Origin of the sequence: Streptomyces sp. NPDC006174 (assembly GCF_040614075.1) — a bacterium.
GTDB lineage: Bacteria > Actinomycetota > Actinomycetes > Streptomycetales > Streptomycetaceae > Streptomyces.
Window position 1 is genome coordinate 55057 of sequence record NZ_JBEXTJ010000009.1, and the last position, 109200, is coordinate 164256.

General features: G+C 71.4%; 112 protein-coding genes and 7 pseudogenes (1 of these 119 only partly in view). 70 read left to right on the forward strand and 49 right to left on the reverse strand.

The window, feature by feature from the left end; genetic code table 11:
• Nucleotides 1-114: 114 nt before the first annotated feature.
• Nucleotides 115-885, forward strand: a complete 771-nt coding sequence (locus ABZ267_RS21160; RefSeq protein WP_356747357.1) for a calcium-binding protein — start codon at nt 115-117, stop codon at nt 883-885.
• A gap of 54 nt (nt 886-939) precedes the next feature.
• Here ABZ267_RS21160 and ABZ267_RS21165 read toward each other — a convergent pair whose 3' ends face one another.
• From ABZ267_RS21165 to ABZ267_RS21180, 4 genes are all read right to left on the reverse strand, one after another.
• On the reverse strand, nt 940-1203 hold the full coding sequence (locus ABZ267_RS21165; protein ID WP_356747359.1) for a hypothetical protein: 264 nt from the start codon (nt 1201-1203) through the stop codon (nt 940-942).
• 62 nt (nt 1204-1265) lie between these two features.
• Complete coding sequence (locus ABZ267_RS21170) at nt 1266-1472, reverse strand: hypothetical protein (protein WP_356747361.1); 207 nt, start codon at nt 1470-1472, stop codon at nt 1266-1268.
• A 60-nt stretch (nt 1473-1532) separates the two neighbouring features.
• Nucleotides 1533-2150 carry a DUF1707 domain-containing protein gene (locus ABZ267_RS21175; RefSeq protein WP_356747363.1) on the reverse strand — a complete coding sequence of 206 codons (618 nt, stop codon included), beginning with the start codon at nt 2148-2150 and terminating at the stop codon, nt 1533-1535.
• Between the two features lie 310 nt (nt 2151-2460).
• Nucleotides 2461-3963 carry a SulP family inorganic anion transporter gene (locus tag ABZ267_RS21180; RefSeq protein ID WP_356747365.1) on the reverse strand — a complete coding sequence of 501 codons (1503 nt, stop codon included), beginning with the start codon at nt 3961-3963 and terminating at the stop codon, nt 2461-2463.
• A gap of 395 nt (nt 3964-4358) precedes the next feature.
• On the opposite strand from ABZ267_RS21180, the gene ABZ267_RS21185 reads away from it, so the two are divergent.
• The 4 genes from ABZ267_RS21185 (at nt 4359) to ABZ267_RS21200 (ending at nt 7372) form a co-directional block, all read left to right on the forward strand.
• A complete protein-coding gene (locus ABZ267_RS21185) occupies nt 4359-4796 on the forward strand; it encodes a MerR family transcriptional regulator (protein ID WP_356747367.1) in 438 nt (145 codons plus the stop codon).
• Nucleotides 4797-4929: 133 nt separating this feature from the next.
• Entirely contained in the window at nt 4930-5574 is a 645-nt protein-coding gene (locus ABZ267_RS21190; protein ID WP_356747369.1) for a dihydrofolate reductase family protein, read from the forward strand.
• Between the two features lie 298 nt (nt 5575-5872).
• Nucleotides 5873-6715: a CPBP family intramembrane glutamic endopeptidase gene (locus ABZ267_RS21195; RefSeq protein ID WP_356747846.1), complete on the forward strand. Its 843-nt coding sequence runs from the start codon at nt 5873-5875 to the stop codon at nt 6713-6715.
• Between the two features lie 93 nt (nt 6716-6808).
• Nucleotides 6809-7372, forward strand: coding sequence for a hypothetical protein (locus ABZ267_RS21200; RefSeq protein ID WP_356363301.1), 564 nt, complete (start codon nt 6809-6811; stop codon nt 7370-7372).
• Between the two features lie 89 nt (nt 7373-7461).
• Here ABZ267_RS21200 and ABZ267_RS21205 read toward each other — a convergent pair whose 3' ends face one another.
• A complete protein-coding gene (locus ABZ267_RS21205) occupies nt 7462-8061 on the reverse strand; it encodes a helix-turn-helix domain-containing protein (RefSeq protein WP_356747371.1) in 600 nt (199 codons plus the stop codon).
• 200 nt (nt 8062-8261) lie between these two features.
• Here ABZ267_RS21205 and ABZ267_RS21210 point away from each other — a divergent pair, with 200 nt between their 5' ends.
• Nucleotides 8262-10544, forward strand: a complete 2283-nt coding sequence (locus tag ABZ267_RS21210; RefSeq protein WP_356747848.1) for a glycoside hydrolase family 3 N-terminal domain-containing protein — start codon at nt 8262-8264, stop codon at nt 10542-10544.
• Between the two features lie 89 nt (nt 10545-10633).
• On the opposite strand, the gene ABZ267_RS21215 is transcribed toward ABZ267_RS21210, so the two are convergent.
• On the reverse strand, nt 10634-11500 hold the full coding sequence (locus ABZ267_RS21215) for an EamA family transporter (RefSeq protein WP_356747373.1): 867 nt from the start codon (nt 11498-11500) through the stop codon (nt 10634-10636).
• 109 nt (nt 11501-11609) lie between these two features.
• Between ABZ267_RS21215 and ABZ267_RS21220 the strand changes: the two genes are divergently transcribed.
• From ABZ267_RS21220 to ABZ267_RS21230, 3 genes are all read left to right on the forward strand, one after another.
• Nucleotides 11610-12101, forward strand: coding sequence for a MarR family transcriptional regulator (locus tag ABZ267_RS21220; protein WP_356747850.1), 492 nt, complete (start codon nt 11610-11612; stop codon nt 12099-12101).
• Nucleotides 12102-12509: 408 nt separating this feature from the next.
• Nucleotides 12510-13289, forward strand: a complete 780-nt coding sequence (locus ABZ267_RS21225; RefSeq protein ID WP_356747375.1) for a hypothetical protein — start codon at nt 12510-12512, stop codon at nt 13287-13289.
• A 201-nt stretch (nt 13290-13490) separates the two neighbouring features.
• Nucleotides 13491-14132: a TetR/AcrR family transcriptional regulator gene (locus tag ABZ267_RS21230; RefSeq protein ID WP_356747377.1), complete on the forward strand. Its 642-nt coding sequence runs from the start codon at nt 13491-13493 to the stop codon at nt 14130-14132.
• A 21-nt stretch (nt 14133-14153) separates the two neighbouring features.
• Here ABZ267_RS21230 and ABZ267_RS21235 read toward each other — a convergent pair.
• A pseudogene (locus tag ABZ267_RS21235) lies at nt 14154-14519 on the reverse strand (HAD-IA family hydrolase); the annotation flags it as partial.
• Between the two features lie 284 nt (nt 14520-14803).
• On the reverse strand, nt 14804-15568 hold the full coding sequence (locus ABZ267_RS21240) for a GDSL-type esterase/lipase family protein (protein ID WP_356747378.1): 765 nt from the start codon (nt 15566-15568) through the stop codon (nt 14804-14806).
• Nucleotides 15569-15680: 112 nt separating this feature from the next.
• Here ABZ267_RS21240 and ABZ267_RS21245 point away from each other — a divergent pair, with 112 nt between their 5' ends.
• A complete protein-coding gene (locus ABZ267_RS21245; protein WP_356747852.1) occupies nt 15681-16703 on the forward strand; it encodes a WD40 repeat domain-containing protein in 1023 nt (340 codons plus the stop codon).
• A gap of 37 nt (nt 16704-16740) precedes the next feature.
• Here ABZ267_RS21245 and ABZ267_RS21250 read toward each other — a convergent pair whose 3' ends face one another.
• Entirely contained in the window at nt 16741-17142 is a 402-nt protein-coding gene (locus tag ABZ267_RS21250; protein ID WP_356363468.1) for a PPOX class F420-dependent oxidoreductase, read from the reverse strand.
• A gap of 101 nt (nt 17143-17243) precedes the next feature.
• Nucleotides 17244-18119, reverse strand: a complete 876-nt coding sequence (locus tag ABZ267_RS21255; RefSeq protein ID WP_356363471.1) for a TetR/AcrR family transcriptional regulator — start codon at nt 18117-18119, stop codon at nt 17244-17246.
• A 222-nt stretch (nt 18120-18341) separates the two neighbouring features.
• On the opposite strand from ABZ267_RS21255, the gene ABZ267_RS21260 reads away from it, so the two are divergent.
• Both ABZ267_RS21260 and ABZ267_RS21265 read left to right on the forward strand, forming a co-directional pair.
• Nucleotides 18342-19334 (forward strand): ATP-binding cassette domain-containing protein, encoded by a 993-nt coding sequence (locus ABZ267_RS21260; RefSeq protein WP_356747381.1) that lies wholly within the window; start codon nt 18342-18344, stop codon nt 19332-19334.
• Nucleotides 19331-20158, forward strand: coding sequence for an ABC transporter permease (locus ABZ267_RS21265; protein WP_356747383.1), 828 nt, complete (start codon nt 19331-19333; stop codon nt 20156-20158). The genes ABZ267_RS21260 and ABZ267_RS21265 overlap by 4 nt, the downstream gene beginning before the upstream one ends.
• A gap of 15 nt (nt 20159-20173) precedes the next feature.
• Here ABZ267_RS21265 and ABZ267_RS21270 read toward each other — a convergent pair whose 3' ends face one another.
• Entirely contained in the window at nt 20174-20638 is a 465-nt protein-coding gene (locus tag ABZ267_RS21270; protein ID WP_356747385.1) for a MarR family transcriptional regulator, read from the reverse strand.
• 145 nt (nt 20639-20783) lie between these two features.
• Here ABZ267_RS21270 and ABZ267_RS21275 point away from each other — a divergent pair, with 145 nt between their 5' ends.
• The 16 genes from ABZ267_RS21275 (at nt 20784) to ABZ267_RS21350 (ending at nt 30040) form a co-directional block, all read left to right on the forward strand.
• Nucleotides 20784-21434 carry a hydrolase gene (locus ABZ267_RS21275; RefSeq protein ID WP_356747854.1) on the forward strand — a complete coding sequence of 217 codons (651 nt, stop codon included), beginning with the start codon at nt 20784-20786 and terminating at the stop codon, nt 21432-21434.
• A gap of 84 nt (nt 21435-21518) precedes the next feature.
• Nucleotides 21519-21827 (forward strand): GNAT family N-acetyltransferase, encoded by a 309-nt coding sequence (locus ABZ267_RS21280; RefSeq protein ID WP_356747387.1) that lies wholly within the window; start codon nt 21519-21521, stop codon nt 21825-21827.
• A 32-nt stretch (nt 21828-21859) separates the two neighbouring features.
• Complete coding sequence (locus ABZ267_RS21285) at nt 21860-22123, forward strand: (4Fe-4S)-binding protein (protein ID WP_356747389.1); 264 nt, start codon at nt 21860-21862, stop codon at nt 22121-22123.
• Between the two features lie 92 nt (nt 22124-22215).
• Nucleotides 22216-22902: a class I SAM-dependent methyltransferase gene (locus tag ABZ267_RS21290; protein WP_356747391.1), complete on the forward strand. Its 687-nt coding sequence runs from the start codon at nt 22216-22218 to the stop codon at nt 22900-22902.
• 89 nt (nt 22903-22991) lie between these two features.
• The gene (locus ABZ267_RS21295) at nt 22992-23315 is read left to right on the forward strand and encodes a gas vesicle protein (protein ID WP_356747393.1); all 324 of its coding nucleotides are present in this window, start codon (nt 22992-22994) and stop codon (nt 23313-23315) included.
• A gap of 36 nt (nt 23316-23351) precedes the next feature.
• Complete coding sequence (gene gvpJ, locus ABZ267_RS21300) at nt 23352-23849, forward strand: gas vesicle protein GvpJ (protein WP_356747395.1); 498 nt, start codon at nt 23352-23354, stop codon at nt 23847-23849.
• 1 nt (nt 23850) lies between these two features.
• Nucleotides 23851-24666: a GvpL/GvpF family gas vesicle protein gene (locus ABZ267_RS21305; protein ID WP_356747397.1), complete on the forward strand. Its 816-nt coding sequence runs from the start codon at nt 23851-23853 to the stop codon at nt 24664-24666.
• 4 nt (nt 24667-24670) lie between these two features.
• On the forward strand, nt 24671-24937 hold the full coding sequence (locus ABZ267_RS21310; protein WP_356747398.1) for a gas vesicle protein GvpG: 267 nt from the start codon (nt 24671-24673) through the stop codon (nt 24935-24937).
• Nucleotides 24930-25967, forward strand: coding sequence for a histone protein (locus ABZ267_RS21315; RefSeq protein WP_356747400.1), 1038 nt, complete (start codon nt 24930-24932; stop codon nt 25965-25967). Before ABZ267_RS21310 ends, ABZ267_RS21315 begins: the two co-directional genes overlap by 8 nt.
• A 6-nt stretch (nt 25968-25973) precedes the next feature.
• Nucleotides 25974-27161 carry an SRPBCC family protein gene (locus ABZ267_RS21320; protein WP_356747402.1) on the forward strand — a complete coding sequence of 396 codons (1188 nt, stop codon included), beginning with the start codon at nt 25974-25976 and terminating at the stop codon, nt 27159-27161.
• Nucleotides 27158-27535: a gas vesicle protein gene (locus ABZ267_RS21325; RefSeq protein WP_356747404.1), complete on the forward strand. Its 378-nt coding sequence runs from the start codon at nt 27158-27160 to the stop codon at nt 27533-27535. Before ABZ267_RS21320 ends, ABZ267_RS21325 begins: the two co-directional genes overlap by 4 nt.
• Nucleotides 27532-28347: a GvpL/GvpF family gas vesicle protein gene (locus tag ABZ267_RS21330; protein WP_356747406.1), complete on the forward strand. Its 816-nt coding sequence runs from the start codon at nt 27532-27534 to the stop codon at nt 28345-28347. Before ABZ267_RS21325 ends, ABZ267_RS21330 begins: the two co-directional genes overlap by 4 nt.
• A 6-nt stretch (nt 28348-28353) precedes the next feature.
• Nucleotides 28354-28584, forward strand: a complete 231-nt coding sequence (locus ABZ267_RS21335; protein ID WP_356747856.1) for a gas vesicle protein — start codon at nt 28354-28356, stop codon at nt 28582-28584.
• Between the two features lie 32 nt (nt 28585-28616).
• Nucleotides 28617-28934 (forward strand): gas vesicle protein K, encoded by a 318-nt coding sequence (locus ABZ267_RS21340; RefSeq protein WP_356747408.1) that lies wholly within the window; start codon nt 28617-28619, stop codon nt 28932-28934.
• A 108-nt stretch (nt 28935-29042) separates the two neighbouring features.
• On the forward strand, nt 29043-29519 hold the full coding sequence (locus ABZ267_RS21345; protein WP_356747857.1) for an Asp23/Gls24 family envelope stress response protein: 477 nt from the start codon (nt 29043-29045) through the stop codon (nt 29517-29519).
• 107 nt (nt 29520-29626) lie between these two features.
• Nucleotides 29627-30040, forward strand: coding sequence for a DUF4259 domain-containing protein (locus ABZ267_RS21350; protein ID WP_356747410.1), 414 nt, complete (start codon nt 29627-29629; stop codon nt 30038-30040).
• A gap of 13 nt (nt 30041-30053) precedes the next feature.
• Here the strand turns inward: ABZ267_RS21350 and ABZ267_RS21355 are convergent, their stop codons facing one another.
• The 9 genes and pseudogenes from ABZ267_RS21355 to ABZ267_RS21395 form a co-directional block, all read right to left on the reverse strand.
• On the reverse strand, nt 30054-30560 hold the full coding sequence (locus tag ABZ267_RS21355; RefSeq protein ID WP_356747412.1) for a DinB family protein: 507 nt from the start codon (nt 30558-30560) through the stop codon (nt 30054-30056).
• A 35-nt stretch (nt 30561-30595) separates the two neighbouring features.
• Nucleotides 30596-30682 (reverse strand): annotated as a pseudogene (locus tag ABZ267_RS21360) (Uma2 family endonuclease); the annotation flags it as partial.
• Between the two features lie 161 nt (nt 30683-30843).
• The gene (serC, locus tag ABZ267_RS21365) at nt 30844-31962 is read right to left on the reverse strand and encodes a phosphoserine transaminase (protein ID WP_356747414.1); all 1119 of its coding nucleotides are present in this window, start codon (nt 31960-31962) and stop codon (nt 30844-30846) included.
• A 97-nt stretch (nt 31963-32059) separates the two neighbouring features.
• On the reverse strand, nt 32060-33289 hold the full coding sequence (locus ABZ267_RS21370; RefSeq protein WP_356747417.1) for a cytochrome P450: 1230 nt from the start codon (nt 33287-33289) through the stop codon (nt 32060-32062).
• A complete protein-coding gene (locus ABZ267_RS21375) occupies nt 33286-34548 on the reverse strand; it encodes a cytochrome P450 (protein WP_356747419.1) in 1263 nt (420 codons plus the stop codon). Before ABZ267_RS21375 ends, ABZ267_RS21370 begins: the two co-directional genes overlap by 4 nt.
• Nucleotides 34545-35204 carry an ATP/GTP-binding protein gene (locus ABZ267_RS21380; RefSeq protein ID WP_356747421.1) on the reverse strand — a complete coding sequence of 220 codons (660 nt, stop codon included), beginning with the start codon at nt 35202-35204 and terminating at the stop codon, nt 34545-34547. Before ABZ267_RS21380 ends, ABZ267_RS21375 begins: the two co-directional genes overlap by 4 nt.
• Nucleotides 35185-35556 carry a DUF742 domain-containing protein gene (locus ABZ267_RS21385; protein WP_356747423.1) on the reverse strand — a complete coding sequence of 124 codons (372 nt, stop codon included), beginning with the start codon at nt 35554-35556 and terminating at the stop codon, nt 35185-35187. Before ABZ267_RS21385 ends, ABZ267_RS21380 begins: the two co-directional genes overlap by 20 nt.
• Entirely contained in the window at nt 35553-35975 is a 423-nt protein-coding gene (locus ABZ267_RS21390; RefSeq protein ID WP_053559945.1) for a roadblock/LC7 domain-containing protein, read from the reverse strand. The genes ABZ267_RS21385 and ABZ267_RS21390 overlap by 4 nt, the downstream gene beginning before the upstream one ends.
• Complete coding sequence (locus ABZ267_RS21395; protein ID WP_356747425.1) at nt 35972-37501, reverse strand: ATP-binding protein; 1530 nt, start codon at nt 37499-37501, stop codon at nt 35972-35974. Before ABZ267_RS21395 ends, ABZ267_RS21390 begins: the two co-directional genes overlap by 4 nt.
• A gap of 242 nt (nt 37502-37743) precedes the next feature.
• Between ABZ267_RS21395 and ABZ267_RS21400 the strand changes: the two genes are divergently transcribed.
• The 4 genes from ABZ267_RS21400 to ABZ267_RS21415 all read left to right on the forward strand — a co-directional run bounded on the left by ABZ267_RS21400 (nt 37744) and on the right by ABZ267_RS21415 (nt 42161).
• Nucleotides 37744-40578: an FAD-binding and (Fe-S)-binding domain-containing protein gene (locus tag ABZ267_RS21400; RefSeq protein WP_356747427.1), complete on the forward strand. Its 2835-nt coding sequence runs from the start codon at nt 37744-37746 to the stop codon at nt 40576-40578.
• Between the two features lie 75 nt (nt 40579-40653).
• On the forward strand, nt 40654-41175 hold the full coding sequence (gene cpt / locus ABZ267_RS21405) for a chloramphenicol phosphotransferase CPT (RefSeq protein ID WP_356747859.1): 522 nt from the start codon (nt 40654-40656) through the stop codon (nt 41173-41175).
• Between the two features lie 206 nt (nt 41176-41381).
• Nucleotides 41382-41843, forward strand: a complete 462-nt coding sequence (locus ABZ267_RS21410; protein WP_356747429.1) for a hypothetical protein — start codon at nt 41382-41384, stop codon at nt 41841-41843.
• 120 nt (nt 41844-41963) lie between these two features.
• Nucleotides 41964-42161, forward strand: coding sequence for a hypothetical protein (locus ABZ267_RS21415; protein ID WP_356747431.1), 198 nt, complete (start codon nt 41964-41966; stop codon nt 42159-42161).
• Nucleotides 42162-42221: 60 nt separating this feature from the next.
• Here ABZ267_RS21415 and ABZ267_RS21420 read toward each other — a convergent pair whose 3' ends face one another.
• Entirely contained in the window at nt 42222-43139 is a 918-nt protein-coding gene (locus tag ABZ267_RS21420; RefSeq protein ID WP_356747433.1) for a LysR family transcriptional regulator, read from the reverse strand.
• A 140-nt stretch (nt 43140-43279) separates the two neighbouring features.
• Between ABZ267_RS21420 and ABZ267_RS21425 the strand changes: the two genes are divergently transcribed.
• The gene (locus ABZ267_RS21425; RefSeq protein WP_356747435.1) at nt 43280-44239 is read left to right on the forward strand and encodes an EamA family transporter; all 960 of its coding nucleotides are present in this window, start codon (nt 43280-43282) and stop codon (nt 44237-44239) included.
• Nucleotides 44240-44245: 6 nt separating this feature from the next.
• On the opposite strand, the pseudogene ABZ267_RS21430 reads toward ABZ267_RS21425, so the two are convergent.
• Both ABZ267_RS21430 and ABZ267_RS21435 read right to left on the reverse strand, forming a co-directional pair.
• Nucleotides 44246-44593 (reverse strand): annotated as a pseudogene (locus ABZ267_RS21430) (VapC toxin family PIN domain ribonuclease); the annotation flags it as partial.
• A gap of 110 nt (nt 44594-44703) precedes the next feature.
• On the reverse strand, nt 44704-45417 hold the full coding sequence (locus tag ABZ267_RS21435; protein ID WP_356747437.1) for an NUDIX domain-containing protein: 714 nt from the start codon (nt 45415-45417) through the stop codon (nt 44704-44706).
• Nucleotides 45418-45558: 141 nt separating this feature from the next.
• Between ABZ267_RS21435 and ABZ267_RS21440 the strand changes: the two genes are divergently transcribed.
• From ABZ267_RS21440 to ABZ267_RS21480, 9 genes are all read left to right on the forward strand, one after another.
• Nucleotides 45559-46389 carry a TIGR03084 family metal-binding protein gene (locus tag ABZ267_RS21440; RefSeq protein WP_356747438.1) on the forward strand — a complete coding sequence of 277 codons (831 nt, stop codon included), beginning with the start codon at nt 45559-45561 and terminating at the stop codon, nt 46387-46389.
• The gene (locus tag ABZ267_RS21445; protein ID WP_356747440.1) at nt 46386-48146 is read left to right on the forward strand and encodes an acyclic terpene utilization AtuA family protein; all 1761 of its coding nucleotides are present in this window, start codon (nt 46386-46388) and stop codon (nt 48144-48146) included. The genes ABZ267_RS21440 and ABZ267_RS21445 overlap by 4 nt, the downstream gene beginning before the upstream one ends.
• Complete coding sequence (locus tag ABZ267_RS21450; RefSeq protein WP_356747442.1) at nt 48143-49741, forward strand: carboxyl transferase domain-containing protein; 1599 nt, start codon at nt 48143-48145, stop codon at nt 49739-49741. Before ABZ267_RS21445 ends, ABZ267_RS21450 begins: the two co-directional genes overlap by 4 nt.
• A gap of 36 nt (nt 49742-49777) precedes the next feature.
• Complete coding sequence (locus ABZ267_RS21455) at nt 49778-51763, forward strand: biotin carboxylase N-terminal domain-containing protein (RefSeq protein ID WP_356747444.1); 1986 nt, start codon at nt 49778-49780, stop codon at nt 51761-51763.
• Entirely contained in the window at nt 51760-52920 is a 1161-nt protein-coding gene (locus tag ABZ267_RS21460; RefSeq protein WP_356747446.1) for an acyl-CoA dehydrogenase family protein, read from the forward strand. Before ABZ267_RS21455 ends, ABZ267_RS21460 begins: the two co-directional genes overlap by 4 nt.
• Nucleotides 52921-53175: 255 nt before the next feature.
• A complete protein-coding gene (locus ABZ267_RS21465; RefSeq protein ID WP_356747448.1) occupies nt 53176-54759 on the forward strand; it encodes a 4-coumarate--CoA ligase family protein in 1584 nt (527 codons plus the stop codon).
• The gene (locus ABZ267_RS21470) at nt 54756-55490 is read left to right on the forward strand and encodes an enoyl-CoA hydratase family protein (RefSeq protein ID WP_356747450.1); all 735 of its coding nucleotides are present in this window, start codon (nt 54756-54758) and stop codon (nt 55488-55490) included. Before ABZ267_RS21465 ends, ABZ267_RS21470 begins: the two co-directional genes overlap by 4 nt.
• Nucleotides 55478-56083 carry a TetR/AcrR family transcriptional regulator gene (locus ABZ267_RS21475; RefSeq protein WP_356747452.1) on the forward strand — a complete coding sequence of 202 codons (606 nt, stop codon included), beginning with the start codon at nt 55478-55480 and terminating at the stop codon, nt 56081-56083. The genes ABZ267_RS21470 and ABZ267_RS21475 overlap by 13 nt, the downstream gene beginning before the upstream one ends.
• Nucleotides 56080-56229 carry a hypothetical protein gene (locus ABZ267_RS21480; protein WP_356747454.1) on the forward strand — a complete coding sequence of 50 codons (150 nt, stop codon included), beginning with the start codon at nt 56080-56082 and terminating at the stop codon, nt 56227-56229. The genes ABZ267_RS21475 and ABZ267_RS21480 overlap by 4 nt, the downstream gene beginning before the upstream one ends.
• On the opposite strand, the gene ABZ267_RS21485 is transcribed toward ABZ267_RS21480, so the two are convergent.
• The 3 genes from ABZ267_RS21485 to ABZ267_RS21495 form a co-directional block, all read right to left on the reverse strand.
• The gene (locus ABZ267_RS21485; protein ID WP_356747456.1) at nt 56190-57425 is read right to left on the reverse strand and encodes a serine hydrolase domain-containing protein; all 1236 of its coding nucleotides are present in this window, start codon (nt 57423-57425) and stop codon (nt 56190-56192) included. The two genes, ABZ267_RS21480 and ABZ267_RS21485, sit on opposite strands and share 40 nt — an antisense overlap.
• A gap of 130 nt (nt 57426-57555) precedes the next feature.
• Nucleotides 57556-57888 (reverse strand): DUF4440 domain-containing protein, encoded by a 333-nt coding sequence (locus ABZ267_RS21490; protein WP_356747861.1) that lies wholly within the window; start codon nt 57886-57888, stop codon nt 57556-57558.
• A 653-nt stretch (nt 57889-58541) separates the two neighbouring features.
• Nucleotides 58542-58772 carry a hypothetical protein gene (locus ABZ267_RS21495; protein WP_356899719.1) on the reverse strand — a complete coding sequence of 77 codons (231 nt, stop codon included), beginning with the start codon at nt 58770-58772 and terminating at the stop codon, nt 58542-58544.
• A gap of 889 nt (nt 58773-59661) precedes the next feature.
• Between ABZ267_RS21495 and ABZ267_RS21500 the strand changes: the two genes are divergently transcribed.
• The 3 genes from ABZ267_RS21500 (at nt 59662) to ABZ267_RS21510 (ending at nt 62661) form a co-directional block, all read left to right on the forward strand.
• Nucleotides 59662-61482, forward strand: coding sequence for a hypothetical protein (locus ABZ267_RS21500; RefSeq protein WP_356899720.1), 1821 nt, complete (start codon nt 59662-59664; stop codon nt 61480-61482).
• Between the two features lie 505 nt (nt 61483-61987).
• Nucleotides 61988-62242 (forward strand): type II toxin-antitoxin system VapB family antitoxin, encoded by a 255-nt coding sequence (locus tag ABZ267_RS21505; protein WP_356747462.1) that lies wholly within the window; start codon nt 61988-61990, stop codon nt 62240-62242.
• Nucleotides 62242-62661, forward strand: a complete 420-nt coding sequence (locus ABZ267_RS21510) for a PIN domain nuclease (protein ID WP_356747464.1) — start codon at nt 62242-62244, stop codon at nt 62659-62661. Before ABZ267_RS21505 ends, ABZ267_RS21510 begins: the two co-directional genes overlap by 1 nt.
• 5 nt (nt 62662-62666) lie before the next feature.
• Here the strand turns inward: ABZ267_RS21510 and ABZ267_RS21515 are convergent.
• The 5 genes and pseudogenes from ABZ267_RS21515 to ABZ267_RS21535 form a co-directional block, all read right to left on the reverse strand.
• Nucleotides 62667-62918, reverse strand: a pseudogene (locus tag ABZ267_RS21515) (VOC family protein); the annotation flags it as partial.
• 255 nt (nt 62919-63173) lie between these two features.
• Entirely contained in the window at nt 63174-63755 is a 582-nt protein-coding gene (locus ABZ267_RS21520) for an HD domain-containing protein (RefSeq protein ID WP_356747466.1), read from the reverse strand.
• Between the two features lie 19 nt (nt 63756-63774).
• A pseudogene (locus ABZ267_RS21525) lies at nt 63775-64085 on the reverse strand (4a-hydroxytetrahydrobiopterin dehydratase).
• Between the two features lie 386 nt (nt 64086-64471).
• Nucleotides 64472-65803, reverse strand: coding sequence for a hypothetical protein (locus tag ABZ267_RS21530; protein ID WP_356747467.1), 1332 nt, complete (start codon nt 65801-65803; stop codon nt 64472-64474).
• A 35-nt stretch (nt 65804-65838) separates the two neighbouring features.
• Nucleotides 65839-66288: a hypothetical protein gene (locus tag ABZ267_RS21535; protein WP_356747863.1), complete on the reverse strand. Its 450-nt coding sequence runs from the start codon at nt 66286-66288 to the stop codon at nt 65839-65841.
• Nucleotides 66289-66351: 63 nt separating this feature from the next.
• On the opposite strand from ABZ267_RS21535, the gene ABZ267_RS21540 reads away from it, so the two are divergent.
• From ABZ267_RS21540 to ABZ267_RS21550, 3 genes are all read left to right on the forward strand, one after another.
• Nucleotides 66352-66612, forward strand: coding sequence for a hypothetical protein (locus ABZ267_RS21540; RefSeq protein ID WP_356747468.1), 261 nt, complete (start codon nt 66352-66354; stop codon nt 66610-66612).
• 668 nt (nt 66613-67280) lie between these two features.
• Nucleotides 67281-67409: a hypothetical protein gene (locus ABZ267_RS21545; protein WP_356747469.1), complete on the forward strand. Its 129-nt coding sequence runs from the start codon at nt 67281-67283 to the stop codon at nt 67407-67409.
• Nucleotides 67406-68509 (forward strand): methyltransferase domain-containing protein, encoded by a 1104-nt coding sequence (locus tag ABZ267_RS21550; protein WP_356747471.1) that lies wholly within the window; start codon nt 67406-67408, stop codon nt 68507-68509. The genes ABZ267_RS21545 and ABZ267_RS21550 overlap by 4 nt, the downstream gene beginning before the upstream one ends.
• 57 nt (nt 68510-68566) lie before the next feature.
• On the opposite strand, the gene ABZ267_RS21555 is transcribed toward ABZ267_RS21550, so the two are convergent.
• The 4 genes from ABZ267_RS21555 to ABZ267_RS21570 all read right to left on the reverse strand — a co-directional run bounded on the left by ABZ267_RS21555 (nt 68567) and on the right by ABZ267_RS21570 (nt 71602).
• Nucleotides 68567-69241, reverse strand: a complete 675-nt coding sequence (locus tag ABZ267_RS21555) for an AIM24 family protein (protein WP_356747473.1) — start codon at nt 69239-69241, stop codon at nt 68567-68569.
• Nucleotides 69242-69370: 129 nt separating this feature from the next.
• Entirely contained in the window at nt 69371-69655 is a 285-nt protein-coding gene (locus ABZ267_RS21560; RefSeq protein WP_356747475.1) for a hypothetical protein, read from the reverse strand.
• Between the two features lie 125 nt (nt 69656-69780).
• On the reverse strand, nt 69781-70320 hold the full coding sequence (locus ABZ267_RS21565; protein ID WP_356747477.1) for a VOC family protein: 540 nt from the start codon (nt 70318-70320) through the stop codon (nt 69781-69783).
• Nucleotides 70321-70501: 181 nt separating this feature from the next.
• Complete coding sequence (locus ABZ267_RS21570) at nt 70502-71602, reverse strand: citrate synthase 2 (protein ID WP_356747479.1); 1101 nt, start codon at nt 71600-71602, stop codon at nt 70502-70504.
• A gap of 311 nt (nt 71603-71913) precedes the next feature.
• Here ABZ267_RS21570 and pdxH point away from each other — a divergent pair, with 311 nt between their 5' ends.
• Nucleotides 71914-72540, forward strand: coding sequence for a pyridoxamine 5'-phosphate oxidase (gene pdxH, locus ABZ267_RS21575; RefSeq protein WP_356747865.1), 627 nt, complete (start codon nt 71914-71916; stop codon nt 72538-72540).
• Nucleotides 72541-72939: 399 nt separating this feature from the next.
• Nucleotides 72940-74388, forward strand: coding sequence for a PAS domain-containing protein (locus tag ABZ267_RS21580; protein ID WP_356747481.1), 1449 nt, complete (start codon nt 72940-72942; stop codon nt 74386-74388).
• Between the two features lie 47 nt (nt 74389-74435).
• Here ABZ267_RS21580 and ABZ267_RS21585 read toward each other — a convergent pair whose 3' ends face one another.
• Both ABZ267_RS21585 and ABZ267_RS21590 read right to left on the reverse strand, forming a co-directional pair.
• The gene (locus ABZ267_RS21585; protein WP_356747483.1) at nt 74436-75644 is read right to left on the reverse strand and encodes an ABC transporter permease; all 1209 of its coding nucleotides are present in this window, start codon (nt 75642-75644) and stop codon (nt 74436-74438) included.
• Nucleotides 75641-75931: pseudogene (locus tag ABZ267_RS21590) on the reverse strand (ATP-binding cassette domain-containing protein); the annotation flags it as partial. The gene ABZ267_RS21585 and the pseudogene ABZ267_RS21590, both read right to left, overlap by 4 nt.
• Before the next feature lie 4 nt (nt 75932-75935).
• Here ABZ267_RS21590 and ABZ267_RS21595 point away from each other — a divergent pair.
• A pseudogene (locus ABZ267_RS21595) lies at nt 75936-76193 on the forward strand (sensor histidine kinase); the annotation flags it as partial.
• A gap of 18 nt (nt 76194-76211) precedes the next feature.
• Here ABZ267_RS21595 and ABZ267_RS21600 read toward each other — a convergent pair.
• The gene (locus ABZ267_RS21600; protein WP_356747485.1) at nt 76212-76967 is read right to left on the reverse strand and encodes an SIS domain-containing protein; all 756 of its coding nucleotides are present in this window, start codon (nt 76965-76967) and stop codon (nt 76212-76214) included.
• A gap of 230 nt (nt 76968-77197) precedes the next feature.
• On the opposite strand from ABZ267_RS21600, the gene ABZ267_RS21605 reads away from it, so the two are divergent.
• Entirely contained in the window at nt 77198-77890 is a 693-nt protein-coding gene (locus ABZ267_RS21605; protein WP_356747487.1) for a metal-dependent transcriptional regulator, read from the forward strand.
• A gap of 674 nt (nt 77891-78564) precedes the next feature.
• Nucleotides 78565-79473, forward strand: coding sequence for an alpha/beta hydrolase (locus tag ABZ267_RS21610; RefSeq protein ID WP_356747489.1), 909 nt, complete (start codon nt 78565-78567; stop codon nt 79471-79473).
• Between the two features lie 12 nt (nt 79474-79485).
• Here ABZ267_RS21610 and ABZ267_RS21615 read toward each other — a convergent pair whose 3' ends face one another.
• From ABZ267_RS21615 to ABZ267_RS21625, 3 genes are read right to left on the reverse strand one after another with little or no spacing between them, the layout of a single operon-like run.
• Nucleotides 79486-81123: a transporter gene (locus ABZ267_RS21615; protein ID WP_356747491.1), complete on the reverse strand. Its 1638-nt coding sequence runs from the start codon at nt 81121-81123 to the stop codon at nt 79486-79488.
• Nucleotides 81120-81956 carry an ABC transporter ATP-binding protein gene (locus tag ABZ267_RS21620; protein ID WP_356747493.1) on the reverse strand — a complete coding sequence of 279 codons (837 nt, stop codon included), beginning with the start codon at nt 81954-81956 and terminating at the stop codon, nt 81120-81122. Before ABZ267_RS21620 ends, ABZ267_RS21615 begins: the two co-directional genes overlap by 4 nt.
• Before the next feature lie 60 nt (nt 81957-82016).
• The gene (locus tag ABZ267_RS21625) at nt 82017-82703 is read right to left on the reverse strand and encodes a bifunctional DNA primase/polymerase (RefSeq protein ID WP_356747867.1); all 687 of its coding nucleotides are present in this window, start codon (nt 82701-82703) and stop codon (nt 82017-82019) included.
• Nucleotides 82704-82982: 279 nt separating this feature from the next.
• Between ABZ267_RS21625 and ABZ267_RS21630 the strand changes: the two genes are divergently transcribed.
• Complete coding sequence (locus ABZ267_RS21630; protein WP_356747495.1) at nt 82983-84365, forward strand: transcriptional regulator; 1383 nt, start codon at nt 82983-82985, stop codon at nt 84363-84365.
• Nucleotides 84366-84537: 172 nt separating this feature from the next.
• A complete protein-coding gene (locus tag ABZ267_RS21635) occupies nt 84538-86115 on the forward strand; it encodes a hypothetical protein (protein WP_356747497.1) in 1578 nt (525 codons plus the stop codon).
• 36 nt (nt 86116-86151) lie between these two features.
• Here ABZ267_RS21635 and ABZ267_RS21640 read toward each other — a convergent pair whose 3' ends face one another.
• Nucleotides 86152-87432: an ABC transporter substrate-binding protein gene (locus ABZ267_RS21640; protein ID WP_356747499.1), complete on the reverse strand. Its 1281-nt coding sequence runs from the start codon at nt 87430-87432 to the stop codon at nt 86152-86154.
• Nucleotides 87433-87606: 174 nt separating this feature from the next.
• Between ABZ267_RS21640 and ABZ267_RS21645 the strand changes: the two genes are divergently transcribed.
• A complete protein-coding gene (locus tag ABZ267_RS21645; RefSeq protein WP_356747869.1) occupies nt 87607-88053 on the forward strand; it encodes a hypothetical protein in 447 nt (148 codons plus the stop codon).
• Between the two features lie 86 nt (nt 88054-88139).
• Nucleotides 88140-89039 (forward strand): formyltetrahydrofolate deformylase, encoded by a 900-nt coding sequence (gene purU, locus ABZ267_RS21650; protein ID WP_356747501.1) that lies wholly within the window; start codon nt 88140-88142, stop codon nt 89037-89039.
• A 15-nt stretch (nt 89040-89054) separates the two neighbouring features.
• Here purU and ABZ267_RS21655 read toward each other — a convergent pair whose 3' ends face one another.
• Both ABZ267_RS21655 and ABZ267_RS21660 read right to left on the reverse strand, forming a co-directional pair.
• Nucleotides 89055-90557: a zf-HC2 domain-containing protein gene (locus ABZ267_RS21655; protein ID WP_356747503.1), complete on the reverse strand. Its 1503-nt coding sequence runs from the start codon at nt 90555-90557 to the stop codon at nt 89055-89057.
• Complete coding sequence (locus ABZ267_RS21660; protein ID WP_356747505.1) at nt 90554-91147, reverse strand: sigma-70 family RNA polymerase sigma factor; 594 nt, start codon at nt 91145-91147, stop codon at nt 90554-90556. Before ABZ267_RS21660 ends, ABZ267_RS21655 begins: the two co-directional genes overlap by 4 nt.
• Before the next feature lie 393 nt (nt 91148-91540).
• Between ABZ267_RS21660 and ABZ267_RS21665 the strand changes: the two genes are divergently transcribed.
• Together ABZ267_RS21665 and ABZ267_RS21670 are read left to right on the forward strand one after the other, a co-directional pair.
• Nucleotides 91541-91915 carry an STAS domain-containing protein gene (locus ABZ267_RS21665; RefSeq protein WP_356363894.1) on the forward strand — a complete coding sequence of 125 codons (375 nt, stop codon included), beginning with the start codon at nt 91541-91543 and terminating at the stop codon, nt 91913-91915.
• A gap of 126 nt (nt 91916-92041) precedes the next feature.
• Nucleotides 92042-92569: an EF-hand domain-containing protein gene (locus tag ABZ267_RS21670; RefSeq protein ID WP_030573598.1), complete on the forward strand. Its 528-nt coding sequence runs from the start codon at nt 92042-92044 to the stop codon at nt 92567-92569.
• A gap of 41 nt (nt 92570-92610) precedes the next feature.
• Here the strand turns inward: ABZ267_RS21670 and ABZ267_RS21675 are convergent, their stop codons facing one another.
• Nucleotides 92611-94188: an AMP-binding protein gene (locus ABZ267_RS21675; protein ID WP_356747507.1), complete on the reverse strand. Its 1578-nt coding sequence runs from the start codon at nt 94186-94188 to the stop codon at nt 92611-92613.
• Nucleotides 94189-94356: 168 nt separating this feature from the next.
• On the opposite strand from ABZ267_RS21675, the gene ABZ267_RS21680 reads away from it, so the two are divergent.
• The 4 genes from ABZ267_RS21680 (at nt 94357) to ABZ267_RS21695 (ending at nt 98698) form a co-directional block, all read left to right on the forward strand.
• A complete protein-coding gene (locus ABZ267_RS21680) occupies nt 94357-95562 on the forward strand; it encodes an amidohydrolase family protein (RefSeq protein ID WP_356747509.1) in 1206 nt (401 codons plus the stop codon).
• An 11-nt stretch (nt 95563-95573) separates the two neighbouring features.
• Complete coding sequence (locus ABZ267_RS21685) at nt 95574-96731, forward strand: acyl-CoA dehydrogenase (protein WP_356747511.1); 1158 nt, start codon at nt 95574-95576, stop codon at nt 96729-96731.
• Between the two features lie 6 nt (nt 96732-96737).
• Nucleotides 96738-97784: an acyl-CoA dehydrogenase family protein gene (locus tag ABZ267_RS21690; RefSeq protein ID WP_356747513.1), complete on the forward strand. Its 1047-nt coding sequence runs from the start codon at nt 96738-96740 to the stop codon at nt 97782-97784.
• Nucleotides 97785-98191: 407 nt separating this feature from the next.
• Nucleotides 98192-98698, forward strand: a complete 507-nt coding sequence (locus ABZ267_RS21695; RefSeq protein ID WP_356747515.1) for an ATP-binding protein — start codon at nt 98192-98194, stop codon at nt 98696-98698.
• 19 nt (nt 98699-98717) lie between these two features.
• Here ABZ267_RS21695 and ABZ267_RS21700 read toward each other — a convergent pair whose 3' ends face one another.
• Nucleotides 98718-99644: a cyclase family protein gene (locus ABZ267_RS21700; protein WP_356747516.1), complete on the reverse strand. Its 927-nt coding sequence runs from the start codon at nt 99642-99644 to the stop codon at nt 98718-98720.
• 84 nt (nt 99645-99728) lie between these two features.
• Here ABZ267_RS21700 and ABZ267_RS21705 point away from each other — a divergent pair, with 84 nt between their 5' ends.
• From ABZ267_RS21705 to ABZ267_RS21715, 3 genes are all read left to right on the forward strand, one after another.
• Nucleotides 99729-100646 carry an SDR family oxidoreductase gene (locus ABZ267_RS21705; protein ID WP_356747518.1) on the forward strand — a complete coding sequence of 306 codons (918 nt, stop codon included), beginning with the start codon at nt 99729-99731 and terminating at the stop codon, nt 100644-100646.
• A gap of 207 nt (nt 100647-100853) precedes the next feature.
• Nucleotides 100854-101978 carry an acyl-CoA dehydrogenase family protein gene (locus ABZ267_RS21710; protein ID WP_356747520.1) on the forward strand — a complete coding sequence of 375 codons (1125 nt, stop codon included), beginning with the start codon at nt 100854-100856 and terminating at the stop codon, nt 101976-101978.
• The gene (locus ABZ267_RS21715; protein ID WP_356747522.1) at nt 101975-103024 is read left to right on the forward strand and encodes a Zn-dependent alcohol dehydrogenase; all 1050 of its coding nucleotides are present in this window, start codon (nt 101975-101977) and stop codon (nt 103022-103024) included. Before ABZ267_RS21710 ends, ABZ267_RS21715 begins: the two co-directional genes overlap by 4 nt.
• A gap of 1 nt (nt 103025) precedes the next feature.
• Here the strand turns inward: ABZ267_RS21715 and ABZ267_RS21720 are convergent, their stop codons facing one another.
• The gene (locus ABZ267_RS21720) at nt 103026-103649 is read right to left on the reverse strand and encodes an SRPBCC family protein (protein WP_356747524.1); all 624 of its coding nucleotides are present in this window, start codon (nt 103647-103649) and stop codon (nt 103026-103028) included.
• A 143-nt stretch (nt 103650-103792) separates the two neighbouring features.
• Between ABZ267_RS21720 and ABZ267_RS21725 the strand changes: the two genes are divergently transcribed.
• Nucleotides 103793-104473: a TetR/AcrR family transcriptional regulator gene (locus ABZ267_RS21725; RefSeq protein WP_356747526.1), complete on the forward strand. Its 681-nt coding sequence runs from the start codon at nt 103793-103795 to the stop codon at nt 104471-104473.
• A 6-nt stretch (nt 104474-104479) separates the two neighbouring features.
• Here ABZ267_RS21725 and ABZ267_RS21730 read toward each other — a convergent pair whose 3' ends face one another.
• Nucleotides 104480-105472, reverse strand: coding sequence for a helix-turn-helix domain-containing protein (locus ABZ267_RS21730; protein WP_356747528.1), 993 nt, complete (start codon nt 105470-105472; stop codon nt 104480-104482).
• Nucleotides 105473-105571: 99 nt separating this feature from the next.
• Between ABZ267_RS21730 and ABZ267_RS21735 the strand changes: the two genes are divergently transcribed.
• Both ABZ267_RS21735 and ABZ267_RS21740 read left to right on the forward strand, forming a co-directional pair.
• Nucleotides 105572-106873 carry an MFS transporter gene (locus ABZ267_RS21735; RefSeq protein WP_356747530.1) on the forward strand — a complete coding sequence of 434 codons (1302 nt, stop codon included), beginning with the start codon at nt 105572-105574 and terminating at the stop codon, nt 106871-106873.
• 194 nt (nt 106874-107067) lie between these two features.
• Nucleotides 107068-107520: a DUF2809 domain-containing protein gene (locus tag ABZ267_RS21740; protein WP_356747532.1), complete on the forward strand. Its 453-nt coding sequence runs from the start codon at nt 107068-107070 to the stop codon at nt 107518-107520.
• On the opposite strand, the gene ABZ267_RS21745 is transcribed toward ABZ267_RS21740, so the two are convergent.
• Entirely contained in the window at nt 107465-107761 is a 297-nt protein-coding gene (locus ABZ267_RS21745; RefSeq protein ID WP_356747534.1) for a hypothetical protein, read from the reverse strand. The two genes, ABZ267_RS21740 and ABZ267_RS21745, sit on opposite strands and share 56 nt — an antisense overlap.
• A gap of 226 nt (nt 107762-107987) precedes the next feature.
• On the opposite strand from ABZ267_RS21745, the gene ABZ267_RS21750 reads away from it, so the two are divergent.
• Nucleotides 107988-109200 carry the 5' portion of an MFS transporter gene (locus tag ABZ267_RS21750; RefSeq protein WP_356747536.1) on the forward strand. 110 nt of this gene lie beyond the right edge of the window, so the window shows 1213 of its 1323 coding nt (coding positions 1-1213); its start codon is at nt 107988-107990; its stop codon lies off the right edge, out of view.

Consider the following 109200-nt stretch of genomic DNA (forward strand, 5'->3'; position numbering starts at 1 on the left):
GGCTCTGCGTCGGCACCTCGCCTGCACCCAGGTGACCACGGAGGACTCACGCTCGTACGCAGGCCAGCACGATGTCAGCCGAATCCACCGGCCGCTCCATCGAGATGAGGTCCCATGCACCACCGAGTCACCGCCCGTGCAGCCGTCATGGCTCTGCTCGCCACCGGCCTTGCCGCATCCCCGGCCGTCGCGGCTCCTGCCGCCGATGGAGCCAAGGCCCGCGTCGGCGCCGACTGGGTGAAACAGTCCATCACCTTCACCGCCGCCCCGGGGCAGGCCAACGACCTCCATGTGGTCCCGATGGACCGGGGCGACGGAGTGCGGCGCATCGGCTTCCGCGACGCCGTCCCGCTCCAGCCGGGCGACCACTGCACGTACCTGGAACCGGGGGCCGAGACGTACGTCGTCTGCGAACTGCCCACCGACAGCGCCCTGCCGGACCGGATCGACGTCCTTCTCGGCGACGGCGACGACGAGATCGCCACCAGCGACCTGGCCGTGGCCACCGTCAGCGGTGGCCCCGGCGATGACACCCTGCACGCTCACACCGCCCACACGGTCCGGGGCGACGAGGGCGACGACATGGTCATGGGGCGCGTCGTCCTGGACGGCGGCGACGGCATGGACCACCTGATGGGCGACGACGGCGACCAGCGGATGTACGGCGGCCGGGGCGCGGACATGATCGAGGGCTACGGCGGCCGGGACCTCGTGTACGCGGGCCCGGGCGACGACCACGTCATGGGTGGCGACGGCAACGACGTCCTCCTCGGCGGCTCGGGCAACGACATGCTGCACGGCGAGGGCGGCAACGACCTGCTCGTCGGCGGCCCCGGAAAGGACCAGGCCGAAGGTGGCTCCGGCCGGAACATCGTTCTTCCGTAGGCCTACCGGTCGCCCGGTCCGCACCTCGGGACCGTACAGCGTGGCGTCCAGGAATCAGGCCGCTCGCGATTCGTCGGCGGGCACCCACACTCCATGTCGACAGGGCTTGAAGTCCACGACGACCGCCGGGTGCCCGTCGATACTCGCGTCTTCGACGCGTGACACGACGCTTTCCGGCGGCTCGTCGCAGACCGGACACGACACGAGCGCCGGATAGTCGGGTTGCTGAAGAACTCCCAGGAGCACCTCCTCTTCCCTGCCCAGCAAAGCCGCTGTGAGATCGGCCAGCCACGCACCTGTCATACGAACGCGGTCCATGACGTCCTCCTCCGAGGGCTGCCGTTCTCCATCGCTCCCCTTCTGTGGTCAGCGGAATCCGGTCACGGGGCATCAGCCGGCTGGTCGTCCTGCCAGACCCAGCGGCCGTTGGGGTCGGGAGCGTAGAGGCTGCTGCCGCCCGGGAAAGTGCAACCGTCGTTGGGAAGCGCGACCCAAGGATCCTCATCCGTGAGGGTCACGGTCGTGGCTTGCCCATCCAGTGGTCCGCCGTGCAGTTCGACGGTGATGGAGATGGAATCATCGCTCATGTCGTTCTCTTGCCCCGACAGGTACAGACCAATTCTGCCGACTGCCGGCTGGCCCTGGGCCTACGTCGGGTTGCTGCGGAGCTTGCGTCGTTCTCGGGAGTTGGGGTGGCGGATGACTACGCCTCCAGCGCCGCCGGAACCGGTGAGCCGGATCAGCGGAGTTCCCGGGAGCCGGTCGGGTGTGGTCCTGTCCGTGAGGCCGCCGAAGCCGGGGTCCATGGCGCTGGTGTCCGCGGCCCAGGTGTCGGGAATGACGATCGTGACGCCGGAGATCTCTCCGTACGCCTCCACCGTGACCTCCGTGAGGCGGCACTCGGCCCGGGAGAAGTCGAGTGTCACGCCTCCCACGCCTCCGCGAGCGGTCACGTGTCCGGGGACCTCCCAGCGCTCGGGGCCCCGCGAGGCGCCGAAGGTGCCGCCCGTGACCACCGGCGGTGGCTGGTTCGTCGGGGCGGGCGGGCCCGGCAGGTCGGCGGTCAGGACGGCCAGCTCGGCGTAGGTCTTGGACGTCAGCGCCTGCTCCAGCCGCGCGTCCAGCTCATCGAGATCGATGCGCCCCTCGGCTGCCGCGTCACGCAGCTGCTCCACCACCGCCTCCCGGTCGTCGTGGGAGGCCCGGAGGTCTCCTGAGGTGACGGCGGGGCGCGGAGAGGGCTCCGGGGGCTGATGGGCTGTCATGCCCACCAGGATAGGCAGGCAGGAGGACCGGCGGACCGGGGCTGCACGCGTTGACTGTCTGCGTACAGTGGCGGTTCGCAGAAGTCGGCGGAGTTGGTCGAGCGGGTGCGGGCTTCGGCTGATCATGGCCGTACGACCCGTGCTCCTGGAGCTTCCGGGCGACGTCGTGGGACCGGTGAGGTGCTGCGGCACGTCGTCGCCCGGCTGGCCGCTTCGTCGGCTCGCTCGGCCCGGCGATGTGAACCACCGGCGCGATCACCACGCGGCCCGGGAGCGGCGCAGCGCCTCGGCCGTGCGGCCGCAGTCGGAGTCAGTGGCTGGTGAGTTCACCGGTGAGCTTGCCGTGGAGGTCGGCACTCGGGTCGTTCAGGCCGATGATCTCCACCGTCTTGCCGCGCTGCTTGTACTTGGTCTCGACGGCGTCGAGGGCTGCGACCGATGAGGCGTCCCAGATGTGGGCGGCGGACAGGTCGACGACGATCCGGTCGGGGCCGTCGTTGTAGTCGAACTGTCCGACGAGATCGTTGGAGGAGGCGAAGAACAGCTCGCCGGTCACGGAGTACACCACGGTGGTGCCCTCGGGATCGGTGACGCTGGTGACGCGGGCGAGGTGGGCGACGCGCTTGGCGAAGATGATCATGGCGGTGACGGAACCGACGACGACGCCGATGGCGAGGTTGCCGGTGGCGACCACCACGATCACCGTGATGACCATGACGGCGATCTCCCCGGCGGGCAGGCGCTTCAGTGTCTTCGGGGCGATGGAGTGCCAGTCGAAGGTCGCGAACGACACCATGACCATGACGGCCACCAGTGCGGCCATGGGGATGTCGGAGACGACCGGTCCGAACACGATGCAGAGCACCATGAGGAACACGCCCGCCAGGAACGTGGAGAGGCGGGTGCGGGCGCCGGAGACCTTCACGTTGATCATGGTCTGGCCGATCATGGCGCAGCCGCCCATACCGCCGAAGAAGCCGGTGACGATGTTGGCGATGCCCTGCCCGATGGACTCGCGGGTCTTGGAGGAGTGGGTGTCGGTGATGTCGTCGACCAGCTTGGCGGTCATCAGCGATTCCATGAGCCCGACCAGGGCCATCGCGAACGCGTAGGGGGCGATCGTGTTCAGGGTGTCCATGGTGAAGGGCACGTCCGGCAGCCCCGGCGCGGGCAGCGACGAGGGGAGCTCGCCCTTGTCGCCGACGGTCGGCACGGCGATCCCGGCTGCGATCGTGATGGCGGTGAGGATGACGATGGACACCAGGGGGGCCGGGATGGCCTTGGTGATCCTCGGGAAGAACACCATGAGCGCCAGGCCGCCGGCGAGCAGCGGGTACACCGCCCAGGAGACGTCGAGCATCTCGGGGACCTGGGCCATGAAGATCAGGATGGCGAGGGCGTTGACGAAGCCGACCATCACCGAGCGCGGGACGAAGCGCATCAGCTTCGCCACGCCGAGGGCGCCGAGGGCGATCTGGATGATTCCGGCGAGGATGACGGCGGCGATGAGGTAGCCCAGGCCGTGTTCGCGGTTCAAGGGGGCGATGACGAGGGCGACGGCACCGGTGGCGGCGGAGATCATCGCGCGGCGGCCGCCGACGACCGAGATGACCACGGCCATGGTGAACGAGGCGAACAGCCCGACCGCCGGGTCGACACCGGCGATGATCGAGAACGAGATCGCCTCGGGGATCAGGGCCAGCGCGACGACCAGGCCGGCCAGGATCTCGGTACGCCAGACCTTCGGGTTGTTCAGCCAGTCCGGGCGCAGGCCGCGCAGTCGTCCGGCGGGAGTCGGTACGGAAGTGGACAAGGAAGCAGGCACCTGTCGTGCTCGAGCACAGTCCCCCGGCAGGCCGGGCGTGCGGGGAAGGACGCGCAGGGGCCGGGTCGGCAACCTGCGGACGGCCCGCGGGGCGGGTCGGAAGTCGAATGAGGATGGGAGCCTGGCGCGGGTGCGCGGCCGGCAGCTCACATCGGTGTGCGAAGGGCTACGGCGGGCAGGCGCCGGCGATCGGCGTCATGGGCTCGCGCACGCTCTCTCCTGCAAGAATCGGGATCTCGGCCGGGGGCGCCTTCGGCCCCGGAAACGGCGGCGACGGAGCGGGCCGACCGCTCCGGCGTCAGCAACTCTACCCTAACGTTAGAGTAGGGATTGGCGAGTCGTGCGTGCTGGCCGCCGCGACGAGAAGGGCGAGGGTCACAGGCGTGGACGATGACCACATGCAGATCGGCGAAGTCGCCGCACGGACCGAACTGTCCCTGCGCACCATCCGCCACTATGAGGAGGTCGGGCTCGTCATCCCCTCCGCCCGCTCCCAAGGCGGCTTCCGTCTCTACACCGCGACCGACGTGCAGCGGCTCATGGTCATCCGCCGGATGAAGCCCCTCGGTTTCACCCTGGACGAGATGCGCGATCTGCTCGACGTCACCGACCGTCTCGACGCCTCCCGATCAGCCGACAGGGCCGAACGCGCAGAGCTTCTGGAGCGCATGGAGGTCTACGAGCAGACCGCCGCCCGGAAGATCGAGGAGTTGCGCACCCAGCTGAGCCGTGCGGAAGACTTCGCCGCCACCCTGCGCGCCCGGCTCCAGAACGTTGCCGGCACCGACAGCGCTCCGCGTACTGCCGCGGTTCAGGGCTGACCTGAAGCCTGTTCCTCGCCGCGGAGCCGCGCGGTGACGGGCCCGTTGTCAGTGGCGGCTGGCAGCATCGGTGCCATGGCTTCCCGAGTCCGCCGGCACTGCGGGCCCGTCGTCGGCAACGCAGGAGGAACGCATGGCTCAGCTGCTGAGAGTCCAGAACTTCACCGTCTCCAGTGACGGGATCGCGGCCGGTGAGGACCAGACCCTGGAGAGGCCCTTCGGGCATGTCGACCCCGGGCGGCTGTTCTCCTGGGCCGGGGCCACGGCGAGCTGGCCGATGCGTACGGACCCCGGAGGCAGTCGCGGGCTCGACGACTACTTCACGCGGGACTTCGACCGCGACATCGGCGCCGAGATCATGGGCCGGAACAAGTTCGGTCCTCAGCGCGGGCCGTGGCCGGATGACGCCTGGCGCGGCTGGTGGGGTGATGAACCTCCGTTCCGTACGCCGGTGTTCGTCATGACCCACCACGAGCGGCCCTCGTTCACGCTCTCCGACACCACGTTCCACTTCGTCGGAGGCGAACCGGCCGACGTCCTCGCGCAGGCACGGGAGGCGGCGCAGGGCAAGGACGTGCGGCTCGGTGGCGGGGTCACCACGATCCGGGAGTTCCTCGACGCCGACCTCGTCGACACTCTGCACGTGGTGGTCTCGCCGGTGAAGCTCGGGTCCGGGCTGCGGCTGTGGGACTCACCCGACGAGCTGCTCGACCGGTACCACCTGGAGGCCGTGCCGAGCCCGAGCGGGGTGACGCACCACCTGTTCTGGCGGAAGTGAGGGGCAGCGACCTGATATTGCGCCGCATTGACCTCGGGTGCCGGGCGCCAGCAAGATCTCTGGCGTGAAACCTGACATACCGCCTTCGCCCTGGGACCCGCCCTCGTCCTCCTCCGAAGGGTCCGCCTGGCCGCAGGGCCCCGGATCCGCCTGGCAGCAGCCGACCGCCGCCGCCTGGCAGCAGCCCGCCGGGCCTGGCTGGCAGCAGGGCTGGCACGGGCCGCCGCCGCACGGTCCGGTACGGGCCGAGGCCGGGTCGCGCTACGACCAGCAAGGGCGTAACGGGCAAGGCGGCAGGCTGGGGTGGCTCGGGGAGTTGTCGCTCGTCGTGCTGCTGATCGTGGTCGGCATCCTGGTCGTCTCGACGATCGGGGCCGTCCTCGCGGCGGTGCTGGACGCGGGGCCCACGTCGGCGGAGAGCGAGGTGTTCTTCGAGGATCCCGTCGCCGACATGGCTCTCCAGCTCGTCGGCATCGCCATCGGCATACCGATCGTCCTGTGGGGCGCCCGCTACCTGGGCAGGCGGCCGGCCGGGACCGTCTCCTCGGTCCTCGGGAGACTGCGGTGGAGGTGGCTCGGGCTCTGCGCCGCCGTGGCCGTTCCGCTGATCATCGTCCAGTTCGGCGTGATGTTCGCGTGGACCTGGGGGGAGGAATCGGCCGAGCCGTCCGGCGACGGCTTTCCCGGCTGGACCGCCTTTCTGGTGAGCCTGGCCGTGCTGGCGGCACTGGTGCCGTTCCAGGCGGCGGCCGAGGAGTACGTCTTCCGGGGCTGGCTCGTCCAGGTGATCGGGCGGGCCGTGCGGTCGCCGTGGCCCGCCCTCGTCCTCGCCTCGCTCCTCTTCGCCCTGGCCCACGGGTTCGGCGAACTCACCGGGTTCATCCTGCTGTTCTACTCGGCGCTGTGGTGGGGCTGGCTGGTGATCCGGACCGGCGGCCTGGAGGCGGTCATCACTCTGCACATCGCCAACAACCTCCTCGCCTTCGGCCTCGCGGCCGGCTTCGGCGAACTCTCCTCCACCGAGACGGCCGCCGACGCGCCGTGGCAGGCGATGGTCGTCGAGTTCGTCTTCGCGCCGCTGTACTGCCTGGGCATGGCGTGGCTCGCGGACCGGCGAGGCGTTGCGCGGGTGAGTGCCTGAACGACCGCCGGAGTGCGGCGCCGGGACCGGCGGAGATCCTGGTTCGATGAGGGCGGGACCACGGGCAGGGGGCTTGTGGGCGGAGGGGGATCCATGGCGGACGAGGAGCGGTTCCGGGCGAGCGGGTGGCGCGGGCGGGAGGTCGGGATACCGGGTTCCGTCCGGGCCGCGGGGCCGGTCGTGCTGGAGCTCAAAGGCGGCCTGACCACGAGGTTCAGGCTGCAGGCGATGCGGAGATCGGACACGTACAAGTCGTACGGCGAGGAGATCACGGCCACGTACGGGCCCAGGGCCCGCAGAGCGATGCTGCCCGACGGCTACCACCGCGTGGAAGTCAACCGGGTCAGCCCGGGCAAGAACACCGGTTCGGGATTTGCCCGCTGGAAGCTGCGTACCCTCGATGTGACCGAGCTCTCCGTACTGGCGGACACCCTGTCCGGCCGGGCCGACGACGTGGTGTTCTTCGACGGCCACGCGCGCTGCTCGTTCGTGGGGAAGGGCCGCTTCGAGAGCGGTCGGCTGCGATTCACCCCGGCGAGCGGCGGGACGGCCCGGGACATCAGTGCGCAGGGCGCGATCCGACCTGCGGTCGTCGTGCCGGGCAAGGGCTTCCTCTCCGTCTCCACCTGGGGGCCGTGGAAGCTGAAGACGCTGTAGCGGACGAGCCTCCCGCGCGTGGGCCCCGGGTCGTGGAAGCGGAAGCAGTCTGTCGAGGCGTTGGCCGAGCCTCCCGCGCGGGCCCGGCCTCAGAACCGTACGGTCAACTGCGCCTGCACATGCGCCCGCAGGACGCCCGCCATGTCCGTCGCGCAGTCGCTGATCAGCCACTGGATCTGGAGGCCGTCCATCAGAGCGATCAACTGCTGCGCGGCGGCGGCCGGTTCGACGTCGTCGCGTAGTTCGCTCGCCTCGCGGGCCTGGCGGTAGGCCAGTTCGGTGTTGGCGACCGACGTGCGGTAGCGGGCCTCGAAGTACGCGTGTGCCGGATGGTCCGGAGAGGTGGCCTCCGCCGCGACCACCGAGAACAGCTCGACGATCCCGCGCCGCTTGGCGTTCAGCTCCGCGAGGTCCACCAGCCGGCGCAGATGGTCCACGCCTCGGGTGACGCCGAGCGCCAGCCACTCGTCGTCCACGTCGTCGCGGCGCTGGAGCACCGCGAGGAGCAGGGCCTCCTTCGTCGGGAAGTGGTGCAGCAGGCCCGGGTGGGAGATGCCGCAGCGGGTGGCGATGACGCGGAGCGAGGCGCCCCGGTAGCCGGCCTCGCCGAACAGGGTCATCGCCTGGTCGAGGATCTCGATCCGCTTGGCCCGGCCCTTGGCGTAGCCGCGCCGCGTTCCCGGGGTCACGCGTATTCACCCGCTGTCATCGCAACGCCTCTCTCGTTCCCGCCGTTCGCGCCCCCGTGCCGCCGCTGAGCCCGCTCCTCGTGGGTCCGGTGCTCCGGCTGAAGATTCTCACAGGGGTGAAGACGTATCTTTCCAATACTTACCAAGCGGTCGGTATTGAGCGTACGGTACTGCGGAGTGCCGTCGTGAAAGGAACTCCTGTGGGCCTCCTGCCGCCGTACCTCGACCCCGCGCTCCCCGTCGCGGACCGGGTCACCGATCTCCTGGGCCGCATGACGCTGCCCGAGAAGGTCGGCCAGATGCTCCAGCTCAACGCCAAGGAGGGCGTGCGGCACCTCGTGGAGGACCTGCACGCGGGATCGATCCTGCACGCCTCGCCCGAGCGCGTACTGGAGGCCGCCGCCCTCACCGAGAAGACCCGGCTGCGCATCCCGCTGCTCGTGGCGGAGGACTGCATCCACGGCCACTCCTTCTGGGAGGGCGCGACGATCTATCCGACGCAGCTCGGCATGGCGGCCACCTGGGACACGGAGCTGGTGGAGCGGATCGCGCGGGCCACGGCGGTGGAGGTCGCGGCGACCGGCGTGCACTGGACGTTCTCGCCGGTCCTCTGCATCACGCGGGACCTGCGGTGGGGCCGGGTGAGCGAGACTTTCGGCGAAGATCCGTACCTGATCGGTGAGTTGGCCTCGGCGATGGTGCGCGGCTACCAAGGCGAAGGGCTCAGCGACCCGACCGCGATCCTGGCCTGCGCCAAGCACTTCGCCGGTTACTCCGAGACCCAGGGCGGGCGCGACGCCAGCGAGGCGGACATCTCCCGGCGCAAGCTGCGCTCGTGGTTCCTGCCGCCGTTCGAGCGGGTCGCCAAGGAGGGCTGCCGGACGTTCATGCTCGGCTACCAGTCCATGGACGGCGTGCCGATCACCGTCAACGACTGGCTGCTCGGCGAGGTGCTGCGCGGCGAGTGGGGCTACACCGGCACGCTGGTCACCGACTGGGACAACGTGGGCCGCATGGTGTGGGAGCAGAAGATCTACGCCGACTACGCGCAGGCGTCGGCGGCGGCGGTCCGCGCGGGCAACGACATGGTGATGACGACGTCGAAGTTCTTCGAAGGCGCTCAGGAGGCGGTGGCGGAGGGCGCGCTCAAGGAGGCGGAGATCGACGCCGCCGTACGCCGCATCCTGACGCTCAAGTTCGAGCTCGGCCTCTTCGAGAACCCGCGCCATCCCGACCCCGACCGCCAGGCCGAGTTCATCGGCGGCGCCGACCACGCGGTCCTCAACCTGGAGGCGGCCCGCCGCTCGCTGGTGCTCCTGGCCAACGACGGCACGCTGCCGCTGGCGGGCGGACTGGCGGCGGGTGGAGAGGGCCTGGCCACGGGCTCCGGGCCCCGTACGGTCGCCGTCGTCGGCCCCAACGCCGATGACGCGCAGACCCAGTTGGGCGACTGGGCGGGCTCCTCGGGCCAGGCGGACTGGCTGCCGGACGGGCAGCCGCGCGCCATGATCCGTACCGTCCTCGACGGCTTCCGCGACAAGGTGCCGGCCGACTGGACCGTGGCGTACGCGCCCGGCGCGCGCATCCTGGACGTCGGGCCGGACCCGGAGGGCGAGTTCTTCCCGGACGGGCAGCCGCGCCCCGAGGTCGTCGTCCCGGCCGTGCCCGATCCGGCGCTGATCGGTGAGGCGGTGGCCGCCGCCGAGGCCGCCGACCACGTGGTCGCCGTCGTCGGCGACCGGATCGAGCTGATCGGCGAAGGCAAGTCGACGGCGACGCTCGAACTCGTCGGCGACCAGGTGGCGTTGCTGGACGCGCTGGCGGCGACGGGCAAGCCGCTGGTCGTCGTGGTCATCAGCTCCAAGCCGCTGGTGCTGCCGCCGTCCGCGCTCGGTGCGGCGGCGATCGTATACGCGGCCAACCCGGGGATGCTCGGCGGTACGGCGGTGGCGGAGCTGCTCCTCGGCCTGATCGAGCCGACCGGCCGCCTCCCGCTCTCCTTCGCCCGGCACGCGGGACAGCAGCCGACGTACTACAACCAGGTGCGCGGCCAGCACGGCACGCGGTACGCGGACCTCACGCAGAGCCCGGCGTTCGCGTTCGGCGAGGGCCTGAGCTACACGACGGTCACGTACACCGACCTGGAGCTGCTGACGGCGGTCGTCGAGCCGACGGAGGCCGTACGAGCGCGCGTGACGCTCACCAACTCCGGTGCCCGGCCTGCCTTGGAGACCCTCCAGGTGTACGTGAGCGACACGGTGACGTCGGTGACCTGGGCGGAGAAGGAGCTGAAGGCGTACGAGCAGGTGGCGCTGGCTCCGGGGGAGTCGCGGCAGGTGTCGGTCGAACTTCCCGTCTCCGTCTGCACGTTGGTGGACGCGCAAGGGCGGCGCGTGGTGGAACCGGGACGCTTCGAGCTGCTGGTGGGGCCGTCGTCACGGGACGAGGCGCTGTTGCGGGCGGAGTTCACGGTGAAGGGGTGAGGTGGGCTCTGCCGCACGCGAGTTCACGGTGAGCGGTGGATACGGGAGCTGCGCTCGGCGCGAGTCGGAGGCTCGGAGGGTTCCGGGGCCTAGGGTGGTGGTGCGGGCGTCCGGGCGGCGCGCTGGCCGAGCACGACTCCGCACAGTGTGAGTGCGAGGCCGAGGACTTGCCGGCCCGAGAGGCTCTCGCCGGCGAGCAGGAGACCCAGCAGCACGCCCGTCACCGGGTTGAGCAGCCCCAGCAGCCCGACCGTCCCCGCCGGCAGGTGCTTCAGCCCGAGGAACCAGGCGGCGAAGGCGATGGCGGTCGCCACCACGGCGAGGTAGGCGAACCCGAGGAGCGCGGGCCCGTCGAGCACCGGCGGCGCGCCCTCCACGAGGGCCGCGCACGGCAGGAGCAGCAGCCCGCCGCCGAGCAACTGCCAACTGGTGGCGGCGAGTACGTCCACCTCGCCGCTCCACCGCTTGGCCAGGACGTACCCGTACGAGGACATCGCCATGGCCCCGACCGAGGCGAGCACACCGATCGCGTCCACCGATCCGGCGGCGGTGAACACCATCAGGCAGACGCCGCCGACGCCGGTCAGGGCGCCGGCGAGGTGCTTCCAGCCGGGCCGCTCGCCGACCAGCGGCCAGGCGAGCATCATCATGAAGAGCGGCGCGAGGGCCATGATGATCGACGCCAGGCTGGTCGGGAGGCGCTGCGCGGCCACGTAGACGAGGGCGAAGAAGCCGCTCATGTTCAGCGCGCCGAGCACCAGGGACTTCCACCACCAGTCGCCGTGCGGCAGCTTCCGGCAGACGGCCAGGAGCAGCAGCCCGGCGGGGACCGCGCGGAAGGCGGCGCCGTACAGCGGGTGGCTCTCGGGCAGGTACTCGCGCGTGACGAAGTAGGTCGTGCCCCAGGCCACGGGTGCCACGGCCGTGACCAGCGACCATTTCAGGTTACCTTCCATGGAAGCTATTATGCCTTCCATGGAAGGTAATTTTGGGGACGAGGCTCCGGAGAACCTGGACGAGGCGCCGGAGCGCGGCGGGGCCGCGGCGCGCGCGGGTCTCGACCATGTGGCCCGTATCCAGGCCGAGTGGGCGCGGGAGCGTCCGGACGTGGATGTGTCTCCGCAGGCGGTCATCGGCCGCCTGCACCGCCTGGGCCGTCTCCTGACGGCGCGCCTCGACGTGGTCTACGCGGCCCATGGGCTGTCCGAGGGCGAGTTCGACGTGCTGGCCGCGCTGCGCCGGGCCGGCGAGCCTTTCGAGCGCGCGCCGGGCGCGTTGGCCGCGCACACGATGGTCACCACGGGCGCGATGACCAAGCGGATCGACCGCCTCCAGCGCGCCGGCCTGGTGGACCGGCGCCGCTCGACGGCGGACGGCCGGGGCCGGGTGGTCGCACTGACACCGGCGGGCCGGTCGCTGATCGACCGGGCGTTCACCGAGCACATGCGCAACGAGCGGAACCTGCTGGACGCGCTGGACCCGCAGGAGGCGGCGGAGCTGGAGCGGCTGCTGACGGCGTGGCTGGCGCGGGTGGAGCCGGTGGGTGAGGAGGGCTGAGGGGCCGGGTCAGGCGTCACCGGTGCCGCACCGGTGCGCCGGGGCGCCGACCGGCGTGCAGTGGACGGCGTCCACCACGGCGTGATCGGATCGCGCCACCCGTGGAGGTGGGCGACGGTGTCGCCGGGCCGCAACGGACTGCCGTCGCCGGCTGCGACGACCTCGGGGAGCGGAGACCGGACGGACTTCGCGGGCGGTACGGGGGAGGGACGGGGTGATGGAGCGGGCACACTCCTGGGCTCGGGCCTGTCGGCTCTCCGGCTCACCGGGTCTCGCGCGGCGGGTGCGGGGAGGCCAACCCCTGACCCGTACGTCAAGGTCAGGCCCGGCCCGTGTGAACAGGCGTTATGCGGGCAACGGCGGAAAGGGAGGCGGACCCGCCGCCGCGACCGACGTGGGAGAACCGCCGTGACGTACACCGATGCCGAAGACTGCTCGCCTCAGCTGCGGGGCGCGCTCGAATCGGTGATAGGCGGTTACATGGCGTCGGTGGCGGAGGTGCTGCTGACCGAGGAGGTTCCGGTGGCCTCCGTCTCGGCGTACGGCGATGTGCACGACCCGAGCCAGGACGACTTCGCGGGGGACGTGGAAGGAAGCGTGGAGTTCACGCCCGCGTTCAGCCGGACGCTCCTCGGCGACGGCGGCGAGACGGGGCTGCTCTGGTGCGGCGTCTCCGGATGGTGCTTCTTCCACATCCCCGAAGGTTCCGGCCGCTCGCTCCTGGACTCGGCCCGCTGGATGGGCAGCGGGCTGACGCCGGAGCCGGTACGGGTCGCCGCGTTCCTCTCCGAGGTACGGCTGGACCCGCGTGAGGCGGGCAGCGGTGAGCGGCCGTTCTACCGGGCGCCGCACAGCGATCCGGACGTACTGCTCCGGCGCCTCGAAGCCTTCGACACGGAGCTGGGGGCTGACGACGTCGTGACCCACCTGCGGAATGCGGCCTGTCGGCGGCGCGCCGTGGAGGCGCTCACGGCGGAGGACCAGGAGATCGTCGACGTAGCACTCCACACCGGCGAACTGGAGGCGTTGGCAGGCCTGCTGGAGTACGTCGAGGGAGCCACGCCGGACGATGTGCTGCGCGAGCTGGCCCGCCGCCTCGCCCATGACCTGGCCCTGCGGGCGCGCGACGGCGTCGAGAGCGTGGACGAGCACCGTGAGGCCTACTCGTACGCGGAGGAGCAGCGCTGAGGACCCGGCGCGCTCCTACTTCCTGACGCACCGACCGACGCGCCGAACCGACGCGCCGAGAAGAAGCGTTTCCGCGTGCGGGCATTCGCCCGTACGGGTGTGGCGTGGCGCTCCGGCGGCCCTCCGGACGCGCACAATGGGGCGGCGGTTCGTGCAGAGGTGCCGAGGCCCTCTCCCGCACCTTGCGCTGAAGGAGGACCGGTGGCTGATGGCTGGGCGGTTCAGCGGACGGGGCCCGGTGACCAGGCCCGTACCCAGGCGAGGGAACAACTGCTGGACGCGGCAAGGGAGCTGTACGGGGTCGTCGGCTACCGGGAGACCTCCGAGGCGGACCTGTGCGAGGCGGCCGGGGTCACGCCCGAGGTGCTCCGGCAGGAGTACGGGACACGGGAGGGCCTGCTCATCGCCCTGCACAACCGGGTCACCACCATCGGCCTGCGGGCCGCCGAGGCCGCTCTGCTCTCCGAGGGGATCGACGAGTGCGCGATCGCGGAGCGGGTCCGGCGCCTCTTCGACGCGTACGTGGAGTCCGTCACCCGGGACCCGCGCGAGGCCCGGGTCACCTTCGTCGAGGTGCTGGGCGTCAGCGCGGTGGTGGACGAGCACTGCAAGCTCTGGCGCGCGCTGTGGACGGAGTTCCTCACCGGTGAGGCCGAGCGGGCCGTGGAACGGGGCGAGGCGGAGGACCGGGACCACCGGGTCGACGTCATGGTCATGGTCGGCACGGTCCACGAACTGATGGCCCACCACACCCGCCGCTGCCGCCGGGCCCGTCCGGAGGAGGTCTCCGGAGAGCTGACCCAACTGGCGCTGACGATGCTGGGATCGCAGCCGGTGGGGTGAGGGGGCGGAGGTGCGAGGCGGTCACCGGCCGGTGAGGAGGCCGGGCAGGGTGCGCATGTCGTCGAAGACGACGGTGCCAGGGCCTTCGAGATGGTGCGGGGGAGTCATTCCCCCGGCGTAGGCGAAGGCGCGCATCCCGGCGGCCCGGGCGGCCTGAAGACCGTACTGGCTGTCCTCGACCACGGCGCACGCCTCGGGCTCGACGCCCATCCGCTGCGCCGCGTCGAGGGACAGATCGGGCGCCGGCTTACCGTGCTCCACTTCGGTGGCGCTGAAGATGCGGCCCTCGAAGCGTTGGTGGAGGCCGGTGATCCCCAAGGTGAAACGCATCTTCTCGTGGCTCCCGCTGGAGGCCACGCACATGGGGAGGTGGGCGAGCGCGTCGAGGGGGCACCGCGGTCCGCGACCGGGGCACGGGGACCGTGGCCGACGGCAACCTCGGCTGAGCCCGACGGCAACCTCGACTGAGCCTGCGGGCCCTGGATCGGACCCGCCGCTCCGCGTGAGGGCCGGTCCGGGGCCCGCTCGCGGGCGCCGGGGCGTGCTTGCGGGAGCGCGCCGGGTCCTGTCCTCGGCGTCCGGGTCCTGTCCTCGGCGTCCGAGGCCTGCCTCCTCGGCGTCCGCGCCTGCCCTCGCCGTCCGGAGGCCGCTGTGTACCTGCCGGTCGCCGCTCAAGCCGGTTGCGGAAGCGAGGACTTCGGCAGTGCCGACTGCGGAGGTTCCGGCTGCGGAACCGCCGACCGCCGTGGCGTCCGCTGCCGCGCGTACGGCCCGCCCAGCCCCCACGCCTGGTGCATCGCGTCCGCGAAGGCCGCGGCCAGGAGGTGTTCGCCGGTCGGGCCCGGGTGCGTGCCGTCGTACGTGTCCGTGTGGATGTCGTAGCCCGGCGGGCGTGAGGCCAGGAGGAGCGGCGAGGACGGGGTGGCCAGGTCGGCCACGGCCTTGGCGAGGAGTTCGTTGAAGCGGGCGCAGGAGGCGGCGAACGGGGCGTCCGACTCGGCCCGGACGTTCGGTATCACCGGGAGCAGCACCATGCGGATGTGCGGGTCGGCCGTGCGGGCCGCCGCGATGAACGCGCGCGCGTTGGCCGCCGTCTGCTCGGCGTCCGTGTAGAACCCGAGGTCTATCAGGCCCAGCGAGACCAGCAGCACCTCCGCCTCCGCCTCGCGCACCGCGTCCGCGATCACCGGCGCCATGTGCAGCCACCCCTCGCCCCAGCCCGCCAGGTGCCTGCGCGCGGCGGGCGGGAAGGACGGGTCGGCGTAGGCGTCGGAGAGTGCGGCGTTCGTTCCGGGGTCGTAGAGCGTCGTCCGCGGGCCGACGATCTCGTAAGAGTCCGGGCAGACCGTCTCGAAGTGCTGCCACAGCCGGTAGCGCCAGGTGAAGTCGCCGGTGGCGCCGATGGTCATGGAGTCGCCGACCGGGAGAAAACGCATGGCGTCATCATGGCCGATCACGGCTGTGGCCTGCGACGTGACGATGGACACGGTGGTGGCGGCAGGGACCGGACCGGCGGTGGACGGGGCCGGGACCGTGGACACTTGGGCCATGCGTTCGTATCCGAGCCGCCGCCGGGCTGTCGCAGGTCTCGCCGCTCCCGCCGCAGCCCTCCTGCTGCTCCTCGGGGCCGCCTGCCCCGCCGTCGCCGCCGACGGGGAGCCCGACCGTGACTTCACGATCGGGGATTCCCGTATCACCGAGTCCAGCGGCCTCGCCGCCAGCCGTCTGCATCCCGGCGTCTACTGGACGCACAACGACAGCGACGACGGCCCCTACGTCTTCGCCGTCGACTCCCGTACCGGGAAGACCGTCGCGACCATCACCATGCGCGGCGTCGGAGAGCCGCGCGATGTGGAAGGCATCTCCGTCGGGCCCGACGGTGACCTCTACGTCGGTGACATCGGGGACAACCTGGACGGCACCTGGAGCCACGTCTGGATCTACCGCTTTCCCGAGCCCAAGGCCCTCCGCGACGCCACCGTCACCGCCACCCAGTACGACGTGAAGTACGCCGACGGCGCCCGCAACGCCGAAGCGCTGATGGTCCACCCGAAGACCGGACGCGTCTACATCGCCTCCAAGAACGAGGACGGCGGCGGCCTCTACGAAGGCCCGTCCGAGCTCACCACCGGTGCTCCGAACACCTTCCGGCGGGTCGGCGAGGTGCCGTGGGTGACGGACGGGGCCTTCTCGCCCGACGGCGGCTCGCTGGTGCTGCGTTCGTACTTCAGCGCCCGCGTGTACGACTTCGCGGACGGCCGTCTCGGAGAGAGCCGGTCGGTCGCCGCGCCGTTCCAGCGGCAGGCGGAGTCCGTGACGTACACGGCGGACGGCTCGGGCCTCATGTTCGGCTCGGAGGGCGCGCGGAGCGGGGTCGTGCGCGTCGATGTCGACGGCGGGCCGGAGAAGGAGGACGGCCAGGAGCCGGGTAAACCTTCGGGGAGTGGCAGTCCTGCTCAAGGAGCCGGTGACGGCCAAGGTGAGGACGGCAAGGGCAGTGTGGGGCTCGGTGCCGTGGTCGTCATCGGCGTGGGAGTTCTGTGGTTCGCGCTCCGGAAAAAGCGGGGGTAACGAGGGTAGGAGGGGGAGCGCGCGGCGTACGAGGGCCTCAGTCGCCGTTCACCACCGGCCACACCTCGTAATGCAGCGTCCTGTCCCGCTTCAGCCGGTGCACCAGCGGCACCAGCACGCCCTGCACGACCGGGTACTTCCGCGACAGCATCCGCGCCGCGTACGTGTTCTCCTTCGTGCCCGGCCGCAGCAGCCGTGCGTGGGCGCTGATCTGCGGTCCCGTCGGCCTGCCGCGGACCGTGCACGGCGCGAGCTCCACCTTCGGGTGGTTGCGCATCCGCTCGACCTTCCAGGCGGACGCGAACGTACGGATGAACGCGTGATCGCCCTCCACCGCGATGTTCACGGGCGTGCCGACCGACGTGCCGTCCTCGCGGTGCGTGCTCAGCAGGACGGCGTACTGCTTCACGAAAGGAGCGAGCTCCCGGCTGGCGTCCATATATCCATTGGGGCACGCGCCGGGCGCCCTGTCATGTCCGGTCACGTCCGGTACGTCGGTCAGCCGCCCGTTCCCGTCCTCGTCCTCGTCCGGTACGTCGTTCAGCCGGCCGGCCCGTCCGCCGTCCGCTCCGCCACCAAGGCCTCGAAACCGGCGATCAGCCGCTCAAGGCCGAACGCGAAGTGGTCGAACTCCGCGCTGAAGGTGTCCTCGGACATGCCCGCCATCATCGGGTACGCGCCGCTGAGCATGGCCCGCTCCAGGTACGGGCGCTGGCTTTCCCAGAACTCCTCGTCGCTCAGCCCGGTCTGCGCCACCGCCTCCGCCGCGTCCGCCTGCGTCCGGGCGAGGCCCTCCACGAAGCTGTTGACCGTGATGATCACGCCGATCAGCTCCGGGTCGCGCAGGCCCATCGAGCGCAGCGCGGTGAGCGAGAGTTCCAGGCCGCGCAGGGCGCTGGGACCGAGCACGGTACGGGCCTGGTTGATCTTCAGCAGCCACGGGTGGCGGCGCAGGTTGTCCAGGTAGGTCCGGGCCATGGTGTCGATCGCCACGCGCCAGTCGTCGGGGACGGGCTCAGCGGCGGCCGGGAGGTCGGGATCGGCGGCCTCAGGTGCGCCGCCTCCGCCGTCACGCTCGGCGAAGAGCGGCTCGCCCAGCACCCGGTCCAGCATCAGGTCCAGGAGTTCGGCCTTGCCGGGGACGTACCGGTAGAGCGACATCGTGCCGGTGCCGAGCTCCGTGGAGAGCCGGCGCATGGAGACGGCGGAGAGGCCCTCCGCGTCCGCGACGGCGATGGCGGCCGTGACGATCCGGTCCGGCGTGAGGCCCGGTTTGGGGCCGCGACTGGGACGGTCGCCGGTGCCCCACAGGAGCTCCAGGCTGCGCGCTATGTCGCCGCTGCCGGCCGTGGTGCCGTCCGTCTTCCGGCCGGTCGCCGCCGGTGTCGTCGCCGCTGTCGATCCGTCTTTCGCCATGAGGTCAGCGTAGTGCGCCGGAGGTGATCTGGGTACGCCGTACTTGTATTCAGGTACACCGTACTCAGTTTGGGGTACGGTGTACTCAATTCGCTTCCGGGTCGTTCGGAGGCCGGAGAGGCAGGGGGCTGTGCCATGTCCGTTTCATCGACACCGGAGTTCGCGTCCGGGGCGTCCGGGGCGTCCGGGGCGTCCGGGGCGTCCGGGGCGTCCGGGTACGCCGTGCTAGCCGAAGGGGTCGTCAAGCGGTACCGGGCGCGCGGCCGGGGCGGAGTGGAGAAGCGAGCGCTCGACGGGTTCGACCTCGCCGTGCGGCCCGGCACCGTCCACGGACTGCTCGGCCCGAACGGGGCCGGGAAGACCACGGCCGTTCGGGTCCTCGCGACGCTCCTGCGGTACGACGCGGGCCGGGCCGAGGTCGCCGGGATCGACGTGGGACGCGAGCCCCGCCGCGTACGGAGCAGGATCGGGCTCGCCGGTCAGTACGCCGCCGTCGACGAGGGCCTCACCGGACGGCAGAACCTGGAGATGTTCGGCCGCCTCTTCCACCTCGGCAACCGCGGGGCGCGGCTCCGCGCCGGTGAGCTGCTGGAACGGTTCGACCTGGTGGAGGCGGCCGACCGGAGCGCCACGGAGTACAGCGGCGGCATGCGGCGCCGGCTCGACCTCGCCTCCTCGATGATCCTCTCGCCCGACGTGCTCTTCCTGGACGAGCCGACGACCGGGCTCGACCCGCGCGGCCGAGGCGAGGTCTGGGACGCGGTACGCGCTCTGGTCGCGGGCGGTACGACGGTGCTGCTCACCACGCAGTACCTGGACGAGGCCGACCGGCTCGCCTCGCACATCACCGTCATCGACCGCGGCCGGGCCATCGCCGACGACACTCCGGACGCGCTGAAGAACCGCGTCGGCGGCGACCGGATCGAGGTCGTCGCCGCGGAGGCGGACGACCTGGCGGCGGTGGCGCGAGCCGTGGACCGGGTGGCGGGCGGCGGGCTCGTCGCCACCGACGCCGCCACCCGCCGCGTGCACGCGCAGGTCGCCGACCGGGTGGCCGCGCTGACCGAGGTGGCCCGCAGCCTCCAGGACGACGGGATCGCGGTGGAGGACATCGGGCTGCGCCGGCCGAGCCTGGACGACGTGTTCCTCCGGCTGACGGGCCACGACACGGCTGCCGACGACGCGCGGGCCGTACGAGAGGTGGCGGCGGCATGACCGTACGCGCCGCGACCGAGGCGCCCCGCGACCACGGCCGCGCCTACTGGGCGGTCACCGACTGCTGGAACATCACCCGCCGCACCCTCACCCACTACCAGCGCCGGCCGTCCGCCGTCATCTGGCAGCTCGGCTTCCCGATCCTCTCCGTCCTGCTGTACGGGTACATCTTCGGCAGCGCCATGAAGGTGCCCGGCGGCGGTGACTACCGGGAGTTCCTGATGCCCGGCATGTTCGCCATGACCATGGCCATGGGCTTCATGAACACCGCCGTCGCCTTCGTCACCGACGCGGGCAAGGGCGTCGTCGACCGCTTCCGGTCCATGCCGATGGCCCCGTCCGCCTTCGCCTCCGGACGCGGAGCGGCCGACCTCGTGGTGGCGGGCGCCGAGCTGGCCATCCTGGCCGTCACCGCGCTGCTGATCGGCTGGCGTGCGGGCGGCGGTGTGATGCCTGCCGTGGGCGCGTTCGGGCTGCTCCTGCTGCTGCGGTTCAGCCTGATCTGGGTGGGCGTCTGGCTGGGCCTGCTGGTGCCGACGCCGGAGGCGGCCGGCGGGCTGTACGCGGTCGCCTTCCCGCTCACGATGATCTCCAGCACCTTCGTCGCACCGTCCCTGATGCCGGGCTGGCTGGGCACGGTCGCCGCCTGGAACCCGATCTCCTCCACCGCGACCGCCACCCGTGAGCTGTTCGGCAACCCGGTGGCCGGCGGCGGCACCTGGGTGGAGGAGCACGCCTTGCTGATGGCCGTGGTGTGGCCGGTGGTGATCACGCTGGTCTTCCTGCCGCTGGCGGTACGGCGGTTCCGGCTGCTGAGCCGCTGAGCGCGGGACGGCCGGTCAGTCGGGCTGCTTCTCCATGTGGGCGAGGACGCGGTTGGAGATGCGGGCGAGCGCGTCCAGCTCCTCCTGGGTGAGCGCGTCGACGAACAGCCGCCGCACGTGGTCCACATGCACGGGCGCGGCCTCCTCGATCGCCGTGCGGCCGGCCGGGGTGGCGACGACGAGCGAGCCGCGGCCGTCGTCGGCGCACTCCTCCTTCGCCACCAGCCCGCGCTTGGCCATCCGTCCGACCTGGTGGGACATGCGGCTCTTCTCCCACTCCAGCAGCTTGGCCAGGTCCGTGAGGCGCATCCGGCCACCGGCCTCGGTGAGTTTGGCCAGGACGAGGTAGTCGGCGGCGGACATGTGGGAGTCGGCCTGGACCTGGCGGGAGAGCCGTCCGATGAGCTTCTCCTGCATGCGGATGAAGCTGTCCCAGGCGGCCTGCTGCTCCGGCGTCAGCCAGCGGGGAGGTGCGTCCATGGAAGGAGCGTAGCGAGGCCGTCGCGGCTCCCGGTGAACCGGCCGCCACAAGGACTGGTTGACGCGTCAACCACTTGCCGCCTAGTGTGGGTGACGCGTCAACTACCTGGCGTACGGCTCCAGAAGGGACACCCCCATGAGCACCGTGAGCACCTCGGACAAGACCGGACTCGACGCGCTGCTGACGCCCGAGGAGAGCGTCCTGGTGCTGATCGACCACCAGCCGTTCCAGTTCGCCAACCTGAACAGCCATGAGCCGACGATGATCGTCAACAACGTCGTCGGACTCGCCAAGGCGGCCAAGGCGTTCGGCGTCCCGGCCATCCTGACCACGGTGCTGGAGGAGCGCGGCGGCTATCTGATCCAGGGCATCCAGGACGTGTTTCCGGAGCAGAAGCCGATCGACCGGACCTTCATCAACACCTGGCAGGATCAGCGCGTCGTCGACGCCGTGAAGGCGACCGGACGGAGGAAGCTGATCCTCGCCGGGCTCTGGACGGAGATCTGCTTGGCGATGCCCGCCATCCAGGCGGCGGGCGAGGGCTTCGACGTCTACGCCGTCACCGACGCCTCGGGCGGTGTCTCGGCGGAGGCCCACGACATGGCGGTGCGCCGCATGGTCCAGGCCGGCGTCGTCCCGATCACCTGGATGGCCGTGATGGGCGAGTGGCAGCGCGACTGGGCCCGCGAGGAGACCGTACCGGCGGCCGCCGAGGTCCAGGCCCAGCACGGCGGAGCCGCCGGGGTGGCCTTCGCCTGGGAGACGCAGCTCCTCGCCGCCGGACGCGGCGCCTGACCTCCCGGTGCTTGACCGCCCGGCGTCTGAAGATGATGTATCAACTGCACCGGTTCACGGTGGAGAAGAGCGAACGGAGGTCCCATGACGGTCCAGGTGGATGACGTTTCCGCGGCCAAGCGGTACGAGGCGAGGGTGGACGGGGGCTCCGATGTCGCGGGGTTCGCGGACTACATCCGTACGACGGAGCTGGTGGCTTTCGTCCATACCGAGGTCGCACCGGAGTACGAGGGCAAGGGAGTCGGCTCGGCCCTGGTCCGCACCGCTCTCGACGAGGCGCGTGCCGCGCGCCTGAGAGTGCTGGCCACCTGTCCGTTCTTCGCGGCCTGGATCGCCCGGCACCCCGATTACCAGGACCTGCTGTACCAGTCCCGCAGCAAGGTCAGCGACTGAACGGCCGGGAGCGGCCGGGACGGGAGGCCGGTATGAGTGACACGACAGGTGGCGCGGGCAGGAGGTCCTACGAGGGCCGCTCGATCACCGTGACCTTCGAGACCGGGCTCTGCCGGCACGCCGCCGAGTGCGTGAGAGGGCTGCCGGAGGTGTTCGACACGGCCAGCCGACCGTGGATCCGGCCCGACGCCGCCGACGCCGATCGGGTGGCGGAGGTGGTACGGCGCTGTCCCTCGGGTGCGCTCCGGTACGAACGCGCGGACAGCGAGGGGGAGCTCGGGCGCCTCTCGTCCTAGGGGTGGCTCGTCGTTCAGGCCGGACAGGGGGTGTCGTGCCGGATCCCGCGAGCCGGGCATGACCGGCACGACACCCCCTAAGGTGGTGCGCCATGACCGCACCCGATCCGGCGCCGGACTTCGTGCGCGCCACCCGCCGCTCGTACGACGCCATCGCCGCCGGATACGCGCGGTGGACCCGCGACGAACTCGCCGCCAAGCCCCTGGAGCGCGGGTTGTTGACCGCCTTCGCCGAGCACGTGGTGGCGGACGGGCGCGGGCTTCCCGTCGCCGATGTGGGCTGCGGGACCGGCCGGGTCACGGCGCACCTGCACGGACTCGGCCTGGGCCTGGAGGTGTTCGGGATCGACCTTTCGCCGGGCATGGTGGCCGTGGCACGCCAGGAGCATCCCGGCCTTCGGTTCGAGGAGGGCTCCATGCTCGGCCTCGGCCTGCCGGACGGCTCGCTCGGCGGCCTCCTCGCCTGGTACTCCACCATCCACGTCCCGGACGAGGAACTGCCGCGCGCCTTCGCCGAGTTCCACCGCGTGCTGGCCCCGGGCGCCCCCGTACAGCTCGCCTTCCAGGTCGGCGACGAGCCGCTGCGGCTGACGGAGGCGCTGGGCGAGGAGGTCTCGCTCGTCTTCCACCGGCGGCGGCCGGAGCGGATGGCCGAGCTGCTGCGGGCGGCCGGCCTGGAGGTGCGGGCCGTGCTGTGGAAGGAGCGGGAGACGGAGGGGCCGTTCCCGGAGCGGGCGCCGCAGGGGTTCGTCCTGGCCAGGCGGCCGCAGCAGGCCTGACCTGGCATTTGCCGTGCCTGAGGCGGAGGCCGTCGCACCACTGGCTCTCCCGAGATGCGGGCAGCCCCGTAGTGACCAGACTGGTCACCATGGCAGAAAAACGTTCAGCGCGTGCCGAACGCTCCTCGACGGGGACCCGCAGCAAGCCCGGGGCCCGTAAGGGGCCCGAGCATGCCGCCCGCGCCGCCTGTCAGAGCCTGGAAGCGCTGATCAGCCACCCGGCCGAGGGCGTCTCCGCGATCCGGCGCACCGACGACGACGGCTGGGCCGTCGTCGTGGACATCCTCGAAGTGCCCCGCATCCCGGACACGACCAGTCTCCTCGCCTCGTACGAGGTGCAGCTCGACGAGGCCTGCGAACTCCTGGAGTACACCCGGGTCCGCCGTTACCGGCGCGGTGCCGCCGACGAGTGACCCCGTCCACTCCGCACGACAGCTGGAAGGACCCCCATGACGACCACGACCTACGTCGACGGAGCCGCTCCGTGCCCGCCCCGCGCCGGCACGCTCTACGACGTGCTGGAGCTCATCCTGGACCGGGGCATGGTGATCGACATCTTCGTACGCGTCTCCCTGGTCGGCATCGAGATCCTCAAGATCGACGCACGCATAGTCGTGGCGAGTGTGGACACCTACCTCCGCTTCGCGGAAGCGTGCAACCGCCTCGACCTCGAACGTGACTCCGGCTCCACCACCGTCCCCGAGCTGCTCGGCGGCTCCGCGGCCCGGTCCGTCGGCAAGCGGAAGGTGCGCAAGGCGGCGGAGTCGGTCGGCGACACCGTACGCAAGGCGGTCGGGGCCGATGACTCCGACGACGAGGACGACGACGCGTACGACGCGTACGACGAGGCGGAGGCCGAGGAGAAGCCCGCGCGTCCGAAGAAGCGGCGCGCTCCTGTGCGCAGCGGAGGCGGCAGCACGAGCCGTCGCCGCCGAGCGGAGGCCTGAAATGCGCGCCGAAGGACCGGGGCTGTACGTGTACGCGGTCGTCCGGGCCGGAACGCCGCTGCCCAGGAAGACCGGCGGCGTGGGCAGCCCGCCCGCACCGCTGCGGACCATCGGCGCGGGCCCGGTGAACGCGGTGGTCAGCGGAGCGCCCGCGCAGCTGCGCGCCCGCCGCCGTGACCTGCTGGCCCACCAGGAGCTCCTGACGCGGCTGGCGGAGAGCGGGCCCGTCCTGCCGATGCGCTTCGGCATGATCGCGCCGGACGAAACCGCTCTGTGCGCCCAGCTGGCCGCGGCGGAGGCGGGCCATCTCGCCGCGCTCGACCGGGTCGAGGGGCACGTGGAGATGAACGTCAAGGCGCTGCCCGCCCACGACGCCCTCGCCGCGCTGGTGGCCGGAGACGCGACCGTACGGCGACTGCGGGACGCGACCCGCAGGCGGCCCGGCTACGAGGCCAGCGTACGCCTCGGCGAAGCCGTCGCCTCGGCCCTGGCCCGCCGGGCCGCCGAGGCGGGCCGGCGTGCGCTGCGCGAACTGGCACCGATGGCCCGCGCGACGGCCGGAGGACCCGAGGTCCCGGGTTGCGCGCTCAACGTGTCGTTCCTGGTCAGCCAGGCGGACCAGGACCGGTTCCGTACGGCCGCCGAGCAGTTCGCGGCGGCCCACCGCGACCACGTCGAGCTCCGCGTCGCGGGCCCGCTGCCCTGCTACAGCTTCGTCGAGGCCGTGGCGTCCGTCGGGCCCGTCGCATCCGTCGCATCCGTCGCGTCCGTCGCGTCCGGAGCGCAGGCTCCGCCCGCGGCCGTGGGTGGTGGCTGACGCCATGGGCCTGGTCTCCGGACTGCTGCTGCTTCCCCTCGCACCTGCCCGGGGCGTGGTGTGGGTCGCGGAGAGGCTCCAGGACGCCGCCGAGCGCGAGCTGTACGACCCCGGAGTGATCCGCGCGCAGTTGGCGGCCCTCAACCACGAGCTCGACGAGGGACACATCGGGCTGGAGGAGTTCGAAGCGGAAGAGGAAAGGCTGCTCGACCGGCTGTACGCCGCGCAGACCGGCCGGACACCGACGACAGAAGGTGACAGGCATGGATGACCAGGCGAAAGTCGCACTCGCAGCCGCCGTGGTGGGCGGATACGTGCTGGGCCGGACGAAGAAGGGCCGGGTGGCTCTGAGCGTCGCGACCTATCTGGCAGGACGCCGGTTCGGACTCGAACCCCGCCAGCTGGCGGCCGAGGGGATGCGCAGGCTCGGTGAGGTACCTCAGGTCGCCGAGTTGCAGGAGCAGTTGAGGGGTGAAGTCCTCAACGCCGGCCGTCAGGCGGTCACGGCCGCCGCCAACCGCTCGATGACCTCCCTGGCGGACGCCATCGGCGAACGGACGGCCCGCCTCACCGCCGCTCCGGAGGACGAGGAGCCGGAGGAGGACGAGGACGAGGGCTCCGAGGAGGAGCCGGAAGCCGCGTACGAGGACGAGGAAGACGAAGAGAGCGAGGAGGACGAAGAGGAGCCGGAGGAGGAGGACGACGAGGAAGACGAAGAGAGCGAGGAGGACGAAGAGGAGCCGGAGGAGGAGGACGAGGAGGAAGACGAAGAAGAGGGCGAAGACGAGGAAGAGCCTGAGGAAGAAGAGGAGGAAGACGAAGAAGGCGACGAGGACGAGGACGAGGACGAGGGCGAGGAGCCGGAAGAGGAGGACGAGGAGGAGGACGAGGAGGAGGACGAAGAAGAGGCGGCGCCTCCGCAAGCCCGGCGCGAGCCTCGCACGTCCTCGCCCCGGAAGCCCGCTGCAAAGAAGCCCCCCGCCAAGAAGACGGCTCCGGCCAAGAAGTCGGCGGCCAAGAAGGCGGCTCCGGCAAAGAAGACGGCCCCCGCCAAGAAGACGGCCCCCGCCAAGAAGTCCGCGGCCAAGAAGTCGGCTCCTGCCAAGAAGACGGCGGCCAAGAAGTCGGCTCCTGCCAAGAAGGCGGCTCCTGCCAAGAAGGCGGCGGCGAACAAGACGGCAGCGAAAAAGACGCCGGCCAAGAAGACGGCCAAGAAGACCGCCCCGGCCAAGAAGTCGGCAGCCAAGAAGACAGCGACAGCGAAGCGGTCAGCTTCCCAGCGCGCCAACCGCCGGAGGTAGTCAGTCATGGCAACGACCGAGAAGGACGAATCCGAGGCTCCGCAGGAGTCGGGTGTCGACCGCATCAAGGAAGAACTGTCGAAGTTCGCCAGTGCCCAGGTCCAGCAGCTCGCCGAGAAGGCGGGCGGCAAACTCAAGGACCTGACCGGCCAGTTGAGCGACAGTGCCGAGAACGGCGGCTCGCTCCCCGCCATCGCCTCGCGCGTGCTCCAGGGCGAATCCCCGGCCAAGGCCTTCATGTCGGAGAAGGCCAAGGGTGCCAAGGACGCGGTGATGGACAAGGCGAAAGGCCTCTTCGGCGGTGGTGGTGACGGCGACGGAGGCGGAGGCGACGGCGGTGGGAAGGGCAACCGCAAGGCCGGCGGTGGAAAGTTCATGAACATCGTCGAGGTGATGGACGTCGGCGTACCGGTCCGTACCGCCTATGACGCCTGGACGCAGTACGAGGAGTTCAGCGGCTTCATGAAGGGCGTCCAGAGCGTCTCGAAGGGCGAGGACGAGGAGACCGACTGGAAGGTCAAGGTCGGCCCCTCCACCCGCAGCTTCAAGGCCACGGTGCAGGAGCAGGTGCCGGACGACCGGATCGTCTGGACGTCCGAGGGCGCCAAGGGCAGCACACGCGGCGCCATCAGCTTCCACGAGCTGGCCCCGAACCTGACGCGCATCGTGCTGGTCCTGGAGTACTACCCGTCCGGATTCTTCGAGAAGACCGGCAACCTCTGGCGCGCCCAAGGCCGCCGCGTACGGCTGGACTTCAAGCACTTCCACCGGTACGTGACCCTCACCGAGGAGGAGCCCGAGGGGTGGCGCGGCGAGATCCGCGACGGCGAGGTCGTGGAAACCCACGAGGAGGCCGTCGAACGCGAGGAGTCGGAGGAGGCCGAGGGGGCCGAGGACGGCGAGGAGGAGCCCGAGGAGGAGGCGGGCGAGGACGAGGAGCCTGAAGAGGAAGAAGAGGAAGAGGACTACGACGAGGACGGCGAGGGCGAGGAGGACGAGGAACCGGAAGAAGAAGACGAAGAGGAAGAGGAGCCTGAGGACGAAGAGGAAGAGGAAGAGGAAGAGGAAGAGCCCAAGGACGAGGAAGAGGACGAGGAAGAGGAGGACGAAGACGAGCCCGAGGAGCCGCCCTCTCCCAAGCGCGCCAGTCCCAAGCGCGCGAGCCGCAGGCGCCGGTCGGAGGCCTCGCGGTGACCGATCTCGACTTCCGCCAGGCGGGTCAGCCGGCCAACGGCCCGCACACCACCAACCTCGCCGACATTCTCGAACGCGTCCTGGACAAGGGCATCGTCATCGCCGGGGACATCAAGATCGACCTCCTCGACATCGAGCTCCTCACCATCCGGCTCCGCCTCTTCGTGGCATCCGTCGACACCGCGAAGAAGGCGGGCATCGACTGGTGGGAGACGGATCCGGCCCTCAGCTCCAAGGCGTCCCGCAACGCCTTGGAGGACGAGAACCGGGAGCTGCGTGAACGCCTGCGGGCACTCGAACCGGCCACGGACGAGGCCGGCGCCTCGGACCCGTACCGGAACAGGGACGAGAGCAAGGAGACCGGCCGGCGATGACGCACCCCATCTCCCAGGAACAGGGTCAGGCGCCGGGCGCCGGTGTCACGTACGTGTTCGCCGTCTGCCGCGGCACCCGCGCCACGAACACGGCGGACGTCACCGGGCTCGCCGGTATGCCCGGCGGCGCGACGGTCCGGCTGCTGCCGTCCGGGCCGTTGACCGCCGTGGTCCAGACCGTTCCGGCCGCCGACTTCACGGACGAGGTGTGGCAGGCGCGGCTCTCCGACCGGCAGGAGATCGAGCGGTACGCGCGAGCGCACCACCAGGTCGTCTCCGCCGCTGCCGTCCACGGCCCCGCCGTACCGCTGCCTCTCGCCACGCTCTACCACGACGACGACCGGGCCCGCCGCGCGCTCGACGACGAGGCGCACCGTTTCCACAGCGTGTTGAAGCGGATCGCGCACCACGCCGAGTGGGGCGTGAAGGTGTACGAGCCGGCGGCCGTGGCGGAGGAGAAGGAGCCCGTGCCTGCCGGAGGCGCCCCGGCTTCCGGTGCCGGGCTCGCCTATCTGAACCGGAAACGCGGGCTCCAGGAGCGTCGGGAGCGCCGCCGAGAACAGGCGCTGTCCGTAGCGGAGACGGTGGACGCCGAGCTCCGTGACCTGGCGGCCGCGTCGCGCCGGCTCCGTACGCATGGCGCCGTACCGGGCGGTGACGGCCGGGTGCACGTGCTCAACGCGGCCTACCTCGTGGCCGAGCAGCGGGCCGACGAACTGGCCGAGCGTGTACGGAGGTTGGGTGAGGGGACCGGGACGCGGATCGAGCTGACCGGGCCGTGGGCGCCGTACTCCTTCGTCGGGGAGGTGTGAGGCGTGGTGGCGGAGCGCGAGGTGGTGCCGTGGGACGACCCGGAGCCGTTGAGCGGGCCGATCGGGGTGCCGCTGGTGGACCTGCTGGACCGGGTTCTGGCGACCGGTGTCGTCGTCAGCGGAGACCTGGTGATCGCCATCGCCGACGTACCGCTCGTACGGGTGTCGCTGCACGCGCTGCTGTCGTCGGTCAGCGAACGGGTTCCGGCGCCGTGGGCCGACGGCGGCCCGCTGTGACGGGCCTGGGCAGGGACGCATCAGGCTGGGGCATGGACGGATCGGGCCGGGGCGCGGACACCTCGGGCCGAAGCCCGGGTTCGCGGGTCGATCTGGACTCCGAGCAGATGGGCCGGGACCTGGTGGCCCTGGTCCTGACCGTGGTGGAGCTGCTCCGGCAGCTGATGGAGCGCCAGGCGATCCGCCGCGTCGAACAGGGTGACCTCAGCGACGAGCAGGTCGAGGAGATCGGGACCACGCTCATGCTGCTCGACCAGCGGATGAAGGAGCTGTGCGACCAGCACGGCGTTCGTCCGGAGGACCTGAATCTGGACCTCGGCCCGCTCGGGACGCTGTTGCCTCGCGACTGAGGCCCGGTACCTCGAATGGCGGATGGTCGCGGCCGGGCGGAGAGTGGATGAGGGGGCCCGTACGGGTGGGAAGAAGCGCCCGTGGCAACCACATTCTGTGAGGCGGACATGGTCGACATCGATCCTCGGAGCGGAAACCAGGCGTCCAGCGACAGGAGTGCGGAAGGCGGAGTACGCGGTAGGACCACCATCGCCGACGGCGTCGTGGCCACCATCGCGGGCATCGCGATCCGTGAGACGGACGGCGTTCATTCCGTGGGCAAGGGCGCCTCGAAGGCACTGGGCGCCGTGACGGGCCGGGTCTCCGGAGCGTCGAGCAGCGGACGGACCGTGAAGGTCGAGGTGGGCGAGAAAGAGACGGCGATCGACGTCGACGTCGAGGTGGAGTACGGCGTTCCGATCCATGAGCTGGCCGGCCGGATCCGTACGCACGCCGTCGACGCCGTGGAGACGATGACCGGACTGAAGGTCGTCGAGATCAACATCAACGTCTTCGACGTGCACATCCCGGACGACGACGACGACGAGGACGAGGACGGCTCGGACGGCGGCGGTTCCCGAGGCGGGGGTTCCCGGGTGAGGTGAGCCCGGCCCGGGCCCGGGGCCCGGGCCGGGCCCGGCCGATTGTCAGTGGTGGCTGTGAAGATGGGGACATCGACGCAGAACACTGCGGAGTACTGGAGGGGGACCCCATGGGCGCCTGGGACATCGGCCACTTCGACAACGACACCGCGGCGGACTTCGGCGGGCGCGTGGACGCCGCCGAGCCGGCGAAGAAGGCGGACGTGCTCCGGGCCGTCCTGACCGCCGCCGCCGGCACCGCGCCGCAGGACTACCTCGACAGCGGCGAGGAGGCGGTGGCGGCCGCCGCCCTGGTCGCCGCCCAGTGCCCCGGCGGTGAGCCCGTCACCACCGCGTACGGTCCGAAGAACGCCCTGCCCCCGCTCCCGGCCGACCTGCGCCCGCTGGCGGTCCGTGCCCTCGACCGCCTCACCGGCGCGAACGCGGAGCCGTTGGACCTGTGGGCCGATGCCGGGGCGGAGAAGGAGTGGCTGGCGGGGATAGCCGCCCTGCGCGCGGTGCTGGCGGCGGCACCGGTGGAGTGAGGACGGGGCTCGGTCACTCCGTGCCCGGGTGGCGGCCCACCGCGCCGTCGATCAGCTCGCGCACGATGTCCATGTGGCCGGCGTGCCGGACCGTGTCCTCCAGCATGTGGATGAGCACCCACCGCATCGACACGACCCGCCCGTCCCACGAGGTGCCCGTCGTCTCCAGGTCCGTTTCCCGGATCGCGGCGTCGGCGGCCGCGCGGGCGCGGGTGTAGAAGGCGAGGATGTCGGCGGCGCCGTCGTCAGGCCCGGCCGCCATGTCCTCGGTCGCCGGGTCGAACCAGAACGGCTCGGTCTCCCGGCCGAACGTCGAGCAGAACCAGCCGTACTCGACAGCCGCCAGATGCTTCACCAGCCCGAGCAGATTGGTCCCGGTCGGCGTCATCGACCGCCGCACCTGCTCGTCGTCCAGCCCCTCCAGCTTCCACAGCACCGCGTCACGGTGCAGGTCCAGGCTGGTGTGGAGGCTCTCCTTCTCGCTTCCGGTGTACGGGACGTGGGACACAGGGGAACTCATGGGCGCACCATAACGGCTGCACCGCGCACCCGTCCTCAGCGTTTCGGGCGGCCCGCCCGCACGATCTCGTCTACGTCCAGGGAGAGTTCCGCGCCGATGGAGGCGGGCAGCGGAGCCTCCTGGCGGGCGCGTACACCTCGGCCCATGGCCGCACGGGTGGTCGACTGCCGCTGCGGACATCGCGGGCCTCCTGCGAAGGGCCTGGTGCCGGAGACGGCCCGGCACCCCACGCGGGTGCCGGGCCGTCTCCATACAGCCGTACAGCCGTAGAAGAACCGAAGGACTACAGCTTCTCGATCACGTAGTCGATGCACGCCGTCAGCGCCTGCACGTCCGCCGGGTCGATCGCCGGGAACATCGCCACGCGCAGCTGGTTGCGGCCCAGCTTGCGGTACGGCTCGGTGTCGACGATGCCGTTGGCGCGGAGCACCTTGGCCACCGCCGCCGCGTCGATCTCGTCCGCGAAGTCGATCGTGCCGATGACCTGAGAGCGCTTCGCCGGGTCCGTGACGAACGGGGTCGCGTACTTGGACTCGTCGGCCCAGCCGTAGAGGTGGCCCGACGAAGCCGCCGTGCGGCCCGTCGTGAAGTCCAGGCCGCCCTGGGTGTTCATCCACTTCAGCTGCTCGTTCAGCAGGAACAGCGTGGACAGCGCCGGGGTGTTGTACGTCTGGTTTTTCAGCGAGTTGTCGATCGCCGTCGGCAGCGAGAAGAACTCCGGGATGTGCCGGCCCGAGGAGTGGATCCGGGCGGCGCGCTCCAGGGCGGCCGGCGAGAAGACGCCGATCCACAGGCCGCCGTCGGAGGCGAAGGACTTCTGCGGAGCGAAGTAGTAGACGTCGGACTCGGTGATGTCGACCGGCAGGCCGCCCGCGCCCGAGGTGGCGTCCACCAGGACGAGCGCGCCCTCGTCGGCGCCCGCGACGCGCTTGACCGGTGCCGCGACACCGGTGGAGGTCTCGTTGTGCGTGAAGGCGTAGACGTCGACGCCCGCCTCGGCCCGCGGGTCCGGGTGCGTGCCCGGGTCGGAGGCGATGACGGTGGGGTCGGACAGCCAGGGCGCGAGCTTCGCGGCCTTGGCGAACTTGGAGGAGAACTCACCGAAGTTCAGGTGCTGGGACTTCGCCTCGATCAGACCGTGCGTCGCGATGTCCCAGAAGGCGGTGGAGCCGCCGTTGCCGAGGATGACCTCGTAACCCTCCGGCAGGGAGAAGAGCGCGCGCACACCGTCGCGTACCTCGCCGACCAGGTTCTTGACCGGGGCCTGGCGATGGGACGTACCGAGGAGAGAGGTGCCGGTGGCGGCCAGCGCGTCGAGCGCCTCCGTCCGCACCTTGGAAGGACCGGCGCCGAAGCGTCCGTCTGCGGGCTTGATGTCAGCGGGAATCTGGATGTCGGCCACGAGTCGGAGCGTAGTCCCTCGGTGGCACGGCCCCGCAACCGTGTCCGTTCGATGAGACGTGGGCTCCGATCCGTGGACCCGCGTGGCGGAAAAACGTCTACGCGTCGTGGCCGAACGGGCAGCCCAGCTTCACCGGCAGCTCGTACAGGTCGTTCTGCGTCACGATCGGCTTGTTGCGCAGCTCGGCGGCCGGGACCGCCAGTTCCAGCTCCGGGAAGCGCTCGTAGAGGGCCGGCAGCGCGATGCCCGCCTCCAGGCGGGACAGGGCCGCGCCGGGGCAGACGTGCGGGCCGTGGCCGAAGGCGATGTGGCGGTTCGGGGTGCGGGTGGCGTCGAACTCGCCTGCCGTCGGGCCGTAGTTCTCCTCGTCCCGGCCCAGCGCGCCGAACGAGATGATCAGGCCCTCGCCCTTCGGCAGGATCTTGTCGCCGACCTCGATGTCCTCCGTGGCGAAGCGGATCAGGACGTGCGAGGTCGGCGTGTTCCAGCGCAGCGTCTCCTCGATCACGCCGTCCCAGCCGATCTCGCCGTTCAGGACCCGCTTGCGCTGCTCCGGGTGGGTCTGGAGCGCCTCGACCACGTTGACGATCAGGCTGATCGTGGTCTCGTGTCCGGCGGCGATGATCAGTTGCAGCGTGTTGACGATCTCCTCGTCGGTGAGGTGGTCACCGTTCTCCGAAGCCGCGATCAGCGCGCTGGTCAGGTCGTCGCCGGGGTTCGTCCGCTTGTCGTTGACGATCTTCGTGAAGAGCGCGCCGAGGTCCGCCATCATCTGCGGGACCTCCTCCGGCGGCGTCTGCGTCGAGAAGAACTTCTCGAACAGCTCCTTGAGCCGCGGATGGTCCGCCGCGTCCACACCCATCAGCTCGCTGATCACGTTCATCGGCAGCGGATAGGCGAACTCCGCCTTCAGGTCCACCGGCTCGCCGGCCGGATGGGCCGCCAGCCTCTCCAGGCTCGCGTTCGTCAACGCCTCGATCCCGGCCCGCAGCCGCTCCACCCGGCGCACTGTGAGCGCCTGCGCCACCAGCGTACGGAGACGGCGGTGGTCGGCCCCGTCGACCGTCAGCATCGAGCGGCCCGGGTTGGCCAGGCCGATCAGCGGCCAGTCCATCGGTATCTCGCCGCGCTGCCAGGCGCCCCACACGTTGATGTCCTTGACCACGCGGCTGTCGGTGAGCAGCGCGCGGGCCTCGGCGTGGCGGGTGACCGCGTACACGTGTACACCGCCCGGCAGCTCCACCTCCGCCAGCGGACCGGCGGCCCGCAGCGCGGCGCTCTCGCCGTCGAGGTCTCTGACGAAGGGGTCGAGCGCGATCCGGGTCATGCGGGGCCTCCGAGGCTTGCGGGTCTGCCGAGCGCGGGCGTGGGCGTGTACAGCACCGGCAGGTCCGTCAGCCCGCGCAGCCACGGCGACGGGCGGCGGGTGAGCTGCTCGGCGGGGACGGCGAGGTCCACGTCCGGCAGCCGGTCCAGCAGGACCTCGATGCCGGTACGGGCGATGACCTCGGCGGTCTCCTGGGCCGGGAACGGGCAGCGGTGCTCGCCGTGGCCGAAGGAGAGGAAGGCGTTGTTGCCGCCGGTCAGCGCCGAGCCGTGGGTCCTCACCTGCGGGTCGCCGTTGGCGGCGGCGATCCCCAGCAGCAGCAGGTCACCGGCGCGGACGTGGCGGCCGCCGAGGTGGGTGTCGCGAGTGGCCCAGCGGCCCGCCACGTTCTGCGTCGGCGTGTCCTCCCAGAGCACCTCGTTCATGGCCTCCGCGACGCTGTGCCGGCCGCCGGAGAGCGAGGCGGCGAACCGGTCGTCGGTGAGCATCAGCCGCAGCGAGTTGCCCATCCAGTCGGCCGTCGGCTGGTGGCCGGCCGCCATCATCACCATGAGGTCCTGGGCCACCTCCTCGTCGGTGAAGCCGCCGGCGTCCGCGATCATGCGGCTGGCCACGTCGTCACCGGGCTCGGCGTGCTTGTCGGCCAGCAGCTGGAACATCGACGCGCCCAGGTGCTGCTGTCCGGCCAGCGCCCGCTCCCGGCCGTCGATCATGTCGTTGATCGCGCCGACCAGCGGATACGCGTCCGCGTCGGAGAAACCGTAGATCCTGGCCAGGACCAGCGCCGGGAGCAGCTTGGCGTACTCCGCGATGATGTCGACCGCGCCCTTGGTGCAGAACCGGTCGATCAGCTCGTCCGCGAACTCCTCCGCGTACCGCTTCAACGAGAACGGGTCGACGCCTTCCAGCGCGTTGCTGATCATCATCGCGCGGACGCTGTGCCGCTCGCCGACGGTGTAGAGGATCGAGGGCTGCTTGCGGCCGATCATCGGCAGCAGCGGCCAGTCGTCCGGGATGCGGTCCCACTGGTTCCACAGGTCGGAGTCCCGGCTGAAGAGGACCGGGTCGCCGGTGACCTGGTGCAACTCGCGATAGCCGAGGACGAGCCAGGCGGGCACGTCGCCGTCCAGCACGACCGGTGCGACGGCGCCGTGGTCGCGCCGCATGTCCCGGTAGAGCTGGACGGGATCGCTCTGGAAGCGGGGCCCGGACAGCGGGACGGACCCGTGGGTGACGGGGCAGCCGGAGGTCGTGGTCACGGGGCGGGCTCCGGGGTCGGGGCGGCGGCCGCCAGTGCCGCTTCGGACACGGCCGCCTCGGCGGCGCTCAGGCGGGCGGCGGAGAGCGCGGCGAGGTGCTCGACGAGCGTGATGAGCACGTACTTGCTGGAGGACCGGTCGCGGGCGTCGCACTCCACCAGCGGCACGTCGTCCGCGAGGTCCAGCGCCTCGCGGATCTGCTGCTCGCTGTGGAGCGGCCCGCCGAAGTCGTTGCACGCCACGATGAACGGCGTGCCGTGGTGCTCCAGGCGGTCGATGGCGTACCAGGAGTCGGCCAGCCGGCGGGTGTCCACCAGGACGACCGCGCCGAGCGTGCCGGAGAACAGCCGGTCCCACAGGAACCAGAACCGCTCCTGTCCGGGCGCGCCGAAGAGGTACAGCACCGAGCGCGCGTCGAGCGTGATGCGGCCGAAGTCGAACGCCACGGTGGTGGACGTCTTGGCCTGTACGCCGTCGAGGTGGTCGACGGCCTCGCCCGCGCGGGTCATCGTCTCCTCCGTGTTGAGCGGACGGATCTCGCTCACGGATCGGACCATGGTGGTCTTGCCGACTCCGAAGCCGCCGACGACAACGATCTTGAGTCCGTTGTCGGTCGTCTCGCTCAGGGTGGCGCGGTCAGAGGTTGCGGAGTCCAACGAGCACCTGTTCCAGGATGTCGGGGTCGGGGAGCCGGTCCGCGACACGGGCGGTACGGGGGTGGCGGGCGCTGATCCGGCCGGTGTCCAGCAGGTCGCACAGCATGATGCGGACGATGCTGACCGGCAGGTTCAGGGTCGCGGAGATCTCGACGACGGCGGTCGGGCCCTGGCACATCCGCAGGATCGCGGTGTGCTCCGACTGCATGCCGGGGGCCGGGTCGCACTCGGCGACGACCAGGGTCACCAGGTCGAAGGCGGCCGAGTCGGAGCGGCTGCGTCCACCGGTGAGGGTGTACAGCCGGTCCGGATCGTCATCGCGGCCCGGACGCGGGCGGGGTGCCGTCGTCATACGGCCGAGCTCTCTGCCACGGGTGTGCGCGGCGGGGCGACGAGGTGTTCGCCGAGCTGTTCGACGAGCTCGCTCATGTTGTGGCCGACCAGGCCCACGTCGGAGTCCTCGTCGGCGACGACGGCGAGGTGGGCGCCGGCTCCGGCCTCGACGATGAACAGCACACCGCCGTAGAACTCGGCCATCGCGGAGCGTACGCCGCCGGTGCCGTCACCGAACTCGATGGACGCGCCGTGCGAGAGGCTCTGGATGCCGGCGGAGATCGCGGCCAGCTGGTCGGCCTGGTCGACCGAGAGCTCAGGAGTGCGGCACAGCTTGAGGCCGTCGCGGGACAGGACGAGGGCGTGGCGGGTGCCGGGCGTGCGGTCGAGCAGCCCCTCCAGCAGCCAGTTGAGCTTCTCGTCGGTGGTCGCGGTCATCGGGTGTTGCCTTCCGGGTGCGGGGAGTTGGCACGTACGGCCCGGCTGAAGGTGCTGAAGCGCGCAGCCTGGACCTTCGGGTCGGTGGTACGGGCCTGGGGGGTGTCGGCTCCGCCGTGGGTGGCGTGGCCGGTACGGGCTTCGGCGGCGGCCAGCGTGCGGCCGCGGCGGCGCTTGGGCAGGCCGCTGTCGCCGAACGCGGGGACGGTGCCGGTGGATTCGGACTCCGACTCCGTGGGCGTCGGCTCCTGAGCCGGGGCCGGCTCGGTCCCGCCGTCGGCGGTGGACCGGGCCGTGGGCGCGGTGTCGGAGGTGTCCGCGCCTTCGGCCGAGGCGTGCGAGGGCTCCGGCTCGGCGCTGGTGGCCTCGGGAAGCGCGGAGACGGGGCCCGGGGCCGGTGCGGTGGAGCGGGAGATGAGGTCCTGCGGGAGCATCATCAGCGCGCCGGTGCCGCCGCGCGCGGAGGGCCGGAAGGAGACGGTCAGGCCGTGTTTACGGGCCAGCCGGCCGACGACGGCGAGTCCGAGCCGGGTGCCGGAGAGGTTGGTGAGGTCCTGGTTCTCGGCGGAGACGGCCTTTTCCGCGCGGCGCAGCTGCACCTCGCTCATGACCAGGCCGCTGTCCTCGACGGTGATGACGATGCCCGCCGGGACCTCCTCCACGTAGACGTGGACCTCGGCGGTGGGCGGCGAGAAGTTGGCAGCGTTGTCGAGGAGTTCGGCGAGCGCGTGCATGACGCCTTCGGCCGCGTGGCCGGCGATCGCGACATCGCTGGTGGAGTGGAGGCGGACGCGCTGGTAGGAGCCGATGCGGCCCATCGCGCCGCGCAGGATCGACTCCATGACGATCGGCTTGGCCCAGCGGCGGCCGGACCGCGCTCCGGTCAGTACGGCGATGGAGTCCGCGAGCCGGCCCGCCTGGGCGGTGCGGTGGTCCAGGTAGAGCAGGTCGCCGAGCACGGACTCGTCGGTGTGCCGGTGCTCCATCTCCCGCAGGTCGGCCAGCATGCTGGTGGCCAGCGCCTGCATCCGGCCGGCCGCGTTGGCGCAGGCCGCGACGGCGGCGGACCGCTCGGTCTCGGCGCGGGTGGCGCGGGCGGTGAGGCGGTCGACGGTGACGGAGAGCCGGGAGCGCTCGGCGGCGGCCTCCGCGGCGATCCGCTCGTTCTCGGCGCGGGCCTCGGCCGCGACCCGGGCGGTCTCGGCGGAGGCGGCGGCCTTGATCCTGGCCGTCTCCGCGGTGAAGCGCTGGGCCTCGGCGGCGGAGGCGGAGACCAGGCGCGAGGTCTCGGAGGTGAACCGCTGGGTGTCGGCGGCCCGCAGGGAGCGCAGCGTGCGCGCGGTCCCCAGAGTGTGGACGGTGACGGCCACGCAGACGCTCAGCAGCACGGCGGCCGCACCCGCGCCCCAGGCCAGCGGGGTCCGTACCGCATCGGGAGCCGCGGCCACGGCCCACAGGGTCAGCGTGCCGGTGGCGGCTGCCGAGATCAGCAGGGCGAGTGCGGTGGGCCTGAATGAGGGGCGCAATCGGAGTCCTCGGTGGCGGACGGTGCGGACGAGGCAGAACCGTGCCGGTCGAATCCGGACAGTTCGCCACGGGTGCGGGCGATCATGTACAACTGGAGCTGTTAATTCCTGCTCAAGTCTTGGTCACTATAGGAGACTTGACGGTCTGTTTGGGAAGATCTTGTGGCCTTCTTTGAGCGGCTTGCGGGATTATGTCCGTCCACATCCCAAGAGTTCATCTGTACCGACGGCATCCTGAAGCCATGGCCGAACAGCATCGCCCGCATACCGGACCGTCTCCGGCTTTCGTCACGGCACTCCGCTCCGCCGTACGCGGCGAGAGCGATTTCGGCCCCACCGCCCGGGCCCTGACGACGATGGACGCCTCCAACTACCGCCGCGTCCCGCTCGGCGTCCTGGCACCGCGTGACGCCGAGGACATCGCGGCGGCGCTGACGGTCTGCCAGGAGTACGGCGTACCGGTCGTCCCGCGCGGCGGCGGCACGTCCATCGCGGGCCAGGCGACCGGAACGGGCCTCGTCCTGGACCTCACCCGCCACCTGCGTTCGATCCTCGCGCTGGACCCGGCCGCCCGCACCGCCACCGTCCAGCCCGGCGTCATCCTGGACGACCTGCGCGCCGCCGCCGCCCCGCACGGCCTCACCTTCGGCCCGGACCCGTCCACGCACAGCCGCTGCACGCTCGGCGGCATGATCGGCAACAACTCCTGCGGCGCGCACTCGGTGGCCTGGGGCACGACGGCGGACAACGTACGCGCGCTGGAGGTGGTGCGGTACGGAGGCGAGACGCTGCGGCTGGAGCAGGGGACCGGCTCAGGCCCCGCAGGCGTACGCGAACTCGTCGACGGCCACCTCGCGCTCCTCCGCACCGGCTGTCCCGGCCTCCCGCGCCGCATCTCCGGCTACGCGCTCGACGCCCTGCTCCCCGAACATCCCGGCGGTCCCGACCCCGTACGCGCGTTCTGCGGCAGCGAAGGGACGCTCGCCGTGGTCACCGAGGCGACTGTCCGCCTGGTCGAGGCCCCGCGCGCCCGCGCGCTCGCCGTCCTCGGGTACGCCGACGAGTCGGCGGCGGCCGAGGCGGCTCCGGGCCTCCTCCCGTACGGCCCGCTCACCGTGGAGGGCATGGCCGCCGACCTCGTACGCGAACCGGCCGGAATCCTGCCGCGCGGAGCCGCCTGGCTCTTCGTCGAGACGGGCGGTGACACGCCGGCGGAGGCCCGGGCGCACGCCGAGCGCGTCCTGCGGGCGGCCGACGCGGTGGACGGCACGGTGATCACCGACCTGGCCGGACAGCGGGCCCTGTGGCGCATCCGCGAGGACGCCGCCGGCACCTCGACCCGGATGCCCGACGGCAGTGAGGCGTGGCCCGGCTGGGAGGACTGCGCGGTCCCGCCCGCCCGGCTCGGCGCCTACCTCCGCGACTTCCGGACCCTGCTCGCCGCGCACGGCCTGCGCGGAACGCCGTACGGCCACTTCGGCGACGGCTGCATCCACGTACGCATCGACTTCGACCTCCTCACTCCGGCAGGCGTGTCAAAGTTCCGCCGCTTCTCCGAGGAGCTGGCCGGCCTCGTCGTCGCGCACGGAGGCTCGCTCAGCGGCGAACACGGCGACGGCCAGGCACGCGCGGAGCTGCTGCCACGGATGTACGGAGACGAACTCGTCGCGCTCTTCGGCGCGTTCAAGGACCTGTGGGACCCGGACGGCGGCCTGAACCCGGACATGCTCGTCCGCCCGGCGCCGCTCGACAGCAACCTCCGCTTCGACGTCCTGCCGAAGCGTCCGGTGGACGTGGCCTTCGGTTATCCGCAGGACGGCGGCGACTTCGCGGGCGCGGTGCGGCGGTGCGTCGGCGTCGCCAAGTGCCGTACGACCCAGGCGACGGGCGCGGGCGTCATGTGTCCGTCCTTCCGCGCGACCGGCGAGGAGGCGCACTCGACGCGGGGCCGGGCCCGGCTGCTGCACGAGATGCTCGCCGGCGAGGTGATCACGGACGGCTGGCGGAGCACGGAGGTCCGGGACGCGCTCGACCTCTGCCTCTCGTGCAAGGGCTGCCGCAGCGACTGCCCGGTAGGTGTCGACATGGCCACGTACAAGGCGGAGTTCCTGCACCACCACTACCGAGGCCGGCTCCGACCCGCCGCCCACTACGCGATGGGCCGCCTCCCACGCTGGCTGCGCCTGGCCGCACCTTTCGCCCGTCCGCTCAACGCACTCGCTGCGGTACGCCCGTTGGCTGCCCTCGCGAAACGGCTGGCCGGTATCGCGCCCGAGCGGACGATCCCGGTGCTGGCGACGGAGACGTACCGCCGGTGGCTGCGGGGCCGCCAAGGCAAGGAGACGCGGATCCTCTCGTCCGACCGGGTGGTGCGGGTCTGGGCGGACACCTTCACCGAGTACCTGTCGCCGCAGGTGGGCCGGGCGGCGGTCCGGGTGCTGGAGGAGGCGACGGGCCGTACGGTGCTGCCGCCGCCGAGCGGAGTGTGCTGCGGCCTGACCTACGTGTCGACCGGCCAGCTGGACGCGGCACGCCGGGTCATGCGCCGTACCTTGGACCGGCTCGACCCGCTTCCGGGCCAGCCGCTCGTCGTCCTCGAACCGAGCTGCGCCGCCACCCTCCGTACCGACCTGCCCGAACTCCTCCCGGACGACCCGCGCGCCGCCGAACTGGCCGCCTCGGTGAGGACGTTCGCGCAGTACCTGGAGGAGTACGCGGCCGACTGGACCCCGCCACGCCTGGACCGTCCGGCCGTCGGCCAGACCCACTGCCACCAGCACGCGGTCCTCGGCGACGCGGCGGAGCGGCGGCTGCGCGAGCGGATGGGGCTGACCGGCGAGCTGAGCGGCGGGTGCTGCGGCCTGGCCGGGAACTTCGGCTTCGAGAAAGGCCACTGGGAGGTGTCCGTTGCGTGTGCGGAGGAGCAACTTCTGCCTGCGGTAAGGAGTTCGGAGCCGGGTGCGGAGCTGCTGGCGGACGGGTTCTCCTGCCGTACGCAACTGGACCAGCTGGCCGGACGCCGGGCCCGTCACCTGGCGGAGGTGATCGCGGAAGAGATGGAGGACGGCCGCCCCTGAAACGCGTTGGCCGTGGCTCCGGGCGCTTGTACGGTGACGCGCGTGAAGACCCGAGAAAGCGTGTCGAAGACTCGAGTGATCCTGCTCAACGGAGGTTCCAGCTCCGGCAAGTCCGGGATCGTCCGGTGTCTGCAGGCCGTCCTGCCGGACCCGTGGCTCGCGCTCGGGACCGACACGATGGTCGACGCGATGCCCGCCGCTCTCCAGGCCTCGGAAGCCGGGATCACGTTCGGCCCGGACGGCGGTGTGGGCATCGGGCCGGAGTTCCGGGAGCTGGAGGACGCCTGGACCGAAGGCGTCGCCGCGATGGCCCGCGCGGGCGCCCGGATCATCGTCGACGAGGTGTTCCTGAGTGGCGCGGCGGGCCAGCGGCGGTGGCGTGAACGGCTGTGCGGGCTAGGCGTGTTGTGGGTCGGTGTGCGGTGTGAGAGCGAGGTCGCGGCGGGCCGGGAGATCGCGCGTGGCGACCGGGTCGTGGGCATGGCGGCGGCGCAGGCGGAGCTCGTCCACCGCGGCGTGGTCTACGACGTGGAGGTCGACACCACGCGTACCGAATCGCTGGTCTGCGCGCGGACGATCGCCGCCCGCGTGAGGTGAGAGCCGGGGCTCGGAAGAGTGCGCGCCAGCATCGAGCCGTTTGCAGTGATCGTCGTTGTTCGCAAGGGGGAACGTCGTGGAAGACGGTGGCAAGCGGCGGCGGAGGAGGTGGGTGGTCCTCGGTGCGGTCCTGGCCGGGGCGGTGCTCATATCCGGCGTCGGGCTCCGGGCGACGGACAGCGGGGCCGGGCTTCCTCGGTGAGCGCATGCTCCGCACGTCCGGCTCGGAGCGGACGTCCACCGAATCAGCTGCTCCCGGCTCCGGCGGGAGGACGGCGACCTGCACGGTCTCGGTGGCGTCCTCAGGTTCGAACGACTCCTCCGGCCGGTCGAACGGCTTTCACGACCGACTGACACTCACCTACGGCCCGGTGCCCGAGGCCCTGGAGAAGCGGCGTGAGTGGATCGACCGCCACTTCAGCGGCTCGGCCTCGCCGCTGCCGGACGCGCTCGACGGGCTGGTCGCGAGCGACCGGGCGATGCTGATCCTGCCCGAGGCGTGCGATGCGGCCGGCCGGCCGTCGGCGGTGACGCTGTGGGGCGAGAGCTGGAGCGACGGCGCCGAGGGCAGGCGCGCGATGCCGCTGAGCATCGCCTCGCTGCCCGACGTCTCCGTCGGCGGTGCCGCGCGGACCTGCGAGGCGGGCGGCCTCCACCCGCCGGGCTAGCTGCGGCTGACCACGGTCGTCGACCCGGCGCCGGCCCGGATCTTCGCCCACGACGCGGGAAACGGCGGCACCCGGCTGGAGCGAGCGAAGACCGGCCCGCCGGGGTTCGGCTCGATCGATGTGACGCGCGGCGTCCACCTCGCGCAGTGCCAGACCGGTGAGGAGGCGTTCGTGGTCGAGCGGACGCAGTCGGTCAGCAGCGAGAAGGGGAAGGGGCCGAACCTGGTCCGGGCCCTGCTGCCGACGTACGTGGCGGCCGGGGCCGAGCGCATCGGCTGCGGCCCGGTCCGGCTGACGCTGCCGGAGGTCCTGGAGTAGCTCTGCGGGTGCGGGTCGGAGGCCTTGGAGCAGCCTCCGTACGGCACGGAGCCCGCGGCCTCATCCTCGCGCCACGATCTCCCGGGCCAGCTCCGCCAGCTTCGGCAGGGCCGGGTGGCCCGGGCCGTCTCGGCGGGCGAGGAGGACCGGGATGCCCGGCGCGTCGTCGAGGGGGACGTAGGCGACGCCCGGGTGCGGGTGCATGGCGGAGGTGGAGGCGGCCGAGACTCCGTTGCCGCGGCCTGCGGCGATGGCGGTCAGCCAGTCGTCGGTGTTGGCGACGGTGAGCGTGGCGGCGGGCCGGGCGTGCGGCGGCCAGAGGCCGGGGGTCGTGGTGCCGGAGACGGTGTTCAGGACGACGGGGCCGCCGGCGAGGTCGGCGAGGCGCAGCGACGTCACCGAGGCGAGCGGGCCGTCCGCCGTCACCGCCGCCACCCGGGCCTCGGTGAACAGCACCTCCGTGACGAGCCCCGGCGCCTCCACCGGTCCGCGCAGCAGTGCCGCGTCGACCTCGCCGCGGGTGAGCCCGGCGGTGCGGTCGTCGATCCGGAGCAGCTCCAGCGGGGTGTCCGGATGGCGTTCCTGCCAGGTGCGCAGGAGCGGTGTGGTGTACGGGCCGAAGGCCGACCAGGCGTGCCCGAGCCGCAGCGGCCAGTGGTGCAGCCGCCCGGTGTCGAGCGCCTCGTCGAAGGCGGCGACGGCTGCGGCGGCCTTGTCGCGGAAGGCGACGCCTTCGGGAGTGAGGGCCAGGTGGTGGGTGGAGCGGTCGACGAGCCGGATGCCGAGGTGGCGCTCCAGCGCGGCGAGGGTGCGGGAGACGGCGGGCTGGGTGAGGCCGAGGTGCGCGGCGGCCCGGGTGACGTTGCCTTCCTCGGCGACGGCGAGGAAGGCCCGCAGATGGCGGAGTTCGACGGCGCGGGTGGCGGGTGCGGGGCGGCCGGGGTCCGCCGCGGGTCCTCCGCCTTCCGGGTGGCTCATGGGACGCGCCTCCTTCGGTTCATGCGTTTGGAGCATAACGGGAGCCCAGAAGGCATTTCACGGGACGCGCGCGGGTCTCTACCGTGGGTGGGCGTGGGACGTGACGCCCGCCCACTCCTCGTACCTCCGGAAGGCCGCCCGTGAACGTCCAGCCCAGCGCTTCGGAGCCGGCCGCCGCCGCGGCCGTCGCCGTACCCGAGGCGGCACCCGCTCTGGACACGGCCGGCCGGAAGGACTCCGGTCCCGGGAAGGGCACGGCGCTGGTGCCGGTCGTGCTGGTGGTCGCCGGTGGTCTCTCCGTCCAGTTCGGCTCGGCGGTCGCGGCGCTGCTGATGCCGAAGGCGGGCGCGCTGGGCGTCGTCACGCTGCGGCTGGCGGCGGCCGCGCTGATCCTGCTGGTGGTGTGCCGGCCGAAGCTACGCGGCCACTCGCGCGCGGACTGGGGCACGGTGGTCGCCTTCGGCGTCGCGATGGGCGGCATGAACACGCTGTTCTACCAGGCGCTGGACCGGATCCCGCTCGGCATCGCCGTCACCTTGGAGGTGCTCGGCCCGCTCGCGCTGTCCGTCTTCGCCTCGCGCCGCCTGGTCAACGTGGTGTGGGCCGGGCTCGCGCTGGTCGGCGTGGTGCTGCTCGGTGGCGGAGGCTTCGACCGCCTGGACCCGGTCGGGGCGGCGTACGCGCTGGGGGCCGGGGTGATGTGGGCGGCGTACATCGTGTTCAGCGCCCGCACCGGCCGCCGCTTCCCGCAGGCGGACGGGCTGGCGCTGGCGATGGTGGTGGCGGCGGTCCTCTCGCTGCCGCTCGGCATCTGGGAGTCCGGCGCGAAGCTCACGGTCCCGTCCACGCTGGCGCTCGGCGCGGCGGTGGCGGTCCTCAGCTCGGTCCTCCCGTACACCCTGGAACTCATGGCCCTGCGCCGCCTGCCCGCCTCCACGTTCGCGGTGATGATGAGCCTGGAACCGGCGATCGCGGCGGCCGCGGGCTTCCTCATCCTCAACCAGGCCCTCTCCACCACGGACGCCCTCGCCATCGCGCTGGTCATCGGCGCGAGCATGGGCGCGGTACGCAGCCAGGCGCGGGCGCGGCGCAAGGAGTGAACAGCTGTCGGCGGGCAGGATCCGGAAGGCGTCCAGCCCCTGCGTGAGCGGGGCCATGGCCCGGAAGTCGCGCTGGTCCAGGGTGAAGATGCGGTCGGTCCGATAGCGGTCGGCGAGCACCACCCCGACCGCGTCGGCCAGATCCAGCCGCAGTCCTTCGTACTTCCGCCGGACTTCCTGGGCGGTACGCAGGTCGGCGAGCTTGAGCTCGGCGAGGCGGTACTGACCGTCGTCCATGCGGGAGTTCAGCGCCTCCATCACCTGCATCGCCGCCGGGAAGCCGAGGTCGCGATGGACCAGGTGATCCAGTTCGGTGACGACCAGCGGCGAGATGGCCGGCCTCTCGTTCTCCAGGCCCTCGTCGTCCTCGCAACCGGCCCTGGACGCGACGGTGAACCGCACGGCCCGTCCCGTCTGACTGGGCGCGACGGTGTACCGCACGGCCGGTCCCGTCGGCCGGCGCCTCACCACCGGCACGGCCGGCCCAGCTCGGTGATGGAGTCGGCCAGTTCGGCCGGCCGCTCCGGCCATCCCGTGCGGTGCCAGTGCTCGATGCGCCAGGACAGCCGCCGGGGCCACAGCGCGGTTGTGGGCAGGTGCTCCACCGGTATCCAGACCGGTGTGCCGCCGTAGTTGTCCAGCGTCTCCGGCGGCCCGACCTCGCCGGTGGCGGTCACGACGAAGTAGTGCTCGTGCCGGCCGGCCTTCCAGACGCGGGCCACCTCGGGCCCGACGGTTCCGGCGAGACCGGTCTCCTCGTCCAGCTCGCGTAGCACGGCCGTCTCCGGCGTCTCGCCGGCCTCGACACCGCCGCCGGGAATCTCGTAGTACGCCGTGCCGTCCTCCTCGAAGCGGATCAGCAGCATGGCCCCGTCACGGATGACGATCGCACCGGCCCGCACCCGTACCGGCGGAACGGTCGCAGGATCGTCCAGGGTCACCGGACCCGGCGGTCCGCCGCCTTCCGCCCAGGCGCGCAGCACCGCCTCCGCCGTGCCGGACGGCCGGATCCGCGCGTGCAGGGCCTCCGCGAGGGAGAGAGCGACATGCTGGGCGTCGGCGGTGCCGGAGCGGGCGTCCGGAAAGGCGTGGTACGCGCCTTCGGCGTCGTGGCGGAGCTCCAGGATCAGCTTGTCGGCGTCGAACCGGACGGTCACCAGGCGGTTTTCGGCAGTCATCGACGGAGGCTAACGCGCACGGCGGCCGGTCCGGAGCCGGAATCCCTCATGGAGGTGAGAAAATCATGCAAGCGTGCTTGATTGTTTCCTGGGCCGCTGCCATGCTCCTGGGCACCACACCCGGTCCCGAGGGGAGCGCACGTGTCCGCTGTCGTAGCCGTGATCGACGATCTGCGCGAGGAGAGCGAGGAACTCGACGCGCTGGTCGCGGCGTTGGAGACCGAGCGGTGGCGCGGTCCGACGCCCGCCGAGCGGTGGACCGTCGCCCACCAGATCGCGCACCTGGCCTGGACCGACGAGGTCGCGCTGCTGGCCGCCACCGAGCCGGACCGGTTCGGCGACGAGGTGGCCAAGGCGCTCGCCGCTCCGGAGTCCTTCGTCGACGAGGCCGCCGACGCCTTGGTCGCCGCCCACGCTCCGGACGCCCTGCTCGCGCGGTGGCGGGACGGGCGGCAACGGCTCGGCAAGGTGCTGCGGGACGCACCGGAAGGGACCCGGATCCCTTGGTACGGCCCGCCGATGGGCGTCGCCTCCATGGCCACCGCCCGGCTCATGGAGACCTGGGCCCACGGCCAGGACATCGCCGACGCCGTAGGGGTCACCCGCACTCCCACCGCCAGGCTGCGGCATGTGGCGCGCATCGGCGTGCGCGCGCGGAACTACGCCTACGCGGTACGTGGCCTCGAAGCGCCTCAGGAGGAGTTCCGCGTCGAACTGCACGCACCCGGAGATGAGTTGATCGCCTACGGTCCCGAAGGTGCGGCCCAGCGCGTCACCGGTCCGCTCCTCGACTTCTGCCTCCTGGTCACCCAGCGCGCCCACCGCGCCGACCTCGCGGTCACCGCCGAAGGCCGCGACGCCGACCAGTGGCTCTCCATCGCGCAGGCCTTCGCCGGACCGCCGGGACCGGGCCGCCTGCCTCGCGCCGAGCAAGCCGTACGCGCCGAGCAAGCCGCACGAGGTGACCGGTGACCGCTCCCGTCCCGGCCTCCGGCCCCACCGCCGCCCCTGCCTCCGTCCTCCGTATCGGCAACGCCTCCGGCTTCTACGGCGACCGCTTCGACGCCGTACGCGAGATGCTCACCGGAGGCCCTCTCGACGTCCTCACCGGCGACTACCTGGCCGAGCTGACCATGCTCATCCTCGGCCGCAGCCGCCTCAAGGACCCGGAGAAGGGCTACGCCACCACCTTCCTGCGCCAGCTGGAGGAGGGCCTCGGCCTGGCGCATGAGCGTGGCGTGCGGATCGTCGCCAACGCGGGCGGCCTGAATCCGGCCGGACTCGCGGACGCCGTAAGGGAGTTGGCGGCCAAAGTAGGCGTCCCGGTCACCGTCGCCCATGTCGAAGGCGACAGCCTGCCCGTGCCGGAGGGCTTCCTCACCGCCAACGCCTACCTCGGCGGCGCCGGGATCGCCGCCTGCCTGCGGGCCGGTGCCGACATCGTGGTCACCGGCCGGGTCACCGACGCGGCCCTCGTCACCGGCCCGGCCGCCGCCCACTTCGGCTGGGGCCCGGACGACCTGGACGCGCTGGCGGGAGCGGTGGTCGCCGGTCACGTCCTGGAGTGCGGTACGCAGGCGACCGGCGGGAACTACGCCTTCTTCGGCAGGCACGACGTGCGCCGGCCCGGCTTCCCGCTCGCCGAGATCCACGCCGACGGATCCTCCGTGATCACCAAGCACGCCGGTACGGGAGGCGTCGTCGACGTCGGCACGGTCACCGCCCAACTCCTCTACGAGACCGGCGGAGCCCGATACGCCGGACCCGACGTCACCGCGCGCCTCGACACCGTACGGCTCACCTCCGACGGCCCGGACCGGGTCCGCGTCGACGGCGTACGCGGCGAGGCCCCGCCGCCCACGCTCAAGGCCGGGCTCACACGGCTCGGCGGCTGGCGCAACGAGGTCGTCTTCGTCCTCACCGGCCTGGACACCGAGGCCAAGGCGGACCTGGTGAAGGAGCAGTTCGCCGAGGCCCTGGAGCGCGGCGGCGGGCGCCCGCCGGCCGAGGTGCGCTGGGAGCTGGCCCGTACCGGCCATCCCGACGCCGACACCGAGGAGCGGGCCAGTGCGCTGCTCCGGCTCACCGTCCGCGACCAGGACGCCGACGCGGTGGGCCGGACCGTCTCCGGAGCCGCCGTCGAACTGGCCCTCGGCAGCTACCCGGGTTTCCACGTCACCGCTCCGCCCGGAAAAGGCGCGCCGTACGGAGTGTTCGAGGCGATCCACGTACCGGCACAGGAGGTCGAGCACACCGCCGTGCTGCCGGACGGAAGCCGCGTCACCATCGCACCGCCGCGTCGGACAAGGGAGTTGGCCGACGCCGACATTCCACCGCTGCCCGACCCGTATCCCTCCGGCCGCCCCATCCGCCGCGCGCCGCTCGGGCTCATCGCCGGTGCCCGCAGCGGCGACAAGGGCGGCGACGCCAACGTCGGTGTCTGGGTGCGGGACGACGACGCGTGGCGGTGGCTGGCGCACGAGCTGACCGTCGAACGCTTTCGTCAACTCCTGCCGGAGATAGTCGGCTTGACCGTCGTACGCCATGTCCTGCCCAACCTGCGCGCGCTGAACTTCATCGTGCACGGCCTCCTGGGAGAGGGCGTTGCGTCGCAGGCCCGGTTCGATCCGCAGGCCAAGGCGGTGGGGGAGTGGCTGCGGTCGCGGTGGCTGCCGATCCCGGTGGCTCTGCTGGACGACGCCGACCCCGTACCGGAGGTGACCGCATGACCGTCCTGCCCACCGCGCTCGACACCAACAGCCTTGAGTACACGGCGAATCGGGCCGCACTGCTGGAGAAGCTCACCGCGCTGGAGGCCGAACACGCCAAGGCGCTCGCGGGCGGCGGCGAGAAGTACGTGACCCGCCACCGCAAGCGCGGCAAGCTCCCGGCGCGTGAGCGGATCGAGCTGCTCGTCGATCCGGACACACCGTTCCTGGAGCTGTCACCGCTGGCGGCCTGGGGCAGCGATTACGCGGTCGGTGCCTCGCTGATCACCGGGATCGGCGTGGTGGAGGGCGTCGAGTGCCTGATCACCGCCAACGATCCGACCGTACGCGGCGGAGCGTCGAACCCGTGGACGCTGAAGAAGGCCCTGCGCGCCAACGAGATCGCCTTCGCCAACCGGCTGCCGTGCATCAGCCTGGTGGAGTCCGGCGGCGCCGACCTGCCGTCGCAGAAGGAGATCTTCATCCCGGGCGGAGCGCTGTTCCGGGACATCACGAGGCTCTCGGCCGCCGGAATCCCCACCGTGGCCGTGGTGTTCGGCAACTCGACCGCCGGAGGCGCGTACGTCCCCGGCATGTCCGACCACGCCGTGATGATCCGCGAGCGCTCCAAGGTCTTCCTCGGCGGACCACCGCTGGTGAAGATGGCGACCGGCGAGGAGAGCGACGACGAGTCCCTCGGCGGCGCCGAGATGCACGCCCGTACGTCCGGCCTCGCCGACCACTTCGCCGTCGACGAGCAGGACGCGATCCGCCAGGCCCGACGCATCGTGGCCCGCTTCAACTGGCGTAAGACGCAGGCAGATCCGGAGTTCGCCGAGCCGCCGAAGTACGACGAGGAGGAGCTGCTCGGGATCGTGCCGGGCGATCTGAAGGTGCCGTTCGACCCGCGCGAGGTGATCGCGCGGCTGGTCGACGGCTCGGACTTCGACGCGTTCAAGCCGCTGTACGGGACGAGCCTGGTGACGGGCTGGGCGCGGCTGCACGGCTATCCGGTCGGGATCCTCGCCAACGCGCAAGGCGTGCTGTTCAGCGAGGAGTCGCAGAAGGCCGCGCAGTTCATCCAGCTCGCCAACCAGCGCGACATTCCGCTGCTCTTCCTCCACAACACCACCGGCTACATGGTCGGCAAGGAGTACGAGCAGGGCGGCATCATCAAGCACGGCGCGATGATGATCAACGCGGTCGCGAACTCCAAGGTCCCGCACCTGTCGGTCCTGATGGGCGCCTCGTACGGGGCCGGGCACTACGGAATGTGCGGGCGCGCCTACGACCCGCGCTTCCTCTTCGCCTGGCCGAGCAGCAAGTCCGCCGTCATGGGGCCGCAGCAGCTCGCGGGGGTCCTCTCCATCGTCGCCCGCGCGTCGGCCGCCGCGAAGGGGATGCCGTACGACGACGAGGCGGACGCCGGACTGCGCGCCATGGTGGAGCAGCAGATCGAGGCGGAGTCGCTGCCGATGTTCCTGTCCGGGCGGCTGTACGACGACGGGGTCATCGACCCGCGCGACACCCGGACCGTCCTAGGGATGTGCCTGTCCGCGATCCACACCGCACCGGTCGAAGGCGCCCGTGGCGGCTTCGGCGTCTTCCGGATGTGACCCGCGCATGACGAATCTTCCGGATGTGAGGCCCAGATGACCATTGCCAGCCTGCTCGTCGCCAACCGCGGCGAGATCGCCTGCCGGATCTTCCGTACCTGCCGTGACCTGGGCATCACCACGGTCGCCGTCTACTCCGACGCGGACGCCGACGCCTTGCACGTACGCGAGGCGGATCTCGCCGTACGCCTGCCGGGTGCCGCTCCCGCCGACACCTATCTGCGCGGCGACCTGGTCGTGGCCGCCGCGCTGGCCGCCGGAGCGGACGCCGTGCATCCTGGCTACGGCTTCCTCTCCGAGAACCCCGCCTTCGCTGCCGCCGTGCAGGACGCGGGCCTCGTCTGGGTCGGCCCGCCGGTCAAGGCGATCGAGCTGATGGCGTCCAAGACCCGGGCCAAGGAGTTGATGGCCGGGGCCGGCGTGCCGCTGCTGGCGCCGGTGGATCCGGCGACGGCGGGTGAAGGCGATCTGCCGCTGCTGCTGAAGGCGGCTTCCGGCGGTGGCGGTCGCGGGATGCGGATTGTTCGTGAACTGAGCTCGCTGCCGGGTGAGTTGCTGGCGGCCGCTGCTGAGGCCGCGTCGGCCTTCGGTGACGGTGAGGTCTTCGCGGAGCCGTACGTGGAGCGGGGCCGGCACGTCGAGGTGCAGGTCATGGCGGACGCGTACGACACCGTGTGGGCGCTCGGGACCCGGGACTGCTCGCTCCAGCGCCGTCACCAGAAGGTCATCGAGGAGGCCCCGGCGCCCGGCTTGGACGAGGGTCTGCGCGCGCGGCTGCACGACGCGGCGGTGGCGGCGGCGCGGGCGGTCGGCTACCGAGGCGCGGGGACCGTGGAGTTCCTGGTCTCGGCCGACGGCCGGCCGTACTTCCTGGAGATGAACACCCGCCTCCAGGTCGAACACCCGGTGACCGAGGCCGTGTTCGGCGTGGACCTGGTCGCGCTGCAACTGCGGGTGGCGGAAGGTGAGCCGCTGGACCCGGGGCTTCCTCCGGCAGCGGGCCACGCCGTCGAGGCCCGCCTCTACGCCGAGGATCCCGCGCGCGACTGGCAGCCGCAGACCGGAGCACTGCTCACGCTGGAGGTACCGGACGGGCCGGGACTGCGCCTGGACACGGGATACACCGGCGGCGACACCATCGGCGTCCACTACGACCCGATGCTCGCCAAGGTCATCGCGCACGCGCCGACCCGCACGGAGGCGATCCGCCTGCTGGCCGGCGCTCTGGAGCGCGCCCGTATCCACGGCCCGGTCACCAACAGAGCGCTGCTCGTACGGTCGTTGCGCCACCCGGACTTCGTGGTGGCCCGCCTCGACACCGGCTTCTACGACCGCCACCTGGCCGACCTCACCGCGCCCGGAGCCGGCGATCCCGCCACCGCCGCTCTCGCCGCCACCTTGGCGGAAGCCGTACGCGCCACCACGCTCAGCACCGGCACCGCCCCGACCCGCTTCGGCGCCTGGCGCAACGTCCCTTCGCAGCCTCAGCTCAAGCGCTACCGCAGTGAACCGGACGGCACCGAGCACGAGATCGCCTACCGCACTCCGCGCACCGGCACTCCGGAGCCGTACGAAGCGAACGGCGTCCGGACCGTCTCCGTCACCGCCACCCGCGTCACGCTCGAACTCGGCGGCGTGACCCGCCATTTCGACCTCACGTACGACCGGGACCGCGTCCACGTGGACACCGCCGGAGCCTCGTACACCCTCACCGTCCTGCCCCGCTTCACCGACCCCGCCACCCGCACCGACCCCGGATCGCTCCTCGCTCCCATGCCCGGCACCGTCGTCCGCCTCGCGGACGGTCTCGCGCCCGGAGCGGCCGTCGTGGCCGGGCAGCCGTTGATCTGGCTGGAGGCGATGAAGATGGAGCACCGCATCCTCGCTCCCGCCTCCGGCACCCTCACCGCCCTGCACGCCGCACCCGGCCACCAGGTCGAGGTCGGCGCGCTGCTCGCCGTGGTCCAGGAGAACCCGGGCCACACCCCCGCACCCGCATCCGCACCGGAGGAGACCGCATGAGCACCATCCTCGAAACCGAAGAGCACCAGGCCCTGCGCGCCGCCGTCGCCGCCCTCGGCAAGCGGTACGGACGCGACTACATGACCACCGTCATCCGCGAGGGCAAGCACACCGACGAGCTGTGGGCGGAGGCCGCCAAGCTCGGCTACCTCGGCGTGAACCTGCCTGAGGAGTACGGCGGCGGAGGCGGCGGCATGGCCGAACTCTCCATCGTGCTGGAGGAGTTGGGCGCGGCGGGCTCGCCGCTCCTCATGATGATCGTGTCCCCGGCGATCTGCGGCACGGTCATCGCCCGCTTCGGCACCGACGAGCAGAAGCGGACGTGGCTGCCGGGCCTGGCCGACGGCACGCTCACCATGGCTTTCGGCATCACCGAGCCGGACGCCGGTTCCAACTCGCACCGGATCACCACCACCGCCCGCCGCGACGGCACGGACTGGGTCCTCACCGGCCGCAAGGTCTTCGTGTCGGGTGTGGACATAGCCGACGCCACGTTGATCGTCGGCCGTACGGAGGACGCCCGGTCCGGCAAGCTGAAGCCCTGCCTCTTCATCGTGCCGCGCGCGACCGAAGGGTTCGGCCGCAACCCGATCGACATGGAACTCCACGCGCCGGAGAAGCAGTTCGAGCTGGTCCTGGACGACGTACGGCTGCCCGCCGACGCGCTGGTAGGCGACGAGGACGCGGGCCTCCTCCAACTCTTCGCCGGACTGAACCCCGAGCGGATCATGACGGCCGCGTTCGGCATCGGCATGGGCCGGTTCGCGCTCGGCAGGGCCGTCGAGTACGCCCGTACACGCCAGGTCTGGAAGGCGCCGATCGGCTCCCACCAGGCCATCGCGCATCCGCTCGCCACCGCGCACATCGACCTGGAGCTGTCGCGCCTGATGATGCAGAAGGCCGCCCGGCTCTACGACGACGGCGACGACATCGGCGCGGGCGAGGCGGCGAACATGGCGAAGTACGCGGCCGGCGAGGCGTGCGTGAAGGCCGTCGACCAGGCGGTCCACACGCTCGGCGGCAACGGCCTGACCAGGGAGTACGGCCTGGCTTCGCTCATCACCGCCTCCCGCGTGGCCCGGATCGCGCCGGTCAGCCGCGAGATGATCCTCAACTACGTCTCGCACCAGTCGCTCGGCCTGCCGAAGTCGTACTGAGGGCCGGCTGAAGCCGTACGGAAGCCCGCGCCGAAGTCGTACGGGAGCCGGCGCCGAAGTCGCACGGAAGCCCGCACCGAAGGCATACGGGATCCCGCGCCGAAGCCGCACCGAGGGCCGGCCGAATGGAAACCCGTACGACCTCTCCCTCTTTCCCTCCCCCAGGGGCGATTCTGACTCTCCGCACCACCCGCACGGCGTCCCGCGCCGCCTCTTGGGCAGCGCGGGCCACCGCGACGACAGGGGTTGACCTCCATGGTGTTCCGCAGTGAGTACGCAGCTGTACCGGCCCTCGATGTGCCCATCCACGAAGCGGTCCTCGGCGAGGCGGCCGCGTTCGGTGACACGGTCGCTCTGATCGACGGGACGAACGGCATGTCCCTCACGTACGCCCAGCTCGACGGCTTCCACCGCCGCATCGCCGCCGCACTCGCGGAGGCCGGGCTGAGGAAGGGTGACGTGCTCGCTCTCCACAGCCCGAACACCATCGCGTACCCGGCGGTCTTCTACGGCGCCACGCGCGCCGGCGCCTCCGTCACGACGGTCCATCCGCTGGCCACGGCAGAGGAGTTCGCCAAGCAGCTGGCCGACAGCGGAGCGAAGTGGATCGTGACCGTCTCGCCGCTCCTGGAGACGGCCCGCCGGGCCGCCGGACTCACCGGCGGAGTCCAGGAGATCTACGTCTGCGACCAGGCGGCCGGCCACACCTCCATCCTGGACATGCTCGCCTCCAACGCACCCGAGCCGGCCGTCTCCATCGACCCCGGCGAGGACGTGGCGGCGCTCCCGTACAGCTCCGGCACGACCGGAACGCCGAAGGGCGTGATGCTGACGCACCGGTCGATCGGGACGAACCTGGAGCAGCTGAGACCGTTCATCCCGATGGGCGAAGGCGACCGCATCCTGGCGGTTCTGCCGTTCTTCCACATCTACGGCCTGACGGCCCTCATGAACGCGCCGCTCCGCTGCGGCTCGACGATCGTCGTCCTGCCGCGCTTCGACCTGGCACAGTTCCTGGAGGCCATCCAGACGCACCGCATCACCGGTCTGTACGTGGCTCCGCCGATCGTGCTGGCGCTGGCGAAGCACCCGCTGGTCGGCGAGTACGACCTGTCCTCGCTCCGCTACATCGTCAGCGCCGCCGCGCCGCTCGACGCCGAGCTGGCGGAGGCGTGTTCGACCCGGCTGGGACTGCCGCCCGTGCGGCAGGCGTACGGGATGACGGAGCTGTCGCCCGGTACGCATGTGGTGCCGCTCTCCGTGGAGCATCCGCCGCCGGGCACGGTGGGCAAACTGCTGCCGAACACCGAGATGCGGATCGTGTCGCTGGAGGACCCGGCGCGGGACGCGGAGCCGGGCGCGGACGGCGAGATCCTGATCCGCGGCCCGCAGGTGATGAAGGGCTACCTCGGCCGTCCGGACGCCACCGCCGACATGATCGACGAGGACGGCTGGGTGCACACGGGCGATGTCGGCCGGGCGGACGAGGACGGCTGGCTGTACGTCGTCGACCGGGTCAAGGAGCTGATCAAGTACAAGGGCTACCAGGTCGCCCCGGCCGAGCTGGAGGCCCTGCTGCTGACCCATGAGCAGGTGGCGGACGCGGCGGTGATCGGCGTGTACGACGCCGAGGGCAACGAGGTCCCGAAGGCGTTCCTGGTCAGAGGCCCGGCGGCGGAGAGCCTGACCACGGACGACGTGATGGCGTACGTCGCCGAGCGGGTCTCGCCGTACAAGAAGGTGCGGCAGGCCGAGTTCGTCGCGGTGGTGCCACGGGCGGCGTCCGGCAAGATCCTCCGGCGCGAGCTGCGCGACCGGGAGAAGGCGGAGGAACAGTGACTCCGATCGCAGGGGCGTGGGACCGCGGTGTGGCCACGCTGACCCTGGACTCCCCGGCCAACCGCAACGCGCTCTCGGCGGCGCTGGTGGCCGGGCTCCGGGAGGCGCTGGCGGAGGCCGCCGCCGACGACACCGTACGGGCGGTGGTGCTGGCGCACACCGGGTCGACGTTCTGCGCCGGAGCGGACCTGAAGGCGCCACCGGACCCGGAGGCGTTCGTCGGGCTGATGCGGGACATCGTGGCGCTGCCGAAGCCGGTGGTGGCCCGGGTCGACGGGCATGTGCGGGCCGGAGGTCTCGGCCTGCTCGCCGCGTGCGACATCGCGGTGGCGGGCGAGGCGTCCTCGTTCGCGCTCACGGAGTCGCGGCTGGGCCTGGCCCCGGCGGTGATCTCGCTGACGCTGCTGCCGCGCGTGGACCGTACGGCGGCGAACCGCTACTACCTCACGGGCGAGCGGTTCGACGCGGCGGAGGCGGCGCGGATCGGCCTGGTCACGGTGGCCGCCGAGGACGTGGACAAGGCGCTCGTACCGGTCCTGGACGGGCTGCGCCGGGCGTCACCGCAGGGGCTGGCCGCATCGAAGGAGCTGGTCACGGCTACGGTGCTGAGGAGCTTCGACCAGTACGCCGAAGACCTCATCGCCCGATCCGCCGCGTTGTTCGCCTCCGACGAGGCGAGGGAGGGGATGACGGCCTTCCTCGAACGACGGGACCCGGCATGGGTGCGGTGACATCCTCCAGTGTGACGAGATCGGCTCACACGCCCAAGCAGGACCGCAGCCGGGCGACCCGGCAGCGGCTCCTGGAAGCGGCGGTGGCCTGCCTGGCCGAACACGGCTGGGCGGGCTCCACCGTCTCGGTCGTCGCCGAGCGGGCCGGAGTCTCGCGCGGCGCGGCCCAGCACCACTTCCCGACCCGGGAGGACCTGTTCACCGGAGCGGTGGAGTACGTGGCCGAGGAGCGGTCGGCCGCCTTGCGCGCGCTGCCCGTGCAGGGCCGTGCGGAGGTGGTCGCGGCGCTGGTGGACCTGTACACCGGGCCGCTGTTCCGGGCCGCGCTGCAGCTGTGGGTGGCGGCGTCGAACGAGGAGCAGCTGCGGCCGCGCGTGACGGAGCTGGAGGCGCGGGTGGGCCGCGAGACGCACCGGATCGCCGTCGAACTCCTGCGCGCCGACGAGTCCCGGCCCGGCGCCCGCGAGACGGTCCAGGGCCTGCTGGACATGGCCCGCGGCCTGGGCCTCGCCAACCTCCTCACCGACGACACGGCCCGGCGCGCGCGGGTGGTGGCGCAGTGGGCGAGGCTGGTGGAGGAGGCGCTGGGATGAGCCGTGCCCTGGGCGGCACGGGCCTTTCGGCGTACGGGAGTTGGCTGGTGCGGCTCACGCTGGACGTGAGAGTGGTGGCGCGGGTGACGGACCGGGTGCGTACGGCTCAGGGAGTGCTGGGCCCCTGGGAGGCGCTGCCGTCGTAGACGTGGTCCGGGGTGGCGATCTGCGTGACCGCGCGGGCGAGCAGCGTGGACGGCTCCTGGCCCCCGCTGAGGGAGTCCGTGTTGATCATGATGACCATGGTGGCCTTCTGCGTGGGCAGGTAGACGGTCACGGTCTCGTACCCCGGCAGGGAACCGTTGTGCCCGATCCACCCGTCGGCATCGAAGATGCCCAGGCCGTAGCTGAGCCCCGGGAACCCGGTCGGCCGGGTCGTGAGCCGCTGCGCCTGGGTCCTGGGGCTCAGCAGCTCCCCGGTGGCGACGATCTTGGCCCAGCGGCGCAGGTCGTGCAGATCGGAGATCATCGCCCCGGCCGCCCACCCCCAGCTGGGGTTCCAGTCCGTGGCGTCCTCGGTCTCGCCGCTCAGCGTCTGGTCGGTGTAGCCGTGGGCGTGCGGCTCGGGGAACTCGGCCCCGGTCGGGAAGAGCGTGTTGTGCAGGTGGGCGGGGCGCAGCACCCGCTCGTGGATGACGCGGTCGAGGGGCTGACCGGTGACCTTCTCGATCACCAGGCCGAGCAGGATGAGGTTGGAGTTGGAATACTGGAACTCCGCGCCCGGCTTGAAGGTGTTCTTGTGCTTCATGCCGTACGCGAGCACGCCGCGCGGGGTGAACGAGCGGTACGGGTCGCTCAGCAGGTCGTACTGGAAGTCGGCGTCGGCGGTGTAAGGGAACAGCCCGCTGCGCATCCCGGCGAGTTGGCGGAGCGTGATCCGGTCGCCGTTGCGCACGCCGGGGACGTAGGCGGAGATCGGGTCGTCCAGCTTGATGAGCTTGTCGTCGACGAGCTGGAGGAGCGCGGTGACGGTGAACGTCTTGGTCTCACTGCCGATCCGGATACGGGTGTCGGCCGACATCGGCTCACCGGTGGCCGTGTTGCCGACGCCGCTCGCGTGGACGTAGCTGCCCTTCCCCGGCATCCACAGCCCGACGACGGCACCGGGAATGCCGGCCTGGTTTCGGACGTCCTCGATGGTCTTGTCGAGCTTGGCGGTCAGCGCGGGGTCGAGGCCGCCGGGCGGAGAGTCGTCGCCGTGCCGGTCGTGTCTGCTGTGCTGATCGTGCTGGTCGAGGCCTGCGGCGTGGACCGCCGGGGCGGGAACCACGGCCATCGGGGCCAGGACGGACGCCGCGAGCAGCATCGCGGCGAACAGACGTCGGGTGGGGGAGCGTCGCATGAGGGCGTGCCTCTTCCGGGCAGGGGAGGGGGAGCGGACGGCAACGACACCATCCGCCCCTTGGGCTCCGCACCGCATCCCGGCCGCGCCCCGACAAGTCCACTCGTTCGGAGGCGCGCGAACTGCGGAATCAGGAGTGCTCGGAGCCCTCACCACCCGGGACGGGCGTCGCCTGGTGGTAGTACATCCGCCACGACGTCTCGCCGGACCGCCTGCGCCGCAGCGAACGTGGGCGGGCCCGATTGCCGCCGAAGACGGACTCGTACGTCAGGTGCACCAGCACCACCCCGGTCATACGGGAGGGCTCGAAGCGCGGTCCGTCCGCGTCCCCGCCGTCCCGGCCGGGAAGGGCGGCGATCATCTCCTCGTACGTCCACCGCCTTCCGGAGGCCCCGACCTTGACGAACTCCGGGTCGAGCGGCGTCTTGGCGATCGACCGGGAGAGACGTACGGCGGGGCCCATCAGCCGCAACTCGCCGCCGCTCGCCGCGTTCACATCTGTGGCTTCGTGGGCTTCGTGGGCCCTGCCTCTCCTCACCAACGCAGGAGCGGAGCTGCCTCCGATCCACGCGAGCGGCGCGAGGGGCCAGGACCTCCGGGCATCGGTCCACGCGCGCCTGAGGGCGGGGCGGGTCCTGGGCGCCGGGGACAAGATGACGTTTGAAACGGCGGCGCAGAGCCACCTGGACGCCCGCGCCCGACCCAGACGGACGGCCGGAGCGCGGCCGAGCGGAGCTGACAGGCCCGAGACCTCCTGGGCGCCGGAGTCCTGAACGCCGACGAGTTCCGCCTCAACCAGTTGATGGCCAACGCGGACGGCTCGGGCTCGGCAACGGGAGCTTCGGCTCATCGGGCGGGTTCGATGCCGCTGCACAAACCGAAGTTGGCGTCAGTGCTGGTGCAATTCACGCTGGATGTACGGGTGGTGGCGAGGGTGACCAACCGCGTACGGCCGTCCCGTACCGAGCCGGCAGAACGCGAACTGACGCTCCCGCACCTGGTGGTGATCCGCATGCCGCTCCCGGTGGCGGGCCGCCTGCCGGGCGCACACCCGGTAGCTGTCACGGACGCGCACGACAGGTTGCGCCTGAGGACGCCGGCCCCCTCGTAACACGACTAACTCCCTCGAAGCGAAAGCCCTTCCGGAGACACCAGCCCCTTGACCGGGTCGGCACGGAAGGAGGCAACCCAGGCCACGGGCTCGCAGCCCGGCCCGTTGGGATGCTCCTCGGTCAGCTGGGCCTGCTCGGTGTCGGTGACCGGGCTGCCTCCGTCGGCCGGCGTCACGGTCAGCTCGACCACCAGCTTCTTGGCCCCGATGTCCTGCGGAAGCCGTACCGACGCCATTCCGATCGGATCGCTCGGGTCGCCGGACGCGCGCTCTGCACAGGTGCCGTCCACACAGACCCGAAGGGTGGCCCCTCCGGACCCCTGAAAGTCGGCCGGCCGCCAAACGACGGAGACGCCTGAGTCCATGTCGCTGAGGGTGCACATATCACCCTGCTGGACCGTGCACCCGGCCAGCGAGACGACGGTGCCGAGGGAAAGGAGGACGCTGCGTATATTGACGCGCCGCCGAGGCAAACCCGCTACGGCTGGCCTCGGCCCGGCAGAACGCGCCTCGGCTTCCGCCTCCCGCACAACCGAAGCCGAAGCCCTCCGCATACGCCCTGCCCGTCCCCTCAGGTCCACAACCGCCCCCACCCGACCTGCCGGACACGCTGTTCCGCTCGTAACCCGGACCACTCTGTTGGCGGTGGGCCGTCCCCAAGTTGTACGTCACTGCGTTGGGGACGTCGCGGGCGCGGTGACGAGGACGCCGGCTGGCGCAGGGGTACGGAACCCGCGAGTATCCCCGCAGACGCGGGGACCATAGTTCGTGACACGTGGGTCCAGGCGGCCGGAGGCCCGTTTTACTCACTTCGCGAGAAACAGACATATCTCCTTTGTGCAAGAAAAACCCACTGATGGCGTCTGTGCCCGCCTGGACTGCTTATGTCCCTTTTCGGTCCGACGGCAGTGGCCGACGACCGGCGAGGGCCAATAGCGCTGGTGACGGGCAGCAGCGGAACTCGGTGTGATCCGGCCGACAGTCCCTCGAAGCAACGCTTGGGCATGCAGTAGCCTCACTCCGGCTGCTGTTCTCCTGAAAACGCCCGGCCCCACATCGGAAGAGTTTCTGCGGAGCAGCCGCAGCTCCAATGGAAAAACTCTCACGACAAGGGGCCAGTAGTTCATGGAATCCAGCCACATACACCCGGACGACTCGCAGGCTTCGAGCACCCTCCCCCGCCTGTCGCAGAACTACAGAACTGCGACGATCCGCCGCCCCGAGATACGTACAGAGAAATGGGGGAGATGGGAGATCGAGTACGAGTTCACGCCCGCCGCAGGCGACCATGGCAACCTTCTCGTAGTCTTCTCCTCCGTAGGCTCGAAGTACGGCTTCGGAAAATCCCTCTCAGGCGTCCAGTGCAACGTCTTGCGCATTCGTGACTGGTTCGGCGGAGGAACGTCCTATTACGTCTGCCGGGACATGGACTTCTCTGTTTCCGATGCGGTCGAGGAGCTGATCTCCTCCTACTCGGAGAAGCTGGGCCTGTCGCGCGACGCGATAGTTCTCGCCGGGTCCTCCAAGGGAGGCAGCGCCGCACTCTTCTACGGCCTGAAGTACGGCTACCGGAACATCGTCGCCTCCACCCCGCAGTACTTCATCGGCAGCTACTCGCAGGGGCACGGAAACCTCGGCGCGTCCGTTCTCGGTGAGGGGCAGCCTCAGGAGAATGTGGACACGCTCGACGCCGTGCTGCCGACGCTGCTGGCCGAGGACGAGGACCGTGACCGCAACATCTACCTTGTCTCGTCCACGCGGGACTACCAGTACGAGCAGGAAGTCGTCCACTTCCTTCCGGCCTTGCGGAGATACTCCAATTTCAACTTGGTCATGGTGGAGTCCCCCGCTCTGGTCAAGCATGCAGAGGTGACGCGGCAGGGCCTTTCCGCGATTCTGAGCATCATCTACGCGCTGACCGAAGGCGCCGCTCCGAGATGGGGTGAGGTCCAGATCGGCTCCAATGACGTGGACGAGCCCGCCGCGGCCACGTACCTGGCGAATCTCCGGACGGGGGACACCGCGCTGGCCGTCCTGACAGGCGCCGCCCTCACGCACCAGCACGCCAGATTGACGGGGCACGCCTTCATACCCGGCACGGCCGCCGGCACGGAGGACTCCGGGAACGCCGAGTCGCGGGAGACCAAGCAGCTCGTTCTTGAGCGGGACGGGAAAGCGTGGGTGGCCGACGCGGACACCGTGCCGGTGGACCAGCTCTATCTCAAATACTTCGACACCTACTTCACCGCGTACAAGGACGGTGGGTTCGCGTGCGACGCGCGGGAATTGTTCGAGTCCCTGCCTCCGGGGGCATACAGCGTGTCCGCCCGGGTGATGAGCGAGAGCGAGACCATCGACCGAAGGGTCCCCCTGGTCGCATACGAGTCGATCGACCGCCGAATTGCCTCCCACGGCTTCGAAGTCGTGCTCAAAGGCGACAAGAATGGCGTCCGACTGATCAAGCGCAGCCTCGCGAACGGCGTCCCCGGCGGGACCGTGTTCTCGCTGGAGCGCTTCCTGATGGACGGCCAGAAACTGCGCGCGTACGGCGTCTTCTTCCTCCCCGGCCGCAACGCGGACCACAAGAACCACGCCGCGTACTACCTGACACTGCAAGGCCCGGACACCACCCACACCTTCGACCTCAAGCCCCTCCAGATGACCGAGAAGGTCCGTCCGCACGTGGTGCCGGGCGACTTCGGCTCGTACGGATACGGGTTCTTCACCTCGCCGGACGGCAAGGGCGTCGACCTCTCCGCTCTCCCGGCGGGCACCTACACCGCCCAGGTCACGATGAGTGCCGGCGGTGCCCTGTTCTCCCACCAGGCGGGCCGCATCGACCTGCGCCAGGACGGCGGCCCGTCGAGCGCCAGCGCGAACGGCACCCAGGAAGACGTCCAGACCAGCGGACGGAAGACTCTGCGGGCCAGGCTTTGGCGGCCCTGACGCTTGACGGGGCCGCCGCGCCTACCGCGATGTGCGTTGTCTGCTGGAAGTACCTCCGCCGCACCCTCTCACCGCGGCTCATGCCCCGGCCGGCGCGGTTGCGGCCCGGGAACGCCCTCGTGCGTGAAGTCGTGCGGTGGCATTCGGAGGGTGGGTGCGAGCGCGGAAGGACGGAGTCGCTGTGTCCGTCGGTCACCATCCACTGCGCCATGCCGTTGTAGTCCAGATCGTGGCCCCAGCTTCTGGCTTCGAGCGAATGCGGCGCGAAGCCGGTGCGGTCCTGCGACCACTTGTCGTACGCGGAGGTGGGAATCGAGCAACTCGACGGGAACGTGGTGGTACTCGAGCGCCGACGGAGCAGGGGCCTCCGGCCGACCTGCCGAGGAGATCGCCTGCTCGGCGTACGTCAGCAGCCGTGCTGCTGTTCCGATGGCGAAATGATGTCGTTTCGTGCGCGATAGCGGTATCGTTTATTCGTCTGGGCAACATGAGGAGGGTCACCCGCATGGCGAGAACCGTCATCGATCTGGACGAAGACATGGTCGCCGAAGCTATGCGTATCTTCGGCACGAAGACGAAGGCGAAGGCTGTACGCCTCGCCATGGAGGATGCCGTCAAGCGTCACCTGCGGCAGGAGTTCTTCGACGCGATGGACGCCGGTGAGCTGGACTTCAGTGAGATCGTCGAGACCACCGGTCCGCGCCACGCCGACGGCTCTCTCAAGAAACGCGACGGTCACGATGGAGGCCGCGCCGCCTGATGCAGGACCGCTATCTGACGGACAAATCCGCCCTCGCCCGCTGGACGAAGCCAGGTGTGAAGGAGGTCCTCAAGCCCCTCCATGAACGCTACCTGCTCGCCGTTTGCCAGCCGACCGAGTACGAGATGGTTCACTCCGCGCGGGACAGCGCGGAGGCCATGCGCATCAGCACCTGGCTGCGTGCCTTCGACTATGTGCGCACGGACGACAACACCTTCGCCCGTGCTCTAGAAGTCCAGCGCCACGCGCTCAACGCCGGCTTCCACCGCGCACTGTCACTCCCTGATCTTCTGATCGCCGCTACCGCGGAGCTGAACCGGCTGACCGTCCTCCACTACGACGGCGACTTCGACATGATTGCTTCCCTTACCAGTCAGCCCACCGAATGGGTCGTCCCGCCAGGCACCGCCGATCGATGACCGGATCACTGTGACGCCACGTCCGGCTCCGGCGTGCCCGCCGCCTCGCGCCGATCCGCTGTTACCGCTTCCGGCGCCAGAGGGTCCTGCCTACTGATGTTCCGGGCCTGCTTCGCGACCTACTCGGGTCTGATCGCCGAGGTCGCGCGGAGGACCGGGGCGCGGACGAACAGGCAGAACGGGTGGCCCGCCGGGTCGAAGAGGATCCGCACGTCGTGCTGGGGCTGGAACTCTGCCACCGCGTGGGCCACCCCCGCACGCGCGGGCACCACCAGCCCGGCCCTGCGGAAACTCCCGCCGTAGCAGGAACACCCCCGCACTGTTTGCAACGCGAGGGAGATATGTCCGTTTCTCAAGAAGTAAGTAAAAACGAGCCTCGGGCTACCTAAAACCGCAGGTCACGAACTGTGGTCCCCGCGCCCAACCCCCCTTCATTGCCTGACGGTTAGAGAAGACGACCGCACCTCGAAGCTCGCATCCCGAGGCTCGCGTCCCGGGACCCGGGCTTCGATCTACTTCTCGTCCTCGCCCAGGGCGGTCCGGAGCCAGTCGATGGTTCCTTGGGCCAGGAGTTCATCAGCCAGCCGGTTCGCCGTGCCGGTGACGAGACGGTTGCGGCTGTTGTCGATCCAGCGCTGGGCGTTCTCGTAGCCCTGCGCCTTGTACTCGATGCCCTGGAGCAGGCACTCCAGCTTGTCGGCGTCGCGGGCGCAGACCGCTTCCGGTGACTCCTTCGCCTCGTACTCCGCCACCAGCTCCCGGACGGCCGAGGCCAGTACCTCGGGCATGCCTGCCGTCTGGTCGGCGGTGACTTCCTGCGGGTCGCCGGCGGGCGCGTACTTCTTGCCGAGGTGGTTCACGTCCCCGGTCCGGCTCTCCTGCGTGTCGTGCCAGACGGCCAGGTAGGCGGCCCGAGCGGGGTCGGCGCCCTCCAGCTTCGCGATGATCGTGGCGATCAGCGCCGTACGCCAGGAGTGCTCGGCGACGCTCTCCGGGTCACGGACTCCGGCCATCCACCAACCGGTGCGCCGCGTCTGCTTAAGCGTGCCCGCCTCGTACAGGAAGCGGCCCACCGCGGACAGGTCGTCAGCCACGGCCTTCTCCTCTCGGGCCTCAGACATGAGGCTGCGCTTCGTGCGCCGCCGCGATCCGGTCGATTCGCGCAGCCGGGTCGAAGTCGGCAGCCGTGAGGCGGTGTCCGGCGTCGTGCGTCGTGATCCGGAACCGCATGTGCTCCCATCGCAGGTCGATGTCCGCGTGGTGCCCGATGAGCTGCTCGACGTCGGCGACGTGCACGATCATCGCAACGCCACCGTGGTACCGGGACCCAAACACTCGGGTGATCGCGTTCTCTCCCACGCCCAGCCCGTCAGCTCGGCCAGTTGCTCGGCGATCTTCTCGTCCGACAGTGGATCCTTACCCATCGTCAGCTCCCTTCGGTCACCGGCGCCAGGATCTCCGTAAGGTCCCGGCCGACCGGGGCATCGTGCCACGGCTGCCGACCCTCTCCTTCAGGCCACCGCTTCGTACGTTCGCGCCGAGACGTTCTTCGCTGCTCGCGCACACGCGGGGACCGCTCCGGGTCCGGGTCGGGCCGCTCGTGCTCGGGGGGACCATCCCCGCACGCGCGGGGACCACTCCGAGGCCACGCACACCGGCAACCTCGGCGGCGGACCACCCCCGCACACGCGGGGACCACAGTTTGTGACCTGCGAGATTAGGTGGCCAGAAGCTCGTTTCTACTGGGTCGCGCAGTTCAACGCAAGAGCACCTGGTCTCGTCGCGTAAGGGCGTTCGTGCGTAGTCATCGCTACGTCCCCAATACGTCCATGAGGTGATCGTCCAGGTCGGCGACGAAGTTTTCCCGTCGCCACGGACGCAGTTCAGCCCTGGCCCGACGCAGCCGAATCGCCGGAACCCGGCCGCCGGTTCTCGCCGTCGCGACCACACACTCGTGCAGCAGTTCAGCAGCCGACCGGGGATCGCCCATGCGGATACGCGCGAGAGCCTGATCGGTTCTCACGATCGCGCGCTGCACCTGTTCCCGAGGAGCGACCAGCGCGGTCGCCGAGACAGCGAACCGATCATGCGCGACTGAAGGATCACCGACGTACAGCTCACACACCCCCTCGAATCCACGAAGGTGCCCGGCCGAGAAGCTGCTGCCCGACGGGTCGCCACCAGTCCGGCCCTCGATGTCGTACCACGCCAATCCGAGCGCCGCCTGCGCCTGTCGCTCTTGTCCCGCCCGCGCGGAGACCTCGGCCTGCAGCGCGTGCGCTCGCGCCCGCACCCGGACGCTGTCCCCTGTACGCGCCGCGCGCACCGCTTGGTCGACGAGGAGCTGAGTGTCGGCAAGGACGGGCGACGAGTAGAGAGTCACGAGTGCGTGACTCATGTGCACGGATGCTCGCCGCCACGTATCTCCGAGCAGCTCAGCCTGCGCGGTTGCCGCAGCGTACTGAGCCCGCGATGCCTCGTCGTCCCGGGTCTCGAACGCCAGACGACCGCCCAGGGAGCAGGCGGCGACGGCGACCGTACGGACGTGATCGACCAGCGAGCCGGGAAGCGCTCCTGTCTGGAGACGGCTGCACACGTCGATCACCGGTGCGAGCAGGAGTTGCAGACGGACCATCGGCACCGCACTCACTTGTGCGTTGACGTCGGCCACGACCGCAGCGAGCCCGGCCACGGCTTCCTCGGTCATCTGGCTCGGGTCGATCAGAGCAGCGGACAGGTCGGCCTGTACGGGCGTGGAGAGCAGGGCCAGCATGCCGCCGGTCTCCGTCGCTGTACGGATAAGCGTGGTGCGCAGAAGGGCGACGCGAGCCTCGCTCTCGCCGAGGTCGACCAGTGCGCCGAGCAGCTCGGTCAGGTCGGACCCGGTTCCTACGGACATCTGCCCGGCTGGAGTCCGGGCGTAGAGGTGAGCAAGGAGAAGCTGATACCGCTCATCGGGCAGTGTTGGCGCTGGCGACTCCCAGCGAGCTATGGATCGTTGGACGCTCGCCACGGCGGGCAGACGCGGGTGATGCAGAGCCACGGCGATCTGGGAGAGCGCCCGTGCGGCGCCGGCCAGGGAGAGGCCGCGACTGTGCCGCAGGCGCTTCAGCGTCGCTGCCCCCGCGGCACGGTTACCCATGCCGCCATAGTGACCCACTTCGCAACCGTGCGTGGCTAAACCGGCACGACCAGTCGCGGCTTTCCCTGCTTGGCTGTGTAGTTGATCGTCTGCCATGTGCCGGTGGATGGCTCCGTGGCGTGAGGGAACCCGATGGTCATCGACGTGCGATCGACCATCCACCGGTTCCGTGCGTGGTAGGCCGGGGCCTGAAGTTCGGCCGCGGCGAGTTCCACGATCTCGGTGATGCGACCTCTCGCACGAGTGACGGCCTCCCGCGCCTCGGCCGGCTGCCGGCTCATGGTGCCCGGCGCGACGATTGTGATGGCCGCCGTTGTTCTACCGGCGAGCCAGAGCAGGGCGAGCGAATCGACGCCCGACGCGCCGCCGATATAGAAGTGTGCCGCCGGAGCGAAGGGGCCGAGGTACCGCGCGAACAGGTCGTCGTACTCGGTGAGGGCCTTGTGGTCCGTCCTGCGCGTGCCGGTGATCGTCACCATCCTCATGATCCACTCCGTGTCATAGGTTGTCATATACCTTGCGCTTCTCGTAGTTGAGACCGTCAGGGCATGAACGCCACCGACCTGCGAAGACTGGCGGGGCACCTGCGCAATCACGGATTGCAGGTGGTCGCCCTCGAACCCGAACTGCGACTGCATGTCACAAGCCCGCTGCACGGTCTCCTCACCGAGGAGATTGTCGCCGAGGGCGATCGCTACGTCACAAGCTTTCTCTGCCAGATCGGCCGGCGGGGTCGAGAGAAGGAGTGCGCCGACCGTATCGCGCACCTGCTCGCGGCTCCGGGGCCCATCACGGCGGGAGCGTCGTGACCGGATTGAGGGAGAGGCCGCGAGAGCGGAGCGGCGAGAAGGCGTACCGGACCTGGCTCGGGCACACCCAGCACTGTGCCACCTGCCGCACCGTGCTCTCCTGCCCGACGGCCGCCAAGCTCGGCCGGGCCTGGCGGGAGGTTCGCGGGTGAGGTGTTACGCGGAGGGCGGCGCGCATGAGTTTCCGGTAGAGGACGACACCGGTGCCTACTGTCCCGAGCACGGCGTGACGCTGTTGTGGCGTGGTGAGCCGATCGCCGCGGTCGGTCTGGCCGTGGAGGCGGACGCTCACCTGGATGAGCCGGCGGGTGGGGCGGGCGGTCCGTACAGCGTGGTCTGCCGTGGTGCCTCGGTGTCGGACCTGGGCGCCGCGCACATGCTCTGCCGGCAGGCGGACTGTGTCTGCCCGTGTCACGTGACCGCCACCGTCCTCCGGGACGGCGGATGAACATCAGCCTGTCGGCCACCGACGTCCGTACGTGCGAGCCCTGTTGGCGCGCACCCGTCACCGCCGTACGGCACACGACGAACGGCCGGGATCTCTTGTGCCGGGCGTGCGCCTTGGGCGGCTGTCCGCGGCGCGTCGATCTCTTCCCGGCGTACGGGATCTACCGGCTCCACCACCCCAGTGACTGAACAACAACCCAACAGGAAAAGGGAGATGCGTGATGAGCGACGTGACACCGATGGATGAGGGCAAGCACGGCGGGCCGCCGTCGGACAAGCCGTGGACGCCGCCCGAGGAGCCGAAACCGTCTCCGGACGGCAGCCGTCCCAAGTGCATTCCGCAGCCGTGAGCACCTCACCGCCCACCCCCACCTACCCGGACCTGGTGCAGGCGCTCGCCGACCAGGGGTTGCTGGATGCCCGGTGGCGGCAGGTGTTCGAGGCCGTGCCGCGTAGCCGCTTCGTGCCGGTTGATGTGTGGCGGCAGTTGCCCGACCGGTGTGAGCCGGTCGTCGGTACGGAGCAGTGGCTGGCGCTGGTGAACAGTGACGAGCCTGTTGTCACGCAGGTCGACGACGGGGCCGTCGGTGGGCCCGGCATCGCCACGTCCTCCAACTCCATGCCGTCCATGGTGGCCCGCATGCTCACGCTCCTCGATATCCGGGACGGGCAGCGGGTGCTGGAGATCGGGACCGGCACCGGGTACGTCGCCGCGTTGCTCTGTGAGCGGCTCGGCGACGATGTGGTCCACAGCGTCGAGCTGGACCCGGCCGTAGCCCGGCAGGCGGCCGAGGCGCTGGCGCAGGCCGGGTACCGGCCGCACCTGCGCGTCGGCGACGGTGAGCAGCCCTGGCCCGGCTTGGGTCCGGTCGACCGGCTGGTCGCCACCTGCGCCCTGCGGCACATCCCGTACGCGCTGCTCCGCCAGATCCGGCCCGGCGGGATCCTCGTCGCACCGCTGGCCCGGGAGTTCTGGTCCGGAGCGCTGGTCCGGCTCCGCGTCCAGGACGACGGCACCGCGACGGGTCCGTTCCGTGGCGGGGCCACGTACATGCCCATGCGCTCCCACCGCACCCCCGACCTCCACCAGGTCCACGGCAACGGACGCGCCCGCGCCGCAGGTCTGGACCCCGCCCGCATCCTCGACCTCGGGTTCGCCCTGTACGCCGGGGCCCGGCTGCCCGGCGTACGCCTCATCCACCAGACCACCACTCAAGGCGCCCAGGTCTGGGCCACCCGCGAGAACGGAGCCGCCGCGACGGCCGCCACCGGGCAGGATGTGTGGCAGTACGGGCCCGGGCTGCTCTGGGAGGAGATCGAACAGGCCTGGTGGGAGTACGAGTCGGTGGGGCGACCCGGTCCCGAACAGTTCGGGCTGACCGTGACCGACCGGGCGCAGCAGGTGTGGCTACGAGATCCGCACGACGTCATCCGGCCCGCCAGGGCGTGAACCGCGCTGGAGGTGTGGGCCCTTCCGCCGACCCGCACCTCCAGAGGACAGGAGGATTCAGGCGGACGCCTGCGCGGGCTTCGGCTCTCCCGGATTGACCACCGCGACCCCTTCTCCCTCAAGCTTCAGCTGAACCGCCTCACCACTGCCGCCCTTGAACATCGAGCCGATGCTCTGCGACCGGTGCAGTGACGGCCGCAACTGCGGGCTCCACGCGACAGCCGCGTCCGTGTCGACGTACACTGGTGATTCGGGCGTGACCGGCAGCACGAGCGGGACACCGGCGCTGGTCAGCGCAAGGCGGCCGGTCCCGCCGAAGGTGCAGTTGAACAGGCCGCCACCGGCCATCCCCGCACCCTCCACGGTGGTGATCTCGTAGCTGAGCGAGGCGTCGAAGCACAGGACGTTCTTGCCGTTGACGGTGAGACCGTGGCTCTCGTCCACGTCCACGAGGAAACAGTGCGCCGCGTCGGAGGCGAACCACGCCTCGCCCTCGCCGGTCACGGTCATCAGGGACAGCCCCTCGCCGGTGACCGCGCGCTTGAGGAAGTTGCCCACGCCCTGGCCCTGCCGCTCGAACGACAGCGCTCCGCGCCAGGCCACCATCGTGCCCTGGCGGGCGTACGCCTCGCCTTTGACGGCGTAACGCACCGCCATGGGGTTCTCCTGCGTCAGCCCGGGGGCCTGTGCAGGCCGGATGAAGTTCTCGGGGTCGAACAGGTTTCGGCTCATGCCGCACCGCTTACCCCGGCCTTGCGCGGGCAGCCCCGGAGCCCAGCACTCCGCTCACCGCTGCTCGGCCTACGGCTTCCGGCGCGTCAGGAGACAGCTCGCGTACGGCTCCCGGGGCCGACGGCATGGTCAGCGCGTGTACTTCTCATCGTGAACCTGCTCGGCTGTGTTGATCCTGACCATCACCCGCCTGAGCGCCGACCACACATCAACCAGCAACGACCCGTCAGAGACGCGGAACACCTTCCGGCCGGCGCTCGCTTCGCCTCTGATCCCGCGGATCTCATCTGGAAGGTACGTCAGTGCCAAGTTCCATGCCTGAGCCGCGGCGTCCGTGCGGTCGCCTTCCACGGCAATGGTCTCGGCAAGCCGCCAGCGGTGGTCGTCGCTGCGTGTGCAGGTCTCGATGAACACTTCGGGAGCGGTCGTCCGGAGGCGGTGGTCGGTAGGCGGCGGCTGTGCCGAGGTTCCGGCAGCGGGCCCCGGAGCCGGCCCCGCCTTGAACCGGCGGGCCGGCTGACCCGAGGCGTACGTACGCGCTACGACGCCACGTCCGGCTCCGGCGTGCCTGCCGCCTCGCGGCGGTCCGGTGTCACCGCGTCCGACGCCACCGGGTTCTGCGTCCTGATGTCCCGGGCCTGTTCCGCGACCCACTCGGGGCTGATCGCCGGCGTCTCGCCGAGGACCTGGTCGCGGACGAACAGGCAGAACGGGTGGCCCGCCGGGTCGAACAGGACCCGTACGTCGTGCTGCGGCTGGAACTCCGCCGGTGTCGCGCCCTCCGCCACCGCGTGGGCCACGCCCGCCTCCAGGTCCGTCACCTCGAAGTCCAGGTGCAGCATCATCAGCTGGTCGCCCTCCGAGGTGAGGGAGGCGGGCCAGACCGGAGGCACGTACGGCTTCGACGTCTGGAAGCTCAGGCCGGAACCGCCGCCCGGTGGCAGCAGCTTCACCCAGTCCGGCTCCTCCTGCACCGGCTCCCACCCCAGCAGGCGGCGGTAGAAGTCCGCCAGCTCCGCCGCGTCCGGGGCTTCGAGCACCGTGCTGGACAGGGTCAGGGACGGTCGGGGAGTGGTCACCGTGTGCCTCCTCGGGATCGGAGATGTGCCGGTACGAGTACCCCGTACCGGCACATTCACCGGCCCGCGTCCCGCGTCGCCCGCGCGTCGCGATGCCGCCACCCCGCCTCGCCCGCGCGCCGCGACGCCCGCGTCCCGCCTCGCCCGCGTCCCGAGCGCCGTGCTCCGCGACCTGCCGGACCTACTCGGCGATGTCGGCGTATCCCTCGATCTCGCGCGGGTTCCGCGTGCCGGGACCGACGTACGTCGCCGACGGCCGGACCAGGCGGCCCGTGCGCTTCTGCTCCAGGATGTGCGCCGACCAGCCCGCCGTACGGGCGCACGTGAACATCGACGTGAACATGTGGGCCGGGACCTCCGCGAAGTCCAACACGATCGCCGCCCAGAACTCCACGTTCGTCGCCAGGACGCGGTCCGGGCGGCGGTTGTGCAGCTCCTCCAGCGCGGCCTTCTCCAGCGCCTCCGCCACCTCGAAGCGCGGCGCCGCCAGCTCGCGGGCCGTGCGGCGCAGGACGCGGGCGCGCGGGTCCTCGGCGCGGTAGACGCGGTGGCCGAAGCCCATCAGCCGCTCGCCGCGGTCCAGCGCCTGCTTCACGTACGCCGTGGCGTCGCCCGTACGCTCGATCTCCTCGATCATGCCGAGGACCCGGGACGGGGCGCCGCCGTGCAGCGGGCCCGACATCGCGCCCACCGCGCCGGAGAGCGCGGCCGCGACGTCCGCGCCCGTCGAGGCGATGACCCGGGCCGTGAACGTGGAGGCGTTCATGCCGTGCTCGGCCGCCGACGTCCAGTACGCGTCCACCGCCTTGACGTGCTTCGGGTCCGGCTCGCCACGCCAGCGGATCATGAACCGCTCGACCACCGAGTGCGCCTTGTCGATCTCGCTCTGCGGCACCATCGGCAGGCCCTGGCCGCGGGCCGACTGGGCCACGTACGACAGCGCCATCACCGCGGCCCGCGCCAGGTCGTCCCGGGCCGTCGCCTCGTCGATGTCCAGCAGCGGCTTCAGGCCCCAGACCGGAGCCAGCATCGCCAGCGCGGACTGCACGTCGACCCGGATGTCACCCGAGTGCACCGGGATCGGGAACGGCTCGGCCGGCGGCAGCCCGGGATTGAACGCCCCGTCCACCAGCAGGCCCCAGACGTTGCCGAAGGAGACATGGCCGACCAGATCCTCGATGTCGACCCCGCGGTAGCGGAGCGAACCACCTTCCTTGTCCGGTTCGGCGATCTCCGTTTCGAACGCGACGACTCCCTCAAGACCGGGTACGAAGTCGGACATCAGGCGGCTCCCTCAGTTCGGCGGCGGATGGGCGACGGCCCTGCGGCCCCGGCGCCTTTTGTGCGTCGGCGCCCCGGAGGCCCCTGACAAGGCCCGCCCCAAGATATTGGCGGGTTCCCACGGAGCGGGGAAGCGTGACATCCGGCACAGGACCCCATTTCGGCGGTGCGTGGTTACGGGACCTCCTCGCCGGGCACACTCGGCCGCTGCGGCAGGATGGCCCCGTGCCCACACCAGAAGGTTCCTCGGGACCCCGCCCCGACGGGTCGATCTCCCATTCCACCGACGATTTCACCACCGATCCCGCGGCCATGCGCGAGCACTACCGCTCCGAGGACTTCACCGAGTCCGACCTCAGCGCCGACCCGATGGACCAGTTCGCCCGCTGGTTCCGCCAGGTCGCCGTCGGCGGAGTGCTCCACGAGCCGAACGCGATGGTCGTCTCCACCGCCACTCCGGACGGCCGTCCTTCCTCGCGTACGGTCCTGCTGAAGCAGTACGACGACCGGGGCTTCGTCTTCTTCACGAACTACGGCTCCCGCAAGGGCCGCGAGCTGGCCGCCAACCCGCACGTCTCGCTGCTCTTCCCCTGGCACCCGATGGCCCGCCAGGTGATCGTCACCGGCACCGCCGCCCGGGTCTCCCGCGAGGAGACCGTCGGCTACTTCCGTACCCGGCCGCACGGCTCCCAGCTCGGCGCCTGGGCCAGCGACCAGTCCACGGTGATCTCCTCGCGTGAGGAGCTCATCGAGCGGTACGAGGAGCTGGCCGCGCGCTATCCGGAAGGCGAGAAGGTGCCAACTCCGCCGGACTGGGGCGGCTTCCGGGTGGTTCCGGAGACCATCGAGTTCTGGCAGGGCCACGGGAACCGGCTGCACGACCGGCTGCGGTACGTGCGGGAGGACGGTTCCTGGCGGGTGGAACGGCTCTGCCCGTAGGGCCACAGGAGTCCCGTAGGAGTTCCGTAGGAGTCCTGGAAAAGCAGAAACCCGCAGGCTCTGGGTCCTCCGTGCACAGAGGAGCCGGCCGGACTTACCGGCGAGCCTGCGGGTCGGTGACTGCTGGGTATTGGCCGGCGTCCGGCCATGCACTGCGAAAGTGCGTGACAACGGGCGTCAGCCCGCAGCCACCTCACGAGTCCGAAGAGAAATCACTTCCGGAACACCTCCTTTCCTGTGTGCTGTGAAGCCTAGGAGCGAGCCCGTCGCCGGATCAACCCATTTATTTGGCGAAGGGGGATGTGCGCTGGGTCACGTTCGAGTTGAATGGTCTGACGTGCAGCAATACGCGCGGTGACGCGCGGGGAAACGGCCGACACGTTCTGCGGGGGGTACGGAGTGGGTGCTTCCAGGAGCAGCGGGCTCGCCGACGCGCTCGGAGGGGACGAGGGTGCGGGTGGTCCGCCGCGGGAGGGTGCCGGGGGCGTGCCGGAGGAGAGCCCGGAGAGCGCCGGTGAACCCATGTGCCCGGAGCCGGCGCCCGACTCCGGCGCCGAGTTGCTCGCCGCTCTCCTCGACGGCATGGACGCGGCCCTCTGCGCCTTCGACGCCGGCGGCGTGGTCACCCACTGGAACCGCGAGGCCGAGCGCATCCTCGGCTGGTCCGCGCAGGAGGCCGTAGGGCGTACGGGCTTCGCCGGGTGGGCGGTGCGCCGGGCCGACGCGCATGAGGTGCAAGGGCGGCTGATTGCGGCCATGGACGCGCCCGGACGCCAGGTCCACGAGTTCGCGCTGCTGCGCAAGGACGGCAGCCGGGTGCTCGTGCGGACCCAGTCCGCCCGCGTGCTCGGCGCCGACGGCACGCCGGCCGGCGTGTACTGCGCGTTCGGCGAGGTGCACGCCCAGATCGACCTGGAGCGGGCCATCGCGCTGAGCGAGGCGCTGCTGGAGGACGCGTCGTGGGGCGTGGTGCTCGTCGACGTGGATCTCCGCCCGACGGTCGTCAACGCGTACGCCTCGCGCGCGCTCGGCGGTGGCCGCACCACGCTCCTCGGCCGGCCGCTCGGTGAGCTGGTGGTCCAAGGCGTGGAGGAGCTGGAGGCGGCCCTCCAGCACGTACTCGCCGAAGGCGCGCCGGGCGCTCCGGCCGAGCTGTGGGTGACGTTGCGTACGGCGGAGGGCGAGCGGCGGCGGTGCTGGCGCAGCGGGTTTCTGCGGCTGGCCTCCCCGCTGGCGGAGGAGCCGGTTCCGCTCGGGGTCGGGTGGCTCTTCCGGGATGTGACGGCCGTGAAGCTCGCGCAGCAGGAGGCGGACCGGCTGCGGTTCCGGACGGGCCAGCTGCACCGCGCGGCGCGTACGGCCTCCGAGTGCGCGGACCCGATGGAGGCGGTGACCTCGCTGCTCGACTTCGCGCTGGCCGGCTTCGCCGACCACGTGCTCCTCGACGTGACGCAGGGCGAGCGCCTCGTCCGTACCGCAGCCACGCCCACGGACGCGCCCGGCCCGTGCCTGCTGGTCGCGGGCGGTTCGATCCCGGTCCGGTACGGCCCCGGCCACCCGGCCCTCCAGGCCGTAGAGCGCACGGGCTCGGTCCGTACGAGCGCGGGCGCCGGGGACACGGCGGATGCGGCGACGGCCTGGGCGGCCGAGCGCCGCTGGCCCAAGGACGCGACCCACGCGCTGTCCACGGTGCTCCGGAGCCGGGGCCGGACGCTGGGCGTGCTGACGTTCCTCCGCGCGGCGAACCGCACCGCCTTCGAACGCCCGGACACGGCGTACGCGGAGACGGTGGCGGCCCGCGTGGCGGGGGCGGTGGACCTGGCTCGGGTGGTGGGGGCGGGGGAGTAGGGGGTCCTGTACACGGGCGCGGCCACGCACCCGGGCCCCCGGGTCCCTCACCCCGCCTGCAGCGCCAGCGTCGGAGACAGCCGGGACGCCCGCACCGCCGGGTGGAGGCCCGCCACCGTGCCGATCACCAGCGTCGCGCCGAAACCTCCGGCGGCCGCCCACAGCGGGACCACCCACGGCAGGCCGCCCGCGTGCGCGTACACCCCCGTCGCCGCCGCGCCCAGCGCCACTCCGGCCAGGCCGCCGAGGCCCGACAGCATCAAGGACTCCGTGACGAACTGGATCCGGATCTGGCCGCGCGTCGCGCCCAGCGAGCGGCGCAGGCCGATCTCGTACCGGCGTTCCAGGACCGAGATGATCATGGTGTTGGCCACTCCTACGCCTCCGACCAGCAGTGCGATGCCGCCCAGACCCAGCAGCAGGCTGCTGAACGCGCCCTCCGTCGCCGCCTTCGCGCGCAGCGCCGACGACGGGTCGGTGACCTTCACGTTCTGCGGGTTCTGCGGGTCGACCGTCGCCGCCATCACCTTGCGTACGTCCTGCACCGCCGCGTCGTCCGACCGCTCGTACACCGACGTCGGATGGCCCTCGAAGCCCAGCAGTCGTTTCGCGCCCTCCCAGCCGACCAGCGCGGAGCGCTCGATCTCGGGCGCCAGCGGGAACGGGGCCAGGATGCCGGTGACGGTGAAGTAGCGGTCACCTATCCATACTTGTTGGCCGGGCTTGGTGATGCCTAGGCGTTCGGCGGAGACGTGGCCGAGGACGACCGACGGGTAGCGGCCGGTCGCCGCGTTGAGCCAGCTGCCGCTGCTGACCTCGCCGCGCAGCACGCGGAGGAGGCCGGCCGTCGTCGCCTTGACCGTGATCCCGCCCGTATCGCCTTCGTCGACCTTCTCGGTGCGGCGTGCGGTCGCGTCCAGGTCGGCGGTGGCTCCCACCTCCTGGACGCCCTTGATCCGGCCCACCATCCCGACCGAGCCCTCGGGCAGTGTCACGTCCTCTCCGGCGAACATCGAGTCGCCTGGCGAGGCCACGAGCAGGTTGGTGCCCAACTTGTCCAGTTCACGCAGGAGTTGAGCCTGGCTGGAGGCGGAGATGCCGACCACCGAGATCATCGTCGCGATGCCGATGGCGATGCCCAGGGCCGAGAGCACGACCCGCATCGGGCGGCTGCGGAGGCCCGACGAGCCGACGTGGAGGACGTCCCGAGGTCCCAGCCGGGCCGCTTTGAGGCGGCCCCGTCCCGCGCGGCTCACAGCTCCGCCCCCGCCGCCATGGACGGGACGGTAGGCGGGTTCCGTACGTCCGCCACCACCTCGCCGTCCCTGATCCGCACCTCGCGCGGCAGGCTCGCCGCGATCTCCGTGTCATGCGTGATCACCGCGATCGTCGCGCCTTCCCGGTTCAGGTCCCGCAGCAGCTCCATCACCGCCGCGCCCGACGCCGTGTCGAGAGCGCCCGTCGGCTCGTCGGCCAGCAGCAGCGCCGGCTCGCCGACCACCGCACGCGCGATGGCGACCCGCTGCTTCTGGCCGCCGGAGAGCCCCGGGACCGTACGGGTCCGGGTCGGGCCGGGCGGCCTGGAGGTCGCCAACACCGGGCCCGTGGTGGACCCGGCGGCTCTGCCGCTGCTGTTCGAACCGTTCCGCCGCGCGCAGGCCCGCCGCCACGCACCGGGCGAGGGCGCGGGGCTCGGGCTCTCCATCGTGGCGTCGGTGGCGCGGGCGCACGGCGGTGACGTCGGCGCCACGGCGAACCCGGGCGGCGGACTGACGGCCCGGGTGACGCTGCCGACCTGTGCGTGAGGGCGGTAGGTACGGGACTCAGTGGCGGTAGAAGATCCGCTCGCGGTACTCCGTCATGACCCGGCCGTTCCAGTCGTGGCCGCCGTCCACGTTCCCCGAGCGCAGGAGCGGCGGCTCGATGCCACGGGCCACCAGCGCCTCGGCCGCCGCCGCCATCATCGACTGCATGATCGCGCTGGTGACGACGGTGGAGGCGGGCGCGAAGGGCGCCTCGATGCCGGGTGCGCTCAGCTCGGCGTCACCGATCGCGATCTTGCTGTCGAGCACGATGTCGCAGTGGTCGCGCAGGAATCCGCCCGAGGTGTGCCGGGAGCGGGTGTTCTCCGCGTACGCCACGGAGGTCACACCGATCACCTTCAGCCCGAGCGCGCGGGCGTTCTGGGCCATCTCGACCGGGAGCGCGTTGCGGCCGGAGAGCGAGATGATGACGAGCACGTCGCCGGCGGCCGCCGGGCTGGAGTCCAGGACCGCCGAGGCCAGGCCGTCGACCCGTTCCAACGCCGAGCCGAGGGTGGCGGGCATGACGTCCACGCCGGTGGTGCCGGGCACGGTGAGCAGGTTCATCAGGGCCAGCCCGCCCGCCCGGTAGACGACGTCCTGCGCGGCGAGCGAGGAGTGGCCCGCGCCGTACGCGAAGAGCCGGCCGCCCGCCTCGACCGTGTCGGCGATGGCGTTCCCGGCCGCCGCGATGCTCGCCGACTCCTCGTCCCGTACCCGCTGCAGCAGGCCGATCGCCGCATCGAAGAACTGACCGGCCAGCTTGCTGTCGCTCATCGAGGAGAGCCCTTTCGACGGGAATGCGAGGCGATTACGAGGGGTTTGCGTGGGAGGGGAATGGCTGTGCCGCCGATCACGTTGCGGTCTGGACCAGTGGCCTGTCAATAGCGCCCGGCGGCCTCCGGACTACGGCTTCCGCCGAGGCGGCACGGTTGTCGGCGCTATGCGTCAGAATTGGTGCAGGGCCATCGCACGACGATTTTCTGTCACAGCATCGAGGGGCACGTATGTCCGGACTGATCGACACCACGGAGATGTATCTCCGCACCATCCTCGAACTCGAAGAGGAAGGCGTGGTCCCCATGCGCGCCCGGATCGCCGAACGGCTGGACCAGAGCGGTCCGACGGTCAGCCAGACGGTGGCCCGCATGGAGCGCGACGGACTGGTCCAGGTCGCGGGGGACCGCCATCTGGAGCTGACCGAGGAGGGCCGCCGGCTCGCGACGCGGGTCATGCGCAAGCACCGGCTCGCCGAGTGCCTGCTGGTCGACGTGATCGGCCTGGAGTGGGAGCAGGTCCACGCCGAGGCCTGTCGCTGGGAGCACGTGATGAGCGAGGCCGTGGAGCGGCGGGTGCTGGAGCTGCTGCGGCACCCGACGGAGTCTCCGTACGGGAATCCGATCCCGGGCCTGGAGGAGCTGGGCGAGAAGGCGGAGGCCGATCCGTTCCTGGACGACTCCATGGTGAGCCTGGCCGACCTCGACCCGGGCGCGGAGGGCAAGACCGTGATCGTGCGGCGGATCGGGGAGCCGATCCAGACGGACGCCCAGCTGATGTACACGCTGCGGCGGGCCGGGGTTCAGCCCGGTTCCGTGGTCAGCGTGACGGAGTCGCCGGGCGGTGTGCTGGTCGGGTCCAGCGGGGAGGCGGCGGAGCTGGACACGGAGGTGGCTTCGCACGTGTTCGTCGCCAAGAAGTGACGGTTCCGGCGTCTTGGGCCGTGTGGTGCTGAGGGCTTGGTAAGGGGTGTCGCTCACCTCGGCCAGGGTTCCGTCCTCAAACGCCGGGCGGGCTGGAGTGGGCCCGGGCGGGCTGGAGTGGGCCCGGATCGGCCGGAGTGGGTCCGGACAAGCTGTAACGGTGCCGGATCGGCCGGAAAGCGCTGAACTCTCAGCGGGGCGGGCGATCGCGTGCCAGGCTGAGGCCAGGCATATGACCTGAGGGTGCCGGGCCGGATGCGGTCGGCACGGTCGGGGAGGGAGCAGGGAATGCGCCCGTCTTACCGGCATGCACGCCGATCGGTGGCTGCCACGGTCCGGGATGCCCTGGTCAGGGATGGTCCGGCGATGGCCGCGCCGCACTCTGCCATCGTTGTCGTGAACAAGGGTCGACCCCGGCGCCCGAAGGCGCCGGGGTCGGTCCTCCCCTGTGCTGACCTGGAGCCCCGAGCTCTCAAGGTCATTCCCTGCGGACCCCTGTCCCCGAGCGGTCCGCCTCCCGTTGAAGATCTCCCCAGGCCGGCCGACGGCAATCCTCGCCACATGTCACTCGAACGTGGGGTGTTGAGCGGCGGATCCCTGTTTTCGAATAAGAGTTCGATAGTCTGGCAGCGCCACCACGCGGTGATCGAGGACCAGAAGGGGGTGCCAGGACCATGGTGCGGCGCATCGATGTGACCGGATCCGACGGCGTACGCCTAGCGGCGTGGGAGTTCGCGGATCCGCCCAAGGAGCGTGCGGAGTCGGACGGCGCGGGAGCGGACCGCGCGTCCGGCGTCTTACTGCTGCACGGGCTGATGGGCCGGGCCTCGCACTGGGCCCCGACCGCCCGCTGGCTCTCCGAGCGGTACCGCGCGGTCGGCCTCGACCAGCGGGGCCACGGCCGCAGCGACAAGCCGGCCGACGGCCCGTACACGCGCGACGCGTACGTCGCCGACGCCGAGGCCGTGATCGAACAGCTGGACCTCGGGCCCGTCACCGTCGTCGGCCACGCCATGGGAGCGCTCACCGGCTGGCAGCTCGCCGCCAAGCGTCCCGACCTGGTCCGCGCCGTCGTCATCTGCGACATGCGGGCCTCCGCGCTCGGTGCGGCCTCGCAGCGCGAGTGGAGCGACTGGTTCACCTCCTGGCCGCTGCCTTTCGCCACGCTCGCCGACGTACGGAGATGGTTCGGCGAGGACGACCCGTGGGTGGAGCGGCCGAACCCGTCGCGCGGTGAGTTCTACGCCGAGGTGATGACGGAGACGGAGGACGGCTGGCGCCCGGTCTTCTCCCGCAGCCAGATGCTCAGCTCGCGTGCCACCTGGGTCCATGACGCGCACTGGGAGGAGCTGGCGCAGGTGCGCTGCCCGGCGCTGGTACTGCGCGGGCTCGACGGTGAGCTGGGCCGGGCCGAGGCGCAGGAGATGGTGCGGGTGCTGCCGCGCGGCCAGTACGCGGAGGTGGCCGACGCGGGCCACCTCGTCCACTACGACCAGCCGGAGGGCTGGCGCGCGGCGGTGGAGCCGTTCCTGGAACAGCTCGCCGAGGACGCCCGGGGCGACCGCGAGCCGGTCGCCCCGTAACACCCTCAGCGGTCACCCCTTGCTGACCGCCGCGAGGATCTCCGGCAGCCGGTTCGCCGTGCGCGGAGCCGCGATGCGCAGCCCCGCCCACCCGATGAGCGCCCCGTACACCGCACCGGCCGGAACGACCAGCCACAGCGCGTCGTGGTGGTCCGCCACCCGCAGCCAGACCGTCAGCCCGATCACCGGACCGGCCAGCACCGGCGCGGCCAGCATGCCGCCGAGGATGGAGATCCACGCCAGCCCGCCCTGTCCGGGCGCCACGTTCTTGAACGCGCCCTCCTGCGGGATCGAGTACGGGAACCGCGCCGAGGCCACCGCTCCGATCGCGAGCATCGAGCCCAGCAGCGCGAAGGAGATCCCGAGCGCACTCGGCAGCGTCTGCCAGCTGCCCAGGAGCGCCGCCGTCGCCACGCAGACCAGCACCGTGTACGGGAGTGTGATCAGCAGCAACGCCAGCGCGCGCGCCCGCAGTTCGACGTACGCGTCCCGGGTCGAGGAGATCGTGAGGGCCACCATCCAGAAGGCGGAGGTGTCCTGGCCGAACTGGTTGTACATCTGCATGCCGAGCATCCCGGCGGCGAAGCAGGCGAAGTAGATCGAGCCGGTGCCCTGGAGTGCGTTGAGCAGCGGCACGATCGCGCCGATCGCCAGCGCCGTCACCCAGGCCGCCTTGGTCTTCGGGTCCCGGGCGATGTACCGCAGGCTGCGCTGCGCGACCGTGCCCGTACGTCCCTCCGGCAGCAGCGCGGAGAGCCCGGTGTGCCGCGACTCCTTGCGCGCCGGTCCGGCGGCGGCCAGCGTCGACCCGTCCGGCGCGGTCATCAGCTTCACCAGCCCGCGCTGCCACAGCCACACCAGCGCCACCAGGGCCACCACCGTGACCAGCACCTGCGCGGCCGCGATCCCGTACGACCCCTTCGACGCCGCGTCCACCGCCGCTATCGCCGAGGCACCCGGCAGCCAGCGCGCCACGTCCGCCGCCGGATCCAGGACCGAGAGCCCGCCGGCCTGGCCGAGCCGCTGCGCGCCGAAGTTGACGAACTGGATGCCCACCGCGATCACCAGCCCGCTGAGCACCGCCAGGTCCCGGCCCTTGCGCGAGTTGAGCAGCCGTACGTTGGCGGTGGCGACGGCCCGCGACAGCGCCACGCAGAGCAGCATCGTCAGCGGCACGGCGAGCACCGCGAACGCCACGCCCGCCGGTCCGTGCGCCAGCGCGAGGACCGAGCCGAGCGCCAGGCAGAGCGTGAACAGCGGCCCGATCCCGATCATCGAGGAGACCAGCAGCGCCCGGACCAGCGGCTGCGGCCGCAGCGGCAGCATCACCAGCCGGGTCGGGTCGAGCGTGTCGTCGCCGCTCGGGAAGAAGAGCGGCAGCACCGCCCAGCCGAGCGCCACGACGGCCGTCAGCAGCACCACGACCGTGCCCGCGTGCGCGTCGCCGCGCAGCAGGACGAGCCCGAGGACCTGGCCCGCCGCGAGCAGCAGCGTGAAGACGAGCGAGACGATGAACGCGGCCTTGCGCCCGCTGGACTGCCGCAGTCCGTTGCGCAGGAGCGTCAGCTTGAGCCGTACGAAGGTGGCGGTCAGGCCCGTCACGGGAGGCGCCGGAGCGGCGGCGGTGACCGGGGCGTCGAGCACGCTCACCGGGTGCCGCCCAGCCAGTCGAGCGCGTCGCCGGAGGTGTCCCGGCCGCTCGCGCCGACCAGTTCGAGGAAAGCGTTCTGCAGCGACGGCGCGTCGCCGCGTACCTCCGCCAGCGTGCCCTGTGCCTTGATCCGGCCCGCCGCCATCACGGCGACCCAGTCGCAGAGCGACTCCACCAGCTCCATCACATGGCTGGAGAAGACCACGGTCGCACCGGAACGCGTGTACCGCTCCAGCACACCGCGGATCGTCTGCGCCGACACCGGGTCCACGCCTTCGAACGGCTCGTCCAGGAAGAGGACTTCCGGGTTGTGGAGGAGAGCGGCGGCGAGGCCGATCTTCTTCCGCATGCCGGTCGAGTAGTCGACGACCAGCTTGTGCTGCGAACCGGCCAGATCCAGTACGTCGAGGAGCTGCGCGGCCCGCTTGTCGACCTCCTCGCCCGGCAGCCCGCGCAACCGCCCGTTGTACGCGAGCAGTTCGCGCCCGGACAGCCGCTCGAAGAGCCGCAGACCCTCCGGCAGCACGCCGATCCGCGACTTCACCGCGACCGGGTCGGTCCACACGTCGTGGCCCGCCACCTCGATCTTCCCCATGTCCGGCCGCAGCAGCCCGGTGACCATGGAGAGCGTCGTCGTCTTGCCCGCCCCGTTCGGCCCCACCAGCCCGATGAACTTGCCCGCAGGCAGCTCCAGATCGATCCCCGAGACGGCGACCTGCTCACCGAACCGCTTCCACAGCCCTTGTACGCGGACGGCGGGAGGCGCGTTCCGCGCACCGCCCGCCGCCGTGTCCGCGTCCGTCATGTCACGTGCATCTGCCCGGTCCGGCATGGCACAGCCTTTCGATATCCCCGCTAGGTGAGGACCACCCTACGAAAGGCCTGCCAGGTGCTACGAGACGCGGGTGCGGGCGTCCGCCGCCTCGCGTGCGCAGGCGTACGCCAGCGGGCTGATCAGCTCGTCGACATCGGGCAGCCAGCGGTTGACGTGGGTCGGCTTACGGGCCCACTGCACGGCTCCGCGGCCGCCGACCCGGGTCGGCGGGGCCGCGACGTAGTGGCCCTCGCCGCGGCCGGTCAGGTCGACCGCCTCCGCGTTCCAGCCGAGCGCGCGCACCAGTTCGGAGGCCTTGCCCGCACCGCCCGGCAGCACGAAGAAGAGCATCCGGCGGTCGGGCGTGCAGGTGACCGGGCCGAGCGTGAGGTCCATCCGCTCCATCCGGGCCAGCGCCAGGAACCCGGCCGACTCCGGCACCTCCAGCGCGTCGAACGCGCGGCCGGTCGGCAGGAGCACCGAGGCGCGCGGCTGCCGGGACCACATCCGCCGGGCCGCGGCCCCGCTGCCGGTCGCCTGGCCCGCCCAGTCCGGCCGGTCCGCGTGCGCGCCGGGCAGCGGGCAGGCCGCCTCGCCGCAGGAGCAGCGCTCGCGGCCCTCCACCGCCTCCAGCCAGGTGCCGGGGAACACGTCCCAGTGGCGCTCTTCCGCATACCGCACCGCGGCGTCGAGCAGGTGCTCTCCGCGCTGCTGAGGGACCTGTGCGGCTTCCGTGACTCCGATGGGCTCTTCCACGTCCAGCACAACTCTTGGCATCACGCGGGGTTACGGGCGCGCGCGAGCCGGTCACGGTGCACCGATTCCGCACGCGGGGCGCATCGGAGCACGGGCGGGGGCGCGCGTGAGGCGGCGGAGCGAAGGACGGGTAGAGCCCAGCAGGTCGGGCAACTCGCCGTGCCCGTACCGAATGCCGATGGAATATGCGCATTTCTTGTGTGTGTGACGGGCAGTGATCCTCCATCGATCACCGTGTATCCGTGTATTTGCTGATCCAGGTATTTTCAGACTGTTCCAGGGGGAAATATGGCAGCAAGGCCTCTCGTAGCCCGCCAGCCCAACGAACGGCTCCAGACGCTCATCCAGGAAGCCGCCTGTTCCAACGCGGGCCTCGCGCGCCGCGTCAACATGGTCGGGGCCGAGCGCGGCCTCGACCTGCGGTACGACAAGACGTCCGTGGCCCGCTGGCTGCGCGGACAGCAGCCCCGGGGCCGGGCCCCGGGCATCATCGCCGAGGCGATCGGCCGCAAGCTGGGCCGTACGGTCACGATCGACGAGATCGGCATGGCCAACGGCAAGAACCTGGCCTCCGGCGTGGGCCTGCAGTACGCGCCGACCGTCGCCGGAGCGATCGAGCAGGTCTGCGAGCTCTGGCGCAGCGACGTCGGCCGCCGTGATCTGCTCACCGGCTCCTCCGTCGCCGCCTCCGCGCTCGTCGAACCCAGCCGCGACTGGCTGATCACCGGCAAGGACCCGCAGGTCGAACGGGTGGCCGGAGCGCGGGTCGGGATGGCGGACGTGGCGGCGGTGCAGGCGATGACCACCGCTCTCACCGACCTCGACCACCGCTTCGGCAGCGGCCATGTCCGGCCGGTCCTCGTGCACTACCTCAACAGCGTGGTCTCCGGCCTGCTTTCGGGTGCGTACCGCGAACAGGTCGGCCGCGAGCTGTTCGCCGCCGTCGCCCGCCTCACCGAACTCGGCGGCTACATGGCGGTCGACACCGGCCAGCCAGGCCTCGCCCAGCGCTACTACATCCAGGCGCTGCGCCTGGCCCAGGCCGCCGGCGACCGGGCGTACGGCGGCTATGTGCTCGCCGCCTCCATGAGCCACCTCGCCGCGCAGCTCGGCAACCCGCGCGAGATCGCCCAACTCGCCCGCGCCGCCCAGGAAGGCGCCCGCGGCCAGGTCACGCCCCGCGCCCAGGCGATGTTCTACGCGGCGGAGTCCCGGGGCCACGCGCTGCTCGGCGACGCCCGCACCTGCCAGGTGGTGATGGGCCGTGCGGTCGCCGCGCTGGAGCAGGCCGACCCGGAGAGCGGCGACGACCCGGACTGGATCGCGCACTTCGACCACGGCTACCTCGCGGACGAGCTGGCCCACTGCCACCGCGACCTCGGCCAGGCGCCGGAGGCCGCGCGCCGGGCCAAGGAGGCGCTGGCCGCGCTGCCGGAGACCCGGGCCAGGCGCCGGGGCATCGGTCTGGTGCTGCTCGCCTCGGCCCAGGTCCAGCAGCGCGAGGTGGAGCGCGCGTGCCACACCGGGACGCGGGCGATGGAGCTGCTCGGGACGGTGCGCTCCAGCCGGGGCGCCGAATATCTCGACGACCTCCAGCAGCGGCTGGCGCCGTACGGACAGGAGCCGGCGGTCCGGGAGTTCGGCGAGCGGCTGGAGCTCCAGGCGGCGTGAGAGGTGGCGTTCACGGTCTCCGCGGCGGGCCGGCCGTTAACAGCGTTCCGCGGTCGCCGGGTGTTACCGGGCCTGTGAAGGGGTGGTGAGGGGGACCACGCGCTTGGCGGAGGCGGGCGGCCACCCGATAGCGTGAGCCGACGATTCCGTTGGTTCACACGTAGGAGTCCCGGTGACGCAGAGCGGACAGGGCGGCGAGCAAGAGCTCCCCGCTGGACGACCCGCGCACGAAGGTGTCGTGCTGCCCTCCGACGGCGGCGCCCCCTGGATCCCGGGGGCGCCCACCGACGGCCAGGCCGACCAGGGCGGGCAGCAAGTCGGTCAGCAGGCCGGCCAGGCCGCGCCCGCGGGCGGTCAGCCGTGGGGCCGGCCCTGGGGGCCGCAGTCCGACGCCTCGGGACAGCCGGGCGGCCAGGCGCCGGGAGCGTACGGATACCCGCAGCAGGCCCAGGCCCAGGCCCAGGCGCAGCCGTTGCCGCCGGCGCAGGGTCAGGGTCAGTACGGCCAGGGCCAGGACCAGCAGTACGGCCAGGCGTACGGGCAGAGCGGCGCGGGAGCGTACCAGCAGCCGCAGCAGCAGGCGCAGCACTCCGACCCGTACCAGCAGCACCAGCAGTACCCGCCGCAGCAGCCCTACCACCAGCCCCAGCCCCAGCCGTACGCCCAGCCGCTCCCGCCGGAAGCCGGCGCAGGCCAAGGCCCCGGCGCCGGCGCCGGCCAAGGCATTCCCGGCGGCGACGCCGACGCCACGCAGTACATCGCTCCCGTCCCCGGCGGCGGCGACGCGGACGCCACGCAGTACATACCTCCGGTGCCGGGCGGAGCCTCGTACGGCATCGGGCCGGGCACACCCGGCGCGCCGGACGACCGGCAGCCGCCCGCGGAGTTCGACAACCTGTTCCGTACGGAGGAACCGGCGGGCGCCACGCAGCAGATACCGCAGGTACCGCAGCAGCAGTACAACCAGCCCCACCAGGGCTACGGCTACCCGGGCCCCGGCGGTCAGCTGCCGCCTCAGGCGCCGCAAGGCGCCTACCGGTCCGGGATCCAGGGCCCGCGCGGCGGCGACGGAGCCGCCGAGCCGCCCCGGTACGACGGCGGCGGCGACGCCCCGCGCCGACGCTCGGCCCACATCCCGCTCATCGCCGCGGTCGTCGTCGGCTGCGCGGTCATCGGGCTCGGCGCGGGCGCGCTGCTCAGCGGTGGTGACGACGAGCCCGGGGACGACAAGCAGCCCGTCGCCTCGCAGAGTTCACCGGCCACCACCGCCCCCACCACCAAGCCGGCCGCCGACCCCGCGAAGCCGCAGGCCGAGGCGTTGGACAAGCTGCTCGCCGACAGCAACAACAGCCGTGCGGCGGTGATCAGCGCGGTGGAGAAGATCAAGTCCTGCAAGGACCTGGACCAGGCGAACACCGACCTCAAGGACGCCGCCCAGCAGCGCCGCGACCTGGTGACCCGGCTGGAGGGACTCACGCTGGACCAGCTGCCGCAGCACCAGGCGCTCAACTCCTCGCTGAAGAAGGCGTGGAAGGCCTCCGCCGCGGCCGACGATCACTACGCCGCCTGGGCCCGGCAGGCGAAGAAGAAGAGCGTCTGCAAGGGCGGCCAGGCCCGGTCGACCGAGGAGACGGCCCGTGCCAACCAGCAGAGCGGCGAGGCCACCGAGGCCAAGCAAGAGGCCTCCGGCCTCTGGAACACCATCGCCGGGAAGTACGGCCTGACCAAGCACACTCCGGTCGAGCTCTGACCTGACCGTAGATCTCCGGAGGCCCGGCGGGTGCGGTCAGCCGACCGTCCGCCGGGCGTCCGACAGGGCCTCCGTGACATCCACGAAGCCCTTCTTCTGCGCGGTGAGCCGTCCTTCGCGGACCACCTGGAACGTCACGTCCGCGTTGACGATGCGCGGATACGGCGAGGTGCCGAGCAGGTCCTTGAAGCGCCAGCGGAGCACCGGCGTCAGACCGCCGGTGTCGACCTCGGTGCCGCGGTTGAGCGCGGAGGTGACCTTGTTGGCGGTGACCTCGTCGTCATCGATCGCCTCGACGACCGCCCGCAGCGCCGTGTAGGCGATCCAGGTCGTCTGCACGCCGGTGTCGTCCGGGTCGATGCGGTTGTCGCCGAAGGCGTGCTTCCGGATCACCTCGCGCATCCCGTTCCAGCGCGCGTCGCCCGCGTCCGGGTACCAGCCGGTGACGAAGGCGCCTTCGAACGGGCTCGTGCGGCCGCCGGTGCGGTCGATGAGCGGCTGGCTGACGCTGCCGAGCACCGAGGAGATCCTGACCCGCTCGCCTTCCGGCTCCAGTCGCCGGAAGGAGTCGAAGAAGGTCTCCGTACGGGAACCGAGCACGGCCGCGACACAGCTGCCGCCGGCCCGCCGCTTCAGGGCCCGGCCCGCCTGCTCGTCGTAGGAGGTGGCGTTCTCCGGGGCCAGGATGTCGGTGGACTCGGGCCGCTGGGCGGCGAGCAGTCCGGTGTTGAGGAGCTGCGGCATCCGGGCGCCGCCGAGCGAGTCGGGCCGCACCAGCGCGACCCGCTCGCAGTCGCCCGCCAGCTGCCGTCCGTGGCCCGCCAGGAGCGCCGACTGGCCGCCGTTGACCGGGTACGAGAGGTAGCTGCGGAACTCCTCGTCGGAGGCGCCGTAACCGCCGATGTACGGGATGCCGCCGGACTCCAGCACCGGGATGGCGCTCTGCCCGTGCCGGCTGTACGAACCGACGACCGCGGCCACCTTCCGGTCCACGGCCTGCCGCGCACACCGCTCGGCGCCCGCAGCCGTGTCGCGCTCGTCACAGGTGATGACCCGCAGCTCGCGCCCGGCGATGCCGCCCTGCTCATTGATCCACTGCGCGTACGTCCGGGCCATCGCCGGAACGCCGGGCATGGTCACCGCGTCGGCGTCGTCCACCTGGTCGGGCGCCCAGGTCATCACCGTGACGGGCTCCCCGGAGCCCCCCGAGCCCCCGGGGAGCACGCCACAGCCGGACAGCAGCAACGCACCGGCCGCCGCCGTGCCGATGACGAACTGGAAGGGGCGGGGGAAGGCGGTGCGTCTCCGTCCGGTCATGTTCAGCAACACTCCCGGCCGCCGGGTAACGCCACGGTGTGGCGTGCTCAACGCTCGGTGACGACCAGGTGAATTACGGGGGCCCGCGCGGACATGGCGGAAGGGAACGTACGATCGACCACCGTGCAGCAAGGTTCGGAGAACTCTTCCCGTCGCGGCCGTCGCTCCTCCACCATGGGCGTCATGCCGCTCACTGACATGCCGTGGTGGCGCTGGCGCACCAACGTGCGCTCGGCGCTGCACATGCTCTCCGACCCCGTCTTCCACCACGAGTGCTGGCTCGCCGGCCGGGAAGGGTACGGGGACGTCACCGACGCCGTGTACCGCCTGGTCGAGGACACCTGGCTCGACAACTGGTCCGCCGAGAAGTACGTCGGCACCATCTTCCGGGACTCCGCCGAGGCGGCCGCCGTGGACACCGCCGCGCTGCGGGTGTTGCGGATCATGCACCAGGTCGGCGCGGACGCACCTGTCTCCGCCTATCTGGAGCACCACGGCTGGCCGGAGGCGGTCCGCGCGGCCCGCGAGGCGCATGTGATGCTCGCCACCAACGACGGCGAGGACCCGGACATCCCGCCGCGCTCGCTGGACGTCATCCGCATCATGACCCGGGCCGCCTGAACGGTCACGGTCCGGGCCGGGTGAGCGCCGGGGCCGCATGGTGAGCGCGAGCGCCTGACCTCCGGCGGCTGTGGCACCCTACGGGGATGACCGCACCGCAGCCCACCGCCACCCCGGCCGCCTCGGACACCGCGCTGCCCGAGCAGTACGTCCTCACGCTCTCCTGCCCGGACAAACAGGGCATCGTGCACGCCGTGTCGAGTTACCTCTTCATGACCGGCTGCAACATCGAGGACAGCCAGCAGTTCGGGGACCACGACACGGGTCTGTTCTTCATGCGCGTCCACTTCTCGGCGGACGCCACGGTCACGGTCGACAAGCTGCGCGCCAGCTTCGCCGCCATCGGCGACGCCTTCCGGATGGAGTGGCAGATCCACCGGCCGGCGGAGCGGATGCGGATCGTGCTGATGGTCAGCAAGTTCGGCCACTGCCTCAACGACCTGCTGTTCCGTTCCCGTACGGGAGCGCTGCCGGTCGAGATCGCGGCCGTCGTCTCCAACCACACGGAGTTCGCCGAGCTCACCGCCTCGTACGGCATTCCCTTCCGCCACCTTCCGGTGACCAAGGACAACAAGCCGGAGGCCGAGGCGCAGCTGCTGGAGCTGGTCCGTGAAGAGGACGTGGAGCTGGTCGTCCTCGCCCGCTACATGCAGGTGCTCTCCGACGACCTGTGCAAACAGCTGAGCGGCCGGATCATCAACATCCACCACTCGTTCCTGCCGAGCTTCAAGGGCGCCAAGCCGTACCACCAGGCGCACGCCCGGGGCGTGAAGCTGATCGGCGCCACCGCGCACTACGTCACCGCCGACCTGGACGAGGGCCCGATCATCGAGCAGGAGGTCGAGCGCGTCGGCCACGACGTGACGCCTGACCAGCTCGTCGCGATCGGCCGGGACGTGGAGTGCCAGGCGCTGGCGCGCGCGGTGAAGTGGCACGCGGAGCGGCGCATCCTGCTCAACGGCCGCCGTACGGTGATCTTCAACTGACCTGCGTACGAGGCGTTACAGGCGGCTGAGCGAGGCCGACGCGAACAGCACGTCGCGGATGGCCTCGCGGTCGCCTTCCTGGCCCGCCGCCGCTTCCACCGGCGAGATGTGGCCCGCGACCAGCTGGCAGAACTCCACTCCGTCCAGGGCCACCTGCGCCACCGCGCGGTCGGGCGTGCCGAGGGCGGCGGGTGAGTCGAGCGCGATGTACCAGTCACCGCCGCCGTGGCCCTCGACCTCCAGATGGACCGACCGACCCGGCTCTCCGGGCGCCACCAGCTCTCTGGCCGGTCCGGCGAGTCCGGCGCGGCGGCGGCCCGCGAGCGCGGCCGGAAGCATCCGGGCCGCCAGGTCGATCATCCGGTGCAGATGCACGGCGGACGGCGGCTTGTACGGGTAGTCCACCGCCTCCGCGATGTCCGTGCCGTGCACCCAGCACTCGAAGGCCCGGTCCAGCAGCGCGTCCTGGAGCGGCAGCGCGAACTCGCCGTACGAGACGGAGCGCTCGGCCACGCTCCGGCCGGCCAGCGACGCGGTCCGGATCAGCTCATGGGTGAGGTTGCGCCAGGGCTCGCGGACGGCCCGGGTGGCGGGCGGATGCGTGGCGGACCAGTACGTCTCGGTACGCCGGGTCGGCGAGAGCGGCACCTCGGCGGCCCCGCCGGTCACCTCCGACGTGCCGAGCACCGCCACCGCGCCGAGCGGATCGTCCAGGCCGAGCGCGGCGGAGACCAGCCCGTCGACGGCCATCAGATGGCCGATCACTCCGGCGACCGTGGTCCGGCGGGTGACCGCGCGTTCGTCCTCGAACCACTGCAGCCGTACCGGCGCGTGCCACTCGGAGTCGCCGATGTCGCGGAGCAGTGCGTCGAGCCTGGCGGTCTCGGCGTCGTACGGAGTGGCCCACTCCGGAATCGGGATACGGGCCGGGCGGCGCCCGAGGCAGCCGTCCATCACCCGGGCCCGCAGCCCCGGATCGAGATCGAGCGACCCGTCGGTGTGCAGCAGCCCCACCGCGTCCCGCAACCGCAGCGCCTCGTCGGCACAGGGCGCGCACGCGGTGAGGTGGTCCTCGACGGCGAGAGTCTCCTCGGCCGAACAGGCGGAGAGCGCCCAGGCACCGAGGAGGGCCTTGAGGACCTGATGGGAGAGGACCGGAGCGCCGGGGACGGTCACGGGAGCCTCGTCGCCGGTCTCGTACTCGTCGCGGTCCCGGTACTCGTGGGTCGCACGCGTCTCGTGGGTCGCATCCGCTTCGTGGGTCGCACGCGCCTCGTCGGCCACACCGGCCTCAGGCGCCACGTCCGCCTCCGACGCCACGACCTCTGGCCCGTCCTCCTCCGGAGCGCCCTGCTCCGGCACCGCCTCTTCCGGCGCACCGGAGCCCGGCGGCGGCAGCACCGGCCGAGGCGCCGCCTCCAGGTCGAGGTCGTCCACCGCGCCGCGCGGGCCCGGTATGCGGCGGGCGCCGCGCACCTCGTCGTCGCGGCGGCCGCCTTCGCACCCGTCGCCGCTCACCGGACGCGTCCGTAACCGGGTGGTGAGGACCCTTCGAGCGGCCGGGTGTTGGCGGTGGACAGCAACTGGAGTCCCAGCCGGAGCCGGCGGCGGGCCTCGTCCTCGGTGACGCCGAGGTCGGCCGCGGTCTGCCGGTAGTCCCGGCGCTGGGTGTACGCCAGCTCCAGCGCCCGCCGCAGCGAGACGGGCATCGAGGAGACGATGTAGTCGGCCCGGGCCGCCGCGGTCGCGCTGCGCACCCGCCGCTCCAGCTCCTCCGGGTCCGGCACGGCACCTTCGCCGTGCTCCTGGGCGTACGCCGCGGCGGCCGCGCGCCGCAGCCGCTGCACGGACTGGCGGTGGGTGAGCTTGGCGACCCACGAGCGCATCGAGCCCTGCCGCGGGTCGTACGCCTCGGGGTTCTCCCAGACCTGGGCGAAGACCTCGCGGGTCACCAGGTCGGCGGCGTCCTCGTCGTCGAGCATCCGGTGAGCCTGGCTGTGGACGAGCGAGGCGAACCGGTCGTACAGCTCACCGAGCGCCGCCGCCTCACCGCTGGCCAGCCTCTGCTGCATCCTGCGGTCCCAGCGGGGCGGTGCGTCCTTCGCCATGAAACCCCCAGCCCCCGGTGCCGGCGCTGTGTCCGGCGCCGTGATGCTCCGTCGCTCCGTTGCTTCGTCGCTCCGTTGCTCTGCTACTTCGATGCTCCGTGATCCTGCCTCTGCCCTCGCTGTCCGAATGTAGTCGCCCGCGCGGGCCCCGCACCTGCCTTTGCCGCAACTGTCCGATGTAAGGAATGCCAAGACTTCACCAATCGATTTCGGCCGTTCTCGCGGACCGGGCTTCTCTGAGCAGGGGAAACCGGCCGAAGTGATCATTTCCACCGGAAACCCCCTGGGTCTTCCGGGTGAGGGCGGTGTTTCATGGGTGTGCGGTGGGGCAGCCGCGAGGAGGAACGGAAACTTCCGGATTGCCGGGAGCCCCGGAACGAGAGGTCCAGTCGCGTGACGCTGAAGGTGGACGAGACCGAGCAGGGCGACTGGACCGTGCTGCGGATACGCGGTGAACTCGATCTCGTGAGCTCACCCGTCGTGCGTCAGTCCGTCCACGAAGCGGTGGCGGAGGGCCAGCACGATGTGGTGCTCGACCTGTCCGACGTGTTCTTCTGCGATTCCAGCGGTGTGGGCGTGCTGATCGCCTCGCGCCGCCTGATGAAGTCCTGCGGCGGCCGGCTGCGCCTGATCCTCCCGGCCCGCGGCGCCGAGGACGGCTCGCACGTCAACAAGGTGCTGGGAGCGCTGGGCGTGCGCAGACTCTTCGACGTCTATCCGGACACCGTGTCCGCGATCGATGGGGCGTGCGAGCCGCTGACGGCCTGAGCGCGGCAGGCGCGCGTGAGCGGCAGTGTGTGACCGGCCGAAAGCAGTCGGTGCTGCAGCGAGGTTGTCACACAGGAGGCGTCGCTCGGTGACACGTGAAGGCTCCGGGCGACGTACGCTCCCCGCATGGACAGCGCAGAGTACGAGCGAAAGATCGCGCACCGTTTCGCCGCCTTCGACCAGGACGGCAACGGCACCATCGATCGCGCCGATTTCAACGCCGCAGCCGCCCGTCTGCTCACCGAGTTCGGTACGACGGCCCGGTGCGACAAGGGCCAGGCGCTCTACACCGGGGCCGAGGCCTTCTGGCAGGGCATGGCGGGCATCGCCGATGTGGACGGGGACCAGCGGGTCACCCGTGAGGAGTTCGTCGGCGGGGCGGTGAAGCGGCTGCGGGACAATCCCGAGCGGTTCGCCGAGATCGCCCGTCCGTTCCTGCGGGCGGCGATCGCGGTGGCCGACAGCGAGAACAACGGCGGCCGCGCGTCGGTGGCCTCCGTGGAGCGGGCCCTGAAGGTGCTCGGGGCCAGCGCCGAGATCGCGGGCATCGCGGCCCAGAGCCTGGACACCGACCGGGACGGGCTGATCGCCGAGAGCGATGTGGTCTCCGCGCTCGCCGTGTACTTCACGGTGATCGAGCCCGACGCCACGTAAGGCACGTCCGTACGGGGGTGGCCGCGCCGCCCCCGTAACTCTCAGGCGACCCCGCCGAACCGCTCCCGCAGCCGGTACTTCAGCACCTTGCGCAGCGTCTCGTTGCGCGGGAGGGCGTCGAGCACCTCCAGCTGCTCCGGCACCTTGTGGACGGAGAGCCCGGCGTCCCGCAGGTGGCCGGCCAGCTCGGCGAGTGTCGGCGCCGGCGCGCCCGGCACCCGTTCCACCACCGCGCAGACCCGCTCGCCGCGCTCGGCGTCCGGGAGCCCGATCACCGCCGCGTCCGCGACGGCGGGATGCGTGTGGAGCAGGTCCTCGATCTCCTTGGCGGAGATGTTCTCGCCCTTGCGGATGATGATGTCCTTCAGCCGCCCGGTGAGCGTGAGGTGACCGCTCTCCTGGACCCGGCCGAGGTCTCCGGTGATCAGGAACCCGTCACCGTCGAAGGCCGCCTCGGTGGCGGAGGCGTCCAGATACCCGCGGCAGACCGCCCCACCGCGCAGCCGCACCTCACCTTCCACGCCGTACGGAAGCGGCTCGCCGTGCTCGTCGGTGATCCGGATCTCCATCCCGTCCGGCGGCCGCCCTTCGGTCAGCGCCAGATGCTCGGCGGTGTCGTCCGGCGCACCCATCGTGATCATCGGGACCTCGGTCATCCCGTACCCGTGCGTGAGCTGGACCCTCATCTCGCGCACCACCGCGTGGTACATCTCCGGCGGCTTCGGCGCACCACCACCCGCCAGCAGCCGCAGCGACGGGATCAGCGGCCGGTCCGGGTCCTTGCGCTGCTCGGCCAGGAACATCGCGTAGAACGCCGTCGACCCGCCCGCCACGGTCACTCCGTGCCTCCGGTACTCCGCCAGCGCCTCCGGCAGCGCGAACTGCTCGAACATCACCGCCGGACATCCGTACAGCAGCAGCATCACCGTGTAGTCGGGCCCGGCGACATGCGCGTACGGGAACGCCATCGAGCCAACGTCGTCCGCGTTCAGTCTCAACGCATGCGCGAGGCACGAGCCGCCGGCGATCAGCGAACGGTCGGTGTGCAGGACGCCTTTCGGGTCGGAGGTGGTGCCGGAGGTCCAGTAGATCCAGCGCACCTCGTCACCCGATGACGGTTCCGGCGGAGGTGGCAGGGTCGACGGATCGCCGTCGGGCAGGTCCTCGTACGCCTCGAAGACCTGCGGCGGGTCAGCGAGTCCGGCCGCGATCCGCTCGGCCATCGCCGTGTGGTCGAAGCCGCGCCACACACCCGGCACGGCGAAGAACGCGGCGCCCGACTCCCGTAGCGCGAACCGCACTTCGCGGTCCCGGTAGAACGGGATGACCGGCGACTGTACGGCTCCGAGCCGGGCCAGCGCGAAGGAGAGCAGAGCCGTCTCCAGCCGCGTCGGCAGCTGCCAGACCACCACACTGCCGGCCCGCACGCCCATCCCGTACAGCCCGGCGGCGACCCGTTCGGCGCGGTCCCGCAGCTCGCCGAAGGCCAGCGAACGGTCCTCCTGGAGCAGGACCGGGCGGTCGGGAGTGAGAGCGGCGCGGGCCTCGATCAGCTCCCAGAAGGTGCGGGAGGCGCTCAGCGCGTGCGCGGTCGCGGTCACGTCGTTCACGGCGGTCACAGGGGTCCCTCCGAACTGACGACCAGTCAGATAGTGCGGAGAGCGTAGAGCTCCGCGCCTTGTCGGTCCAGAGGTGCGGGGCTAGCCTGAGTGCCGCACCGCAATCTGACGGACCATCAGAAAGCGCCCAGGGATCGCCGGGGTGCGCGCCGGAGGGGACGACCCACCATGACGGACACGGATATGGAACTGCCTCGGATCGTCAGCGTCGACGACCATGTGATCGAGCCCGCGCACCTCTTCTCCACCTGGCTGCCCGCGAAGTACCGCGAGCGCGGACCGCAGCCGCTGACGGCCGGCATCGGCGAGCTGGCGTACACCGGCGGGAAATACGTCATCACGATGGACCCGGACGGGCCGCCGACGGACTGGTGGATCTACGAAGACCTGAAGTTCCCGTACAAGCGGAACATCGCCGCCGTCGGCTTCGACCGTGACGACATGACGCTGGAAGGCATCACGCGGGCCGAGATGCGGCCCGGCTGCTGGGACCCGGCCGAGCGGCTCAAGGACATGGACCTCAACCATGTCGAGGCCTCGCTCTGCTTCCCGACCTTCCCGCGTTTCTGCGGCCAGACCTTCGCCGAGGCGCACGACAAGGAGGTCGCTCTCGCCTGCGTGCGCGCGTACAACGACTGGATGGTCGAGGAGTGGTGCGGCGACAGCGGCGGCCGCCTCATCCCGCTCTGCATCATCCCGCTCTGGGACATCGACCTGGCCGTCGCGGAGATCAAGCGGAATGCGGCGCGAGGCGTCCGCGCGGTCACCTTCTCCGAGATCCCGACCTACCTCGGGCTGCCGTCCATCCACACCGGCTACTGGGACCCGTTCTTCGCGGTCTGCCAGGAGACCGGCACCGTCGTCAACATGCACATCGGCTCCAGCTCCCAGATGCCCGCCGCCTCGCCGGACGCACCGCCGGCCGTGCAGGCCTCGCTCTCCTTCAACAACGCGATGGCCTCGATGATGGACTTCCTCTTCAGCGGCGTGCTGGTGAAGTTCCCGATGCTCAAACTGGCGTACAGCGAGGGCCAGATGGGCTGGATCCCGTACGCCTTGGAGCGCGCCGACGACGTGTGGGAGGAGCACCGGGCGTGGGGCGGCGTGCGCGATCTGATTCCCGAGCCGCCGTCCACGTACTACTACCGCCAGATGTTCTGCTGCTTCTTCCGCGACAAGCACGGCATCTCCGCGCTGGACGTCGTCGGCCGCGACAACGCCACCTTCGAGACCGACTACCCGCACGTGGACTCAACCTTCCCGCACACCAAGGAGGTCGCGCTCGACCACGTCAAGGGCCTGGACGACGAGACGGTCTACAAGCTGATGCGCGGCAACGCGATCCGGATGCTCGGCCTGGATCTGGACAAGTAGGCGGCGGGCTCGTGGATCTCGCGTACACGGAGGCCGAGGAGGAGTTCCGGCGGCGGTTGAGGCAGTGGCTGGCCGCCGTGCTCCCTGGCCTGCCTCCGAAACCCTCGCCGGACGACTGGCCCGCGCGCCGGGCGTACGACACGGCGTGGCAGCGGAGGCTGTACGACGCCGGGTACGCGGGCCTGCACTGGCCGGCCGACGCGGGCGGTCAGGCCGCGACGCCGACCCAGCACCTGATCTTCCTGGAGGAGACGGAGAAGGCCGGAGCGCCTTACGTCGGGGCCAACTTCGTCGGGCTGCTGCACGCCGGGCCGACCATCGCCGCCGAAGGGACGGCCGAGCAGCGGGCCCGCTGGCTGCCGCCGGTGCTGCGCGGCGAGGCGATCTGGTGCCAGGGGTTCAGCGAGCCGGACGCGGGCTCGGACCTGGCCGCGCTGCGGACGCGGGCGGTGCGCGACGGCGACGACTACGTGGTGAGCGGGCAGAAGATCTGGACCTCGCACGCGGAGGTGGCCGACTGGTGCGAGCTGCTGGTGCGGACGGACCCGCAGGCGCCGAAGCACCGGGGCATCAGCTGGCTGGCGATGCCGATGGACGCGCCCGGCATCACGGTCCGGCCGCTGCGGACGCTGGCCGGGTCGGCGGAGTTCGCGGAGGTGTTCCTGGACGAGGTCCGCGTGCCGGTACGGAACCGGGTCGGCGCCGAGAACGACGGCTGGCGGGTCACCATGGTCACGCTCTCCTTCGAACGCGGTACGGCCTTCGTCGGCGAGGTCGTCGCCTGCCGCCGCACCTTGGACGCGCTCGCCGCCGAGGCCCGCCGGAACGGCCGCTGGGACGACCCGGTGCTCCGGCGGAGGCTCGGCCGCCTGAACGCCGAATTCCGTGCGCTGTGGCGGCTGACGCAGGCGAACGTGAGCGAGTCGGAGCGGACGGACGGCGTGCCGGGCGTCGGCGGTTCGGTCTTCAAGCTGCGCTACTCCGGTGCCAGGCAGGAGTTGTACGAGGCGGCGGCGGAGGTGCTCGGCGGTGGCGACGCCTTCGATCTGGACCAGGAGTGGGTCCTGGACCGGCTCTCCTCGCTCTCGTACACCATCGCCGCCGGCACCTCGCAGATCCAGCGGAACATCGTCGCCGAGCGCATCCTCGGCCTTCCGAAGGGGCGCTGACCTGCCATGGACTTCCAGCTCTCGGACGACCAGCGGGCCCTGCGGTCCGGGATGCGGGACCTGTTGGGCGCGGTGTTCGACCGGGAGCGGCTGCGGGCGGCGGTGGAACGGGGCGGTGGCGTGGACCGTGCGCTGTGGCGGGAGCTGGGTGCGGCCGGATTCTTCGCGTTGCGGCTGCCGGAGGAGGCGGGCGGTGTGGGGCTCGGGCTGCCGGAGGCGGTGCTGCTCTTCGAGGAGGCGGGCCGCGCACTGCTGCCGGGACCGCTGGTGGCGACACACCTGGCGGCCGGCGTGGTGAAGGGCGCGGCGGAAGGCGCGGCGGTGGTGACGGCGGCGGACGGGGAGCTGCCGGTGGCGTACCTGGCGGAGGCGGACGCGGTGCTGGTGGGCGCGGAGGTGCTCACCGGCGGGACGGACGCGGTACCGGTGGCGGGCGGCGTGCTCAGCGGCCGGGCGCTGGAGGTGTTCACGGCCGGAGCCCGGCCCGTACGGTCGATGGACCCGCTGACGCCGCTGCACCGGGTGGCGGGGCGCGCGGCGGTCACTGAGGCCATCGGAGCGTACTCCGGCGCACTTTGCCGTGAAGGGGCGCTTCTCACTGCTGCCGAACAGCTCGGGAGCGCCGAGCGCACCACCGAGATGGCCGTTCAACACGCCGGTGCGCGCGAACAGTTCGGTTCGCTCATCGGTTCGTTCCAGGCGGTCAAACACCTCTGCGCCGACATGCTCGCCCGCACCGAACCGGCCCGCAGCGCCGTGTACGCGGCCGCGCTGACCGCCGACCCGGTGGAGATCGCGGCGGCCAAGCTGCTCGCCGACGAGGCGGCCGTACGCAACGCACGGGACTGCCTCCAGATCCACGGCGGTATGGGCTTCACCTGGGAGGCAGATGTTCACCTCCACCTGAAACGGGCCTGGCTCCGGGCGGCCCGGTGGCTCACGGCGGCCGAGGCGGAGGAGATCCTGGCCGCCGATCTGGGACCCGTACGGCCGCTGCACGGCAGTTCAGCGGCCTCGGGCCGGCGGCCGGACGAAGCAGGGGGTGGAGGGTGACTCAGTGCAGCCGGCCGGCGTCGATACCGGGTTGTGTCCTTTGCGTGATTCGTCACCGGGTGGAGTCGGTGCCGCGCTCGGGTACGCTCCGTGGGATGCGAGTGGTTCTGGAACCGGGCGATCCGGGGGCGGCCTGTGCGGCGGCTCCGGTCCGGGGCGAGGGCTCTTGCCGGAGATGTGCCGGGCCTGCCCGAAGAGCGTTTCTCGCGGTCTCTGCGCGCTCCTGTTCGACTCCCCGCAGCGTGCGTCGCACAGTATGCACCACGCGTACTCCTTCGCGCTGGAATATGCCCGAAGCGCTTGTTGCGGTGACTGTACGTCAACCATGCTGTCGCGTAAGGGAATCACGTTCCGTGACCCTGAGGAGGCGCGAGGCGATGTGTCCGCCGGTTCGGATGGTGTGAGCGGTGCAGGTGCTTCAGGTTCAGCTGGAGGTCGGTCCGGATCCCGCGGAGGTGGGACGGGCCCGTAGGTGGGCGCGGTCGCGTCTGGTCGGTTCCGGGATAGGGGATGACGAGCCGCTCGCGGAGACGCTCATCCTGCTGATCTCGGAGCTGGTCACCAACGCCGTCGTCCATACGGGCTGCCCCGCCGTGCTGCGGATGCTCTTCGGCGGAGGCGGTGGTGCCGGCGGCGCCGGGACCGTGCGGGTGGAGGTCGCGGACGCCAGCGACTGCCCGCCGCTCCAGCGCCACGCGGAAGGCGACGACACCAACGGGCGGGGCCTGGAGCTGGTGGACGGCCTCGCGGACCGTTGGGGCTGGCAGCCGGAGGGCGCCGGGAAGCAGATCTGGTGCGAGGTGGACCGGGGCGGCCCGGTGGTGGTGATGCCGGACGCGCCGCCGAAGGTCGTGCTCCAGGGCGGCGAGGTGTGCGAACCGCCCGCCTGCGTCTTCACCGACCACCTGGCCTGAGCGCTTCCTCCTTACCGGGTCACAGCACCGCGACCGGGGCGACCGGAGATCCGGTGGCCCCGGTGAACGGTTCCGGCGCGGCGGTGAGCAGGAACGCGTACCGCCGCTCCTCGGCGCAGGCGATGGAGAGAGCCTCCAGGTCCCAGTTCTGGCCCTGGAGCATCCCCATCTCGACGAGGTGGAGCGCGTGCACCGGCAGCCACAGGTCCTCGATCTCCGGCGGGAAGATCTCGAAGGTGAGCGTGTCGTTGGCGACCGCCGCCACGTCCCGGGCGTGGAACCACTCGGGCGTGCGCACGGACAGCCCCGGTGACGGATGGCCGTACGCCTGCCGGTCCCCGGCCAGCACGACCCGCACCTGCCCTGTCCGTACGAGGACGACGTCCCCGGCCCGTACGCGTACGCCTCCGAACTCCTCCGCCGCCTCCAGGTCCTCCGGCGTGACGGCGTGCGCGCCGTCCAGCCGGTCCACGCCCCGGGCGCGCGCGACATCGAGCAGCACGCCGCGCGACACGACATGCTCCACGGCGGCGATCGACGAGAACCGCGCGCCGGCGTGCGCCGTGATGGTGTCGGCGGGCCGGCCGTTGTAGATCCGCCCGCTGTGCGAGGCATGGGTCAAGGCGTCCCAGTGGGTCGCGGCCTGGAGGCCCATGGTCACGGTGTCGTCGCTGGTGGCGACGGTTCCCGGCCCGAACAACTCCTGATTGATCTGGACCATCGTGTGCAGCGGATCGATCCGGCCCGGAATGAGCCCGCTCTGCACGCCGCCGTGGCGGAGCGGCAGTGCGAGCGGTACGCGCCGACCACTCCGGACGGTGGCGACGGCGTCCCGGACGACGGCGTCGGTGATCAGGTTGAGCGTCCCGCGCTCGTCGTCCGCGCCCCAACGCCCCCAGTTGTTCACGCGCTTGGCGATCTCGTGGAACTCGGCCGGCAGGGACATGAGGGCCTCCGGGGTCTTGTGCGGGACTGTCCGCCTGCCTGTAAAATCTAACGGACCGTCAGAAACTGCGGGAAGGGGCCGGGCATGGGGAACTTCTTGGCAGGCAAGGTGGTCGCCGTCACCGGGGCCGGCCGTGGCATCGGACGGGCGGTGGCGCTCGCGGCGGCGGCCGAAGGCGCGCGAGTCGTCGTCAACGACTACGGCGTCTCGGTGGAGGGCTCCGAGCCGAGCAGCGAGATCGCCCGGTCGGTCGCCAAGGAGATCGAGGCGGCGGGCGGCTCGGCGGTCGCGGTGGCCGACGACATCTCCACGATGGCGGGCGGCCGGCGGATCGTGGAGACGGCGCTGGCGGAGTACGGACGGCTCGACGGGGTCGTGTGCGTGGCCGGGATCCTGCGCGAGCGGATGCTGTTCAACATGTCCGAGGAGGAGTGGGACCCGGTCCTCGCGACGCACCTGAAAGGCACGTTCACGGTCTTCCGGGCCGCCTCGGCGGTGATGCGGAAGCAGGAGGCCGGCGGCACGCTGATCGGCTTCACCAGCGGCAACCACCAGGGGAGCGTGTCGCAGGCCAACTACAGCGCGGCGAAGGGCGGGATCATCTCGCTGGTCCGCAGCGCGGCGCTGGGCCTGCACCGGTACGGCGTCACGGCCAACGCGGTCGCACCGGTGGCCCGGACCCGGATGTCGGCCGGCGTGCCGGTGGAGCTGGCGGAGATCGGTGAGCCGGAGGAGGTAGCGGCGCTGGTGGTCTACCTGCTCAGTGAGCGGGCTCGGGCGGAGAAGATCACCGGCCAGGTGTACACGATCGCCGGCCCCAAGATCGCGGTCTGGGCGCAGCCGAGGGAGCTGCGTGCGGCGTACGCGGAGGGGTCGCCGTGGACTCCGGAACGGATCGCGGCCTTTCTGCCGGGGACGGTGGGAGTGGATCCGATGCCGATGCTGGCGCGGGTGGAGGCGATGGCGGAGGCGGCGAGGCGAGGGACGCGGCCGAACGCGTGACGGCCCTCGGGGCTCCACCCCCGAACTCCCGCTCCTCACGCGCCGGAGAGGCTGATTTCGGGGCTCCGCCCCGGATCGCGGTCCTCAATCGCCGGACGGGCTGCAAAGCCAAGCCCCTCCGGCATCCCGCGCGGAGAAACCAAGCCCGTCCGGCGTTTGAGGACCGGGGGTCTGGGGGCGGAGCCCTCAGGACGACAGGAGGCACGCATGGACTTTCGTACCGAGGTACGCGCCTGGCTGGACAGCCGCCTCGCCGACACCCCCGCACCCAACCCCCGTGCCTGGGAACGCGAGTTGGGAAAGGCCGGTTGGATCGGGATCGGCTGGCCCGGCGAGGACGGCGAGACGTACGGCAACCGCCGCGCCACCCTCGCCGAGCAGGTCGTCTGGGCCGAGGAGTACGCCCGCTCCGCCGCTCCCGCCCGCATCGGCCACATCGGAGAGAACCTCCTCGCCCCGACCCTCATCACCTACGGCACCGAGGAACAGAAGCGCCGCCACCTGCCACCCGTCGCCCGCGGCGAGACCTTCTGGTGCCAGGGGTACAGCGAACCGGGCGCGGGGTCCGACCTCGCCGGGATACGCACCACCGCCGTACCGGTCGGGACGGGCGGGTACGCCGTGACCGGCCAGAAGATCTGGACCTCGCTCGCGCAGGACGCCGACTGGTGCTTCGTCCTCGCCCGCACCGGCCCCGGCTCGACCCGCCACCACGGCCTCTCCTTGCTCCTCGTCGAGATGGACCAGCCGGGCAGGATCGAGGTGCGGCCGATCCGCCAGATGACCGGCACCAGCGAGTTCAACGAGGTCTTCTTCGACGGCGCCCGGGCCACCGAAACCGTCGGCGGCGAAGGCAACGGCTGGCAGGTCGCCATGGGCCTGCTCGCCGTGGAGCGCGGCGTCTCCACGCTGGCCCAACAAATCGGCTTCGCACAGGAGTTGGACCAGGTGATCGCCACCGCCCGGGCCAACGGAACCGCCGAGGACCCGGTCTTCAGGGCCCGCCTCGTACGCCAGTGGGCCGAGCTGGCCACCATGCGCCACCACGCCCTCCGGACCCTGGGCACCACCGGCGACCCGGCCGCTCCCAGCGTGGCCAAGCTGCTCTGGGGCGGCTGGCACCAGCGGCTCGGCGAGCTGGCGGTGGAGGTGAGCGGCGAGGCGGGAGCCGTCGGCGCACGGTCCTGGTCGGCGGAGACACCGTACGAACTCACCGACGCACAGCACCTGTTCCTCTTCAGCCGGGCCGACACCATCTACGGCGGCTCCGACGAGATCCAGCGGAACATCATCGCCGAGCGGGTGCTCGGCCTACCGAGGGAGCCGAGATGAGAGGCGTCGTCTTCGACGGCACACGGACCGAGGTCGTCGACGACCTGGAGATACGCGCTCCGGGCCCCGGCGAGGTCCTGGTGGCGGTGGCCGCCGCAGGCCTCTGCCACAGCGACCTGTCGGTGATCGACGGCACGATCCCGTTTCCCGTACCCGTCGTGCTCGGCCACGAAGGCGCGGGCGTGGTGGAGGCCGTCGGCCCTGGCGTCGGCCACGTACAGCCCGGCGATCATGTCGCGCTCTCCACCCTCGCCAACTGCGGGACCTGCGCGCAGTGCGACCGAGGCAGGCCGACCATGTGCCGCAAGGCGATCGGACGGCCCGGCCGGCCGTTCTCGCGAGGCGGCAAGGAACTCTTCCAGTTCGCCTCCAACTCCGCTTTCGCAGAACGTACGTTGGTCCGTGCCGTCCAGGCCGTGAAGATCCCAGCCGACCTGCCGCTCACCTCCGCCGCGCTGATCGGCTGCGGCGTGCTCACCGGCGTCGGGGCCGTACTGAACCGGGCCAAGGTCGACCGCGGCGACAGCGTCGTGGTCATCGGCACCGGCGGCATCGGCCTCAACGTGCTCCAAGGCGCGCGGCTGGCCGGCGCGCTCACCGTCGTCGCCGTCGACAACAACCCGGCGAAGGAGGCGGTGGCCCGGCAGTTCGGCGCCACGCACTTCCTGGCCGGCGCCGACGGCGTACGGGACATCCTGCCCGACGGCGCCGACCACGCCTTCGAGTGTGTCGGCCGCACCGAGCTGATCCGGCAGGCGATCGACCTGCTGGACCGGCACGGCCAGGCGGTCCTGCTCGGCGTACCGGAGGCGAGCGCCGAGGCGTCGTTCACCGTCTCCTCGATGTACCTGGACAAGTCGATCCTCGGCTGCCGTTACGGCTCCTCGCGGCCGCAGCGCGACATCGCGCTGTACGCGGACCTGTACCGGCAGGGCCGTCTGCTCCTGGACGAACTGGTCACCGAGACCTACCCGGTCGAGGACTTCGCCAAGGCCGCCGACGACGCGCACCACGGCGCGGTGGCGCGAGGAGTCCTGGTCTTCTGAGTCAGCGGCGGTGGCACGAGCGCGCCTCGGCGGCCGCCTTCAGGTCGACCAGCCAGGCGTCCAGGCCTTGTTGGAGGATCTCGGTCGCGAACGGGGCGTCGGCGTCGACCTGTTCGCCGGTGTGGGTCTCCTGGGTGCGGACGAGGACGCCGCCCCGGACCTTCTCGAAGCTCCAGACGTGGACGCCGTCGATGTGCAGGCCCTCGCCGACGGCGGGCCCGGTCCACCGGATGCAGGAGTTGCGCTTCAGCTGCTGGACGGTGGAGGTGATGTCCAGGCTGGTTGCGGGAGTTGCCGGGCTGGGCGGGATCGGGGTCGTCCAGCGGAACGCCGAACCGGGACGGAAGGGTCCGTGGCCGAGGCGGTCCACCTCCGTGACGTGGGCCTGCCAGCTCGGCCAGCGCTCCACGTCCGTCTGGAGCTTCCAGATGGTGCTCAGCGGCGCGTCGATGACGGTCTCCGCCCGCGCCCGGACCTGAGCCTTGGCGTCAACGCCCTTGCCCTGGCAGGTGAGCGACGGTCCGGGACGAGCGGCGGCAGGCGCGGCGGTGGCGACGGAGGTGGCAAGGATTCCGGCGGCGACGAGCGGGACGGTGAACAAGGCGGCGGGACGGATGCGGGCCATGCGATTGCTCCTCAGCTAGTAGATCCTGCCTTCGTTAGAAGTTGTAACGCAGCGCGAGGTGAGGGGTCAAGAGGTTCCGTGATACCTTCTAACGAAACTTTGAGTAAGTAGCCTCACGGCGTGGCCGCGGAAGGTGACCCACCATGGCGAAGTCCGACGCCGAATCCGACGTCACGTCCGACCCCGTGACCCCGCGCGAGCGCTACCGCGCCCAGGTCCGTACGGAGATCAAGGAACACGCCTGGCAGCAGATCGCCACAGCCGGCGCTTCCGCGCTCTCGCTCAACGCGATCGCCAAGCGGATGGGTGTCAGCGGCCCCGCGCTCTACCGCTACTTCGCCGGCCGGGACGAGCTGATCACCGAGCTGATCCGGGACGCGTACCGCAGCCTCGCCGACACCTTGCGTACGGCCGCCGAGGAAGGCGCCGACCTGTCAGGCCTGGCGCACGCGCTGCGCGGCTGGGCGCTGGAGGACCCGCACCGGTACTTCCTCGTCTACGGCACACCGGTACCCGGCTACCACGCGCCGGACGACACCACCGCGATCTCCTCCGAGATCATGGCGACCCTGCTGACCGCCTGCGCCGCGCTCACCCAGGACGCCTCCGAGACCCCGTTCGCCGCGCACCTCGCCGACCACCGCGACTGGGCCGGTGACCACCCGGCTCCGCCCGCCGCCCTGCACCTGGCCATGAGCTTCTGGACCCGGATGCACGGCGTCCTCTCCTTGGAGCTCGCCGGCCACTTCGCCGGGATGCGCTTCGACCCGGCGCAGCTCTTCGCGGCGGAGCTGGACGACCTGCTGCCGAACCCGGCGACGTAAACCTGCCTACGCGGTGTCCGCCGGGGCCCGGCGGAACGTACGCCGGTACACCGTCGGCGGCACGCCCAGCGCCGCCTGGAGGTGCTGGCGCAGCGAGGTCGCCGTGCCGAAACCGGCGTCGCGGGCCACCTGGTCGATCGACAGGTCCGAGGACTCCAGCAGATGGCGGGCCCGCTCCACCCGTTGCTGGGTCAGCCACTGGCCCGGGCTGATGCCGACCTCCTCGCGGAAACGGCGGGTGAAGGTCCGTACGCTCATCGACTCCTGCCGGGCCATGTCCCGCAGCAGGATCGGCCTCTCCAGCCGGCCCAGTGCCCAGGCACGGGCCGTGGTGGTGGTCGCGAACTGCGGTTCGGGGACCGGGCGGTGGATGAACTGGGCCTGGCCGCCGTCCCGGTGCGGCGGCACCACCGTGCGCCGCGCGATCTCGTTGGCGACGGCGGCCCCGTGGTCGCGGCGCACCAGGTGGAGGCAGAGGTCGATCCCTGCGGCGACCCCGGCCGAGGTGAGGACGTCGCCGTCGTCGATGAACAGCACGTCCGGGTCGACGCGGACCTGTGGGAAGAGCCGCTGGAAGTGGTCGGCGGAGGACCAGTGCGTGGTGGCCGGGCGGCCGTCCAGGTAGCCGGCGGCGGCCAGGACGTAGCTGCCGGTGCAGATGGAGACCATGCGCGTGCCGGGCCGGATCAGGGCGAAGGCGGCGGCCAGCTCGTCAGTGAGCCTGCCTTCGTCGAAGACCGGGCCCAGTTCGTAGGAGGCGGGGACGACCACGGTGTCGGCGGTGGCGAGCGCCTCCGGGCCGTGCTCGACGAGGATCGCGTAGTCGGAGTCGGTCCGGACGGGCCCCGGCGGACGGACCGAGCAGGTCACGACCTCGTACAGCTTCCTGCCCTTGTTGCCCGGTGCGGGGTCCAGCGAGCGGCCGAAGATCCGGTCGGGAATGCCGAGCTCGAACGGGAGCAGCCCGTCCAGGGCCAGGACGGCGACGCGGTGCGGCATGGCGGTGCCTCCTCGGAACGCGCCGGCGGGCTCGTCGGAAGCCCGCCGGGAAACTCGGTGGCTGGTATAGACCATCGGCTGATACAGGTTAGCGACGTGATGGAGAAGCCGACAGAGACCGCGTCCATTCCCGACGCCTCACGTGACACCCGACCGCCCTCGCCCCCGCTCCCGCCGCTCGGTCCGCTCGGGCCGGTCGGTTCCGGCGGGCTCTGGAACCGTAACTTCCGCTACTTCTTCGTGGCCCGTACCGTCGCGCTCTTCGGCGACGGCATGATCCCCGTCGCCCTCACCGCCGGACTGCTGGGCGCCGGCCGGCCCGCCTCGTCGGTCGGCTTCGCGCTGGCCGCCTGGATGGGGCCGCTGGCGGTGTTCGTGCTCTTCGGCGGCGTGCTCGCGGACCGGTTCACGCCGCGCCGGATGATGATCGTCGCCGATGCGCTGCGGCTGGTCGGCGCCTCGGTGCTGGCGGTCACGTTCGCGCTCGGCAACCCGCCGCTCTGGTCGGTCTACGTCCTCAGCTCGATCGCGGGCATCGGCGCCGCGCTCTTCCAGCCCGGCGTCGCCTCGACCGTGCCACGGGTCTCCACCGACGTCCAGCGCGCCAACGCCGTCCTGCGGGTCTCCGAGGCGCTGATGACGATGGCGGGCCCGGCCTTCGCGGGCGTGCTCGTCGGGCTGGCGAGCACCGGAGCGGTCTACGCGGCCAACGCGGCCACCTTCGCGGTCTCCGGCGCCTGCCTTTTCCTGATGCGCCTGGCCCCCGCACCGCACGACGACGCGATACGTGGCACCTTCACCGCCGAACTCGTCGGCGGCTGGCGGGAGTTCCGGGCGCGCTCCTGGCTCTGGGGCGTGATCGCCGTCTGGACCGTCTACGGCTTCGCGGTCCTCGGCCCGGTGCTCCCGCTCACCGCCGTCCTGGTCACGCAGGCGCACGGCTCGGGGGCGTACGGGATGCTGATGGCGGTCAACGGCGCCGGCAGCGTCGTCGGCGGCCTCATGGCCCTGCGGCTGCGCCCGTCCCACCCGCTCGCGGCGGGCGCGGTCGCGCTGCCGCTGGTCGCGGTGAGCCTGGTGGTGCTGGCGCTCGGAATGCCGCTGCCGGTGCTGGCGGCAGGACAGTTGCTCGCGGGCGCGGCGGCCGCGTTCTGGCTGGTGATGTGGTCCACGACGGTCCAGACACACGTCCCGCCGGAGGCCCTGAACCGGCTGCACGCCTACGATGTGGCCGGCTCGCTCCTGATGGTCGCGGCGGGCCGCGCCTTGGCCGGCCCGGTGGCCGAGGCGGTGGGCGCACCGGAACTGCTGGTGGTGGCGGCCGTGATCAACATGGTGGTGGTGGCGGTGCTGTTGGTGGCCCGGCCGATCCGGCAGCTGAGGAGGGTGGGGTTGGCGTGAGGTCTGCCGTACGGGATTCGGTGCTCCTGGCCCGCGCGAGGCTTACGGCGCGAGGCTCCTCGCTCCGTGCCCGCGTGAGGCATCCCGCACGAGAGTCGACGCTCCGTGCCCGTACGACGTGGCCGGCACGGCCCTTCGCCATCCGCGCCCATGCGATGTCGCCGGCAAGGCCCTCCGCCATCCGCGCCCGTGCGATGTCGCCGGCACGGTCCTCCGCCATCCGTGCCCGCGTGGCCGCCACGGGCGCGGCCGCCGTCACCGTGGCCGCAGGCCTCGCCGTGCGCGCCGGAGCGGACGGCGCCTTCGCCAAGTACGCCGGGAGCGCGCTCTATACGGTGCTGCTCTGCGCCTTGGTCGCCCTCTGCGCGCCCCGCGCGCGGCCCGTCGTCGTGGCCGGGACCGCGCTCGTCCTGAGCTGGGCCGTCGAGCTCCTCCAGCTCACCGGTGTGCCCGCCGGCCTCTCCGCGCGGAGCACGGCGGCCCGGCTGGTGCTCGGCTCGACGTTCAACGCTCCGGACCTGTTCTGGTACGCGGTGGGCGCGGCGGTGGCCTGGGCGGTGCGGGCAGGGGCCAGGAGGGCCCGAAGGCGCGCTACTTCCCCTTCGCCTTCTCCTTCTGCCGCGCCTCCGCCCGCTGCATCTCGATGACCTCCAGGACGTGCGCGCTGATCTGCCGGCGGACCGTACCGGCCACGAACAGCGCCACACCCAGCACCGAGACCGGCACCGAGATCGCCAGGATCGTCAGCTGCTCGGGCCAGGCCTCGATCAGGTCGCAGTTCTGCGTGTGCCCGTAACAGGACGCGTCCGACTGCTCCACCAGCAGGAACGCCAGCCGCACCCACAACGCGCAGGCGGCGAGCAGCAGGACGGCTCCCCACGTCTGCATCGATGTCGAGGTGCGATGGAACTGCTGACGTACGACCCACTGCATGAGATCCCCCGGATCCGTTGCGTACGAGGCGCCCGGCCGGACGGCCGCGCCGACCGCGGCCGATGGTACGTGCGGGGGACACCGACCTCGTGCGCCGCCCCGAGGTCCGGTGGCCCGATTCCTGCGAACCGTGTCCTCCGGGCCACTCGTGGCGGAACGCGCAGGCCAGGAAGCTGTGTCCGTGACCGAGACCATCGAAAGCGCCGCCCAGGACGACGACCGGCGCCAGCCGCCCGGCCAGGCGCGCCGCCCGCGGCCCCGTATCCACCGAGCGTGGATCGTCGCCGCCGTCACCTTCGTGACGATCATCGGCGGCGCGGCCTTCAACTCGCTGCCCGGCCTGCTGATCGACCCGCTCCACACCGAATTCGGCTGGTCGCGCGGTGAGATCGGGCTAGCGGTCTCCATCGACATGGCGCTGTACGGCCTGACGGCGCCGTTCGCCGCCGCGCTGACGGACCGCTTCGGCATCCGCCGGGTCGTGGCGGCCGCGCTGAGTCTGGTGGCTGCCGGAGCGCTCGCCAGCGTCTGGATGACGGCCTCGTGGCAGCTGATGATCTACTGGGGCCTGCTCGTCGGCCTCGGCACCGGATCGATGGCGCTGGCGTTCGCCGCGACCGTCACCAACCGCTGGTTCGTCGCCCGCCGGGGCCTGGTCACCGGCATCCTCACGGCGGCCGGCGCCTCCGGCCAGCTCGTCTTCCTCCCGCTCTGCGCCTGGATCGTCGACGAGCACGGCTGGCGGCCCGCCTCCGTCACCGTCGCGCTGGCGGCCCTGGTCGTGGTCCCGTTCGTCTGGCTCCTGATGCGCGACCACCCGGCCGATGTGGGGCTCGCCCCGTACGGCGGGGTGTACCTGACGAAGCCGGCCCCGGCCCGAGGCGCGGCCCGCCGCACGGTGAAGGTGCTGTTCCAGGCCGCGCGCACCGGCCCGTTCTGGCTGCTGGCGGGTACGTTCGCGATCTGCGGCGCCTCCACCAACGGACTGATCCGCACCCACTTCGTCCCGTCCGCCCACGACCACGGCATGCCGATCACGGCGGCCGCCTCGCTGCTCGCGGTGATCGGCGTCTTCGACATCATCGGCACGATCTTCTCCGGCTGGCTCACCGACCGCTTCGACGCCCGCCGCCTGCTCGCCGTCTACTACGCGCTGCGCGGGATCTCGCTGCTCTTCCTGCCGATGCTGATGGCGCCCGACGTGCGGCCGCCGATGGTGTTCTTCATCGTGTTCTACGGCCTCGACTGGGTCGCCACGGTCCCACCGACGCTGGCACTCTGCCGTGAGCAGTACGGCGAGGACAACGCGATCGTCTTCGGCTGGGTCCTGGCCTCGCACCAGGTGGGCGCGGCGGTGGTGGCGTTCCTCGGCGGAGTGGCGCGGGACGTCTTCG

What these genes read in the sequence shown, in the direction of transcription:
- ABZ267_RS21160 (WP_356747357.1), top strand. Translation starts at nt 115, where the DNA reads ATGCACCACCGAGTCACCGCCCGTGCAGCCGTCATGGCTCTGCTCGCC.
- ABZ267_RS21165 (WP_356747359.1), bottom strand. Translation starts at nt 1,203, where the DNA reads ATGGACCGCGTTCGTATGACAGGTGCGTGGCTGGCCGATCTCACAGCG.
- ABZ267_RS21170 (WP_356747361.1), bottom strand. Translation starts at nt 1,472, where the DNA reads ATGAGCGATGATTCCATCTCCATCACCGTCGAACTGCACGGCGGACCA.
- ABZ267_RS21175 (WP_356747363.1), bottom strand. Translation starts at nt 2,150, where the DNA reads ATGACAGCCCATCAGCCCCCGGAGCCCTCTCCGCGCCCCGCCGTCACC.
- ABZ267_RS21190 (WP_356747369.1), top strand. Translation starts at nt 4,930, where the DNA reads ATGGCTCAGCTGCTGAGAGTCCAGAACTTCACCGTCTCCAGTGACGGG.
- ABZ267_RS21200 (WP_356363301.1), top strand. Translation starts at nt 6,809, where the DNA reads ATGGCGGACGAGGAGCGGTTCCGGGCGAGCGGGTGGCGCGGGCGGGAG.
- ABZ267_RS21215 (WP_356747373.1), bottom strand. Translation starts at nt 11,500, where the DNA reads ATGGAAGGTAACCTGAAATGGTCGCTGGTCACGGCCGTGGCACCCGTG.
- ABZ267_RS21240 (WP_356747378.1), bottom strand. Translation starts at nt 15,568, where the DNA reads ATGCGTTTTCTCCCGGTCGGCGACTCCATGACCATCGGCGCCACCGGC.
- ABZ267_RS21245 (WP_356747852.1), top strand. Translation starts at nt 15,681, where the DNA reads ATGCGTTCGTATCCGAGCCGCCGCCGGGCTGTCGCAGGTCTCGCCGCT.
- ABZ267_RS21250 (WP_356363468.1), bottom strand. Translation starts at nt 17,142, where the DNA reads ATGGACGCCAGCCGGGAGCTCGCTCCTTTCGTGAAGCAGTACGCCGTC.
- ABZ267_RS21255 (WP_356363471.1), bottom strand. Translation starts at nt 18,119, where the DNA reads ATGGCGAAAGACGGATCGACAGCGGCGACGACACCGGCGGCGACCGGC.
- ABZ267_RS21265 (WP_356747383.1), top strand. Translation starts at nt 19,331, where the DNA reads ATGACCGTACGCGCCGCGACCGAGGCGCCCCGCGACCACGGCCGCGCC.
- ABZ267_RS21270 (WP_356747385.1), bottom strand. Translation starts at nt 20,638, where the DNA reads ATGGACGCACCTCCCCGCTGGCTGACGCCGGAGCAGCAGGCCGCCTGG.
- ABZ267_RS21280 (WP_356747387.1), top strand. Translation starts at nt 21,519, where the DNA reads ATGACGGTCCAGGTGGATGACGTTTCCGCGGCCAAGCGGTACGAGGCG.
- ABZ267_RS21285 (WP_356747389.1), top strand. Translation starts at nt 21,860, where the DNA reads ATGAGTGACACGACAGGTGGCGCGGGCAGGAGGTCCTACGAGGGCCGC.
- ABZ267_RS21290 (WP_356747391.1), top strand. Translation starts at nt 22,216, where the DNA reads ATGACCGCACCCGATCCGGCGCCGGACTTCGTGCGCGCCACCCGCCGC.
- ABZ267_RS21295 (WP_356747393.1), top strand. Translation starts at nt 22,992, where the DNA reads ATGGCAGAAAAACGTTCAGCGCGTGCCGAACGCTCCTCGACGGGGACC.
- gvpJ (WP_356747395.1), top strand. Translation starts at nt 23,352, where the DNA reads ATGACGACCACGACCTACGTCGACGGAGCCGCTCCGTGCCCGCCCCGC.
- ABZ267_RS21305 (WP_356747397.1), top strand. Translation starts at nt 23,851, where the DNA reads ATGCGCGCCGAAGGACCGGGGCTGTACGTGTACGCGGTCGTCCGGGCC.
- ABZ267_RS21310 (WP_356747398.1), top strand. Translation starts at nt 24,671, where the DNA reads ATGGGCCTGGTCTCCGGACTGCTGCTGCTTCCCCTCGCACCTGCCCGG.
- ABZ267_RS21315 (WP_356747400.1), top strand. Translation starts at nt 24,930, where the DNA reads ATGGATGACCAGGCGAAAGTCGCACTCGCAGCCGCCGTGGTGGGCGGA.
- ABZ267_RS21320 (WP_356747402.1), top strand. Translation starts at nt 25,974, where the DNA reads ATGGCAACGACCGAGAAGGACGAATCCGAGGCTCCGCAGGAGTCGGGT.
- ABZ267_RS21330 (WP_356747406.1), top strand. Translation starts at nt 27,532, where the DNA reads ATGACGCACCCCATCTCCCAGGAACAGGGTCAGGCGCCGGGCGCCGGT.
- ABZ267_RS21340 (WP_356747408.1), top strand. Translation starts at nt 28,617, where the DNA reads ATGGACGGATCGGGCCGGGGCGCGGACACCTCGGGCCGAAGCCCGGGT.
- ABZ267_RS21345 (WP_356747857.1), top strand. Translation starts at nt 29,043, where the DNA reads ATGGTCGACATCGATCCTCGGAGCGGAAACCAGGCGTCCAGCGACAGG.
- ABZ267_RS21350 (WP_356747410.1), top strand. Translation starts at nt 29,627, where the DNA reads ATGGGCGCCTGGGACATCGGCCACTTCGACAACGACACCGCGGCGGAC.
- ABZ267_RS21355 (WP_356747412.1), bottom strand. Translation starts at nt 30,560, where the DNA reads ATGAGTTCCCCTGTGTCCCACGTCCCGTACACCGGAAGCGAGAAGGAG.
- ABZ267_RS21370 (WP_356747417.1), bottom strand. Translation starts at nt 33,289, where the DNA reads ATGACCCGGATCGCGCTCGACCCCTTCGTCAGAGACCTCGACGGCGAG.
- ABZ267_RS21385 (WP_356747423.1), bottom strand. Translation starts at nt 35,556, where the DNA reads ATGACGACGGCACCCCGCCCGCGTCCGGGCCGCGATGACGATCCGGAC.
- ABZ267_RS21390 (WP_053559945.1), bottom strand. Translation starts at nt 35,975, where the DNA reads ATGACCGCGACCACCGACGAGAAGCTCAACTGGCTGCTGGAGGGGCTG.
- ABZ267_RS21400 (WP_356747427.1), top strand. Translation starts at nt 37,744, where the DNA reads ATGGCCGAACAGCATCGCCCGCATACCGGACCGTCTCCGGCTTTCGTC.
- ABZ267_RS21410 (WP_356747429.1), top strand. Translation starts at nt 41,382, where the DNA reads ATGCTCCGCACGTCCGGCTCGGAGCGGACGTCCACCGAATCAGCTGCT.
- ABZ267_RS21420 (WP_356747433.1), bottom strand. Translation starts at nt 43,139, where the DNA reads ATGAGCCACCCGGAAGGCGGAGGACCCGCGGCGGACCCCGGCCGCCCC.
- ABZ267_RS21435 (WP_356747437.1), bottom strand. Translation starts at nt 45,417, where the DNA reads ATGACTGCCGAAAACCGCCTGGTGACCGTCCGGTTCGACGCCGACAAG.
- ABZ267_RS21450 (WP_356747442.1), top strand. Translation starts at nt 48,143, where the DNA reads ATGACCGTCCTGCCCACCGCGCTCGACACCAACAGCCTTGAGTACACG.
- ABZ267_RS21455 (WP_356747444.1), top strand. Translation starts at nt 49,778, where the DNA reads ATGACCATTGCCAGCCTGCTCGTCGCCAACCGCGGCGAGATCGCCTGC.
- ABZ267_RS21460 (WP_356747446.1), top strand. Translation starts at nt 51,760, where the DNA reads ATGAGCACCATCCTCGAAACCGAAGAGCACCAGGCCCTGCGCGCCGCC.
- ABZ267_RS21465 (WP_356747448.1), top strand. Translation starts at nt 53,176, where the DNA reads ATGGTGTTCCGCAGTGAGTACGCAGCTGTACCGGCCCTCGATGTGCCC.
- ABZ267_RS21475 (WP_356747452.1), top strand. Translation starts at nt 55,478, where the DNA reads ATGGGTGCGGTGACATCCTCCAGTGTGACGAGATCGGCTCACACGCCC.
- ABZ267_RS21480 (WP_356747454.1), top strand. Translation starts at nt 56,080, where the DNA reads ATGAGCCGTGCCCTGGGCGGCACGGGCCTTTCGGCGTACGGGAGTTGG.
- ABZ267_RS21485 (WP_356747456.1), bottom strand. Translation starts at nt 57,425, where the DNA reads ATGCGACGCTCCCCCACCCGACGTCTGTTCGCCGCGATGCTGCTCGCG.
- ABZ267_RS21490 (WP_356747861.1), bottom strand. Translation starts at nt 57,888, where the DNA reads ATGGGCCCCGCCGTACGTCTCTCCCGGTCGATCGCCAAGACGCCGCTC.
- ABZ267_RS21495 (WP_356899719.1), bottom strand. Translation starts at nt 58,772, where the DNA reads ATGGCGTCGGTACGGCTTCCGCAGGACATCGGGGCCAAGAAGCTGGTG.
- ABZ267_RS21500 (WP_356899720.1), top strand. Translation starts at nt 59,662, where the DNA reads ATGGAATCCAGCCACATACACCCGGACGACTCGCAGGCTTCGAGCACC.
- ABZ267_RS21505 (WP_356747462.1), top strand. Translation starts at nt 61,988, where the DNA reads ATGGCGAGAACCGTCATCGATCTGGACGAAGACATGGTCGCCGAAGCT.
- ABZ267_RS21510 (WP_356747464.1), top strand. Translation starts at nt 62,242, where the DNA reads ATGCAGGACCGCTATCTGACGGACAAATCCGCCCTCGCCCGCTGGACG.
- ABZ267_RS21530 (WP_356747467.1), bottom strand. Translation starts at nt 65,803, where the DNA reads ATGGGTAACCGTGCCGCGGGGGCAGCGACGCTGAAGCGCCTGCGGCAC.
- ABZ267_RS21535 (WP_356747863.1), bottom strand. Translation starts at nt 66,288, where the DNA reads ATGAGGATGGTGACGATCACCGGCACGCGCAGGACGGACCACAAGGCC.
- ABZ267_RS21540 (WP_356747468.1), top strand. Translation starts at nt 66,352, where the DNA reads ATGAACGCCACCGACCTGCGAAGACTGGCGGGGCACCTGCGCAATCAC.
- ABZ267_RS21545 (WP_356747469.1), top strand. Translation starts at nt 67,281, where the DNA reads ATGAGCGACGTGACACCGATGGATGAGGGCAAGCACGGCGGGCCGCCG.
- ABZ267_RS21555 (WP_356747473.1), bottom strand. Translation starts at nt 69,241, where the DNA reads ATGAGCCGAAACCTGTTCGACCCCGAGAACTTCATCCGGCCTGCACAG.
- ABZ267_RS21570 (WP_356747479.1), bottom strand. Translation starts at nt 71,602, where the DNA reads ATGTCCGACTTCGTACCCGGTCTTGAGGGAGTCGTCGCGTTCGAAACG.
- pdxH (WP_356747865.1), top strand. Translation starts at nt 71,914, where the DNA reads ATGCGCGAGCACTACCGCTCCGAGGACTTCACCGAGTCCGACCTCAGC.
- ABZ267_RS21600 (WP_356747485.1), bottom strand. Translation starts at nt 76,967, where the DNA reads ATGAGCGACAGCAAGCTGGCCGGTCAGTTCTTCGATGCGGCGATCGGC.
- ABZ267_RS21605 (WP_356747487.1), top strand. Translation starts at nt 77,198, where the DNA reads ATGTCCGGACTGATCGACACCACGGAGATGTATCTCCGCACCATCCTC.
- ABZ267_RS21610 (WP_356747489.1), top strand. Translation starts at nt 78,565, where the DNA reads ATGGTGCGGCGCATCGATGTGACCGGATCCGACGGCGTACGCCTAGCG.
- ABZ267_RS21620 (WP_356747493.1), bottom strand. Translation starts at nt 81,956, where the DNA reads ATGCCGGACCGGGCAGATGCACGTGACATGACGGACGCGGACACGGCG.
- ABZ267_RS21630 (WP_356747495.1), top strand. Translation starts at nt 82,983, where the DNA reads ATGGCAGCAAGGCCTCTCGTAGCCCGCCAGCCCAACGAACGGCTCCAG.
- ABZ267_RS21640 (WP_356747499.1), bottom strand. Translation starts at nt 87,432, where the DNA reads ATGACCGGACGGAGACGCACCGCCTTCCCCCGCCCCTTCCAGTTCGTC.
- ABZ267_RS21645 (WP_356747869.1), top strand. Translation starts at nt 87,607, where the DNA reads ATGGGCGTCATGCCGCTCACTGACATGCCGTGGTGGCGCTGGCGCACC.
- purU (WP_356747501.1), top strand. Translation starts at nt 88,140, where the DNA reads ATGACCGCACCGCAGCCCACCGCCACCCCGGCCGCCTCGGACACCGCG.
- ABZ267_RS21660 (WP_356747505.1), bottom strand. Translation starts at nt 91,147, where the DNA reads ATGGCGAAGGACGCACCGCCCCGCTGGGACCGCAGGATGCAGCAGAGG.
- ABZ267_RS21670 (WP_030573598.1), top strand. Translation starts at nt 92,042, where the DNA reads ATGGACAGCGCAGAGTACGAGCGAAAGATCGCGCACCGTTTCGCCGCC.
- ABZ267_RS21680 (WP_356747509.1), top strand. Translation starts at nt 94,357, where the DNA reads ATGACGGACACGGATATGGAACTGCCTCGGATCGTCAGCGTCGACGAC.
- ABZ267_RS21690 (WP_356747513.1), top strand. Translation starts at nt 96,738, where the DNA reads ATGGACTTCCAGCTCTCGGACGACCAGCGGGCCCTGCGGTCCGGGATG.
- ABZ267_RS21700 (WP_356747516.1), bottom strand. Translation starts at nt 99,644, where the DNA reads ATGTCCCTGCCGGCCGAGTTCCACGAGATCGCCAAGCGCGTGAACAAC.
- ABZ267_RS21705 (WP_356747518.1), top strand. Translation starts at nt 99,729, where the DNA reads ATGGGGAACTTCTTGGCAGGCAAGGTGGTCGCCGTCACCGGGGCCGGC.
- ABZ267_RS21710 (WP_356747520.1), top strand. Translation starts at nt 100,854, where the DNA reads ATGGACTTTCGTACCGAGGTACGCGCCTGGCTGGACAGCCGCCTCGCC.
- ABZ267_RS21715 (WP_356747522.1), top strand. Translation starts at nt 101,975, where the DNA reads ATGAGAGGCGTCGTCTTCGACGGCACACGGACCGAGGTCGTCGACGAC.
- ABZ267_RS21720 (WP_356747524.1), bottom strand. Translation starts at nt 103,649, where the DNA reads ATGGCCCGCATCCGTCCCGCCGCCTTGTTCACCGTCCCGCTCGTCGCC.
- ABZ267_RS21725 (WP_356747526.1), top strand. Translation starts at nt 103,793, where the DNA reads ATGGCGAAGTCCGACGCCGAATCCGACGTCACGTCCGACCCCGTGACC.
- ABZ267_RS21730 (WP_356747528.1), bottom strand. Translation starts at nt 105,472, where the DNA reads ATGCCGCACCGCGTCGCCGTCCTGGCCCTGGACGGGCTGCTCCCGTTC.
- ABZ267_RS21735 (WP_356747530.1), top strand. Translation starts at nt 105,572, where the DNA reads ATGGAGAAGCCGACAGAGACCGCGTCCATTCCCGACGCCTCACGTGAC.
- ABZ267_RS21740 (WP_356747532.1), top strand. Translation starts at nt 107,068, where the DNA reads ATGTCGCCGGCACGGTCCTCCGCCATCCGTGCCCGCGTGGCCGCCACG.
- ABZ267_RS21745 (WP_356747534.1), bottom strand. Translation starts at nt 107,761, where the DNA reads ATGCAGACGTGGGGAGCCGTCCTGCTGCTCGCCGCCTGCGCGTTGTGG.